At 71.9% G+C, this 93,543-nt stretch carries 54 protein-coding genes, 6 pseudogenes and 4 riboswitches; of the genes and pseudogenes, 27 read left to right on the top strand and 33 right to left on the bottom strand.

The window, feature by feature from the left end:
• The first annotated feature begins 156 nt into the window (after nt 1–156).
• From ACF1FZ_RS26965 to ACF1FZ_RS26975, 3 genes are all read left to right on the top strand, one after another.
• Nucleotides 157–32,067, top strand: coding sequence for a lonely Cys domain-containing protein (locus ACF1FZ_RS26965; RefSeq protein WP_391775979.1), 31,911 nt, complete (start codon nt 157–159; stop codon nt 32,065–32,067).
• Nucleotides 32,068–32,135: 68 nt separating this feature from the next.
• The gene (locus ACF1FZ_RS26970) at nt 32,136–32,906 is read left to right on the top strand and encodes a type VII secretion system-associated protein (RefSeq protein WP_391775980.1); all 771 of its coding nucleotides are present in this window, start codon (nt 32,136–32,138) and stop codon (nt 32,904–32,906) included.
• Nucleotides 32,899–33,615, top strand: coding sequence for a type VII secretion system-associated protein (locus ACF1FZ_RS26975; protein WP_391775981.1), 717 nt, complete (start codon nt 32,899–32,901; stop codon nt 33,613–33,615). The genes ACF1FZ_RS26970 and ACF1FZ_RS26975 overlap by 8 nt, the downstream gene beginning before the upstream one ends.
• A gap of 41 nt (nt 33,616–33,656) precedes the next feature.
• On the opposite strand, the gene ACF1FZ_RS26980 is transcribed toward ACF1FZ_RS26975, so the two are convergent.
• Nucleotides 33,657–35,000: an APC family permease gene (locus tag ACF1FZ_RS26980; protein ID WP_391775982.1), complete on the bottom strand. Its 1,344-nt coding sequence runs from the start codon at nt 34,998–35,000 to the stop codon at nt 33,657–33,659.
• Nucleotides 35,001–35,510: 510 nt separating this feature from the next.
• Here ACF1FZ_RS26980 and ACF1FZ_RS26985 point away from each other — a divergent pair.
• Nucleotides 35,511–35,936 carry a DUF6003 family protein gene (locus ACF1FZ_RS26985; RefSeq protein ID WP_391775983.1) on the top strand — a complete coding sequence of 142 codons (426 nt, stop codon included), beginning with the start codon at nt 35,511–35,513 and terminating at the stop codon, nt 35,934–35,936.
• 200 nt (nt 35,937–36,136) lie between these two features.
• Here the strand turns inward: ACF1FZ_RS26985 and ACF1FZ_RS26990 are convergent, their stop codons facing one another.
• From ACF1FZ_RS26990 to ACF1FZ_RS27005, 4 genes are all read right to left on the bottom strand, one after another.
• Nucleotides 36,137–37,009: a Rieske 2Fe-2S domain-containing protein gene (locus tag ACF1FZ_RS26990; protein ID WP_391775984.1), complete on the bottom strand. Its 873-nt coding sequence runs from the start codon at nt 37,007–37,009 to the stop codon at nt 36,137–36,139.
• Nucleotides 37,010–37,363: 354 nt separating this feature from the next.
• Nucleotides 37,364–37,960 (bottom strand): BLIP family beta-lactamase inhibitor, encoded by a 597-nt coding sequence (locus ACF1FZ_RS26995; protein ID WP_391775985.1) that lies wholly within the window; start codon nt 37,958–37,960, stop codon nt 37,364–37,366.
• A 56-nt stretch (nt 37,961–38,016) separates the two neighbouring features.
• Nucleotides 38,017–38,295: a hypothetical protein gene (locus ACF1FZ_RS27000; RefSeq protein ID WP_391775986.1), complete on the bottom strand. Its 279-nt coding sequence runs from the start codon at nt 38,293–38,295 to the stop codon at nt 38,017–38,019.
• 174 nt (nt 38,296–38,469) lie between these two features.
• Entirely contained in the window at nt 38,470–39,069 is a 600-nt protein-coding gene (locus ACF1FZ_RS27005) for a TetR/AcrR family transcriptional regulator (RefSeq protein ID WP_391775987.1), read from the bottom strand.
• Between the two features lie 99 nt (nt 39,070–39,168).
• Here ACF1FZ_RS27005 and ACF1FZ_RS27010 point away from each other — a divergent pair, with 99 nt between their 5' ends.
• The gene (locus tag ACF1FZ_RS27010) at nt 39,169–40,323 is read left to right on the top strand and encodes an epoxide hydrolase family protein (RefSeq protein WP_391775988.1); all 1,155 of its coding nucleotides are present in this window, start codon (nt 39,169–39,171) and stop codon (nt 40,321–40,323) included.
• A 286-nt stretch (nt 40,324–40,609) separates the two neighbouring features.
• Nucleotides 40,610–41,005 carry a PPOX class F420-dependent oxidoreductase gene (locus ACF1FZ_RS27015; RefSeq protein ID WP_391775989.1) on the top strand — a complete coding sequence of 132 codons (396 nt, stop codon included), beginning with the start codon at nt 40,610–40,612 and terminating at the stop codon, nt 41,003–41,005.
• 135 nt (nt 41,006–41,140) lie between these two features.
• Here ACF1FZ_RS27015 and ACF1FZ_RS27020 read toward each other — a convergent pair whose 3' ends face one another.
• Nucleotides 41,141–41,302: a hypothetical protein gene (locus ACF1FZ_RS27020; RefSeq protein WP_391775990.1), complete on the bottom strand. Its 162-nt coding sequence runs from the start codon at nt 41,300–41,302 to the stop codon at nt 41,141–41,143.
• A 338-nt stretch (nt 41,303–41,640) separates the two neighbouring features.
• Nucleotides 41,641–41,720: riboswitch (cobalamin riboswitch) on the top strand.
• Nucleotides 41,721–41,841: 121 nt separating this feature from the next.
• Here ACF1FZ_RS27020 and ACF1FZ_RS27025 point away from each other — a divergent pair.
• From ACF1FZ_RS27025 to ACF1FZ_RS27035, 3 genes are read left to right on the top strand one after another with little or no spacing between them, the layout of a single operon-like run.
• Nucleotides 41,842–42,945, top strand: coding sequence for a FecCD family ABC transporter permease (locus tag ACF1FZ_RS27025; RefSeq protein WP_391775991.1), 1,104 nt, complete (start codon nt 41,842–41,844; stop codon nt 42,943–42,945).
• Nucleotides 42,945–43,718: an ABC transporter ATP-binding protein gene (locus ACF1FZ_RS27030; protein WP_391775992.1), complete on the top strand. Its 774-nt coding sequence runs from the start codon at nt 42,945–42,947 to the stop codon at nt 43,716–43,718. Before ACF1FZ_RS27025 ends, ACF1FZ_RS27030 begins: the two co-directional genes overlap by 1 nt.
• A 39-nt stretch (nt 43,719–43,757) precedes the next feature.
• Nucleotides 43,758–44,780: an ABC transporter substrate-binding protein gene (locus tag ACF1FZ_RS27035; protein WP_391775993.1), complete on the top strand. Its 1,023-nt coding sequence runs from the start codon at nt 43,758–43,760 to the stop codon at nt 44,778–44,780.
• Between the two features lie 662 nt (nt 44,781–45,442).
• Here the strand turns inward: ACF1FZ_RS27035 and ACF1FZ_RS27040 are convergent.
• Both ACF1FZ_RS27040 and ACF1FZ_RS27045 read right to left on the bottom strand, forming a co-directional pair.
• Nucleotides 45,443–46,030 (bottom strand): sigma-70 family RNA polymerase sigma factor, encoded by a 588-nt coding sequence (locus ACF1FZ_RS27040; protein ID WP_391775994.1) that lies wholly within the window; start codon nt 46,028–46,030, stop codon nt 45,443–45,445.
• Nucleotides 46,031–46,169: 139 nt separating this feature from the next.
• Nucleotides 46,170–46,952: a hypothetical protein gene (locus ACF1FZ_RS27045; RefSeq protein ID WP_391775995.1), complete on the bottom strand. Its 783-nt coding sequence runs from the start codon at nt 46,950–46,952 to the stop codon at nt 46,170–46,172.
• Between the two features lie 306 nt (nt 46,953–47,258).
• On the opposite strand from ACF1FZ_RS27045, the gene ACF1FZ_RS27050 reads away from it, so the two are divergent.
• Together ACF1FZ_RS27050 and ACF1FZ_RS27055 are read left to right on the top strand one after the other, a co-directional pair.
• Nucleotides 47,259–47,468: a hypothetical protein gene (locus tag ACF1FZ_RS27050; RefSeq protein ID WP_391775996.1), complete on the top strand. Its 210-nt coding sequence runs from the start codon at nt 47,259–47,261 to the stop codon at nt 47,466–47,468.
• Between the two features lie 571 nt (nt 47,469–48,039).
• Complete coding sequence (locus ACF1FZ_RS27055) at nt 48,040–48,264, top strand: hypothetical protein (RefSeq protein ID WP_391775997.1); 225 nt, start codon at nt 48,040–48,042, stop codon at nt 48,262–48,264.
• Nucleotides 48,265–48,459: 195 nt separating this feature from the next.
• On the opposite strand, the gene ACF1FZ_RS27060 is transcribed toward ACF1FZ_RS27055, so the two are convergent.
• On the bottom strand, nt 48,460–49,224 hold the full coding sequence (locus ACF1FZ_RS27060; RefSeq protein ID WP_391775998.1) for a calcium-binding protein: 765 nt from the start codon (nt 49,222–49,224) through the stop codon (nt 48,460–48,462).
• A 1,331-nt stretch (nt 49,225–50,555) separates the two neighbouring features.
• Here ACF1FZ_RS27060 and ACF1FZ_RS27065 point away from each other — a divergent pair.
• Nucleotides 50,556–51,161: a lytic polysaccharide monooxygenase gene (locus tag ACF1FZ_RS27065; protein WP_391775999.1), complete on the top strand. Its 606-nt coding sequence runs from the start codon at nt 50,556–50,558 to the stop codon at nt 51,159–51,161.
• Between the two features lie 140 nt (nt 51,162–51,301).
• Here the strand turns inward: ACF1FZ_RS27065 and ACF1FZ_RS27070 are convergent, their stop codons facing one another.
• Entirely contained in the window at nt 51,302–51,574 is a 273-nt protein-coding gene (locus tag ACF1FZ_RS27070; RefSeq protein ID WP_391776000.1) for a hypothetical protein, read from the bottom strand.
• A gap of 149 nt (nt 51,575–51,723) precedes the next feature.
• Nucleotides 51,724–52,329, bottom strand: coding sequence for a hypothetical protein (locus ACF1FZ_RS27075; RefSeq protein ID WP_391776001.1), 606 nt, complete (start codon nt 52,327–52,329; stop codon nt 51,724–51,726).
• A 167-nt stretch (nt 52,330–52,496) separates the two neighbouring features.
• On the opposite strand from ACF1FZ_RS27075, the gene ACF1FZ_RS27080 reads away from it, so the two are divergent.
• Both ACF1FZ_RS27080 and ACF1FZ_RS27085 read left to right on the top strand, forming a co-directional pair.
• On the top strand, nt 52,497–53,711 hold the full coding sequence (locus tag ACF1FZ_RS27080; protein WP_391776030.1) for a helix-turn-helix domain-containing protein: 1,215 nt from the start codon (nt 52,497–52,499) through the stop codon (nt 53,709–53,711).
• A gap of 96 nt (nt 53,712–53,807) precedes the next feature.
• Nucleotides 53,808–54,989: pseudogene (locus ACF1FZ_RS27085) on the top strand (IS701 family transposase).
• A gap of 242 nt (nt 54,990–55,231) precedes the next feature.
• Here ACF1FZ_RS27085 and ACF1FZ_RS27090 read toward each other — a convergent pair.
• The 8 genes from ACF1FZ_RS27090 to ACF1FZ_RS27125 all read right to left on the bottom strand — a co-directional run bounded on the left by ACF1FZ_RS27090 (nt 55,232) and on the right by ACF1FZ_RS27125 (nt 63,611).
• Nucleotides 55,232–56,056 carry an ABC transporter ATP-binding protein gene (locus tag ACF1FZ_RS27090; protein WP_391776002.1) on the bottom strand — a complete coding sequence of 275 codons (825 nt, stop codon included), beginning with the start codon at nt 56,054–56,056 and terminating at the stop codon, nt 55,232–55,234.
• Complete coding sequence (locus ACF1FZ_RS27095; protein ID WP_391776003.1) at nt 56,053–57,129, bottom strand: FecCD family ABC transporter permease; 1,077 nt, start codon at nt 57,127–57,129, stop codon at nt 56,053–56,055. Before ACF1FZ_RS27095 ends, ACF1FZ_RS27090 begins: the two co-directional genes overlap by 4 nt.
• A gap of 35 nt (nt 57,130–57,164) precedes the next feature.
• Complete coding sequence (locus ACF1FZ_RS27100; RefSeq protein ID WP_391776004.1) at nt 57,165–58,208, bottom strand: ABC transporter substrate-binding protein; 1,044 nt, start codon at nt 58,206–58,208, stop codon at nt 57,165–57,167.
• Between the two features lie 29 nt (nt 58,209–58,237).
• A riboswitch (cobalamin riboswitch) is annotated at nt 58,238–58,417 on the bottom strand.
• A 54-nt stretch (nt 58,418–58,471) separates the two neighbouring features.
• Nucleotides 58,472–59,221: a class I SAM-dependent methyltransferase gene (locus ACF1FZ_RS27105; protein ID WP_391776005.1), complete on the bottom strand. Its 750-nt coding sequence runs from the start codon at nt 59,219–59,221 to the stop codon at nt 58,472–58,474.
• Complete coding sequence (locus ACF1FZ_RS27110) at nt 59,218–60,447, bottom strand: MFS transporter (protein ID WP_391776006.1); 1,230 nt, start codon at nt 60,445–60,447, stop codon at nt 59,218–59,220. The genes ACF1FZ_RS27105 and ACF1FZ_RS27110 overlap by 4 nt, the downstream gene beginning before the upstream one ends.
• Nucleotides 60,440–61,693: an ATP-grasp domain-containing protein gene (locus tag ACF1FZ_RS27115; protein WP_391776007.1), complete on the bottom strand. Its 1,254-nt coding sequence runs from the start codon at nt 61,691–61,693 to the stop codon at nt 60,440–60,442. Before ACF1FZ_RS27115 ends, ACF1FZ_RS27110 begins: the two co-directional genes overlap by 8 nt.
• Nucleotides 61,690–62,712: a cysteine synthase family protein gene (locus ACF1FZ_RS27120; protein WP_391776008.1), complete on the bottom strand. Its 1,023-nt coding sequence runs from the start codon at nt 62,710–62,712 to the stop codon at nt 61,690–61,692. Before ACF1FZ_RS27120 ends, ACF1FZ_RS27115 begins: the two co-directional genes overlap by 4 nt.
• The gene (locus tag ACF1FZ_RS27125) at nt 62,709–63,611 is read right to left on the bottom strand and encodes a hypothetical protein (RefSeq protein ID WP_391776009.1); all 903 of its coding nucleotides are present in this window, start codon (nt 63,609–63,611) and stop codon (nt 62,709–62,711) included. Before ACF1FZ_RS27125 ends, ACF1FZ_RS27120 begins: the two co-directional genes overlap by 4 nt.
• A gap of 195 nt (nt 63,612–63,806) precedes the next feature.
• Nucleotides 63,807–64,041: riboswitch (cobalamin riboswitch) on the bottom strand.
• Between the two features lie 647 nt (nt 64,042–64,688).
• Nucleotides 64,689–64,811: riboswitch (cobalamin riboswitch) on the top strand.
• Nucleotides 64,812–64,913: 102 nt separating this feature from the next.
• Between ACF1FZ_RS27125 and ACF1FZ_RS27130 the strand changes: the two genes are divergently transcribed.
• Entirely contained in the window at nt 64,914–65,327 is a 414-nt protein-coding gene (locus tag ACF1FZ_RS27130; RefSeq protein WP_391776010.1) for a (2Fe-2S) ferredoxin domain-containing protein, read from the top strand.
• 53 nt (nt 65,328–65,380) lie between these two features.
• Nucleotides 65,381–66,067, top strand: a complete 687-nt coding sequence (locus ACF1FZ_RS27135; protein WP_391776011.1) for a (2Fe-2S)-binding protein — start codon at nt 65,381–65,383, stop codon at nt 66,065–66,067.
• Between the two features lie 160 nt (nt 66,068–66,227).
• Here the strand turns inward: ACF1FZ_RS27135 and ACF1FZ_RS27140 are convergent.
• Nucleotides 66,228–66,368 (bottom strand): annotated as a pseudogene (locus tag ACF1FZ_RS27140) (IS5/IS1182 family transposase); the annotation flags it as partial.
• Between the two features lie 774 nt (nt 66,369–67,142).
• Between ACF1FZ_RS27140 and panD the strand changes: the two are divergent.
• From panD to ACF1FZ_RS27160, 4 genes are all read left to right on the top strand, one after another.
• Nucleotides 67,143–67,568: an aspartate 1-decarboxylase gene (gene panD / locus ACF1FZ_RS27145; protein WP_391776012.1), complete on the top strand. Its 426-nt coding sequence runs from the start codon at nt 67,143–67,145 to the stop codon at nt 67,566–67,568.
• Between the two features lie 1,190 nt (nt 67,569–68,758).
• Nucleotides 68,759–70,570, top strand: a complete 1,812-nt coding sequence (locus ACF1FZ_RS27150) for a protein kinase (RefSeq protein WP_391776013.1) — start codon at nt 68,759–68,761, stop codon at nt 70,568–70,570.
• A 298-nt stretch (nt 70,571–70,868) separates the two neighbouring features.
• Nucleotides 70,869–71,537 (top strand): HEAT repeat domain-containing protein, encoded by a 669-nt coding sequence (locus tag ACF1FZ_RS27155; protein WP_391776014.1) that lies wholly within the window; start codon nt 70,869–70,871, stop codon nt 71,535–71,537.
• A 6-nt stretch (nt 71,538–71,543) separates the two neighbouring features.
• A complete protein-coding gene (locus tag ACF1FZ_RS27160) occupies nt 71,544–72,548 on the top strand; it encodes a HEAT repeat domain-containing protein (RefSeq protein ID WP_391776015.1) in 1,005 nt (334 codons plus the stop codon).
• 102 nt (nt 72,549–72,650) lie between these two features.
• Here the strand turns inward: ACF1FZ_RS27160 and ACF1FZ_RS27165 are convergent, their stop codons facing one another.
• Together ACF1FZ_RS27165 and ACF1FZ_RS27170 are read right to left on the bottom strand one after the other, a co-directional pair.
• Nucleotides 72,651–74,483 (bottom strand): ABC transporter ATP-binding protein, encoded by a 1,833-nt coding sequence (locus ACF1FZ_RS27165; protein WP_391776016.1) that lies wholly within the window; start codon nt 74,481–74,483, stop codon nt 72,651–72,653.
• A gap of 375 nt (nt 74,484–74,858) precedes the next feature.
• Nucleotides 74,859–75,335 (bottom strand): DUF5709 domain-containing protein, encoded by a 477-nt coding sequence (locus ACF1FZ_RS27170; protein ID WP_391776017.1) that lies wholly within the window; start codon nt 75,333–75,335, stop codon nt 74,859–74,861.
• A gap of 804 nt (nt 75,336–76,139) precedes the next feature.
• On the opposite strand from ACF1FZ_RS27170, the gene ACF1FZ_RS27175 reads away from it, so the two are divergent.
• A complete protein-coding gene (locus ACF1FZ_RS27175) occupies nt 76,140–77,612 on the top strand; it encodes a UDP-N-acetylmuramoyl-L-alanyl-D-glutamate--2,6-diaminopimelate ligase (protein ID WP_391776018.1) in 1,473 nt (490 codons plus the stop codon).
• Between the two features lie 58 nt (nt 77,613–77,670).
• Here ACF1FZ_RS27175 and ACF1FZ_RS27180 read toward each other — a convergent pair whose 3' ends face one another.
• Together ACF1FZ_RS27180 and ACF1FZ_RS27185 are read right to left on the bottom strand one after the other, a co-directional pair.
• A complete protein-coding gene (locus ACF1FZ_RS27180; protein WP_391776019.1) occupies nt 77,671–78,672 on the bottom strand; it encodes a GlxA family transcriptional regulator in 1,002 nt (333 codons plus the stop codon).
• The gene (locus ACF1FZ_RS27185) at nt 78,669–79,316 is read right to left on the bottom strand and encodes an HD domain-containing protein (protein WP_391776020.1); all 648 of its coding nucleotides are present in this window, start codon (nt 79,314–79,316) and stop codon (nt 78,669–78,671) included. The genes ACF1FZ_RS27180 and ACF1FZ_RS27185 overlap by 4 nt, the downstream gene beginning before the upstream one ends.
• Nucleotides 79,317–79,592: 276 nt before the next feature.
• On the opposite strand from ACF1FZ_RS27185, the pseudogene ACF1FZ_RS27190 reads away from it, so the two are divergent.
• The 4 genes and pseudogenes from ACF1FZ_RS27190 to ACF1FZ_RS27205 all read left to right on the top strand — a co-directional run.
• Nucleotides 79,593–79,964: pseudogene (locus tag ACF1FZ_RS27190) on the top strand (carboxylesterase family protein); the annotation flags it as partial.
• Nucleotides 79,900–80,217, top strand: a complete 318-nt coding sequence (locus ACF1FZ_RS27195; protein ID WP_391776033.1) for a hypothetical protein — start codon at nt 79,900–79,902, stop codon at nt 80,215–80,217. The pseudogene ACF1FZ_RS27190 and the gene ACF1FZ_RS27195, both read left to right, overlap by 65 nt.
• A gap of 177 nt (nt 80,218–80,394) precedes the next feature.
• Entirely contained in the window at nt 80,395–81,525 is a 1,131-nt protein-coding gene (locus ACF1FZ_RS27200) for a S1 family peptidase (protein ID WP_391776031.1), read from the top strand.
• Between the two features lie 141 nt (nt 81,526–81,666).
• Nucleotides 81,667–81,884 (top strand): annotated as a pseudogene (locus ACF1FZ_RS27205) (hypothetical protein); the annotation flags it as partial.
• Nucleotides 81,885–82,245: 361 nt separating this feature from the next.
• On the opposite strand, the gene ACF1FZ_RS27210 reads toward ACF1FZ_RS27205, so the two are convergent.
• Nucleotides 82,246–82,626: a hypothetical protein gene (locus ACF1FZ_RS27210; protein WP_391776021.1), complete on the bottom strand. Its 381-nt coding sequence runs from the start codon at nt 82,624–82,626 to the stop codon at nt 82,246–82,248.
• Nucleotides 82,627–82,756: 130 nt separating this feature from the next.
• A pseudogene (locus tag ACF1FZ_RS27215) lies at nt 82,757–83,470 on the bottom strand (family 1 glycosylhydrolase); the annotation flags it as partial.
• A gap of 230 nt (nt 83,471–83,700) precedes the next feature.
• Between ACF1FZ_RS27215 and ACF1FZ_RS27220 the strand changes: the two are divergent.
• On the top strand, nt 83,701–85,032 hold the full coding sequence (locus tag ACF1FZ_RS27220) for an ROK family protein (protein ID WP_391776022.1): 1,332 nt from the start codon (nt 83,701–83,703) through the stop codon (nt 85,030–85,032).
• Nucleotides 85,033–85,104: 72 nt separating this feature from the next.
• On the opposite strand, the pseudogene ACF1FZ_RS27225 reads toward ACF1FZ_RS27220, so the two are convergent.
• Nucleotides 85,105–86,090, bottom strand: a pseudogene (locus ACF1FZ_RS27225) (LacI family DNA-binding transcriptional regulator).
• Nucleotides 86,091–86,383: 293 nt separating this feature from the next.
• On the opposite strand from ACF1FZ_RS27225, the gene ACF1FZ_RS27230 reads away from it, so the two are divergent.
• Complete coding sequence (locus ACF1FZ_RS27230; RefSeq protein ID WP_391776023.1) at nt 86,384–87,754, top strand: transglycosylase family protein; 1,371 nt, start codon at nt 86,384–86,386, stop codon at nt 87,752–87,754.
• On the opposite strand, the gene ACF1FZ_RS27235 is transcribed toward ACF1FZ_RS27230, so the two are convergent.
• The 6 genes from ACF1FZ_RS27235 to ACF1FZ_RS27260 form a co-directional block, all read right to left on the bottom strand.
• Entirely contained in the window at nt 87,724–88,845 is a 1,122-nt protein-coding gene (locus ACF1FZ_RS27235) for a DMT family transporter (RefSeq protein WP_391776024.1), read from the bottom strand. The two genes, ACF1FZ_RS27230 and ACF1FZ_RS27235, sit on opposite strands and share 31 nt — an antisense overlap.
• A 235-nt stretch (nt 88,846–89,080) precedes the next feature.
• Nucleotides 89,081–89,536, bottom strand: coding sequence for an ATP-binding protein (locus tag ACF1FZ_RS27240; RefSeq protein WP_391776025.1), 456 nt, complete (start codon nt 89,534–89,536; stop codon nt 89,081–89,083).
• Between the two features lie 98 nt (nt 89,537–89,634).
• Nucleotides 89,635–90,078: a response regulator gene (locus ACF1FZ_RS27245; protein WP_391776026.1), complete on the bottom strand. Its 444-nt coding sequence runs from the start codon at nt 90,076–90,078 to the stop codon at nt 89,635–89,637.
• Complete coding sequence (locus tag ACF1FZ_RS27250) at nt 90,075–91,703, bottom strand: CHASE3 domain-containing protein (protein WP_391776027.1); 1,629 nt, start codon at nt 91,701–91,703, stop codon at nt 90,075–90,077. The genes ACF1FZ_RS27245 and ACF1FZ_RS27250 overlap by 4 nt, the downstream gene beginning before the upstream one ends.
• Complete coding sequence (locus ACF1FZ_RS27255) at nt 91,700–92,950, bottom strand: PP2C family protein-serine/threonine phosphatase (RefSeq protein ID WP_391776032.1); 1,251 nt, start codon at nt 92,948–92,950, stop codon at nt 91,700–91,702. The genes ACF1FZ_RS27250 and ACF1FZ_RS27255 overlap by 4 nt, the downstream gene beginning before the upstream one ends.
• A gap of 126 nt (nt 92,951–93,076) precedes the next feature.
• A partial coding sequence (locus ACF1FZ_RS27260) for a sigma-70 family RNA polymerase sigma factor (protein ID WP_391776028.1) occupies nt 93,077–93,543 on the bottom strand: 467 nt, incomplete at its 5' end.

Genomic DNA, 93,543 nt, shown 5'->3' on the forward strand with positions numbered 1-93,543 from the left:
GTCCAGGGGTCTCGGCCGAGCGATGTCCGGGAGCCCGGGCAGAGCGGTGTTCAGGGGCCGGTGCCGAGTGACGTCCAGGGCCCCGTGGCGAGTGACGTCCAGGGGTCTCGGCCGAGCGATGTCCGGGAGCCCGGGCAGAGCGGTGTTCAGGGGCCGGTGCCGAGTGACGTCCAGGGCCCCGTGGCGAGTGACCTCCAGGGGTTGCCCGAGGAAGTGGCCGCGGAGAACGACGGTACGGCGGCGGTTACGGTGCCGGACCAAGGGGACGGCGCTCCCGTCGCCACGGGCGGCAGCCCCACCACCTCCCCCGCACCCGGCACGGGCAACGGCGCCCGCCCGGGTGGTACCCCCACCGCCGGGGGCAGTACTTCTCCCTCCACCACGTCACCCCAGGCGACTCGCGCCCCGGACGGCGCCACTTCGGTGGACGGCTCGCCGACCGCGGCGGACGACTCCCCGCAGACCGCCCCCGCTCCGGAGGACGTCGGCCAGACCGGGACCGACGCCACGCCGGGCCCCGGGGAGAGCATCGCCGCCCCGGCCGCGGACACCGTGACCGATCCGGCCGGTGACACGGCCACCTCCACCACTCCGGCTGGTGGACCCACCACCGTCAGCGATCCGGTGGGCGACGACACCGCCGCTCCGCCGAAGGTGGGCACCACCGGTTCGTTCGGCGACACCGGCGGGACACGTGAGGCCGGGGCCCCGACCGACGTGAAGTCCGGCACCCCTCGCGCCGGTAACCCCGATACCACCCAGGCGCCCCCGCTGACCATCGTGGTCTCGGCGGTCGCGCCACCGGGGGAGGGGACGCCGGAGGCGGCGGAGCTTCTGGACGGGGCCGGGACCGACCGGGCCGTGGTGCTCGGGCCGGCGGTCGTGCCGGACGGGGCAGGACGGCCGGTGCGTGCCGCTGTCGAACTGACCCGCGAGGGGCCGGGCGCCCCGGTCCAGGTCCGCCCGCTCACCGGCCCGGCACCCGCCGTGGCGGCTGACGGCAGCACGGAGACGACGTTCCCCGGCGCCGACGTGCTGCTGCCGCTGGCCGACGCCCTCGGCCCGGTCTCCCGCCCCGCCACACAGAGCACAGTGACGACCGAAAGCGCCCCGGTCGCCACCTCCTCGGCCACGCCCCCGACCGCGCTCCAGGAGAAGGCGACCGCCGTACACGGCAGTGGAGCCGTACCGGACTCCACGGCCACCACCACGCCCGCCCCGGACAAACTCGCCACCTTCTCCCGCCCCTGGAGCGACACGGCCACCGATCTGCACCTGGAGTCGGGTGAAGGTGAAAAAGGCGCCGAGGGGACCGGTGGCCGGGCTCCCGGCCTCGGCACGGGGCACGCCGGGACCGGCGGATCCCCGCCTCCGCCCCTGTCCACGCCGGCCGCGCCGGAAGCGGAAGTCTCTTCCGTGGCGCCGCCCCCGGTGCTCCCCTCGCCGTCCGCCCGGATCGTCGTACGTCCTGCGGACGGCGGCGCCACCGACGGCGACCGCAGCGGTTCGCGGCGTCCTGCGGGCGAGCCGGCCGTCACCACGCTGGACGGCCTCACGGTGCCCCTCGCCCAATTGCGGCGCCTGATACCGGACACCGCGGTACAGCCCACGCCGGGCCGAGCCGTGCGGACGCTCACCATCTCGCAGAGCCCGGCCGAGGACGGTACGGCACACGACGCGGGACGCAGGGCGCTGCTCGGCCAGGACGCCTTCCGCGGCGTACGCACCGTGTCCGTCCCCGTTTCCCCCTCCGCACTCCCGCCGACGGACTCCGCCGCAGGGACCGAAGTGGCGCCGGCCACCCGCCGTACCGTGTTCACCGGCCCGCCGGCCCCGCTCCCCGGGGCGGGCACCGAGCTCGGTGCCGACTACTTCGTGGCACACGCCACCCCCCGCACCGTCACCCTCGGCACCGAGGACGCGGCGCGCCCCACCGTGAAGCTCAGCGGCGTGCAGTTCGGCGAGGCGCTCCGGATCTGGGCGGACGACGACGACCTGGACCGGCCGCTGGTGCTGTACTCCTGCGAGGCCGGGCAGCAGCCGACGATCGCGGGTCTGCCGGTGGCGCAGCACGCGGCGAACCGGACCAGGCGGTCGGTGTACGCGCCGACCACCGAGGTGGGCACGGCGCGGGACCGGAACGGCGAGGTCCACGCGGTGCTCACCGAGGGCGCGGACGGGCCGGGACGATGGCGGCTGTTCACCCCGGAACCCACCGGCGCCGACCTGGACGCACTGGCGCGCGACGCCGGCCTGCACGCGGGCCCCGAACCGGCCGACGCCTTCGCCCGGGCGCGCACTCTCCAGCAGATCCGCACACTGCGCGACGCCCTCGGCCCCGACGCCGAACAGCGGCCGGAAAACCGCGAGCTGCTCGCCGGGCTCGCGTACGTGGACGGCCTGCGCTGGCTCGATCCGGACACCGCGGCCCGCTACGGCGACGGGCGGATGACCCCGGACCTGCTGCGCCGGATGACCACCGACTGGCACGCCGCCACCGGCGGCCCGGCGGCCGGTCCCGCAGCCGACCTCTCGGCCGATCCCACTCCCGGGCAGTACACCGCGTTCCTGCGCGCGGCGGCCGGGTTGCGGGCCGGTGCCGGGCCCGGCACCACGCTCGACGACCTGCTGCCCCCGCCGCCGCCCGAACTGCTTCCGGCCACACTGGTCTCGCAGGAGGACGTGCGCGGACTCTCCTACGCGCCGTCGGCGCAGGTCGCCTGGGCACTGTCGAGCGCACCGCTGCCGTTGTCCGCGCTGGCGCTCGGCCCCGAGGACACCGCCGAGCTGGCGCGCCGCCTGAACAGTCCGGCGTCCGTGGCCCCCGGGGACCGCCCGGAGGACCTCACCGGGCCCGGCGACGGCAGGGCCGGGACGGTCGCCCCAGGCCCGACGGCCACCGCCCACGGGAAGTGGGACATGTCGCCTGCGCCGAAGCCGGGAGAGGTCGACCCCCACGTAGCGCGTCATGTGTACGGGCTCCCGGAGAAGAGCTTCAAGGGGTTCCGCGACCTGGTGTGGGAAAAGAATCTGGTCATCGACGTGCGTCCGACCAACCCCGCCGCCCCGAAGTGGCTGGAGGCCGGGGCGAGGCCCAAGCCGGAGGCGATCAAGGCCAAGACCGTCAGCGAGATCGACGTGCGTCTCGGGGCCGATCCGGACACCGTCGGGCTCGTCGGTTATTTCAAGCCGGTGCTGCCCGAGCGGGGATCCGTTTCCGACGGTGAGTGGGACAGGGTCCTGTCGCGTTTCAACCAGCGATCGACCGAGTACCACGAACTGGCGCCCAAGATGGCGGAGTACGAAGCGGAGAACAGGTTCGTCGTCAGGAACGGCGTGGTCCACGAGGTGGACGAGGACGGCGGACACGCACCCATCACCGCGGATCACGACCTGTTCAACGTCTCCACGCCGGACGGGAAGCAGATCGCACAGCCGCTGCACGACGAGCTGATCAAGGAGATACGGACCAAGGGCATCGCCGTGATGCACGGCGCGCACCTGTTCTGGAAGCCGACGACCGCTTTCGACAAGTCCGTCTTCGACAAGATCGTCCATTCTCATCAGGGTCCCGACGGGGAGCCTTTGCTCCGTTTCCGTTCCGGGAGCGATCATGCCGAGCTCAACTGGTTCAACCCGCTCACCGTGCCGCCCGGCCGGTCCTCGGCCGAGCCGAGCCGGCCGGGGAGTTCCGTGCAGGAACTGAGCGTGTTCGGCCCGGATTCCGCGGCGCCCGACCCGGTGGACACCGTGCACGCGGACGGCGCCGCCTTCCGTCGGCTGAACACCCCGGGCGGCGGGAACTGCCTGTTCCGGGCGGCGCTCGACACCGCGCGCAGCCAGGACGTACCACCCGCGTGGGCGGCCCGGAACATCGCCGGACTGCGCGGTCTGCTGCGCGACCGGCTCACCGGGTCGGAACTGGCCGCCGCAGCGGCCGAGGCGACCCCGGACCCCGTGCTCGCCGTGGTGGACGACCTGCGCATGAGCGCCGTCGCGGGGGTGCGGGACCCCGGCGAACAGCGGCGGGTCACCCAGAGGTGGGACCGGATCGCGCAGGCGGTCGTCACCGGCGGCGACCCCGCCCAGTGGCAGCGGATCCTCCGGGACAGCGGCTATCCCCACCTCGCCGACCTCGCGCCCACCCCCGCCGACGCACGGCGGCTCGGCACCGAGGGTCTGTTCGTCGCGGCGGCGGAACTCCCCGCGTTGTGGGCGTCCCCCTTCGCCGACCTGCTCCCGCAGGCGCTGGCGCACACCCTCGACCTCGACCTGCGGCTCGTCCAGCCCGGCCACCGGTCACCGGGGGACCTCTTCGTCACCACCCTCAACCCGGGGGGCCGGGGCGGCACCCTGCACCTGTCCTACAACGGCACCGACCACTTCGACGCCCTCGTCCCGGCCTCGGCACCGCTCACCACCATTCCGGCCCCGGACACCGCCACCGCGGACCCGGTCTCCCGGACCCCGGACGGATCCGACCCCTTCGGCGAGTGGCTGCGCAGCATGGGAGGGATCTCCGACCTCGACACCGAGACCCCCGACCGGGGCGACCCGGTACCGCTGGAGACCCAGCTCGAACGGCACCGCCCGGCACGGCTGCTGACCGGAGAGGACGGCCGGCCACCGGGCCCGGCCCCGCGCACCGTCACCTTCGAGGACGGCAGCCGGCTGCCCACCGTCCTGATCAGCCCCGACGCCGACCCGGAGGACAAGAGCCCGGGCGGGTCCCCGCAGACCTCCCGGACCGGCCTCTTCACCGGCCCCGGCGCCCTCACCCTGCGCTCGCCCGAGCAGGTGGCCCAGGAAATCCTCGGCCGCCTGCCGGAGAAACTGCGTGCCCAGTTCGACGAAACGGAACTGCTGCGTCTGCTGACCGACCAGCCCGGCGCGTTCACCGCCCCGCGCGGCGCTCGCCTGGTGGGCCGGGAGAAGTCCGGGGTCGGTCACGAGATGACGGTCGAGGCCGTCCCGTACCACCGCTGGGAGCGCTTCTCCGACGTGGGCGGCAGCACCGTGCGAGTGGACACCGCGCGCCGCGGCCAGGCCGGCACGGGCGGCGGACGCAGCGTCGGCTTCGGGCGCCGGATCGCCGCCGCGGTGGGCATGGGCCCGCCGCTCAACTGGCTGCTGAAGATCGGTGTCTCGCTGGGCTGGTCCCGCAGGACCGACTTCAGCCTGGGCACCCAGGCGTACCACCAGAACGAGCACCGCGGCTGGGAGGGCTCGCACCTCCACCTGGACGACGTCCACTACAGGGTGCGCGTGGACCGCGTCACCGAGGCGCCGAAGGCCACCGGCCGCAGCGCCGGGCCCGGCTCGCTGGCGCCCCGCTGGCTGCGCACCCCGGTGCACGCCGCCGGATTCGGCATGCGGGACGGGCTGAGCTGGCGGCTGCCGGACGAGCTCACCGTCCCCTTCAAGGGGCCCCGGCGGGCGCCGGAGACGCTCACCTTCCCGGACGGTCTGGAGCCGGGAATCACCGGCACCACCGGACTGCACCTGACGGACCCGCCGGAGGACGTGGCACTCGCGATCTCCGGGGCCCGGCCCGGCAGTTCGGCGCACCGCACGCTGATCTCCTATGTCCGGCCGGGAAGGCTGCTCCCCCTGTTCCAGCGGTTCTCCGGGCCGGTCAGCGGGCCGGAGCTGACCCAGGGCAGCGGCCAGCGCCCGTTGGGGCACCTGGTCGTGGAGCGGTCGGTGCCGCACCGGGCCACCCTGGTCACCGAGTCGGTCAAGGCGGAGCTGCGCGACCTCACCCAGACCACGTACCAGAACGAACGCGGCCACGTCCGCGACACCCGTTTCGGCTTCCAGGTGACCGGGGGACCGAACTACACCCTCACCGGCCCGGAGACCGACGTGCGCCTCCAGGGCGGCCCGCTGGTCCGCACGGACCTCAGTACCGGGCGGGGCCACTACCTCGGCACCGACGCGGCCCGCAAGACCACCGGCCGGATCCGCAACCACCCGGTCGCGCTCTACCGGGTGGAGCGCACCCTGATGGTGCGCGGGGCCGGCGAGCCGCCGTCCTCGGCCCGGCCGGTCCGGGTGGTCAGCCTGGACTGGATCTCCACCCAGGACGCCCGCCGGCTGGCGGGCTGGGACAGCCGCACGCCCGGCCGGACGGGACCGAACCCGGACGCCGAGCCGCCGGTGCCGTGGTACCTCACCCGTGAGGACCCGGCGCACCTGAGCGGTCAGGTCCGCGCCGAGGGCTTCCGTCCCGTCCACCCGCAGACCCAGGTGCAGGACCTGACCCAGGACCAGGCGCAGGCCCAGCCCCAGGGCCAGGCACAGCCGCAGGTCACTCCGGCGCAGCCGCAGACCGCCTCGGTCCAGGACCAGGCCCAGGGGCAGCCGTCGACGGGGCAGCCCGTCCCCCAGGACCCCTTGCGGGTCTTCACGGACACCGTCCTGGACACCCTGCACCGTTCGTACCCGTCGCTGTTCGTCCCGCCGCTGATGCTGCGTCACCCGCGGCTGGCCAGGTTCTGGTACGGCGACGGACGGATGCGGACCGCGCTGCACAACGACCGTCAGGTGCGCGAGGCGCTGAACCGGCCCACCCTGGCGCAGAGCCTCGACGACCTGACCACCACCGGGATACCGGTCACCCTCACCGAGGACGGCAAGGTGCGCCGCGGCCACCACACGCTGATCCTGCGGGCGCGGCTCACCGACCGGCGGTTCGAGACCACCATGAGTGAGCGCTCGCTGCGCAACGCGGTGGTCGGCACCGAGATCGCCGGGCAGGGGCAGCAGGCGTCCAGCACCCTCTCCGGCGGTGTCGAACTGGGCATCTCGCCGCGTGATCACGACAAGGCGCCCGAGGCCGGGCTGCCGCGCCGGACCGGCAACGTGTCCCTCGGCGCCCGCTACGCCAGGACCAACCAGAAGGCCACCCGCAGCACGGTCGCGGTCACCCACGACCACCTGGCGTACCAGAGCGGTTCCGACCTCTACAGCTACCGGGTGGAACTGGGCGCCTCCTTCGAAGGCCACCGCCGCCCCCGCGGCTGGGCCCGGCTGGCCTCCCTCGGCCTGCTCGGGGCCGGCGTCTTCGTCAGCAGGGTGGAGGAGCGCCCGCTGTTCAGCCGGGGCAGCGAGACCGTGGGCCGGGTGGAGCTGGCCGTGCCCGCGGCCCACGGCTCCGAGCGCCACGCCCCCGCCGACCCGCCACCCGGGGGGCAGGTGTCCGCGCCGCAGCAACTCTCCGCCACCGAGGCGGACCGGCTCCTGGACGGCACCCGCCCGCTGCCGAGGACGGGGCCGGCCGACCGCGAACTCACCCGGAGGCTGCTGGGCGCCCCGCACGTGGTGCTCAGCACCGAGGGCGGCCGGCAGCGCCAGCAGCTCGTCCAGGACACCGCCGACCGCGCCTCGGGCACCTCCTGGCACGTCAGCGCCCCCGGCACCCCGGTGCGCACCGCGCTGCGCCGGGCGATGGCCAACCTCAGCGTGTCCGGACAGCTCGGCCAGTACCTCGGCCCGTTCGGCTCCCGCATCACCGGACTCAACGGCGCGGGTCCGCTCCAGACCCACTACCTGAAGGCCGCCATCCGCGGCGACCTGCACCGCATACGGGTCAAGAGCGACCCGAAGCCGGCCAGCTTCGAAGCCACCGTCGGCAACGAGCACCGGGTCCTCGGCAGCGCGAGCACAGGCTCCCGCACCACCCTCGGTCTCCAGGGTTCCTACATGCCCCTCCAGCAGGCGCCGGGCCGGCAGCCGATGGTCGGCTCCTACACGGCCGCCCTCCAGTACGCCTGGGGCAAGGGCCGCAGTCTCTCGCAGACCCTCACCCGGGGACGCAGCACCACCCTCACCTACGCCGGACGCACGTACCTGGTGGTCGCCGACGCCATCGAGACCGTCGCGGTGCGCGACCGCTGGACGGCCGCGATGGGCATGGCGGGCACCCGCGCCGGGGACCGGATCAGCTCCGCGGCGGGGCAGCTCTCCGAGCGCCTCGGCCGCGGTCTCGCCCCACGCCGGGCCGCCGCCGCCCTCCAGCGCATCCGCGACGCGGTGATGTTCCACCTGCCGATGCAGGACGCCATCGAGGCCGGACTGGCCCCGGACGGCCTGGGCACCACCACCCCGCACAACCTCGGCGGCGGCTACCGGGTGCCCGGCTTCCTGCACGGGCGCCGTTTCCCCACCCACCCCAGCGGCCAGCTCGACGCGAGCCGGGCGGCGCAGCGGCTGATACCGGAGCTGGAGGGGCTCGGGGTGCCCTCGCACGACCGGGAGCAGGCCCTGCAGTGGCTCTCCCCGGACTTCCTCCAGGCCCACCTGCACGAGCTGACGACCGACGGGGTGACCCTGCCGGTCCGCTACCGCACCTGGCGCAGCCCCCACCACCTGCTGGTCGGCGGCAGCCCCGGACAGCTCGAGTTCAAGCTGACCCCCGTCAGCACCACCGTGGAGAAACTGCGCACCGGCTACGAACTGGAGGACTACCGCAACTTCGCCCGCGACGACGCCCGGGGTGCCTCCCAGGACCGCGGGGCCGACGTGACCCTCAGCGGCGGCCAGCGCGCGGCGGACAGCGGCCTCCTCGTCGCCAACCCCTCGCTGCAGGGCACCGCCGCCAAGCAGCGCTCCAGCAACCGCACCGAGACCGCCGGCAGCACCGCGATGCCGAACATCGCCACCACCCAGGCCCACGCCGAGACCGTCACCGCCTACGTGCTGACCGTCACCATGAGGGACGCGACCGGTGATCCGCTCGGCCCTCGCGTCAGCGCCCCGGTCGGCAGCCTCAACGAGTTCCTCCCGGCCAGCCTGCTCACCCCGGAGGGCGACGGCGCCGACAGCGCGCTCACCGAGCAGAACGTGCCCGAACCGCCGCGAGCGGTGAGGATACTGACCGCCGACCAGGCCCGACCGGAGTCCGTCGCCGCCTGGCGCACCTCCACCACCGCTGACGGCCCCGACCCCGACGTCCTGCCCTTCGACGACCGGATCGGCTCCGGCATCCTCGCCGTGGACATCCGGGGGGCGGCCAACGTGCAGGACGCCCTGACCCTCGCCACCGCCCGCGCCGACGGCCTCGGCGACAGCGACCTCGGTGCGCGGCACACCGGGAAGAGCCTCGACGGACGCGTGCGCATGGCCCGCCTCACCCCGCTCACCGCCCTGGGCACCGCCCCCGCCCAGGCACAGCAGGAGGCCACCTCGCAGGGCGGCCTGACCGCCGGCTTCCGCGAGGCGCTCGGCGCGAACGGCTCCGTCCTGCCCACCCAGGCCTCCGCCCACCTGATCGGTCAGTTCCACACCGCCGATTCCCGCCTCTACGCGAGGATGCACCGCCGTGGCGCCCGGCTGCTCGCGGTGGAGAACAAGCCGCGCATGGAGGCCATGCAGAGGCGGAAGACCTCCGACGCACTGGAGGCCGGCATCACCGACAACGTCGAGGGCGCGGTGGGCACCTCGCCGCTGGCGGGCAACAGCAACGCGGGCATGACCAACCCGGGCGCCACGGTCCCGATCGGCGGTGCCAACGACGGCACCGTGCTCAAGGGCGCCGTGGACACCACCCTCAGTACCCACGTAAAGGTCGTCACCGACCGCAGCATGCTCTTCGCACTGCCGGTGAGCTGGCTGGCGGTGGCGGAGGCGGACCACCGGATCACCGACGGCCGCCTGCTGCACACGCTGGGCAAGGCCAGGCGCGGCCCGCGCGCCGCCGAGGCCGGGACCACCGCCCTGGTCTGGCTGCGCGAGGACATCGCCCGCGACCACGGCCTCCTGGACGACACCACGTTCCCCGACGAGGTCCGCACGGCCTGGGACGACATGGCCAAGGCCGCGGCCGACCTCGCCACGGCCGAGAAGGAGTACTACGACGCCCGCGCCCGGGCCCGTGAAGCCTGGCTCTCCCTGACCCCGCAGCAGCGGACCGCGCTCGGCGGGGACGACCCCCGCCTGGCGACCGTGCTGCCGCAGGACGTCGCCCAGTCCCCGGCGGTCGTCGGCTGGCAGGCCGCCCGCGACGCGGCACGGCAGTGGGAGGGGCGCCTGGACGCCGCTGCCGCCGACCACCACCGGCTGCACCTCGCCGCGTCCCGCCTCACCGCCCACCACCAGGGTTCGGCCTCGGTGCCGGTGCGGGACCTGCCGCAGGAGTACACCGAGCCGGACTGGCGCTCACAGGCACCGGAGCCGTACCGGATCACCGACGCCACCGACTCCGTCCCGCGCACCCTCACCTCGCCGGACGGCGCCACGGTGCGCGAGGTCCACGACGTGCCGCACGACGGCGCCTCGTTCTTCCACGCACTGCTCGCCGTCGCCCGGGACCGGGGGCGGCTGCCCCGCCTGCTCGGCACCGACCTGGCCGACCGGTTCGCGGCCCGCCCCGGCGACCCGGCGGTCACCGCCGAGGCCATCGGCACCGCTCGCGACCGCCTCGCCTGGGCGCTGGGCGAGGACGGCAACGAGGACCTGCTCGACGCACTCGCCCTGGACGTCGCCGACACCTTCACGCAGGACGAACTGGACACCGCCGGGGTGGTGCTGACCCCGGCTCAGCAGGCCGAGTTCGATGCCCTCGGCCGGCTTCCGCTGACCTTCTGGCCGACGCCGGAGCAGCGGGTGGCGCTGGCGACCGCCGCCCTGTCCCGTCCGTTCGCGAGCGAGCCGCGCCCGGACGCCGCCGGGCAGCCGGACGGTGTACCGGCCCCGCCCGAGCGCCGTGCCGGTGACCACGGCGGCGCCGACCTGCTGCCCGCCCTCGCCGCGCGCATCCTCGGAACTCCGCTGACCGTGGTGACCGGTGAGGGCCGCGACCAGCTGTTCCTGCCGCACGGTGCCGATCCGGCCGCCGTCGACCCGTCCGCCGACCCGGTGCTGTACTCCGCCGACGGCTTCTTCCACACCGCCCTGCCGCCAGGCGCCCCGGTTCCGGTCAGCACCGCGCTGCCGGCCCCGGCGAGTGCGGGGACGTCCGGCACGGACACCGGGGACACCACGACCGGTCAGCCGGCGAAGCCGCCCGTGCACCGGAGCCACACCACCGTGCCCTGGCTGCCGCCCGCCGACGGCAGCGGCCCGCGCTACCGCCTCGCCCGCGACGGCGTCCTCACCGCACCCGACGGCGCCACCTACACCCAGGGCACGCCCACCGGCCGTGGCAACGGCTTCTTCGGCGCGCTCTCCACGGTCCTGCGCCACGCCGCCGACCGGCCCGGCCTCGACCGCCGGGAGGCAGCACGGCTGCGCACGCGCGCCGGAGCGTCACCCGCCCAGCTGATGCGCCTGAACGGCCTGCCCGGTGAGCCCGCCGAACGCGACACCCTCTTCACACCACCGCCGATGAAGGTGCGGCCCGGCGCGCTCGCGCCGAGCCGTGACGCCCTCGACGGTCACCTGCGCCGCTACCTCGCCACCGCACCCTGGGGCCCCGGGGCCGACCGGGCCGCCGCCGAGTGGGCAGCCGCCACCACCGGCACCACCGTCACCCTGATCGAGGAGAACGGCACCGCCCACACCTATCCCGGTCCGTCCGCCGACGGGACGCACCTGCGAATCCGGCGGCGCGGCGGTGACTTCGTACCCCTGCTGCAGCGCACCCCCGCGCCACCCGCCCCGGAAGCGCCGGCGGCCCCGCCCGCCCCGCAGCAGGATCCGACCTCCGTTCCCCTGCCCCCGTCCCCGGACGGCAGTGACCTCCCGGGGCTCCCGGGCGAGGAAGAGGCCTACGAACTGAGCACACTGTCCGGTGCCGGAGCCGCCAAGGTGCCGGGGACGGCGGGTACCGAGGGCGGGGCGTTCCCTCTGTCGGCGTCCACCGGCACCCCGGTTGATGCGCTGGCGCAGTTCCGCTTCGTGGACGACAGCAGTGACGCCGACGACAGCGAGGACGGTGCTCCGCACACCACTCAGGAGGAGTGGCTCGACCTCCTCTTCGGAGCCGCGGCCAGGAACGACCACTCGCCCGAGACACTCGCCGACACGGTGTCGTCGCTGCGCGAACTCGCCCTGAGAGAGGGGTCGTCGTCCGTGGCGACCGGCGAGCTGGACGCACTGCACGACCTGACCAGGCGGGTACTGGACCTCGGCCCGGACGTCCCGGTGCACGGACAGCACCTGCTGCTCCTCGGATCCCTGGCCCTGAGCGCCTCCCCTGACGAACTGTCCGACGCCGACGCCCTCGCCGACTACCTGACCCAGCACGACGCCGTCCTGAGCCAGGACACCCAGGTGGTGTCGGAGGCCGGTACGGGGCGGAACTGGACCGGCACCGGGGACCAGGCGCCGCCCTTGAACTCGTACGCGATGGAGGGCGAGGACGGCAGCCTGGTCACCTGGACCGCACCCTGGCAGGACTCGTACGTGGTCCTTGCCCAGGAGGGTGCGGACGCCGTTCATCTGATGACGCCGCGCGGCCGGCTCACCCTGGACGATCCCGGTGAGTTCGCCCGGCTCGTCGCGAGGGACCCGGCACGGCCTCCGGAAGCCGATGTCGTCCTGGCGTTCCCCCACGGCGACATCGCGTTCTTGGCACGGCACGTCGCCGACCTGACGGGCTCCAGGGTCTGGTACTCGGAGCACGGCCCCCGGCCCTCCACGGACTGGCGTTCCGGCACCGATCACATCACGCTCGGGCCGGTCCCCGGCGGCGCAGGCACGGCATGGACCTCCATCGGACCGGGCGCGGACGACTCCGGTGGAGCTGACTTCGCGGACATCATCGACCTGTACGCGGACGGGTCCGAGCCCGCTGACGGAATCGAGGCGCGCCGGCCCGAGCCGCTGACCACGAGGGACTACGGGGTCGTGGACCACCGCGGCGACGGCGTGCTCTTCCGCAAGCCCGGTGACCTCCAGGGCACCTGGCAGACCCCGCAGGCGCTGGCGAACGTGGAGGACGCCCCCCGACTGGCCATGTCCGTACAGGGCTACTACGAGACGCTCGCCACCCAGCGGCCCCTCCTGCGGATCTCTTCGGACCGTACGCTCGCGGTCGAGAACGGCGCGTACGGACAGCAGGTCTTCGCGACGGCGGAAGCCGTCGCCCGCGCGTCGGTCGGTCTGGCGCGCGCGGGCCTCGCGATGCGTCTGCGGACCGACGAGGACCTGAGCATCCTGCTGCCCACCCCCGACGGCGGCACGAAGCAGCTGTTCCGCGTGACGCCCGGCTTCCTCACCCGATCCGGACAGTCCTCGGAGGAGGTCTGCCGGGACTTCGCCGACATGCTGGCCGACAACGCCCGTACGTCGCACATGGTCTTCCGCGATCCCCGCACCGGCCAGGTGGTCACCGCGCCGGTCAACGCCTCCGACGGGGTCGAGGTCACCGGCACGCACCACCTCGCCGACGCCCTGGGCCGCGTCGCGGACGGCGACGTGGCGCCGGACGAGGTGGATCCCGCGTGGGCGTCCTCGTACGTCCGCCGGGACGACCGGCCCACCGGCGGCGACGGCGGCCCGCTGCCCGGCCACGCCTACGGCAGCGCGCTCAGCCTCGACCAGCCGGTCGACCCGCGCCGCGACGCACTGTCCGACGCCGCGAAACGGATCGGGGTCAACGAGTACGCGTGGGCCGGCGTCGGCGAGGGCTACGTCGTCCAGTCCGTCGCGGCGGCCGGAGCCGAGGGCCAGCCGAGCCTGGAACGCAACTACGCCAAGCCGCGATCCGGTATCAACCGCTCGCACTTCGGCTACCACTTCGCCACCGTGGTCCTGGCCAGTGAGGACGGCAGTCACCAGATCTCCCTGGAGAACCACGCGCGGGTCTCGCAGCGGAACGCCCGGCACCGAGGGGAGGCGAGGGCGAACCTGAGGTCGCGCAACCTGAAGGCTCTGCGGGAGGCCGCGGCGCGACTGCGCGGGGAGATCGAGCAACGGCAGGAGGCCGGCGTCGACGAGCACCTCACCGAGCTGCGCGCCCATCTCGACCTGACACTGGCCCTGGCACGGGCGAAGCAGGCCCAGGCCGACATGCGCGCGGCGCCCGCCGGCTCACCGGAGCGCGCCGCCGCCGAGCGGACACTGGAGGGCGCCACCCGCGCCGCCGCGCAGCGCATCGGCCAGCTCGAGCAGGTCATCCCCGGCAAGAACCAGTGGTACATGCGGATGTACTCCCAGCGGCCGGGCGAGTCGGCCCACGACACCAACGCGGAACTGCTGAGCGACAGGCCCGCCGCCGAGGCGAACCCGCTCACCGCCGTCGTGCTCCGCGGCCAGCAGGCACTGCCGGTGACCATCTCCTTCGAGAAGGGTGCCCAGCAGACGCCCGACGGTGCGAAGCACCCCTTGCGGTATCTGGCCGGGATCGTGGCCAGGACGGCGATGTGGAACGCCGCCAACGGGCTGCCGCTCCCGGACGTCAGGGTCACCGGTCTGCGCAGCGGGCTCCTGGCGGGCCGGGACCTCGCGAAGGCCCGTGCCGAGGCGGTAGCGGCCTCGTTCCGGCAGGAGGTGGCCGAGGCGCTCGCGGCGCTGCAGGACGGAACACCGCGACCGCACCTCACCGCCGCCGCGATCACCGTCGATCCGGGCTCGGAGCGCGGCCGCGGGTCCGCCACCGCCGATGCCGTGCACATCACGGTCGACGACCACCGCGGCGGACTGCGGGAGACCGCCACACGCGGTCTCCGCGGCCCCCGGCCCGGAGGCCTGCTGGGCGGCTCGCCCGACGACGGCCTCGACCCCGTGGCGGAGCAGTGGCCGATCGGCCGCCCGGTCACCCTCATGCGGCCCCGCTTCGGCGGCGTCGACCCGTCTTCCGTCGTACCCGTCGCGGACGCGCCCGTCACCGGTGCACCCGCGGACGGCGCGACCGCGACCGACGCGATCGGCGTACCCACGAGCGACATACCCGTGACCGGGGAGTTCGAGGACACCGGGGCCGGAAAGGGCAAGGCTTTGGCCGTCGGCACCGCGGACGGTGCCCCGGCCGCCGAAGGCCCCCGTCCGGAGCGGTGGTTCACCTACACCCGTGCCGCCGAGTTCCGCTCCGAGCCCTTCCGGTACGAGGTCGCCGACACCGGGCACGTCCGGCTCCCCGACGGGCAGGAGATCCCGCCGACCGGGTGGACGCGGTTCGGCCACGACTTCGTTCACGGGGCGACGGGCGTGATCCTGCGGGGCGACAGCGGCTGGATCGGCCGGGTCACCAACATGGACACCCTCGCGCTCGTCATGGCGGACCTGGACCACGACGCGACGCCCCACCGGATCGCGGCGGACCCCTCGGCCCTGTACCTGGTACCGGAGAACGACGACGACACGGCCCTGCGCATCCCGCTGCGGGAGACCGCAGACTCCGTCGCGCCCGTCGGCACCGACCCGCACGCCCAGCCGGCTCCGGAGGACACGTCCCCACCCGCGCCGGAGTGGGACCCGGCCCCCGCCGCGCCGCCGGCCTCCGCCACCCCGGCCGACGGCGACCAGTCCGGCGTTCCGGGCAGGAAGGAGGCGCACGGGCCGACCACGCTGCCCGGCCCCGACGCCGGAAAGCTGGACGTCGGACGCAGGATCGGCGCCGTGCTGCACGGCCTCGGCCACCCCGTGGTGCTGGCCGGGGCGGCCCGCGGCCGGGTGCAGTTCGGCCTGCCCCGCCCGCTGGCCGCCGTGGAGTTCCAGCTCCCCGCGGACACCCTCCCCGCCGCCGCCGGGATACGCCGGGCACTGGAGCGGGAGTTCCCCGGCGCGCCGGTGCGGCCGCCGGCCGTCACGGGCGGCGGCCGGGTCCTCGACCTGTCGGTGGACGGCGTCGCGATCCGGATCACCGCGGTGGACCGGCCGCTCACCGGCACCGCCACGGCCGACGGTTTCACCGTGCCCGCGCCCGCCGACTCCGTCGCCGACGCCGCCCTCGCCCTGGCCGCCGGAACCGACCCGGAGCTGCGCGGACGTGACCTCCTCGACCTGCTGTGGGCGTCGCGCGGCGCCTTCGCCGACGGCCCCCGCACGGCCGGACCGGCCACCCTGCGCGAGGACGCCTACCGCTCGGCCAGGCCCGCCGGCGCCGCCCCCTCCATCGCCGTCCGGCTCAGCGAACTGCTCGACGCCGCCGCCCTGGACACCGACGCCCTCGCCCGCAACGAGCGGGCCTGGCGCGACCTGGGCGTCACCGACGGCGACCTGCCCGGCCTGCGGGCCGAGCTGACCGCGCTCGCCGACGCGCTGCGCGTCACCCCCGAGGTGACCACCGACCCGGTCCGCGCGCTCGCCGCCCGGCTGCCCGGCCTGTCCGGCACCGACCGGGACGCCGCCCTGGCCGGCCTGACGCCCGCCGACCGCGAACGCCTGGCCGCCGACCCCGTGCTCGTGGACGCCCTGAGCACCGGGCTCACCCCCGAGGAGTTCGCCTCGGTCGCGGCGAACCTCATGACGCAGGTGCCGGCCGGGGTCGAGCAGCCCGTCTCCGCCCGCGGCCGGGCCCGCACCCAGGTCGCCCGGCTGCTGCACGACCCCCGGGTCACGGCCCGGCTGCTCAAGAGCGGCTCACGCGTCGTGGTGGTACCCAGGGGCGAGGCCATGACCACCCTGGACGCCTTCCGCGCCCTGCGGGGCGCCGTCACCGGCGACGGCCGCACCTGGGACGAGGTCCGCGGCGCCGGCACACGCACCGCGGCCGTCACCGAGGAGAATCTGCTCGGCGAGCGCACCACCGCCGGCACCGGCGCGTCCGCCTACCCCGACGGCTACTCGACCACCCTGCACGAGGTCGCTCACACCGTTCACCTGCACGGTCTCGACGCCGTCGACCGGCAGCGCATCACCGACGCCTTCCACGCCACCACACAGGCCGCCGAGGCGGGCAACTGGCCCGACGGCCCCCTCCACGGCTACGACGCCGACGGCCGCCGCAGCGCCCCCAACTACAGCAGCCGCGACGAACTCGAGTTCTTCGCCCAGCTCACCAACGTCTACCTCATGGCCAACGGCGGCAACGACCCCTACACCGGGCTGCCCCGCAACAACGCCGGCCCGGAGTGGGTACGCACCCACCAGCCCACCCTGTACCCCCTGCTGCGCCGGCTGTACGGCGAGGGCCCCCGGACCGCGCCCCGCCACCCGCGCAGCGGCGAGCCGGCCCGTCCGCGCGGGGCGCGCCCCGCGGACGTCAACCCCGTCGAGGCCACCGACACCGAGAACGAGGCGCTGGCCCGCGCCCGCGCCCTGTGGGACGTCGCCGAGGGCACCCCGGGCGACGGCGGCGACGCCCACGAGGCCGTCCGCGCCCTGTGGGACGGCACGGCCGGCGCACACGTGCCGCAGGCCCACACCCCCGCACCGAAGCCCGCCCCGGTACCGTCCGCCCGCCCCGCCCCCGTCGCGCCGCCGCCAGCCGACGACGCGGTCCAGGCACGCCTGCGGGAGCTGTGGGAGGTCATCGACGCAACCTTCGGCTCCCAGCCCCTTTCGCAGGAGATCCGCAACGGGCTCTTCACCTCCCTGCGCGTGATCGAGGCGGCACGCGCCGGGCACCCCCGCTTCGGCCGGGAACCGCGGGACCTGGACGGCATCACCCGCACGCTGCTGCACCTGCCGTCCGACGCGCCGGTCGACGCCGCCCGGCACTACGAAGCCTTCCTCCTCGTGGGCAGTGCCTACCGTCGGGACCGCGGCGGCAGCCTGGCCGCCATCGCCGCCTACGGGCTGACCCGCCAGGGTTATCCGCAGCAGTCCTCGCTCACCGGCCCCGACGGCACCCCGCACGGCCGGAACTGGACGGGGCGCCCCGGCCTCCACCTGCACCTGGAGCAGACCGCCGACCCTCGGGGCGTGCACCCCGCACCCTGGGGGCCCACTGCCCACGCGGTGGTGGCCGAACGGGACGAGGACGGGCTGGTCCTGGTGGCGGGAACACCCGTGTCGGACGCCGAGTTCGCGGAGATCGTGCTGCACGACCCCGAGCGGGCACCGGGCGTCCCCGTGGTCCTCCTGACGGCGGCGGAGGACGACCGCAACGAGGCCCTGGCGCGGGCGATCGCCGACCGCACCGGAACCCGCGCCTGGTTCACCGACGGCGACCTGCGGCTCCAGCCGGTCCCCGGAGGCCGGCGGGCACCGGTCCTCGCCGCACCGGCCTCCGAGGACGTGCCGGCCGGCGCCTGGATCCCGGCCGACCCCGGCCTGCTCCCGGACGACCCGCAGGCCACCCTCACCGCGTCCGACGGCACTGTCTTCCCCGACAGCGACGTCCACTCGTACCCGCTGACCACGGCCGACGGACAGAAGCTGACCGGGCGGGCGTTCCTCGACGCGCACGACCTGGCGATGCGGGAGCAGTCCCTGCGTCCTCTGTCCGCCGTCCGGTACTACTCCGACTACCTCGACGCGCTGCCCGGTGTCTACGGCGCCAAGGAGAGCGGCGCGCTGCCGCTGCCGCGGGGCCTGGCCGACTCCTACATCGCGGTCGGCCACGGTGACAGCGGACGGACCACCGTGCCCCGCCGCAGCACCGGCGCCAACCAGGCGCTCCCGCCCGCGCAGCTGGGACGGCTGCTGGCTCGGCGCAAGAGCCTGCAGGCATTGCCGGCCGAGCAGCCGGTGTGGGCGCTGTGGTGCGAGCTGTCCCACGTACGACCCGCCCAGGACCAGCTCACCCACCCCGCCGCCGCCCAGCACGTCTCCAACGAGACCGGTCGTATCGTCTTCGCCTCGGACGCCCAGGTCGGCAGCAGCGACGCCGAGGGCGACCTGCCGCCCCGCGTGATCAAGTTCGACGACCCCGACCGTCCGCAGGGCCACTTCCACGAGTTCCGTCCCGAGCCCGGTGCCGACGCCCTCGCCGTCCTCGCCGATCTGGGCAGGCTCCCCGACCAGCTGCCGCGGCGCACCACCCGCGCCCTGCACTGGGTGCGGGCCCTGCGCCTGATCCACGGCCCGGGCATCGACACCGACCCGTCCCGTGAGACGGAGTTCCACGAACTGACCGAGGCCTTCGGCGCCTTGGAGGAGTTGCGGTTCCGGGCGGCGGACGGCGCCGATCCCGGCCCGCTGACCTGGGGAGCCCTGCAGCACATCGTCGGCCGGTACGCCGCCCGGCAGGGCTGGGACCGGTCGCTGACCGCCAACTCCCTGGAACACCTGCTGCACGCCGCCCTCAAGGGTGACCTGGATCCTGCGGACGCCGCCGGACCCACCGCCCCCGCCGCGCCGCCGGTCTCCTCCGCCGCTCCCGTCCCGTCGGTCCCGGACCATACGCCGCCTGTTCCGCCCCTGCCGCATCAGGACCCGGCTTCCCTCCCATCGCCCCCGTCCCCGGTCGACGGCGAGCTGCCGGGCCTGCCGGGTGAGGAGGAGGCGTACGAGCTGAGCACGCTGTCCGGCCAGGACGGTGCCGGTACGGTATGGAGCTCCGTCGGGCCGGAGCAGGACACCGACAGCTACGGGGACATCGTCGGCCTGTACGCCGATGACGCCCAGGACATCGAGGCGCGCCGGCCCCAGCCACTGACGCGGCACTACGACGTGGCGGACCGGCGTGGCGACGGCTCCGGCACCACGGTCACGGCGACGGCGACCAACTCGGCATCACTCCGTACGGCCGGGGCGGCCGATGTCACCGCGGAGCACGAGGCGGCGTGGGACGCCCACGCACGAACACTGACCGCGCTCGGCGAGGCCGCCGCCGAAGCCGCGACGACGGAGCGGATCAGCGGTGACGGGACGGCCGTGGCAGACGCCTGGGCCGGCGTCGACGAGGCGCGCCACCGGTTGGAGGACGCCGAGGCGCGGCTGTGGGCCCTGGGGGTCGCTCCGGACGCGCTCGGGGCGGCGCGGAACACCGGCTCCGACAAGGACGACGTGGCACCGGCCGTACCGAGGGACACCGGTGAGCGCCGGTGGGTAGCGGACCAGGTGACCGAGGCGGACCTGCCGCAGGCTCCGCCGCGGCCCGCCGAGAGCGAGACCGTCAGCCTGCAGGAGCTGAACGCCGTGGGCATCGCGCCCTCCGTCGGTCAGCGGACCGAGATGATGCTGCGCGGCGACGACCGCCTGCCCGCGGGTGAACTGTCGCCGCTGGACCTGGTCCGGGTGTGGATGGCGCGGCCCGACGCCTGGACGGGCACGACGGGCACGGTGGCCGCGCGCGTGTCACGACGGTTGTGGGCGCAGGCGTACGCCCGCTTCGCGGACGCGGTACCCGAGGGCACGGACGCGGCTGACGCCACCCGTGCCTGGGACGCCGCCGTCATCCTGGTGCTGCCGGCGGAGGCGCACGCGGTCCTCGCCGACTTCCGGTACGCCGGGGACGGCTTCCGTGACGCGGTGCGCCGGGTCGCCGGCCACCTGCTGGACGCGGGCACCGGCGCCGGGGCCGCACCGGCCTCCGCCACGGAGCTGGCCGACAATCTCCGCTCCGGCCTGGGCCTGCGGCAGCGCTGGACCGCGCCCGCCACGGAACCGGGCCCGGCGGCCGCACCCGCCACGGATCCGGCGCCGGTGCCGGTGGCGCAGTCGGGGACCGATGCTGACATGACCGACTTCGACCTGTCGATGGTGGACGACATCGATCTGGGCCCGATCGACTTCGGTGACTTCGACATGTCGGCCTGGGACGGCCTCGACTCCGGCGACTTCGACTTCGACTTCGACTTCGACATGACCGGTCCCGAGCCCACCGGCCCGGACATGACCGCGCTGGACACGGCCCACGGCCTGCCGGTGTTCGCCGCACCGGTGACCGCCGCGTCCGCGCGGCCGCTCGCCCCCCTGCCCCGGCTGAGCCTCGTGACGTACGCCCAGGGGGAGACGCGTCCCTCGGCCGGCGCGGGGGAGAGCGTCGAACGGCTGGCGTTCCAGGTCGCGAAGGCCGGTCTGCGCAACCTGCGCACGCGGGTACCCCTGCCGAAGATCGACATCGCCGGGTACGGTGCGGACGCCCGCCAGGCCGGCACCGCGCAGCAGCGGGAACAGGCCGCCCGGCAGAGGGGTGACCGGCGCGCGCGGACCGCGCGTGACCTGTTCTTCGGGAAGCTCGACGACGCGCTGCGCGCCCTCCAGACGAACCTGCCGGAAGGACGGACGCGACTGTCCGCGAGGGACTTCAAGATCACGTTCCGTGGCCGTGCGCGCCTGCCCGGCCGGAGCGGCACCGCGGCCATGTCCGACCTGGTGAGCCGCGCGGACCTGGGCCGGCAGGCCACCATCGCCCTCACCTCACCGGGACACGCGGCGGCGGTCGAGGTCCTAGACGCGCTGCGCCGCGACGACCGCACGCTGCGCGCCGGGGAGTTCGACCTGGACGCGGTCACCCGGCGCGTCCGCCGCCTCGGCCCGTCCGTGCTCGTCGACCCGGAGATGCACAGGGACCTGTACACGACGGTCGAGCGGGCGCTCGCGGCCGGGCGGGCGGGCAGCCTGGCCTCCCTCACGGCGTTCGCCCTGGAGGAGGAGGGCGTACTCGCCGCGGACCGCGCCCGGTACGTCACCATGGGAGGCGGCCGGGCGGCGGGCCTGAACTGGGCCGGGCCCGATGTCGCCGAAATGGAAAGCCTGTTCGTGGACGACCTCCAGGAGGATCTGGCGGGCGGGCTCGCTCCGAGTGGAATGACGAACTTCGCCCCCTGGGCGTGGGACGTGACCCCGTACACCGTCCTCGCGGAGGGCAGCCACGAGACGGTGACGGCACTGCTGCCCGACGGGACGACGCGGGACCTCGACGCCGACGAGTTCATCGAACTGGTCGCGGCCGACCCGGCGTTGCAGGGCCTGCCGGCCGTGGCCCCGATCGTGCTGGCCGTCCCGTTCACGGGCGACCGGCATCTGGAACTGCCGCGCAAGCTCGCGGAGCGCACCGGCCGCACGGTGTGGGCGCACAGCGGCCTGGCGCGGCGCAACCCCGATCCGGCGGCGCCGAACACCGTCGCCGTGATCCAGCGGGACGGGATGCCCCACGGTTCGTGGGTCCCGGTCCGGCCCGGCCTGGCGCCCGACGCGGACGACAGCACCCCGGACTGGCATCGCGACGTGCTGTCCCAGCCCATCGTGAGCGCGCGGACCGGGCAGCAGATCGGCCGCAGTCTGCACCATCCCGGCGAGCTCACCGAGTCGTCGCGCGAGGACAACTTCAACCGTCTCGACCAGATGACGCTGTACGTCCACTTCAACCGCGCCACCGGCACGTACTCCGCCAAGCTTCCGCTGGCCGACCCCGGACCGAAGGACAAGGCGTACCACCTGGCGGGCCACGGGCTGCCCGGCAGCCTGATGCTGCCCCTGGCCGGCGGCGGGTCGAGGACCGCCGACCGGCACGAGGCGGGGGAGTGGCTGCGGCGCCGCAAGAGCCTGTCGAGTCTGCCCGGCGACCACTGGATCGACATGGTCGTCTGCTACTCCTCGGCGCCACAGGACAGCGCCGTGCAGGACCTCTCGCAGGTCGGGGACTCCTTCCTCGTACCGTTCGCCGCCGATCCGCTCTCGGACGACGCCCTGTCCCTGGGACAGCACCTGGCGAACGTCACCAGGCGCACGGTCCGGCTGTCCCACGCCCTGCAGGGGGCTTTCACCTACCAGGACGACCCCGTGCGGGTGCTGTTCACCGACGCGAGCGGACAGCGGTGGTGGTGGGACACCAGCCGTCCGGAGCCCGACGAGGCCGAGCTGGACCGGCTGGCGGCGACGGCCGGGTTCACGGGTGAACCGTCGCCGGGGAGCCGGGCCGAACTGCTGCGCCTGGTGCGGGCCCTGAAGCTGCTCCTGGGCCACGACGTGGAGGACGCCGCCGACTTCACGACCCTCATCCGCGGAGCCGGTGCGCTCGCCACCATGTGGCACTCCGATCCGGACCTCGGCGGGACCGGCCCGTTCTCCCCGGACCTGCTGCGCCGGGTGATCGCCGCCCACGCGGAGGCCGCTTCCGGAGTGGACCGTCAGGTCACCCGCCGGGTACTGGCCGCAGCCGCACAGGCGTGGCAGGACGCACCTTCCCTGCCGGTGAGCGGGTTCGTCGCCTTGCCGGTGCTGCACTCCGCGGCCCGGTGGCTGCAGGACACCGTGGTGGTGGGCGAGGCGGCCGTCGCCGCCCTGCGGCTCTCCGGCCCCGACGACGTGGGCGACGCCGAGCGGGCGCGGATGTTCTGGGCGCGCGTCAAGGCCGAGGAGACGCTGGCCGGCCCGGACGCCGAGGTCCTCACCGCGAGGATCCGGCACCTCGACCCCGGCACCGAGGTGAACGGCACACTGCGCGAGGAGGCACTGACGGTCCTGACGCGCGGGTTCGCGGCGGGCCGGAACATGACGGACCCGAACGTGGCCGCCGCGTACGACCTGGAGGCGCGCGGCGCCTTCGGCCGGTCCTCGGTGTCCACGGCCATGGGGTCCGCCGCGGGCGGCGGCCGGGACTGGGCGGGCCTGTCGGGGTCCCGGCCCGAACTGGGTGAATTCCGTACGCCGGGCGGACTCACCGACGCCCCGTGGGCGGGGCAGGACGTGTACGGCAGGGACAAGCCCGTCCCGCACCTGGTCCTGGCGGACGTGGGCTTCCAGGACGACGGCCGCGTCCAGGTGAACTTCGACGGCGCCTCCTACGAGGTGACTGCCGCGGAGTTCGCCGAACTACTCGCCGCGGACGAGGAGTTGACTCGAAAGGAGCTGACCGTCCCCGTCCTCCTGATGCTGACCGGACTCGGCGGCCCGGCGCCCGGCGTCGCGGAGGTGATCGCCCAGCGGCTGGGCCGCAGCGTGTGGTGGAGCCCGTTCCCGGCGGACCTGTCCGGCAGGGACGACGCAGGCGTCGCGGTGCCCACGCTCGTCGACTCGCTGATGACCCTGACCAGCCCGACGGTCGCCGACTGGCGGGAGGCACGGCCCGTCGACCCGGCCGGGACCCAGGAGGGCCCGCGTCCCGTCGAGCCGCCGCTGCCCGCGGCGCCGTCGTCCGGGAAGAGCCCCACGGCGGCGGCCTCCTCCCCCGTGAAGTCCCGCTCCTCGGCCGGAGACCCCATGCAGGGCGTGGAGACGACCTCGGTGCCGACGCCCACCACACCGGTGTACACGGCCCCGGCCGCTCCGCAGGCGGCCCGGCCGCTGCCTGTCCTGCCGGCCCGCGCCCTGGTGGCGTACGGGCCGGGGGAGACGACCCCGTCGGCGAAGGGTGCGGACACCCTGCGCCGGCTGGCGTCCCAGGTGGCCGCCGCCGGGCTGCGCAACCAGCGGGCCGGCGCGACGCTGCCGCGCATCACCGTCACCGGTTACGGCGCCGACGCGCGCCGGACGGACGGCTCGTCGCACGTCAACGAGCAGGCCTCGGCGGGCAGGCGGCGCGCACAGGCGGCCCGTGCCCTGTTCGAGCGGCTGCTGGCCCGTGCGCTGGACGACCTCCAGAAGGACAGCCCCGCCGGCCAACCGCGTCTGACCGCCGCGGACTTCTCGGTCGGGGCGAGGAGCCTGACACGGGCCCCCGGTGACTGGGTGGGCACGGGGGCGCTCGACGGTGTGACCCGGGCCGAGCTGGGCCGGCAGGCCACGATCGGTATCTCCCAGTCGCCGGACGCGGCAGCGGTGCAGACGCTGGACAGCCTGCGCCGCCGCGACCCCTCGCTGCGCGGCCGTCCGCTGGACGTGGACGCGCTCGCCCGTCGTGTACTGCACCTGGACTCCGGCGCGAGCGCGGGACCGGACCTGCGCGCAGAGCTGTTCGCGCTGGTGGAACGGGCCACGGCGGCCGGTACGGCGACGAGCCTCGCCGCGCTGGGAGCCTTCCACCTCACCGAGCTGGGCGTGCGGGCGCCGGGCCGCGCGCGCCACTTCACCGTCCAGGGCCGCCGCGTACCGGGCTTCAACTGGGAGGACGACGCCGTCGCGGAGCTGGACACCACCCGGGGCGACGTGCTGAAGGCCACTCCGTCCGGCTCGTACGGCGTACTCGGCACGGCGCGGATCCCCTGGCCGCAGGGCGCGACCCCGTACGTCGTGGCCGCCGACGGGGAGCACGACCGGGTGGACGCACGGCTGCCGGACGATTCGACGCGTGAGCTGGACATCGACGAGTTCGTGGAACTGGTCGCGGCGGATGTGGCACAGGAAAGGCTCGCCCAGGGCACGCCGATCGTGCTGGCGATCCCCTTCGCCGGGGACGGCTACCTCGACCTGCCGCGCAAGCTCGCGGACCGCACCGGCCTGACGGTCTGGGCACACAGCGGCGAGGCGATGCTCAGCTCGGCCCCCGGCGCGCCGAGCACCATCGACACCGTCCGGCGTCCCGGCGTCCCGCAGGGCGACTGGATCGCGAGCGCGCCCGGCCTGGCGCCCGACCCCGACGACGACGCACCGGCCTGGCACCGCGACGTGGTCACCAGGCCCATCGTCAGCGCGCTCAGCGGGAAGCAGATCGGGCGTGCCTCGCACCACCCCGCCGAATACGCGAAGGACTTCGAGGACGAGGGCCGCCATCTCGACCGGATGACGACGTTCGTGCACTACTACCCGGCCACGAAGGAGACGTCCCAGGAATACGACCTGCCGCGCCCGGGCCCGGAGGACACCGCCTACCGTCTGGACATGCACGGCAAACCCGGCCGCCTCCAACTGGCGATGAGGGACGGCACCGTCCGGTCGGTCGACGAGCGGGAGGCGGGGCCGTGGCTCAAGCGCCGCAAGAGCCTGGCGAGCCTGCCCGAGGACCACTGGATCGACCTCGTGGTCTGCTGGAGCGGAGCACCCAAGGACAGTGCAGTGCCGGCCCCGGGCAGCGTGGGCGACGCCTTCCCCGGCCCGTTCGTTCCCGATCCGCTGCGCGACGTGTCCATGGGGCAGCACGTGGCGAACACCACGGGACGCACCGTCCGCCTGGCCTACAGCTCGCAGGGGACGCAGTCGGACAACGGCCGTTACGCGCGCACGCTGTTCGCCGACGCGCAGGGACGGCACCGGGCATGGGACCTGTTCCGTCCGGAGCCCGCGGACGCCGAGCTGGACCGTCTGGCCGCGGTCGCCGGATTCAGCACGGGCGACGGCCACGTCACGGAGGAGGCGCGTACGAGGACGCTGCGCCTGGTGCGGGCGCTGCGGCTCACGTTCGGGCACGACGCGGACGACGCGCCCGACTTCGACGACCTGCTGCGCGGCGCCGCCGCGGTGGATCACATATGGCACGCGGACTCCGACTTCGACACCGCCGGCCCGTTCACGCTGGACCTCCTGCGCCGGGTGGTCCAGGCGCACCCGGACGCAGCGTCCGGTGTGGACCAGGAGGCCGCCCGACGTGTGCTGGCCGCCGCTGCCGAGCAGTGGGCGATGTGGCCCGGTGATCCGCTGATCAGCTTCGTGGACCTGCGGGCCGTGGAGGCCGCCGCCCAGTGGACGCAGGACGCCGACATCGAGGAGGAGGCAGCCACCGCCCTGGACATCGACTCCGACGAGGTCGGCGAGACCGAACGGTCGCGCATCTTCTGGGCCCGGGTCAAGGCCGAGGAGACGCTGGACACCCCGGGCCCGGACCGGGACGCGTTCGTCGCGCAGGTCCTCCATCTGACACCCGGCGCACGGCCGGGCCCCGACGAACTCGGAGAAGCACTCGACCTGCTCACCCGCGCCTTCGCGGTGGGCCGCCAGGCGTCCGACCCCGACGTGGCGGCGGTGCACGACCTGGATGAGGCCAGGGTGTACGCCACGTCCGGTCTGCGCACGGTGCAGGGCGCCGCCCGCGGGCTCGGCCGCGACTTCACCGGCGGACAGCCGCAGTCGTACGTGGATCTGGCGCAGTTCCGCACGTCCGCCGTGGTGACGGACGCGCCGTGGACGCAGGGCGGGGGCAGGCAGGTCCCGTACCTGGTGCGGGTCGCCCCTGACACGCACGACCCGGAGCTCCTCCGGCTGACCTACGACGGTGGGACGGCCGCCGTGCCCACCCGCGAGTTCGTGGAGCTGCTCGCGCACGACCCCATGCTGACGCGCAGGGAACTGACCACCCCCCTCGTCCTGGCGTTCACCGGACCGCCCGCCGACGCGGGCGACGTGGCCGAGCGGCTCGCCCAGCGGCTGGGCCGCACCGTGTGGTGGACCGACTTCCCGGCGGACCTGTCCGGCACCGGGGACTCCGGGCAGCCGGTGCTGACCATGCACTACTCGGCCGTCATGGGAGGTGTGCCGGGGGGCGGTGTCTGGCACACGGCGCGCCCGGTCCGGCACACCGCTCCGGGGGACGCGCCCCGCACGCTCCCCGCCCCGGTGCCCCGGGCCGCGGGACGGGGCTCCACGATCCCGGACCCGGCCACGGACGCCGGGCCGCAGGACCCCCTCCCGCCGCGCACGTCGCCGTCCGACCCCGACTGGGCCTTCGCCCCGGGTACCGGCGCGGCTTCGGCCCCGGCCTCACCCGTCTCCTCCTCGGACACGTCCCGGTCGTGGTCCACGGACCCGCTCCCGTCCGCGGACTCCGCCGACGCGGCCTCGGACCCGCTGCTGTCCGGCGACACGCTGATGAGCGACGCCCTGGGCGCTCCGCGCGGGCGCGACTGGACCGGCTCCGGCATCAGGAGCGTCGACGCCACGCGGATCCAGCTCCACGAACAGCGGGGCGGCGAGCTGCGGCAGGTCTCCGAGGAGACCGCCCCCTGGGGGGAAGGGGCCTACGTGGTGGCGGCCGAGGGCGGCTACGACGAGGCGCTGTTCGCCGACGGCCGGGAGCTGGACCCGCAGGCGGTGGCCGACCTGCTGGCAGCCGATCCCGTCCTGGGATCGCTGCCGCTCGACGTGCCGGTGGTGCTGGTGAGCCCGTACGCGGGCGCCCAGTACGGGCAGTTGGCACGGGCCGTCGCGGCACGGCTGGGCCGCAGGGTCTGGGCGCCCAGCGGCGACGGACGCCTCATGGACCCCGGGACCGGGGCCACGGCCGACGTAGCTGCCGCCGGGCCGGCCGTCCACGTGCCGTCGCTCGTCGACTCCGACCCCGGCGACGCGTACGGCGACTGGGTGCCCTTCGACCCGCCGTCGCACGGCACGGGTCCGGCTCCGGACCGCGAGTGGGTCACGGTGGACGGCATCCGGTTCCGGGACAGCGACGTGGACACCCGTCCGCTGGTCGGGTCGGACCAGCGCTTCGAGGGCCGCGAGTCGATGCCCGACGACGGCCGCAGGCGGCTGCGGGAGCGGCGGCTGAGGCTGTACCGGGGCATGCGGGAGCGCGCGCACGTCCTGCGCCTGGGCGACACGTTCCACACGGTCGGTGCCGAGGAGACCGCCCCGGACCCGGAGGCGTCGGTCTACACCTTCCACGCCCACGGAGTACCCGGCGGCCTGAAGCTGGCCGGTAAGGACGGCCGGGTGCTGCTGCTCGGAGCCGAGGACGGCGGACGCTACATCGGCGGGCTGCCTGAGGTGGTCGAGCGGGCGGCCGGGGACGAACTGCACGTCGCGAGCTGCTACGGCGCCGTGGCGGGCGACCCGCTGCGTCCGCAGTCCCTCATCAGGCCCGCGCCGCTCGTCGAGGACCCCCTGGAGGAGGTCGCGCTCGCGCAGCACGCCGCCAACAGCAGCGGGCGCACCACCACCGCCGCCACCGGAAGGACCGGCTACAACGACACCACGCGGCTGCTCGCCGCGACGCCCGACGGCACCCTGGCACGCATGGAGACGTTCCTGCCCGAACCGGTGGACTCGACGGCGGAGCTGGCCGAGGCCGCCGGCCTGCGCCCGCTCGCACGTCGCACGGGCCTTCCCGCCTGGGACGACGAGGGGCCGCGCGCCCTGCGCCTGGTACGGGCGCTGCGGCAGGTCTTCGGCAACGGGGTCGAGGCCGACCGGGGTGTGCCGGGAGGCCGTTACGAGCGGCTGCTGCGCGGGATCGGCGCACTGGAGACACTGCGGGCGAACGACCCGGCGCTGAGCACGCTCACCCCGCTGCGCATGGAGATGTGGCAGCTCCTCGCGTCGCCGCCAGACGGGAACGCCCCGGGGTCCGCCGACTTCGAGGCCGTGCTCGACCGCGCCCTGGCCGCACCGGGGGACGCGGCGCTCACCGACGCATGGGACGCGCCCGCGCTGCGGGACGCGTTGGACAGGATCGCCACCGGCGGCGACACCGCGGTGCGGGCGGTGCTGCGCATGCCCGCCGGTCCGCTCACGCCGCGCGAGTACGCCCGCGCACTGTGGGCGATGACCGGCGCCTCACAGCTGCTGGACACCAGGACCCCCGCGCGGCGGGAGGAACTGGGGCGTGCGGCGCTCCACCTGCCCGCCGAGGCCGGGTGGGACGCGTCCACGGAGGCCAGGCTGAGGGAGCTGACCGAACAGGCCTTCGCCACCGGGCGGAACTCCGGCCACCCGGGTGAACTCGCCGTCTTCCACCTGGAGACGCTGGGGGCGTTCGCCGACGAGGGCCGCATCCGCACGCCCGGCGGGCCCCTCCAGGGCCGCAACTGGGGCCCCACGCCGACCCCCGGCGGACTGGATCCCTCCCGCCTGTACACCGCCAGGACCGGCACCGCCGGAGACACCGGTTCCCTGGAGTTCGCCCCGTGGACCCAGCAGGGCGCCGCCGGTCCGTACTTCGTGTACGCGGACACGAACGACGCCGGCGCGGTGGTCCTGCGGCTGCCGGGCGGCACCGTGCAGGTCACCCCGCGGGAGTTCTTCGCACTGCTGGAGGCCGACCCGGACCTGCCGCTGACCGACCACCACCGCCCCCTCGCCCTGCTGGTGCCCGGCATCGGAACAGGGCAGCTGCGCGCACAGCGCAACTTCTCCCTCACGAACGACCGGACCGTATGGAGCTACGACGGCGCGTTCACGGTGTCCGAGGGCGGCACGACGCGGCCGGGCGTCGTGACGGCTCTCGCCGCTGACGCGGGGCGGCCGGGCACCTGGCACCGGACCGTCCCGCAGATGCCGTCCGCCGGACCGTCCGTCGCTCCGGGCCCGGTGGACACCGCGCGGCCCGCCGAGTGGAACGCGACCACCGCGCCCGCCGCCGGCACGGCCTCGACGGGGCAGCAGGCCCTGCCCTATTCCGCGGACGGGCAGTTCGACGGCCGGTACGAGGAGACGCTGGAGGCGTTCCCCGTGGCCGTGGCCACCGACCGGTACACCGTGTGGGGCTACGGCCAGGACGATGCGGACCTCCACGTGTTCGTGGCCGACATCCCGTCGCTCGGGCTGCGCGGTGAGTACAACCCCGAGGGCCCGTCCGCCGGCGGTGTCACGGACATGGCCGGGCGGGTGTACTCCGAGGGGCCGGCCTGGGACTGGTACCTGCCCGGCCGTGGACTCGTCGCCTCCTCACGCCTGTTGACGGACGGGGGCGCCGAGCCCGTACCCGTCGGCTGGCCCGCCACCGGACCGGTGAGCCCGACCCCGCCCGTCGACCCGGCCGTCGTCGCGGCCGACCCGGCCGCGCTGGCGGGCAGTACGCTCCCCGACGCTCTGTGGCGTGACCACGACGGCCCGTTGTTCCGCTTCAGTCCTGACGGGCCCGAGCAGGTCTTCCGTGAGGGGCTCAAGCCGTACGGGCCCGAGATGGTGCATCTCATCGACCACGTCTACGGCGGCAGCGCCCTGGTTCCGGACACCGTCTTCGCGAGCGCGACCGCGAACCGTGACTACGTGCGCGACAGCGCCCGCGCCAACCCGATGGGTGCGGAGGCGCTGTACCGCCGTTACCGCTGGCGCTACGACATGGAGGTCCCCGGCGGCATCGACGTGAACGCCACTCTGGGGCTGGCCTCGCCCTTCCCCGACCAGGAGGAGGTGCTCTTCCCCGGGGGCATCGACCGCCGGTACATCCGTGGCGTGCAGCCGATGGCGTACGGCATGCCGGTCGGGCCGTACGTCCCCAACCCGTACTTCGCGCCGCACACCGGAAGCGGCGGGGCGTCCGTCGTGGACGCGGACTTCGCGGGTCCGGTGCTCGAATCGTTCCCGACCCTGTCGCTGGATTCGGATCCGGACGACGATCCGCGGCCGCTGTTGTCGGGGGAGGACGACCCGGCGCCGCTGCCGCAGAGGCGCGAACCTTCCACGGACCGCGAGGGCATCCCGGTGCCCGGTGGCTCCCGAGGGGACACCGAGCCGGCCGGCTCCCCGGAGCCCGACGGGGAGGCCGGGCGACTCGCCGCGCCTCCCTGGGTCCTGGCACGCGTCCGCTACGCGCAGGAGGCCCTGTACTTCGAGCAGCGGCTCGCCGCGTACCTGGGTGACAACCAGCAGATCAACGACGAGTTCGGCAAGGTCGTGCGGGCGTTCTGGGCGGTCGCCCTGCACAACGGCACCGACTACCGGCAGTTCGACAGCAGGAGCGGCGAGGACGCCGGGTCCGTCGGGACCTCGTACGAGAAACTCGCGCGGGTGGTGGAGTCCGGCAACCTGCGTGAGCGGGTGACGTTCCTGTTCAACGGCGTTACGAGGAACCTCATCCCGTACCTGATGGGAGGTGTCGAGCCGCAGCATCCGGTGATCGGGCTGGAGCGCCGTGACCGGCACCGGAGCGAGCAGCTCAGGCGTTACGAGCGCGAGCGTGCCGAACTCCTGGCGGCGGGTCCGGACCCCGAGGACGAGGAACAGGAGATGGAGGAGCTGGACGCGCTTCTGCGGACACCGCTGCGGCCCCACGAGGTCTGGCCCGCACTGAGCCCGGCCGAACGGCGCCTGGCGGTCCGGGACGGGGCCCTGCTCTGGTCGCCCGCCGGGATGACGCACACCCTGCCGATGGCCGCGGATTTCCAGGCGCGTTCCGAGGACTCCGGTGATCTGGTGCTGACCGGCGCCTCGGGCAGTGCCGACCGCATCATCACGCACGTGGCCCGGCTGACCCGGCTCGCGGGCGTGCCCGTGGACCTCGGTCTCATCAGGTCCGGGCTGGTGAGCATCATGGTCGGTATGGGTCACCACAGCTTCCACGAGGTGATGACCGGAGCCCAGCACGCCCTGGACGAATCCGACCGCTCGGCGGCCTCGGTCTACGTGAACAACTGGGGCCGGTACTGGGACGTGTACCCGCTGACCGAGGAGGAGCTGCGGGCCTTCGTCGCCCGCGAGGGGCTGTTCCCGGACGAACACGCCCGGGCGCTGCTGGCCGAGTTGGAGGCGACCGGGCAGGCGGAGGAGAACCGGAAGGCCGCCGGAGCCGGGGCAGGGAACGACGGCCGTGCACAGGAGTGATGAGATGTCCTCGTGTCTTCGTCTGCGAGCCGGGCATCCGCGCGGCGTGACCGTATGGAGCGACCCCCATGCCGACCTCTGACGGACGGCCGGATGCCGCCCGCGGGCCGATACCCGTTTCCGGCGCCGCGCCCGCCGACGTGGCCGCGCGTCCGTCCGTATCCGTAGGGAGGGACCAGCCGGACTTCCCGGTGCCGCCGGAGGACGTCGTCGCGGCGGCCCGTACCGCTCCTGAGCACTGGCTGTCGGTGACGGACAAGCACTGGCTCGGCGAGAAGGACTACGACCCCCCGCCCCCGTGGGCCGTACTCGGACGCTGGCGCACCGACACGCACGGCGAGATCGTCGAGTGGGAGGCGAACCCCGACTACCGCCCCTCGCCCGCCGCGCTCGGCTGGGCCCCTCCGGTCACCGATGCCGACGCCGCCGTGCACCTGGCCGCGACCGGCTACGGTCCGGACGCGGACGTCACCGAGGCACTCGCGGAGGCCGGCGCCGTGGCCGTGTGCGTGGCCGAGGACGGAGAGCCGGCCTGGACACGGGCACCTGGCGGTGCGCTCGCGGTGCCCGTCTTCCCGGTGCCCCCACGGGCATCGGCGGACCGCCTGCCCGCGCATGTGACGATGGCGCTCCCCGACCTTCTCGACCGGCTGCCGCCCGGCCGGGACGTGATGTTCCTCAGCGCCTCCGCGCCGGCCGCGCTGCTCGTCCCGGCGGACGATCTGCGGGCCCGGTGGTCGGAGGCGACCGGGGAATCCGAACCCGGCGCCCCGGCCCGGGCCGCCGCACGCCCCCACACCGGCTCAGGTACCCCCAGCAAGCGAGGACAAGATGAGTGAGCTCGGCGCCGCAACCCCCGCCGCCCCCCTGGACCCCGCCCCTCCCGAGGAATTCCTGCAGGCCGCCAGACTTGCACCCGACCACTGGCTCTACCTGCCCGATCCCGCCTGGAAGGGGGAGGGCCCGCCGCCGGAGTGGGCCGTGGTCGGTCAGTGGCGTTCCGACTCCGAGGGCGAGATCGTCGAGTGGGAGGACAACGAGGACTACAGGCCCTCCCCCGAGGCGATGGGCTGGCCGGAGCCCGCCGATGACGTGGACCGTGCCATCCAGCTCGCCACCACCGGGTACGGCCCCGTGGAAGACGTCACGGCAGCCCTGGCCAGGGCCGAGATCGCGGTGCTCGTCACGGCGGACGGCGAACCGGTCAGCGCTTCGGCGCCCGACGGTACGGCGGTGGTCCCGGTCTACACCTCCCCTCGCTACCTCCAGGCCGCCGGAAGTCTGGGGTACGAACGACTGCCGGCCGCGGAGCTGCTCAGCCGTATTCCTCCGGGACACAGCCTGTGCCTCAACAGTTCGGGCCCCGTCAGCATGGTGCTGACCACGGAAGGGCTTGCCGAGGTGCTGCAGGAAGCGGCGACGGCGGGAGCCCCGGCCCCCCGGGAGACCCCGGTGACCGGGGCCGTGCCCGAGGATTCCCTGACACCGGAGTCCGAGGAAACAGAAGCCGACGCGGATGCGGGTGGGGCGCGGAGCGCGAGCGCCTGAGAGGCACGGCACGGTCCACAGGGAGTGTGTGCCGTGCCCCCTTACGCCGATGGATCCGTGCCTTCCGTCATCTTCCGCCGACGGCGGGACGCGACCCAGGCCAGCAGTACGCCGACAGCCAGCACGACCAGGCCTCGGGCCCAGACCTCGCCCTCGATCTGCGTGGCCAGCAGTACGCACGACGCGGAGGCGAGAAGGGCGACGGCCTTGGGGGTCCTGAAATGGTCATGAGGCACGGTGTCGCGGCGCAGTCGTAGCACGGCTGTGTTCACCAGGAAGAAGACGACGAGGAGCAGCAGCACGAGCGTCGAGGCGAGCGCAGCCACATCTCCCGTCACCGCGAGCAGCAGCGAGAGCAGGGTGGTCGTGGCGATGGCGGCCCAGGGAGTACGCCGGCCGGGGAGCACCCTCGTCAGGAACTGCGGCAGAAGCCCGTCGCGGGCCATGCCGTACGCCAGCCGGGAGGACATGATGCCGGTCAGCAGCGCGCCGTTGGCGACGGCGATCAGAGCGATCACGCTGAAGAGCCACGTCGGCACCCCGCCGGCGACCTCGACGACCGCCAGCAGCGGTCCGCTGGACTGCACCAGTGTGCTCGTCCGCACCGCTGAACTCGCCGCGGCGCCGACCAGCGCGTAGACGACGCCGGCGGTGGCCAGTGCGCCGAACAGCGCACGGGGGTACGACCGTCGCGGGTTGCGGGTCTCCTCCGCGACATTGACGGACGTCTCGAAGCCGACGAACGAGTAGAAGGCCAGGACGGAACCGCTCAGCACGGCGGTCGCCGGTGAGTGCCCGGCCGTACCGAGCCGGGTCAGCCGGCCCACATCTCCGTCGCCGCGCAGCACCACCCATGCACCGAGGCCGATCACCAGTACGAGGCCTCCGACCTCGATGACAGTCGCGACCACGTTGGCCCGCGTCGATTCGCTGATGCCCCGGGCGTTGAGCAGGGCCAGCGCGCCGAGGAACAGGACGGCGACCAGCGCGACGGGCAGCGAGACGAAGACACTGAGATAGTCGCCGCCGAAACCACGGGCCAGGGCGGCCACGGACACGACACCGGCGGCGAGCATGCAGAAACCCGCGAAGAAACCGGCGAAAGGACCGTAGGCCAAAGTGGCGTAGTGCGAGGCGCCGCCTGCCCGCGGGTACTTCGTGGCGAGTTCCGCGTAGGAGGAGGCCGTCAGCAGAGCCAGGCCCAGGGCCACCACGAGGGGGACCCAGACAGCGCCGCCGGACTCCGCGGCGACCTGCCCCACGAGGACGTAGACCCCGGCCCCCAGCACGTCACCGAGGATGAAGAAGTAGAGGAGTGGCGTGGTGAGCGTGCGCTTGAGCGGCGTTTCCACGAGTTCTGTGTCGTCTTGTGCTGCGCGATCCATGCTGACCTCGTTCCACGTCCCGGCGTTCTCAAGCCGGCGCTCGGGGCCCGGAGGCGCAGGCGCGCCGACCGGGTCGGTACCCGACGGGCCGATGGGCCTTCCCCGCCCGCCGGAGGGGCGATCGGAGGCCGCTCCTCCAGCGGATTCCGCAGGGCAGCCGGGGCGGGGCCCGCGGCGTGGAGACGAAGTGACCGCCGCGTCGCTCACAGGTGCTCCGTGCCTCCGGAGAGTAGGCCGTGGCATCCTCAGCGACCGGCGCGACCCCGGGGCCACGGCCATGTGTCGCCCGGGTGGGCCCCCGAGCCGCCGGCCGCCGCGGAGCGACGGAGCCGCCGGCCGCCGCGGAGCGACGGAGCCGCGGGACGCACGATGGGCACCGCTCACGGGCCGCCGGGAACGGTTCTCTCCCGCTCACCTTCCGCCGGCACATGTCACGGGGCTCTGTTGCCGCGTGCGACGGTTAACATCAGGGCGACGTTGATGCTCGGATCGAGAAGGTAGTTCTGCGCGATGGACCATGACGCTCGCCTGTTCCTCCTGCCCGGCAGTCGTCCCCGGGTGGGGGCCGCCCTTGCCGCAGTAGGTGCCCTGGCATGTACGGAGACACCTGCCGTGCACGGGTGGCTGCAGGCTCACGGTGTTTCCGCTTCGTCGGAGCAGGTCAGGATTCTTCCTGCCGACGCCGAAGCGCTGATCCCCGAGGACGCCGAGAGCCTGCCCGTTCCGCTGAGCGAGGAGGAGGCGCTGCGTGTGCACCGGGAGTGCGCTCCGAAGGCAGTCGCTGACCTGGAGGCCGAACTGCTGGGTTTCCGGGAGATGACCCAGGACCGGGAAGCCCTCGTGCACCGCGCGCTGACCGCCGGCATCCCGGCCCCGCGCATCGCCCAGCTCACCGGTCTCACCCCGCAGGAGGTCGTCGGCCTGATCCAGGCGTGAACCCGTGGCCCGGGGGGACAGCCGCCGGGGGAGAGCCGAGGAGAAGGCGGCTCCAGGAGGGCTGGGACTGGCCCGCCCGGAAGCGGGGACGTGGGCGGACCGGGCCGGCACCGACGGTGACGTGGCCGTGGTCCTCCTGCGGGCCGGGCCCGGTCCCGGCCCGCCGTTCTCCTGGAGCCGAAGGGCGTGGCGGGGCGGTGTCAGGACATCGTGGCCGGTGCCTCCGCGTCACCGTCGGGCTCCACATCGCGGAGCCGGGCCTCGACGCGGTCACCGACGATCCGCGTCTCGAAGGCCGGCTGGGGCGCCGTCGCGGGCCCGCGCACGTTCCAGCCGTCGGCCAGCCGGAAGACACTGCCGTGCCAGGGGCAGCGTACGCAGCCGTCGCTGACGGTGCCCTCGGACAACGGACCCCCCATATGGCTGCACGAATCGGCCAGGACGCGCACGTCGTCGCCGGTCCCGCGTACGACCAGAACGGGCACCCCGTCGACGTGACGCCGGATCGGCCGGTCCGCCTCGAAGTCGGTGACGGAACCGATGCCGTGCCACCCGGGTCGTACGAGGTTCGGTACCGCTTCCGCGTGATTGGCCCCCGACGCCTGCCGGTAGGCGAGGTGGCCGCCGATCGCACCGCCGAGCCCGGCCACCGACAGCCCTGCGAACCCGAGGGCCTTGCCCAGGCCGGAGCGCCCGCGTGTACGAGCGACGAACGACCCGCCGTACAGGACGACCGCCGTGACGTTTGCTGCCGCGTGCACGAGTCCTACGCGCTGCTGCCGCGGCTGCTGCTCGGCCCAGTCGACCCACCCTGCCAGGGCCGCGGGTGCCGCGGCACCGATTCCCACGCCGATCAGCGCACACGCCGCCTTTCGCTGTCCGGGAAGACAGTCGAGCACCGCTGCGGAGAGCCACGTGCCCATCGGCAGCTGCACCAGCAGCGGATGGACGGGGTGGCCCAGCCAGCGTCCGTGCAGCGCATCCCGCAACGGACCCAGAGGCAGTGCCCGGACCCGGGCACGGAGCAGTTCGACGGTCGGGTCGAGTTCGGTGGCGCGCTCGAGGCGGTCCATACCGCGAAGGACCCGGCCGGGGCCCGGAGATGATGGCAGCAGGCGCTTCACCGCACGGAGCGCCTCACCGGGGGCATGGCCCCGGCTGTCGAGTTCAGGCATATCGTCCATGTAGGGCGATTAACCGTTCACCCGCACCGGAAACGGCCTCGCCGCGCTGTCATTCCTTCGGAGGAGGCTGTGCGGAGGCCACCGGGTGTCGGACGACCCCGTCGTGCACGTGGCCTCCGCGGGGACGGGCGCCGCGACAAGCCCACCCCGTTTCCTGCGTCCGCATCCCGTTCCCGCCGGTGCATCCGGCTCCGGTGGCCGGCGCGGCGGCCCCGGGCTTCGCCGTCCGAGGGGCCGGCCGGGTCAGCGGGCGTCGTCGCGGGACGAGTAGGTCTTGTCCGTCAGCACGCCGTCGGTGAAGAAGAACTCGATCTCCGGGTAGGACTCGTCGGCGGTGCCGATGCACTGGATCATGGTCTTCCATCCGCTGGACGACGGGTAGCCGGGGTACTCGGTCCACCTGTCGGTGCATGCCGTGCCGGCGACGACGGCGTTGACCTCCGCCAGCGTGTCGCCCACCGCGAACCGCTGCTCGTACTGGGCCTTGGTCATGGTCCGGGGCAGATCGTACGTGTACCAGGCGTAGGCGAAGGAATAGTCCTTCTCCTTCCTGGACAACTGGCCGGCGGTGTTGAAGGTGAACGATGCCGTCTGATCGACGAACTGGTTCTTCGCCCAGCACACCAGGGGACCGGCCCCGGTTCCTGAACAGTGCGGCTGCGTGCCGATGACGGCCTCGACCTGCTGCCTGCTCATCCCGAAGGCGATGGCGTCGTACTTGGTGTCGGTGAGGTAGTTCTCGTCCGGACCGGGCTTGGGATCGGCCGACGAGGCCGCCGCGGTGGAACCGGCCATGGCGGCCGCGAGAACGGTGACGGCGACGATACGGCGAAGACGCATGTGCGTTCTCCTGAGGGAAGGGCGGGAGCGTCCGCGTGCGACTCGGACGAGGGCGGCTACAACGACCAGGGGCATCCTGGGACCTGAGCCTCTCGCCGTTCTCTCTGCCCGGTGTCCGGTGGCCGGAAGCCGGCGTAGCGGCCGGCGAGCTCGTGCGCCTCGGCGGTGCGGCCCTCGGCAACCAGGCAGATCAGGGACTCCGGCATGAACCGGGCGACCAGCGGCACGGCGATGACCCGCAGGATCACACGGATCCAGAAGGCCGCACGCCGGCCGTCGGCAGCCAGGCCCTGAAGCCGATGCTGTCCCGTTTCCGCACGGGGTACGAGGCCCACCCGCCCGGATCCAAGCCTCGCCGCCTTCGTGCCGGTAAAGCAGCGAGGCTCCCGCCTGCGGCGATGGCTCCGGGGTAAACACATCGAGGGCTTGCCCCCAGGCCCGTCAGTACCGGGATGCCGGAAAACGCTCAGTTCCGTCTCCGACCGGTGGGCAACCGAAGGAAACGGACGTCAGGCGGGGCGCACGGGTTCTCCGTCGGGCCGCAGGTCGGCGTGGCGGAGTCCGGCGAGTGCCACAGCCAGGGCGCGCCGCCACCGGCCGGGGTCGTGCTGCCGTGAGGCGTCCATCACGGCGCCCACCATGAGGTGGACGGTCTCGAGGTCCCCGGAGGTCGTTCCGGGCGGCAACTGGCCGGCGCGGACAGCGCGTTCGACGAGCTGTGCGGCTAGTTCCGCGATACGGGCGCAGCCCTGCGCCAGGCGGGCGGTTCCCTGCTGTCCGCCGCGCAGCAGTTCGCCCAAGGCGCGGTTGTCGGCTTCGAGTTCGAACTGCCGCTCCATGAACCAGGTGAGGCCGGCCCAGGGATCGTCGGCCCGGCACGCCTGCTGGGCAAGGACGACCACGGCGTCGACGTGTTCGGCGAACAGGGCGTCCACGAGGTCCTGGCGGTCGGGGAAGCGGCGGTACAGGGTGCCCATGCCGCTTCCGGCCGTGCGGGCGATCTCCTCGTAGGGCACCCGTAGCCCGTCGCGGGCCATGAGTTCCCGTGCAGCCTCCAGCAGGCGCTGCCGGTTGCGCTCGGCGTCACGGCGCAAGGGACGTTCGGTCATACGGCCCACCCTATCAAGTGGAGGCTTCCCTACTAAGTTGAATAATTAATCCACTTAGTGGTTTGGTGGTGTCGGACACACCACTACGAGGAGGCGGACATGCCCTCACCACCCACAACAGTCGAAGCCTTTCCGATCGCGGTCGACGAGCGGGAACTCGGCCGGCTCGCCCGTCGGCTGGCCGACACCCGCTGGCCGGACCGGGAGACCGGCCCCGACCAGGGTCCGGAGCTGGAGCGCATCCGTGCACTGTGCGCATACTGGGCCACCGACTACGACTGGCGCCGCTGCGAGAAGGACATCAACGACACCGGGTCGTTCCGTACCGTCCTGGACGGCGTCGGCGTGCACTTCTTGCACGCCCGCTCGCCCGAGCCGTCGGCGATGCCCCTCCTGCTGTGCCACGGCTGGCCCGGGTCCATCCTGGAGTTCCGGCACATGGTCGGGCCGCTGACCGATCCCGTCGCGCACGGCGGCCGGGCCGAGGACGCCTTCCACGTCGTGATCCCCTCCATGCCCGGCTTCGGTTTCTCGGACAAGCCGACCGCCACCGGATGGGGTGTTTCCCGTATCGCTGTCGCCTGGACCGAGCTCATGCACCGCCTCGGCTACCGCGAGTGGGTCGCGCAGGGCGGCGACTGGGGATCGGCTGTCGTCGAGGCGATCAGCCGCAAGGCGCCCGAGGGACTCCTCGGCATGCACGTCAACCTGCCGCTGGTATTTCCCACCGCCCAGGAGATCAAGGAGGCGACACCCGACGAGCAGCGCATGTCGGGCAAGGCGGAGCACTACCGGAGCGTGCTCGACGGCTACTCCCGGGAGCAGGCCACCCGGCCGCAGTCCATCGGCTATTCCCTGGCCGACTCACCCGCCGGACTGGCCGCCTGGATCTACACCCTCTTCCAGGACGTCACCGACAGCGACGGCAACCCCGAGGCGGTCGTCCCGCGCGACGAGATCCTGGACGACATCATGATGTACTGGCTGCCCAACGCGGGCCCCTCCTCCGCACGGCTGTACTGGGAGGCGCGCCGGGAACCGGGAGGCGCATCCGCGCCGAACCCCACGCCGGCCGGGTTCAGCATTTTCCCCGGCGAGGCCGTGCAGGCATCGCGCCGCTGGATCGAGGAGCGTTATTCTCACGTCCTGCACTACCGTCAGCTCGATCGCGGAGGACACTTCGCGGCTCTTGAGCAGCCCGCCGTCCTGACCGACGAGATCCGCACCACCTTCCGCTCACTGCGCCGCGGATGAATCAGCCCGGCCCTCGCCTTTCGCGAGGCACTCGGCGGAGCGGCCGCCCCCGCCGCTCCGCACTCCGGTCCGGACAACCCCAGCCGGCAGCCCCGCACGCCTGGCGTCTTGCGGGCCCGGTGAAGAAGAGCCGCCACTCTTTCACGTGAAACCAGTCCTGTGGAGCGGGCCGACGGCAGCAGGTCGCGGCGCTCGCCGGATTGCAGTAATTCATCCCCCCGACCGGCCAAGAGCCGTTGACCGGCGGTGCGGTTCCCTGAACGCCCATGAAGGAGAAGGTGCCACCATGCCCCTGCCGAATGACCTGCTCGAGGTGCTGCAGTCCCCGGCCCCGTGCTTCTTGACCACCCTTATGCCGGACGGTTCTCCTCAGATCACGCAGACCTGGGTGGACACGGATGGGGAGAACATCGTCATCAACACGGTGAGCACCCATCAGAAGACGCGCAACATCGAGCGTGATCCCCGCGTGGCGGTGGCGGTGGCGGACCCGTCCACTCCGTCGCGTTACTGGGCGGCCCGGGGCCGTGTCACGGCTTCCGGGACGGAGGGCGCCCGGGAGCACCTCGACAAGCTGTCCCACAAGTATCTGGGCCGTCCCTATCCAGGGTTCGACGGCGGAACGCAACAGCGCGTCATTCTGACCATTGGCATCGACAAACTGCACACCCCTAGTCGCTGATTCACCAGCGAGTTCCTCCGGTCTGACCACCGGTCGGGTGACGGTCCGGAGCGCGGGACGAACGAGGCCCCGGATTGTCACTGCGATCGAACTCGTGGTGCCGTAGGGGGCGACAGCTGACCGCCGGCTGCGGTATCACCGAAGGGATGCGGCGTCCGGCAGGGTCCCGCGCAGCGCGGATTCGTCCACCCGGATGGCCGAAGTGCCTGCGGCCTCCAGGTCATGCACCTCTTCGCGCAGGGCGGGGGCCAGCTGCCGGGCGGTCCCGCCGAGCGGCTGGCCGTCCCATGTACTCATCCAGCCGGCACCATCCGGCCGGGCCCGTCCCCTCGCACTCCGAACGCCGTCCCGGGCCGGCCGGCGAACCGAGAACGCCCTGGGAGTCCGTCAAAGCCTCGCTGCCCGCACGCCCGGCCGCGTAGGGCGTCGTTCTGACGCCCGGGTCCTGCCGCTTCTCCCCGCCGGCTCACGGTGGCACCGCCTGTTGCCGGGCTGGGAAGACACCGGCGTCGCCCGGGCCGGTGGGGGCGGTTCCGAAGACCGCGGTCTGCACCTGGGTCACCCTGTCGGCACTGCACCGTCGCTTCCCCGTGGAGGAAAGCCGGCGACAGACGCTAAGCTGCAAGCGCCTCGTGGGGGAAGTCCGGTGGAAGTCCGGCGCTGACCCGCAACGGTAGGCGGAGTCCTGCACAGGGTTCCGTAAGCCCGATCACCCGCGGTGGTGAAGCTCCTGTCAATCGCCGTGGACTGCGAGAGGTGCTGTGCACGGGGCCCAGCACCCGGGCCCGCTCCTTCGAACACGCAGATGCACGGCCCGAGGCGAAAGTGATCCGCTCGTGGCCACGCTCCGCGACCGCATACCCGCCCTACCGCACTGCGGTACCAGCATCGGGCCCCCACCACCCCGGCGCGTTTCGTTACTCCTGCTCGTGGCCGGCCTGTGCGTCGCGCTTCCCGTTTCCCTCGCCTGCGGCGCGGGCATGGGGGCGTCGGGACTCTCCTGGAGCGAGGCGCTGCACTACCTCTGGGCGGGGCTGACCGGTGGGCCTGTAGCTCCGGACGAGGTCTCCTCCTACATCATCGTGTGGGAGCTCCGCTTCCCGCGTGCGGTGCTGGCCGCGATCGTCGGCGCCGGCCTGGCTGCCGTGGGCGTCGCTGTCCAGGCCATGGTCCGCAACGCACTCGCGGACCCTTTCGTCCTCGGTATCTCCTCCGGTGCGGCCGTCGGCGCCAACGCCGTGCTCATCTTCGGTGCCTTCGGCGCACTCGGTGTCTGGGCCCTGTCCACGGCGGCGTTCCTTTCCGCGCTCGTGGCCATGGTGCTGGTGTACGCGATCGCCCGGACCCCACGGGGGCTGACACCGCTCCGGCTCGTGCTCACCGGTACCGCGCTGTACTACGGCTTCTCCGCTGTGACCACGTTCATGGTGTTCGCCGCCGAGCACGGCGAAGCGGCCCGGTCCGCGATGATGTGGCTGCTCGGCAGTCTCGGCGGTGCGAGCTGGTCCTCCGTGCCGATCGCCACGGGCGCGGTCCTGGGGGGCCTCGCTCACCTCGGCTGGTCGGCCCGGCGCCTGAACGCTCTCGCGATGGGGGACGAGACCGCCGCCGCGCTGGGGGTGGATCCCGGACGGCTGCGTAAGGAACTCTTCCTCACCGCCGCCGCCGTCACCGGGGCGGTGGTCGCGGTCAGCGGAGCGATCGGCTTCGTCGGCCTCATGGTTCCGCACGCCGCCCGCATGCTGATCGGGGCGGACCACCGACGGCTGCTGGTCGTGGCGCCGCTGGCCGGTGCCGTGCTGCTGATATGGGTCGACATCCTGTCGCGAGTGGTTCTCGCCCCCGCCGAGCTGCCGCTGGGTGTACTGACGGCTGCGATCGGCGTGCCCTGTTTCATCCTGCTCATGCGCCGCCGTACCTACACCTTCGGAGGCGTGTGATGCAGATCGACATCGACATGCTCACCGTGGAGATCTCCGGTGCGCGGGTGGTGCAGGACGTGTCGCTGCGGGCGGGCAGTGGTCAGGTCGTGGGACTCGTCGGGCCCAACGGCAGCGGCAAGTCCACCCTGCTGCGATGTGTCTACCGAGCCCTGCGCCCCACGGCCGGTGCGGTCCGTCTCGGCGGCGACGACCTGCTGGCCATGAGCACCCGCGACAGCGCGCGTCGGCTCGCCGCCCTTCCCCAGGAAGCGGTAGCGGAGTTCGACTTCACGGTGGCCGAGGTCGTGACCATGGGCAGACTGCCGCACCAGGGGGCAGTGGCCCGGGAGACCGACGAGGACCGGCGCACATGTGCCGCCGCACTGGAAGGAGTCGGCGCCGGCCATCTGGCCGGCCGGGGCTTTCTCACACTCTCCGGCGGTGAGAGACAACGGGTCCTGATCGCCCGTGCGCTCGCTCAGCAACCGCAGGTCCTGGTACTGGACGAACCAACCAACCACCTGGATGTAGCCCAGCAGCTGGAGGTCCTGTTCCTGGTACGGGCCAGTGGACTGACCGTGCTCACCGCGCTGCACGACCTCAATCTCGCCGCGCTCCACTGCGACCTCATCCACGTCATCGACGAGGGGCGGATCGTCGCTTCCGGAGCTCCGCACGATGTTCTGACCCCCGCTCTGCTGGCTGAGGTCTTCGGCGTCCGGGCGCACCGCGTCCCCCATCCGGAGACAGGCGCGGTCCAGCTGCTCTTCGACCGCCTCCCCGCCCGGTAAGGGCCTTCCCCGGACCACCCCCGAAGGAGTCACCACCACATGCCCAGCCTCGCGCGCCCTGCCGCCGTCGCCCTCGCTCTGGTCTTCACCGTCACCGGCTGCGGCGCGGACGTCTCGTCGGACGAAGGGAAGGGGGACGGTGCCCGAGCGTCCGACAGCCACTATCCGGTCACGGTCGAGAACTGTGGCGAGAAGAAGACGTTCGACAGGGCCCCGCAGCGCGTGGTCACCAACGACGTCGGCATCACCGAGATCATGTTCGCCCTCGGCCTCGAGGACCACATGGCCGGATACGTCATGCCCGACGACAAGGGCGACCTCACGCACGTGCCCTGGAAGGGCGGCTACCGGAAGACAGAGTGGCTCTCGAAGGAGCGGATCAACAAGGAGCTGGTACTGGATGCCCGTGCCGACCTGGTCTTCGCGGGCTGGAACTACGGTTTCAACGAGGGGGAGGGTTTCACGCCTGCCGCGCTGCAACGTGTAGGCATCGAGTCGTACCTGCTCAGCGAGTCGTGCCGCAACGGGCAGGGCAAGGCCCGCGGTGTGATGGCGCCTCTCGACGCGCTGTACACGGACCTGCGGAACCTGGGGAGGGTCTTCGACGTCGAGGACAAGGCCGCAACCCTCATCACCTCGTTCCGTGAGCAGGTGGCCGAAGCCCAGGCGAGAGCTCTGAAGGGCGCCGACCGGCCCCGGGTGTTCCTCTACGACAGCGGCGAGGACAAGCCGTTCACGTCCGGCGTCTTCGCCGGCCCCCACGACATCATCACCAAGGCCGGTGGCGACCACATCATGAAGGACCTCGAGGACAGCTGGACCACGGTGGGATGGGAGACGGTCGTGGCCCGCGACCCCGAGGTCATCGTGATCAATGACTACGGTGACACGACCGCGGAACAGAAGCGGAAGTTCCTGGCCTCTTACGAGCCGCTCGCGAACGTCTCCGCCATCAAGAACGACCGGATCATCACCCTCGACTACGTCGACCTCGTCGAGAGCCCGCGCAATCCCGCAGCCGTCAGCTCACTCACGGAGGCCCTGAGGAGCCTGCGGGCCTGAACCCAGGGCGCCATGACCGACTGTGCGACCGGGCGGATCGGGAATCGCGTGCTCGGGCAGGCCAGGCCCTGTCGGAACGGCGCTCGTCGAAGGGGCGCCGGGAGCGGGCGGGGCTCCGCGCGGGGCTGTTGGTTCCTGCCGGCCAGTTGCCGCGTGGGACCAGACCGGTCTGTGACCCGCCGCGATCGGTGGCCGTGAGGTGTCGACCTGGGCAGACGTCCTTCCGGCTATCTCACGCTCCTGCTCGATGACGTAATCGAAAGTCCTGGAAAAGTCCCATAGGACCCCTAGTGCGGCCGGCCGTATTCCGGCTTCGTGCAGGCAGAGAGGCGCCCGTCGGCGCCGCACCGAACCAGGCGCGGCGCCCGGCCTCGTGCAGCGGAGCCAGGTGAGGTGACGGAGGGAAAGGAGGGCGCCCGGGAGTGCCCTCCGCACCCCTGGACATCCCAGTCCTCTCGGTCAGGTCGAGTACACCGCCCGGACCGGGAGTCCCTCGACGCGGCAGCCCGCAGGAGGAAACGAGGGCAGGCGATCGGCATGATCCGGAAGCGGGGCGCATACCGACTTCATGCAGTACGTGCTGCGGGATCGAACCGATGGACGACCGCTCGGGGCGCGGCCGGCACCCCGAGCGGTCGTGGACGCGATGGGAGCAGGCTCGATCAGCAGACCGGAGCGGGCTCCGCCCTGTCGTCGAGCATGGCGCAGAGGGCCGTACGCGCTCGTGCGACCCGGGATCTGATGGTGCCCACCGGGCACGAGACGGCACGGGCCGCGTCGTCGTACGGCATGTCCAGGACCTGGGTCAGTACGAACGCCTCGCGGCGGGCGTCCGGTAACGAGTCGACGAGGGCCATCAGGGCGATGCCCTCGTCGAAGCCGGGCAGGTCACGCGGTTGGCCGCACTCCGCGACGTACTGCCAGTCGGACGTGTCGGCCAGGCGGGGCCGGGAAGCGGCGCGCCGCAGACTGTCGACGACAGTTCGGCGGGCGATGGTCAGTATCCAGGCACGGGCCGAGCCCCGGCCTTGAAAGAGATGGACGGTGCTGACAGCGCGCAGGAAGGTCTCCTGCACCAGGTCGTCGGCCGTCTGGAAGTCGTCGGCCAAGGCGGTGACGTATCGGCGTACGTCGTTGTGGAGGGCGTGGAAGACGTGCTCGAAGGCATCGGCGTCGCCGGCCGCGGCGCCGAGAGCCCAGGCGGTGACTTCGTCCTCCGTCACCGCGGGTTGTCTTGGGGCAGGAAGCATGGAAAATGCGGTTCCTTCCGGGTGTCCGGACGGGGCGCGGCCCACGGGCATGCCCCGGTCCGGAAAGGTGGGAGATCGCGCCCGTGCGTCACGTGCACGGACGCACGTCGGCGGTGGTGCGGCCGACGTGATCCGGCTGTCAGTGGACAGCGATCTCCCCCGGAGGGCCCCGGGTGACGAGCGCGTGGACGAGCAGGCGCGGGCACGGAAGCGTGACGGAGCGGTCGGCAGCAGACGCGGGGGGCGCGGACGGGAGGGGCCGGAGCCCTCTGAAAAGTGCGAGGGGACGGTGGAAGCGGTCCGCCAGGGCTCGCAGGATCTGGAAGGCGGCGCACTCGCCGCGGGCCAGCCACAGGCCGCACAGCAGCGCCGCCACCACGTGCGCCGCGAGCATCCCCCAGGTGGCGGTGCCGGTCATCGCTCCCATGCCGTGCACGGGCGAGGCCGCGTGGGTGCCGGCCCCGTGGGCGGTGTGCCCGAGAGCCGCTATGGCGGAGGAACCGCCTTCGAGTCCGGGCAGCGCCATGCTGTCGGTGAGACCGGCCTGCGCCGCGACGTCGCAGGCGCGCGCCGCTGCGGCCGCGTCGCCGTACGGGCCGCAGAGCAGGGCGTCCGCCCACCTCGTGGCGAGAGCGGAACCGTCCCCGGCCCCCGTGTCGGCCTGCGGCGCAGTCTGGACGAGCGTGAACGCCCCGTGGAGTGCTGCCTGCACCGCGACGGTGAGAGCGACGACGGCGGCCTGGCCTCGCTCCCGTCCGGCGACGAGCCAGGCGAGGGTGCCGACTCCTCCTACGCACAGGCCCAGGGACCACCCGGGGAGTGGATCGTCCGACATGAGGACGTGGCCGCAGGCGGCGAGGGCCACGCACACGACCGCGAAGAGCACGGACCGTGCGGCGCGACACCGCCATCCCACCGGCATGGGGCCCGATCCTGGCATTCTCCCCGCAGCACCTCCAGGACGGGTCCCGTGCGGCGTGTTCCGGACTCTGTCCGTGCTTCGACGGCCCGGCCGTCCACGCCGTCGTCACGGGAAAGGTCGTGCAGCGGTACCTTCTGGTTCCCGTCACCTCGGAAGTTCCGGGAGCACCGGGTGCACGCGGGCGGGCCACTGTGCTCCCGCACCGGAGGACGGCCGAGCTTGCGGCCCGGGAACCGTGGGCATCACCCCGGTATGCGGCTCTCCGGCTTCCGCCCGGGGGCCGACGAGTGTGGAGGAGAGAGTGCGATGACCGGATCCCCCGAACCCCTCGCCACCTTCTGCGGCAACTGCGACTGCGGGTGCCCGCAGTTGTTCGTGGACGAAAGCGCTCCGCCCGAACGCCGGATCGTGATCACCGACGACTTCGGGCAGCGCGTGGAGATGAGCGCTGACCAGTTCGGGTCCCTGGTCGAGGAGGCCAGAGCCGGGCGTCTCGACGCAGCCGTCACCGCGTGACGGCCACGCGGGTCCGGGGAGTGGGGCTGACCGGGCCCGCGCACACCGACGAGCCCGGCCGCAGAAGCGGCCGACGCTCCGTGACCGATGACCGCCCGGTCAGACGGCGGCCGTGTCCACGGCGGTGTATCCGGCCCCGGTGAAGGTCTCGCGGATCCTGGAGTCGTCGGGATCCTGACCACGGGTCAGAACCGTACCGCCGGGGAGGCCGGCCTCCCCCTCGTCGGCGCCAGGGCCTAGGCGAACTCCTCCGTCCCGCCGGCCACGCAGGGGCCGCAGGCCGTTCCCGTGACGTGACAGCGGGTCTGGTTCATACTCTGCTTTTTGTGCCGGGTCCCTCCGTGTACGGACGGCGGGGGAGGGCGTTCTCCGGTCCCCGGGCCGGACGACCCTGGTTCTCCGGCCGGCACAGCGGTCGTCCGCCACCCGCACACCGCTTCCCGCTCCACCGGACGGGTGCTGTGAGCTGTTCACCCGTGTGCCGGGGGACTCCGGCCGGGGTGCCTTCGACTCCTGGACCGTCACGAGCCGTTGCACCACGGCTCGCATCCAGAACCTCGAGGAGCGCCCTGTGGAGCAGACGACGGGCCCCGGGACCGAAGCGAAGGCCGCCCGGGCCGTCCCACCACCAGCGCTGCGGGCATTCCTGTTCCTGCTCGGGCTCCTGCTCGCGGGCGCCCACGCGGTGGGGGACGCGGTGGGACCCGTCGCACCCGGCATGCACGGCCCGGGAGCCACCGGTGACAGGCCCGCCGACGACGGGGACATACCCATGGAGCACGGGAGCGGTCACTGATGGCAGCTGAGGCGACGCCCGCGGCGGCGATGACGGACATCGCTGTCGGCGGTATGACCTGCGCGGCCTGTGGGCCTGTCGTCTGCGGCGTTCGCGGTTGACGCGGCTCGGGTGGCGGGTCGCCCACGGCGGTGGCTCGGTGCCCACGACGCTGTTCGCGCCGCGGGCCAGGACCTTCGGACATGGAGGCCGCACTTACGGGAGGACGATGTTGCGGCCGGGCCCGCCTTCGAGGGCGTCCTTTCCGGTGCCACCGCAGACGAGGTCGTCGCCGCCTTCGCCGTCCAGTGTGTCGTCGCCGGGGCCGCCGAGGACGATGTCGCGGCCGTCCCCGCCCATGGCGTGGTCGTCGCCGGGGCCGGCGTGCACGGTGTCGTCACCACCGTAGCCCTCGATCATGTCGTCGCCCCGGCCGCCCCACATCTGCTGGTTGCTGCTGTCACCCATCAGGTGGTCCATGCCGTCGCCGCCGTGCAGGGCGGCGGGTCCCATGACCATGTCGTTCCCCGCGCCGCCCAGCACCGTGCGTGCGGTGTGGGCGTGCAGTTCGTCGTCGCCTGCGCCGCCGCTGACGGTGCCGACCCCGGGGGTGAAGGCGGCGACCGTGTCGTTGCCGTCGCCGAGGAAGACGTCGATCCTGTCGGGCCGGAGGCTGTCGGCGGGCAGTTCGCAGACGACGGAGGTGGTGTCCTCGGCTCTGGAGTACGCACAGTGGTCGCCCGGTTCGAGCGGGACCACGTCGCTGAAGCCGATCCGCCGGATCCCGTCACTGGTGTACATGGAGAATATGCTGAGGTTGTTGGCCTGCCCTGCAGCGGCGGTGAAGACGATCGACTGAGTTGCCCAGTCGGCTCCGACGCGGGCCTTCGCCTCGGTGGCGGCGGCTGCCGGGCCGACGGCGAGGCCGGCGGTGAACAGGGTCACGGCGACCGCGCTGACGCCGGCTCGGTTTCGCTTCATGAGACCTCATCTCGGTGGAGTGACGGTGGACCGGCCTGCTTGGCGTGGTGCTGCCGGGGGCCGGGCGGACCTGGTCGTGAAGGCAGTCTCCCCTGCCGGTCCGGATCCGCAAGACCGCGAATCGACGCGGTGTCATGGTGAGCCGGTGTCCCCCCGGCCGTGATGGCCGGGCTTCTTTGGCCAGACATGTCCCCGGTGTCACCGCGGCAGAGTTCGTTAGCTCAATTCTGGCTCATTAAAAGGGAGTTGGCCGACAAAGTCGACGGCTGGGATCGCCGGGGGAGCGGAAGGCGGCCGCCCGGGTGCGGGCGGAGGAGCTTCGCCCGCAGGCGGAACGGATCGCGGTCGGACCCGCCGAGACGGAAGCGGTGCCGGAGCGTCGGGTGATCGACCGGGAGGAGCTCGTCGAAGCCCTGGCCCCGCTACGGACGTGGCGGGAGTGCCCGTTACGGGTGCGCGGGGTGGCGTCGGCGGTGGTCGAGGAAGCCCCTGGCCCGGGGATTGTCGTGCCGCACCGGCACGGGGCGGCGACCGTGGAGGTGCTCGCGGTGGACTACCGGCGGATCGTCGAGCTGGTGGCCACCACGTGGTGGGGGCGGAGGGTGCGGCGGGGGGAAGCGTCATCGGTGGGGAACTGGCGACGGCCGGGCCGCAGCCCGTGCCGCCCGTTCACCGCGGGGCAGCTCTGTCCGGAACAGCCGTGTCAGCAGACGTGGAACGGACCCGGGCGTGGTCAGCCGGGCCTCTTTTCCGTGGCCTGGCTGACGGTCCGCCGGGAAGTGTTCCAGCACCTGGCCCGCGAGCGTCTCGGGGCCGCGGCGGCGGCTCAGGGAAGTCGGAGCGCGCCGGGGCTGATCCGCGTTGCCGGTGGCTTCCCTCGCTGCAGCATCCATGCTCCGGTGCCGCCGGTTCGGATCCGAGGAGTACACACGTTCCCGTTGTGTGCCATCGGCCGCGTTCCCCGCCCGATGCGCCATATGGTCACAGCTCCTGCCAGGCAACTTGCCCGGCGAGGCCGACCCGGGTGTACGGAAGCGCACCATCGGCACCTGGGATCTCGCGTGTTGTGGAGCCGGACAGCCCTCACGCCGGAACCAGGGCCCGCTGCCATGCTGCGTACGTCCCCCCGGCGTCACGGAGTATTCCCTGTTCACCACCCACTCTGTAGCCAACTCCGTTTGTTTCATTGACATTTCACTCAGGAGACGTACCGTTGGGAGCGCTCCCATGACAGCCTTGCAACTGGAAGGAGTTCCCCCCACATGCGTAAACAGAACCCGTTAACCGGGCGTTCGCGGTCGCCCCTCCGCCGGCCTCTCCAGGCGCTCGTCATGCTGTTCGCCGTGGTTGTCGGCGCACTGGCATGGTCGGCCCCCGCCCAGGCCCACGGCACCGTCGTCGGCCCCGCCTCCCGCGCGTACCAGTGCTGGAAGACGTGGGGCAGCAACCACACGAACCCGGCCATGCAGACCGAAGACCCCATGTGCTGGCAGGCCTTCCAGGCCAACCCCGACACCATGTGGAACTGGATGAGCGCGCTCCGCGACGGCCTCGGCGGCCAGTTCCAGGCGCGGACCCCCGACGGAACGCTCTGCAGCAACAACCTCTCGAGGAACAACAGCCTGAACAAACCCGGGCAGTGGAAGACCACCACCGTCGGCAACAACTTCTCGGTCCACCTGTACGACCAGGCGTCCCACGGTGCCGACTACTTCAAGGTCTACGTGAGCAAGCAGGGCTTCAACCCCAAGACCCAGACCCTGGGCTGGGGCAACCTCGACTTCATCACGCAGACCGGCCGCTTCGCCCCGGCGCAGGACATCACGTTCCCCGTCCAGACCTCCGGCTACACCGGACACCACGTCCTGTTCGTGATCTGGCAGGCCTCGCACCTCGACCAGGCCTACATGTGGTGCAGCGACGTGAACTTCGGCTGAGCCGGGGAGCGCCGCACAAGGCCCCGGCCTCTGCCGGGCGCCGGTAACCCGCCGCCCGGCCGACCGGACTCCGTCGGAGCAGGGGACCCGTGTGGTCACTCTGCCCCGACGGAGCTTCCTGCGCCCCTGGCAGTGCTTGGTCAGGCCGGGTCTGGTGCGGGTGTGTCGCGGTGGCAGGCGGGGCAGGCGCCGGTCCAGGTCGCGAGGAGTGCCTGGAGCTCGCGGACGACTTGGTGGAGGCGGGATGCCGCCTGCCTTTCCAGCCGCTGCCGCTCGTTCGCCTCGGTGTCCTTCTCGTCCACTGCGCCGGCGTCGTGGGCCTCGGCTTCGGCACCGTCGTCATTTCCGACACCGAGACCGAGACCGAAGCCGTAGCCGACTCCACCGCGGCGGCCCTCCGCGTGAGAGACCATCTCATTTGGCGAGTCTGCGGTAGCAGATGAGGGTGCAGGCGATGCTGGTGAAGGCCAGGAAGTGGTCGCCGCCGGCGGAGCAGGTGGGCACGACAGCGGCGCGCCCGGGTTCCGGCCGCGCCGCTGTCGAGCTGTGGTCAGCTCCCGGGTCAGTGGAGCTTGTTGACGGCGGTCTTCGTCGTGGTGCGGAAGGCGGTCAGCGGGGTGTCCTCGAGGTCGCCCATCTGGCCCCAGCGGACGAGGGTGACGGTGCGGCCGTCGCGGCCGACGGAGAACAGGTGGATGTCGGAGATGCCGATCTGCGGGTCGGCGGTGTCCAGGCTGTAGACCCAGGCGCCCTCCTCGACGGCGAGCTTGCCGTGGGAGGCGCTGACGGCCTGCAGGCCCGGGTTCTGCTGCTCCAGCAGGGGGCCGCAGCCGGCGAGGGCCCCGCGGAGGGTGTCGACCAGCTTCACGGCGTCGGCCTCGGTACGGGCGATGGTGGTGACCTGGACGCCGTTGGTGTCGAGTTCGGTGCTGAACTCGCGGTAGCGGGTGTTCTGCGCCGGGATCTTGTACGGGGCGCAGAGGACGCCGCCGTTCTCCGGGACGCCGGTGAAGACCTGGGTGGCGGTCCACGGCGTCGACGACGGCGGCATCTGGGAGGCGGCGAGGAAGGCGGGCTGGGCAGCGGCCTGCGCCGGGGCTGTGGCGAGGGCCGCGAGGCCCAGTGCGGCAGCGGCTGCGGTGGCGAGTGCGGTGCGGAGCTTGTTCATGGTGGTGGATCCCCCGTCGGGTCGTTCGTTCGGCCAGTGCTCAACCAGCGTGGGGCCGGCGCCCGCCGGCTGCAACGATCACGCGCCCACCAGCCGTCCCGGAACCATTTCACCCCCGCTGACGTGCAAGGACGTGAAGGATGGGACGCAGGGTCGAGGGGGATGGAATGCCGAAGGACGCCGCTGTCGAGGAGTTCGCGGGGCTCGTGCGCGCGTTGAAGGCGCAGGACGGGAGGAGTTACGAGGCGCTGGGCCGGCGGCTGAGCGTCAGCGCGTCCACCCTCCACCGCTACTGCTCGGGCGCGACCGTCCCGGAGGAGTTCGCCGTGGTCGACCGCCTCGCCCTGCTGTGCGGGGCGGACGAGGAGGAACAGCGGGCCCTGGAGGCGGCCTGGACGGAGGCGGACCGCGCCCGCCGCCGAGCGGCCCCGCCCGCGCCCACGCCTGTGCCGGCCATGTCGGCCGCGCCGGAATCGAACCCGGAACCGTCCGCGCCGGAACCGGGCCCCGGCCCCGCCCCGGACCCGACCGCGCCGGACCCGTCCGCCGCGGATCCGTCCGCGCCGGAGGCGCCCCGCGCCCGCCCCCGTCGTGGCGCCCCCGCTCCCCTCCTCGTCGCCGCCGCCGTCGCCCTCGTCGTGCTCGCCCTCGCCGCCGCCCTGCTCGGCCACCCCACCCGTACGGCTTCCGCCCCCGCTCCCGCTTCCACCGCTCCGGGGCGGGCCGCGGCCCCCCTCCCCTTCACCTGGAGCATCGGTTCCCAGCTCTGGGAGGGCGGCTGCGGGCACACCTACCTCGTGGACCGGGCCCCCCGCGCGGTCGCCCCGCCGCCGGTCGCGGCCGACTCCGAGGCGTGGGCCGGGACGCACGGTGCCGTGCACGGCGGGGAGGCGCTGGTGCGGATCACGGTCCAGGGCCGGTCGCCGTCCGACGCCGTCGTCCTCCATGCCCTGCACGTGCGCCTGGTCGACCGCGCCGCGCCGCTGCCGTGGAACGCGTACCGGATGGACAACGGCTGTGGCGGCGCCGTCACCCCGCGCCACTTCGCCGTGGACCTCGACCGGCCGCGCCCGCTCGCGAGGCCCGTCGACGGCCTTGACGCCTCCGGCGCCGAGGTCCGGAAGATCCCGGCCGTCTCCTTCCCGTACAAGGTCACCTCCTCCGACCCCGAGGAGCTGCTGGTCTCCGCGCGGGCGGCGGGCTGCGACTGCCGCTGGTACCTGGAGCTGGAGTGGAGCGCCGGGGGCCGTACGGGGACGGTGCGGATCACGGACGGCGGGAAACCGTTCCGCACGAGCGGGACCAGGGGGAGGCCGGCGTACGTGCACGACTCCGCCGAAGGGCGCTGGATCACAGACTCGGACTCTGGACAGACCGGGTGACCGATGAATAACTTCGACCGACATAGACTGAGCAAGCGCTTAGTACTGCAACGGCGTTTGGCGTGACTGGTGGCCAGGGCTGTCGTTGGTCTGTCCATGGGCGGGGAACTTGATGATGTCAGGGCGTGGGCGGCGGGTCTGGGCGAGTTGCATGAGCGGTTCGTGCACCGGTTTGCGCGGTCGGAGCCGCCGGAGTCGGCGTTGGCGTATATGCGGGGACTGATCGCTCCGTTGGAGCGGAAGAACGGCTGGACGCTGGCCGAAGAGGCCGGTCACGCGGCTCCTGATCGGATGCACCGGCTGCTGAACCGGTGCGACTGGGACGCTGAGGAGGTCCTCGACGACCTCCGTGATTACGTCGTGGAGCATCTCGGCGACCCGGACGCGGTCCTGATCGTGGACGACACCGGCTTCTTGAAGAAGGGTGTCCGCTCGGCCGGGGTTCAACGGCAATATTCGGGAACCGCCGGACGTACGGAAAACTGCCAGGTCGGTGTCTTCCCTGCCTATGCCGGCGCCCGTGGACGCACCCTGATCGACCGGCGCCTGTATCTGCCCACCTCATGGACCGATGACCGCGAACGCTGCCGGGCCGCCGGTGTCAGCGACGACATCGCCTTCGAGACGAAAGTGGTCACCGCGAAGGCGATGGTCCGACGCGCGACTGCTCAGAAGATCCCGTTCCGGTGGGTCACCGCGGATGCTGCCTACGGCTTCTCCAAGGGCTGGCGGACCGAGCTCGAGCAGGCTGATGTCTTCCACGTCATGGCCACCACCCGCCACGACACCGTCGTCACCCGTTGGGCCATGGACCACCCTGTCCACGACCTGTTTCCCGGCCTGTCCCGGCAGAAGTGGAAACGCCGTTCCTGCGGCAACGGTGCCCATGGGCCCCGGGTTTACGACTGGGCGAGGGTGGAGGTCCGTCCTTGGCGCCGCCCGGACCCGGCACTGGGTGATCGCCCGTCGCAGTGTGAGCCGGCCGCAGGAGATCTCCTACTACATCGCCTACTGCCCCGCCGACACGACACTCGATGAACTGATCCGCGTCGCCGGCAGCAGGCGGGCCGTCGAGGAGTGCTTCCAGAGTGCGAAGCAGGAGTGCGGCCTGGACGACTATCAGGTCCGGCGCTATCCCGGCTGGCACCGTCACATCACCCTCGCCATGGCCGCCCATGCCTGCCTGGCCGTCCTGCGGGCCCGTGCACTGGACACGGGAAGGCAGAAACGGATCCTTCCAGCTCATCGCCCTTACTCTCCCCGAAATCCGACGGCTGACCACCCGCCTCGCCCAACCTCGCGCCACCCTCGTCGACCGCGTCCTGCACTGGTCACACTGGCGCCGCCAACGCCAACACCAAGCCCGTATCAGCCACTACAAACGACGCGGCCACACACCACCAGAAATCATCCACCCGTCAGAACAAAGACCGTTGCAGTACTAAGATCATTCATCGCTCAAGATCCACTTTTGATCGATCGCCTGCACGGTCGGTAAAGACAATGAAGAAACCAGGTCGCTACGCCCGCTCAACAGGTGCGTGGACAACTCGGTCGCCACCAGGCCCGGCCTCCTCCGGAATGAAGGTCACGTGCGGGGCGCCGGTGCGGGGGTGGACGGCGACCTCGCTCCGGACTCCGTACACATCGGCCAGCAGGCGGGGCGTGAGGACCTCGGCCGGCGGGCCCGACGCTGTGACCTCGCCGTTGCACAGGACGTAGAGGCGGTCGCAGTAGTAGGCCGCGAGGTTGAGGTCGTGCAGCGCCACCAGCACGGTGGCCGACAGCCGGCGCAGTGCGCTGAGGACGTCGAGTTGGTGGCGGACATCGAGGTGGTTGGTCGGTTCGTCGAGCACCAGGAGTGAGGGTTGCTGGGCGAGGGCGCGGGCGATGAGAACGCGTTGTCGTTCACCGCCGGAGAGCCGGTCGAAGGGGCGGTCCGCCAACCCTGAGACCCCGGCCGTAGTGAGTGCCTCCTCGATCAGCAGAGCGTCCTCGGCGGTGTCGCCGGCGAGCAGTCGTTTGTGAGGTGTGCGGCCCATGGCGACTACTTCGCGTACCAACAGGTCGAAGTCGGCGCTCGATTCCTGGACCACGGCTGCCACGGTCCGGGCCAGTTGCCGTACGGGCAGGGACCAGGCGTCGGCGCCGTCCAGGGTGACGTGGCCCTCGACGGGGCGCAGGACGCGATAGACGGCGCGCAGGAGGCTGGACTTCCCGCTGCCGTTGGGGCCGACGAGGCCGACGACCTCACCCGGGTGAGCGGTCAGCGTGACGTCCTGCACCAGGCGCTGTGCTCCTGCAGTGAGTGTCACGCCGTGGATGACCAGCTCGGTCGCGGTCATGCAACTCCCTCCCCATTGCTCCGGCGTGCGTCACGGCGCATCAGCCAGAGGAAGAACGGCCCTCCGCACAGAGCGGTGAGCACGCCGACCGGGATCTCCATCGGCGCGGCGACGGTGCGCGCGGCGATGTCGGCCCAGACGAGGAAGACCGCGCCACTGAGCGCGGCTGTCGGCAGGACGCGGCGGTGGTCGCCGCCGACGAACAGTCGCACGATGTGGGGCATCATCAGGCCGACGAAGCCGATCGGGCCGGCGGCCGCAACCAGAACCCCGGTGACGAGGGACAGAAGAATGAACATGCGGGCCCGGAACCGTGCCACATCCAGTCCCATGGTGGCGGCAGCCTCCTCGCCCGCGAGGAGCAGGTTCAGATTGCGGGCGTGCGCCAGAAGGACGGCGACGCCGAGCAGCAGGGCCGTGCTGGGGAGGCACAGGGTGCCCCAGTTCACTCCGCCCAGGCCGCCGAGTGTCCAGGCCAGCACCGCACGCGCCTCGTTACCGCGGTCGGTGGTGAGGAGCAGCAGGTCCAGGAGCGCGGTGAACACGGCCGCGATGGCCACCCCGGAGAGCACAAGTCGCACGGAGGTGATCCGGCCACCGGTGCGCGCTGTGGCGTAGACGAGGAACAGCGCTCCCAATGCGCCTGCGAATGCGGCGACCGACAAGGAGACCGGACCGAACCAGGTCACCCCGAACACGATCACCGTGACGGCGCCGAGCGACGCCCCGGAGGAGACTCCCAGGAGGTACGGCTCTGCGAGTGGATTGCGGATCAGGGCTTGCATGGCGGTCCCCACCACGGCGAGTCCGGCCCCGGTCACGGCGCCGAGCAGCACACGGGGGGCGCGTACGTCGAGGACGATGGTCTCCCGGGCTCGCGACCACGTGGGCTCCGACCACTCCGCGTCTACTGCGTGCGCCACGATGCCCCACACCTGGCCGGGCGGCACGTGCACGGAGCCGATCGCGAGACCCGCGGTGAGCGACGCGAGCAGGAGGACGGCGAGGACCAACAGGGCGACTGCGAGGGCCTTCGGGGCCGGCCGCTTCGTCTGCTGAGGCGGATGTCGCACGGCCGGGCCGGTGGGGGAGTGTGCGGCGGACGGCGTCACCGGAGGGCGTCGGGGTGCAGGCCGCCCGCCAGGTCGCCGACCGCATAGGCCGAGCGAATGCCTACCAAGGTGGCGGTGAGCGGCAGCACGACGAACCGTTCGTTCTTCACCGCGGGTACGTCGGCGAGCGCCGACTGGGCGAGAAGGAACTTCTTCTTCTGCTCGACGCTTCCGGCACCCGCGTAGTCGTAGATGGCTATGACTTCCGGCTTGCGGTCCACGACCTGCTCCCAGGAGACGTCACCGAAGACGCCATCGAGGTCCGCGAACACGTTCCTGCCGCCGGCCAGCCGGATCAGTTCGGTTCCCAGACTCTTGCCGCCCGCGGTGAACGCGGTCTTGTCGCCACTGTCGTAGACGAAGACAGTTACCTCTGGCTCACTTTCGACAGCGGAGGCGGCCTCGTCCACCTCGTCCCTGAGCGTGGACACCAACTTTTCGGCACGGTCGGAGACTCCGAAGATCTTGCCGATGGTGCGGATTTCGTCATAGGTGTCCCTCATGGTCACCTGCTTCTTCCCGCAGTACTCGCGGTTGAGGTAGGTGTCGATACCAGCGTCGGTGAACGCCTTGCGGGAGCGGCCTTCCTTCTCGTCGAAGGCACTGCCGTAGCCGCCGTAGACGAGATCGGGCTCGGCGTCCAGGACGGTCTCGAACGACGGTTCCCTCTCCGCCAGTTCCGGCACGGCCTCGAAGTCCTTCCGCAGCTCAGGCAGAACCACCGAGTCGGGGAACGCGGTGCCGACCATGCGGTTCTTCAGACCGAGGGCGAGCATGAGCTCCGCCGGGTGCTGATGGATGGTGACCACCCGCCTCGGCGGTGCGTCGTACGTCGTCCTCACCCCGCAGTTGTCGATGGTGACGGGAAAGCCCTGGTGCGGTGCCCCCGAAGCCTTGTGATTGCGCTGGGTCTCGCCGGACGAGCCGCAGGCCGCGGTCAGCAGGACTGCCGCCAACACGGACACCGCTGCGGTGACCCGCAGGGCAAGTGGTCTCCCAAGGAAGGGGAACTGCGGGGAATCGGATATGGCGTTGTACACGTAGAGCCTCCTGGGGAGTCCGCGCTCCTCGGATCGGGCCCGCGACGGGTCAGTGTCCTGACTCCTGGAGTAGCTCTCCTCCTGCCTTCCGCGCGGCGCGCGGTGGTATGCGGAAGGGTGACTCTCCAGTCACAGTGGCGGGACCGTGCCGGAATCTCACCGGCTTCCTGTCTCCCGTCGCGGCGATGACCTGGCGATACTACGTTCTGCGGAGGCCCAGCCGTAAGGGGGTGCGGTGGGGAGACCCCGCACCCCACCCCGTGTCACCCTTCCCGGGTCGCCCGCAGGATCAGTCGCTCCGCGTCATGGTCGTAGGGGCGGCCGTCGAAGCCCCCGAAGATCTCCACGCGGCTGAACCCGGTGTCCTCGGCCATCCGGCGCAGCTCCACGGCGCTGTAGACGAACCAAACCAGAGTGGCACGCGTCACGCGGTCCCCTCGAACGAGCACCCAGTCGCTGCGCAGTCTCGCCCAGTCGTCCAGCACCGTGTCGGTCTGCACGAGAAGGTCGTCCCCCCGCTGTACGACCTTGGGCGGGGTGACCCTGCGCGCCAGCAACTCCTTTCCCGCGAGGTCGAGTACGAGGGTCCCGCCGGGCACCAGGCACTTGTGCATGTTCCTGAGTACCCGGGTGTTGTCGGCAGGGTCCTCGAAGTACCCGAATGAGGTGAACATGTTAAGGGCGACGTCGAAGCCACCCGATGGCTCGTACGTTCGCGCGTCGGCCTGTACGTACGTGACGGGTGCCCCCGCGTCGGCCGAGTACTTGCGTGCGCGCTCCAGCATGGCCGGGCTCGTGTCCACCCCGGTCACGTCGTAGCCGCGGTCGGCGAGGGGAACAGCGAAAACCCCGGGGCCGCAGCACAGGTCCAGCACCCGTGCCCCTGGCCGGAAGGACAACAGCGGTGAACTGTCCAGCAGTTCTTCGGCCTGGGTGTGGCGTTGTCCGGTGAACAGGAAGTCGTGGAACTCGGTCCAGAAGTCATCGTCCTGGAATCCGCCGGTACGTGTCATGGCGCGACAGTGCTCCTTCGAGATAGCTGTGCGGGACGTGCCGCGCGGCGGCGCAGCATCAGAAGAAGTGGAGGAAGCAGCAGACACTGTGCGGCGGCAAGGAGCCAGAACACCCCTGTGTCGCCGGCCTGTTCACCGACGCTGTAGAGCTGCCCGCCCAGCACCCCGCTGGCGCAGGCGCCCAGACCGGCCGCCAGGCGCTGCTGGCCGAAGATCACGGCGTCGGAGCGTGGGCTGCGGTGCAGCGCCTCCAGGTCGTTCTTCAGGAACAGCACGATGTCGCCCAGAGTGATCAGCGCACCGCCTGCCAGGAGTGAGGGGCGGGTGCCGATCGACAGCACGACCAGGCCGGCAGCCAGGCCGGCAAAGCCGACTGCGAGAGCCAGACCGTACGGCATGCGCCGGATCAGCCCCGAGGCCAAGGGCTGTACGACGATCACCAGCGTGAAGCACACCAGCAGCACCACGCTGTAGAACGTGCTGGAGGCGCGCTCGACGGCGTACACCGCCAGGAAGTGCTGGAAGTGGAAGTAGAGGTAGAACGCCATCGCGTTGGCGGCGAACGGCAGGAGCGCCACGCCCGCCAGCAGACCCTGGCGAGACGCCCCGGGGGAGGCCGGCCGCTCACTGGTCGTCGATGGCAGCCGCGCATGGCCTGCTGTCACCAGGACGAAGAGTGCCGTCACCGCTACGAACAGGCTGCCGGGCGAGGAGAGTACGAACGGCCCGGCGATCAGCGGGCCCATCGCCATGCCGGCGTTCAGCGCCGCGTTTCCCGCCGAAAGATATGCCGGGCGCCGTTCGTCCTCCACTCCGTGAATCAGGTATGCCTTGTTGGCCGGAAGGTACAGCGCGGCGCCGCAGCACGTCAGGATGAGCGCTCCGACGGCGAGTGGCGGCCAGCGCAGAGCCAGCAGCAGGCCGACGAATCCGGCGGTACGGACGATCAATGCCCAGAGCATGGTGCGCCGCAGCCCGATCCGGTCTGCCAGCGCCCCTCCGGCGATCCCGCCGGAGAACTGGACCAAGGATGCCACGGCGAGTACGACACCGACCGTGCCGAGCCCCATACCGAGCCGTTCGTGGAGGAAGACCGACATGAACGGCAGGACCATGAAGCTGCCGAGCGGGATCAGGAACGAGCTGAGCAGCAGGAAGCGCTGCGGACCGTCGAGCGGTGACAGCCCGGTACGCGTACCCGGCCCGCGCTCCGTGCGCTCACCCACCGGAGGCAGTCCCTGCCGGCCGGTCGGTGAAAGGCTCGGTGTGCACCCGTACGGTGTTGGCCGCGGCCACCGCCCGGTGCGTGGCGAGCTCGGCCGTCTCGGCCTCCGCGTAGACGATGCCCGCGTACCCACGGCTGTCCGCCAGATGTTCGACGGGGTCGCCCACCCGCTTGACCGGATACCACGCCGGTGCCCCAGGCAGTCCCGTCAGGCGGTCGAGCCCGCTGACCCCGGTCAACATCCCTGGGGCGTCGGGGTAGCTCAGCACGAAAGCCACGGCAGGGCCGCCCGGCAGGTCCGCGTCCATCAGGTGGGGGCGCCTGCCGAGCGCCATCTCGATCATTGCCTCGTACACGTTGTATCCGAGGGCCCGGCACATCCCCTCACCGACGAGTGCGCCTCCGATACGGGGATTGACCTCGACGACCTCCGGGCCCGCTGCGGTGAGTACGAACTCCACGTGCGCGAAACGGTCCGTGTACCCGATGGCGGTCAGCACATCGCCCAGCCATTTCTCCAGCGAGGCGTGCTGGCCTGCAGGAAGGCCGACGGGGAACGCGGTGATCTCCTCGCGGAACCGGGGTTCCGGCGACATCAGACGGCTTGAGACGCCGAGCAGCCGTGTCCGCCCATCCCAGGAGAGGATCTCCGCGCTGTACACGGGCCCGCCGAAGTACGGTTCGGCGAACAGCCGTCCCATGAGTGACCGCCCCGCCGCTTGTGCCAGAGCAGCGTCCAGCTCGGGTTCATCCCGCACCAGCCAGACGTTCTGACTCCCGGTGCCGGCGGTGTCCTTGACGACGGCGGGCAGACCGGTCTCCTTCAACAGCACCTCCCGGAGCTCTGAGAGGGAACCGACCGGCTCCACCGCTCGCCCGCTCGTGAGCCCTGCCTCGTGCAGCCGGTTGCGTACTGCGGCCTTGTCCCGGGCAAGCCGGAGGACGGCCGGATCGAGTCCGGGCAGGCCCAGGTGGGCCGTGAGTTCCGCGCCGACCAGCGTCCAGGTGTCGGTGGAACTGATGAGACCTCGCAGACCGGGTGTCCCGCGCAGCAGGTCCGCCAACCCGTCCGTGTCGAAGGTGTCGGTATCCACGACGTCCAGCGCATCGGCAGGGAGCCGCTCGAGCTCGTACGCGTAGTACGACGGATCGCGGGTCAGCAGCAGCAACCGTTCGCCGAATGCGTCGGCGGCGCGTACCAGATGTCGGAGTCCGAAGGTGAGCGACTCCAGGCAGACCACACTCACGCGGCCCGCTCCTTCCTGTGCGTGGGAGCAGGGGTGCGCTGCCATGCCATGGTGGACCACGGCATGGTCATCTCCTCGGGCCCGGGCACCTCGACAGGTTTCAAGGCCGCGAGGTCGAGTGACTCCTTGTGCCGGGCGAAGACCCTCTCCACGTAGCGGTGGCCCGTGTCGGCGCCGATCACCATGTGCAGGCGGTCGGGATGGCGGCGCGCCTCGTGGGACGCCGCCAGGTATCCGGCTCCGGTGGACAGCCCGGCGAAGACCGCGTGGTCACGCAGGAGAGCGACCGCGCCGGACATCGCGTGCGTGAAGTCCATCCAGTGCACGCCGTCGTAGAGGTGATGGCGGACGTTGTCGAAGACGATCGAAGACCCGATGCCGGCGATGATCGCCTCCGGGTCGTGGTGGTCCTGGCTGCCGAAGGTGACGCTGCCGAACGGTTGTACGCCCACCAGTCGGACCGTGGGATCGGTCCTTCGCAGGTGTTCCACGATGCCGCCGGTCGATGCGCCGGAGCCCACGCCGCCGACCACGGTCAGCGGCCGGCCGGGGAAGGCCGCCGCTATCCGGTCGGCGACGCCGTGATAGCCGAGGTAATGGATGTCGTCGTGGTACTGGCGCATCCAGTGGGTGTCGGGATGCTCGGCGAGGATCTCCTTCACCCTGCGTACCCGTAGTTCCTGGTCGAGCTTGAGATTTCGCGATGGCCTGACTTGCTCCACGGTGGCGCCGAGAATCTCCAGCTGGGCGAGCGTGGTGACGTCCACGGTGGTGGACGCCACGATGTGGCATCGCAGGCCGTACCGGTGGCAGGCCAACGCGAGGGCGTAGGCGTAGATACCGCTGGAGCTGTCGATCAGGGTCTGTCCGGGGCGGACCGTGCCACGATCGAGGAGATGACCGACGGCCGCCAGCGCGGAGTAGATCTTCATCGACTCGAAGCGGATCAGGACCACCGTGTCGGTGAGCCTGACGAGGTCGGGGGCCTTGAGGGCGTCGGCGATATGGGGGTGGATCATCCGTATCCTCCTTGGACGAATGAGCACTGGTAGCCGAGTGAACGGAAAAAGGCGGACAGGTCGGACTTGCGGTGCGCACCCAGGCGCCGGGGGAAGAGATATCCGATCAGGCAGCCGGTGTGAGCGACGAAGATCCCGTCCGCACCGAACCGCTCCCGGTGGGAGAGCAACTCATGGAAGTGGACCTTGGGGAGAACCTCCTGGGACAACGCGGCGCTGGTCGTCGCCGCCCGGGCGACGGCGGCCGGATCACCGGAGCCGAAACCCTTGAGGAGATCGGCCAAACACCGCTCGTACTCCTCGCCTCGCCGCCGGTAGTGCTCCAGCAGCGAGGTGGTGACGGCGGCGGTGTCCACCGTGCCGGGTTCCGTGACGAACGCGGTGTGGAAGCCGAACGCGGTGCCCAGGCGCCGGACCACCCGGTGCCTGCCGCTCAAGTGGAGGGCGAACTCGTCGAGGAAGACGCTGTCGGCCCGCTCGATCGCAGCGAGAATGCCGAGGACCACTTGTTCGTCGTAGGGCACGGAGAAGAGACGGAACAGGCAGCGCAGAGTCGCGACGATGTCCGCGGTCGAACTGGCCATTCCCACACCCACCCGAAGGTCGGAGTGGGTGCTCCAGAGGCCCGTCGGCAGGGTGAGCTCGAAATGGTCCAGGAAGAGACGCGCCGCCCTCGCCGACTTCTCCCCGAGACTCGACAGATCCGACGGCCCGGTACCCCGCGTGAAGTGGACCCAGGAGTGACGGTCCACAGGAAAGGAGACCAGGGCGATGTCCGGTGCGGTGCCCGCGCGCAACGGGCCCTGGTACAGCTCACCCAGAGTCCCATGGCAGACGCCGGACACGGTGACGGGCGCCCTGCTTCGGTCCTCGCGGGGCTCCCCGGCAAGAGTCAGCACCGCTCGCCCCGGGTGCGCCGGCAGTGGATGGCCGGACTCCCGGCACGGACGACGTAGCTGCGTCTGGTCAGCAACTCGTTCTCCTCCTGGTCCCGGGCCATGAACACCGACCAGGGAGGAGGACGCGGCCATGGTGCACCGTGCAACCGTCCGTACCGCCAACCCAGTCCTCGAGGTCGCCGTGCACAGCCCGTGCGACGCACGGGCGCAGTTGGCAGGTCTCCGGACTCGTGGGCGCGCTCACCGGAAACCCGGCGGGCATCTGTCAGCCGTCGCCTTCTCGGACCTCGCACGGGCCCGGTGCTGCGATGGCTCTCGTTCCCACTCACCGTTGCGGGACAGTCCCGGATTCCCACCGGGTTCCCTCTTGCGTCGCGCTACCGCACATGTGGATGGACGGGAGGCGCGAACCGACTGCGCGTCTCACCCTAGGGGCGCTCGCAGCTCTGCGACAGGGGCACACGGGCGGTTGGCCTGATGCGGCTGGTGCGTGGGCAAGCGTGCGTGCCCTGCGAGGTGGCACTTCGGGTAACACTGAGGAGTGTTCCCTTTTCTCAGCGCGTCTGCCAACAGCACCGACGGACAGTTCGGTCCATGGCAAAGGCGATGCCCGGGCCGTTGTGATGCTCTGGCCGGAATGAGCCTCCGTGTCTCCGGCTCCTCCAACGACACACTGATCGCTCCTGCGACATGCGCGCACTGCCACCCGGGGGACGGTGCCCAGAGGGCCAGGAATGCTGTCATAGAAAGCGCCTGACGGCCAGGAAGGTCCGAGCTGCCGACGCCTGACCTGCATTCCGCCTGTCGTGTCGCCCTGCGCACCGAGGGGCGACCGTGGTGGTCATGCCGTGCATGGCCGCCGCCGGCACCTCCTGGAGGTACCTGCTGAGCCAGGCATTCGGCTGCTCGGCGCTGTTGTGGGCGTGGGGCACGGTCATGGTCGGACTGCTGCTGTCCGGGCAGCACCCGTTGGCCGCCGGGCTTTCCGCAGGCACCGGAGCGGTGCATCAGGCCCGGCCGGCGGCCACGGGCGTCCGGCGCATGCGAGGATGGCCGATGACAGGGCGACGGCGGTCCGAGGAAGCCGGTGAGAATCTGGCGCGGTCCCGTCACTGTGATCGGCGAGCGGATCCCAGCAGTTCCGCCATCCTCACGGGTGGGAAGGATGGGACGAGCCCTGACCCGAGAGCCAGGAGACTCACGCGGTCGCCTCCTCGATGGACGCCGGGGCGGATCTCCCCGGAGAGAGGGCGGTTCAGCGTCCCTGAAAAGCCGGATGCAGAAACGTCTGACGACGCTGTAGTGACGGGGACAGCGGTCACCCCAGTGCCTTGCCGAATCGTCGTTTGCCGAGATTGTTGTTGCGGCACCGCCAAGGTGCGGGGAATCGATCACGCCGCGCAGACGGCGCGTCTGCGCTCGGATGCACCAGTACGGGTCTCCGCCTGCCTCGACGTCTGCGCCCAGGCCAACGTCGTCGTGGTCCAACCTTCCGCTGCCGGCCGAGCAGCCGGTGCCAGGCCGGTATGGCTCGGGCTCGTCAATGATCCCCGAGCCACGGAAGACATAGCGGCCTGGGTACGCGCCGGCGGCCCAGGCGTCGCTCCTAAGCCCGAGATGCTCGACCTGTACGCTTGCCCGCCGCTGCGGCACCGCGCGGTCTCCTGGAACGTCGGTCCCACCGAAATGCATCTGTCGAGCCCGCTTGTGCAGTGAGGACTCCTCTTGTGTCCTTCTCCGAGACGGCGTCACGCAAGGAGGCAGTCCCCATGAAGGATCTCGTTCGGGCACCCGGGGTGGTTGTGGCTGCGGCTTTGGACGATGTGGCAGCCATCGGAGGCTTCTTCGCCCTGCGTGTCGGACGCTGCGACGAGGGCTGGCGTCCTGTGGACCACTTCTACAGCAGTGGCTTCGCCGACCTGTCCACCGCAGTTGCCAACCGATACCGCACCACCGAGCTGCGTGTCGGAGTCTCCATCGCTCACCTCGGGCACGCCGCCCGTCTCTGGTCGCCCGTGCTGGCCTGCGTGCTGCTCCATGGGATTGTGCTGGACCTGAGCGAGTTGCAGCGCGCCGACGACAGTTCGGAGCTCAGGCTGCCCGAGCCCGCCGGCTGGTACGCCGACTCGCTGTCCGACAGGACAGGGAGTCTGTACGCCGAGGTGATGCACCACCTCGACGCTCTGGGCACCGGCCTTCGCGTCAAGGTCGCTCCGCGCCTGCTCGACGGCAACGCCGCGTCCGCATTGGTCGGCTCGGCCGGCGTGCTGCTGTCGGCCTACCCACAACTGCGTGCTGCGCTCGGCGAACTCGTGACGGACCTGCTCGGTAGGGGGCGACTTGTCGGTACGGGGCACGTGACCGGGCCGGACCTGGCCTTCACCCGTCGTAGCTGTTGTCTCTACTACCGCACGCCAACCGGCACGAAATGCGGGGACTGCTGTTTCGCAAGCTGAAACCCGAGTGCTGCACCAGTGCACCGGACCAACGACGGGTGAGGGGTGTGGTGGTGGGCTGGGTCCGAGCGGGTGGTCGTCACTCGTGCGAGCCTCTCAGAAGTCCCAGCCGTCAGCGGCGGCGTAAGTATCCCCGGGCCGTCGGTGCTTAGGCCGTGCCCTACATGGTCAGTTTGAGGAACCGTTTGTAGCAGCAGAGAGCGGCTGCTAGTCCGAGAAAGGCCAGGTAGTTGCCCGGTTTCCGCTCGTAGCGGTGGTTGAGTCGGCGGTAGCCGGTCAGCCAGGACATGGTTCGTTTGCCGTAGAACCTGAGCCGGGCGGGTCGCCGGTGAGCGACCCGCCCGGTTCTTCCGCCCCCGCCCGAACCACCGGTGCCAGTAGAAAGAACATCCCCCGAGTTCGTGGGAACTCGCATGCCTTGCCCGACGACTATGTACTGAAGGCTCTGACACCCCTGCCTGGCACGTTCGGTGTGCGCGACTACGAGAAGCCGAGCGGCTCGCTCAGGGCCGGGGCCTCCGACCTATTCGACAGGTGTCAGTTCGACGGCGTCAGGGGGACTGTAAAACCTGCTGGGGTGGCAGTCGTCCCCCCGGGGCAGCCGAGGATCGCAGCGTCCTGCGCCACTGGGAAGCGCCGGCTGGCGACGTGCTGGCGGTTGCCCTCCGGGGCGACCGGGGATCACAAACGCAAGATCACGTTATTAGCCTCGCGCTTCATGAAAGCGCGAGGCTAGCGTCGCGCGGTTTGGCGTCTGGCGCTGGGCGTCGACCGGGCGAGAGGCCAGGTCGTGCGGGCGCGCATGACGGCACCGGACGTTGCTGCAGCGGGCCCGGGGCTCGTACTCGGCCGGGAGGCTGAGTGCCTGCACCGTGTGCTCCCTCGAAGTATGTGAGGCGGCCGGCGCAAGCCTCACGAAGCGACTGACGGTGCGTCAGAAAAGTCAGCATTGGGTCAGCATTGGTACTGAAAAACCTGCTGACCCCTGCCCGAACCTGCGACTGGTTGTAATCTGGACGCACCGCCCTTGACCTGCAAATACGCAGGCAGGGAGCCTAGTGGACGGAGCGCCCTCGTGATGCGTACAATGTTCAAGTCCAAGATCCACCGAGCCACCGTGACCCAGGCCGACCTGCACTACGTGGGATCCGTGACGGTCGACGCCGACCTGATGGACGCCGCGGATCTGCTGCCCGGCGAGCTCGTGCACATCGTGGACATCGACAACGGTGCCCGCCTCGAGACGTACGTCATCGAGGGGGAGCGCGGCTCCGGTGTCATCGGGATCAACGGCGCTGCGGCCCACCTCGTACACCCCGGTGACCTGGTCATTCTCATCAGCTATGCCCAGGTCGACGACGCCGAGGCCCGCGCGCTGGTGCCGAGCGTCGTGCACGTCGACGCGGGGAACCGCATCATCGCTCTGGGAGCCGACGCATCCGCCCCCGTGCCGGGCACCCGGACCGAGCGCAGCCCGCAGGCGGTCCCCGCGCGGAGCTGATCCGCCCGAGTGCCCGCCGTACGGGGGAGTGCTCGCCACGGCGGCGGAGAGTGACACCGCGGTGGAGATACGGGACGACGGCGTGCGAGGGTGACGTGGCCGCGGGGTACATGGCGTAGTTCGCGATGTACCCCGAGCCCGTTGCTCTCGTACGCCGCGCACGCCGTTGTCGATCCCGGGCCCGAGGGCGGTGCCGGCGTCCTCGCGCGGGAGTTCTACGCTAGGGCGGCCCGCGAGGAAGCTCTCGTCGTGCCCCCGGCCAGTGGGCCCGGCGTCATCCTGGGACAGGCTCCGCGGCCCCGGGAGAACTGTGCGCGGCGCCGAACGGAGGTTCGGCTCGCACCCCGTGCTGTTCCGAGGGCGCCCCGGGCCGGAGGATCCTGGTAACAGGAGTCGCGGAGCCCACGTGTGGACTCGGCAGGCGAGGGCAGCCGCACGGGGAGACGGTGGAGATGAGATCCACTCGTCCTGTCCGTCGCAGTTGGAGGACCGAGATGACGCACCCGAATCCCGACCCCGTACCGCCCGCGCCGACGCCCCCGCCCGTGCCCGGGCCGCCGACACCGGTGCCCTCCCCGCCGCCCGTACCGCCAGGTCCTGTGCCGCCCGGCCCCGCGCCCGACCCGATTCCGCAGCCGCCGGACCCGAACCCCGAGCCGGTACCCGAGCCGGAGCCCTCGCCCCAGCCGGCGGGATGAGCCGGAGACTCCCCGGGGACGCCCGTAGAGTCCCTGGGGGCGTCGGCGTGACTCAGCCCGCTCTCCGCCGCTGAGTCCGGTGACTGCGCCTCGCGTGTCGTGGCGGCGCGCAGTCCGCCGGGCTCCCGGGCGTGGGCCGTGATGCCCCCGGTGAGCAGCACGGCCCGGTGACGCGGTCACCGCCCCGGAGCCCGTGGAGCGGACTTGTCCGGCCGCCGTTCGGCCCGCAGCCGTCGTAGCGCGGGAGCACAGGGGCGGAATCCGGAGCCGGCGTGACCTGCCGGACGCGGAGTCCCAGGTGCCGCCTCGTCGGTGGGCTCCGGCATTCGACGATTCCCCGTGGTTCCTGCTCAGGCGTGCGGCAGGACCGGCTGATCCGTAGCGGAACCGTTGCGCGACACGACGAAGGCGACGGAGGGAAGTCGGTACGCTCCCCCTTGGCTTCGCGGCTCCGGCAGGGGCCGAACTGCCGAGACCAGGGGATGGTTCATCATGAGCAGCACACCTTCCGCCCACCTTTTCAAGCCGCTCCAGGAGGGCGATCCGGCTGTCGTGGGCGGTTATCGCCTGGCGGCCGTACTGGGCACGGGTGGCATGGGCAAGGTGTACCTCTCCCACACGCCGGGCGGCCGGCCCATCGCGCTCAAGGTGATCCGGCCCGAGTTCAGCGAGGACCCCGAGTTCCGGCGGCGGTTCAAGCAGGAGGTCCACGCCGCGCAACGGGTGCAGGGTCTGTACACGGCGCCGGTCATCGACTCCGACACCGACGGTCCTCAGCCCTGGCTCGCCACCGCCTATGTACCGGGCCCCTCTCTCGCGCACGCCGTGGCCCAGCACGGTGGGCTGCCACTGCGCAGCGTGCTGCTGCTGACCGTGGGAGTCGCCGAGGCGCTCCATGTGATCCATGGCGCGGGCATCGTCCACCGCGACCTGAAGCCCGCCAACGTGCTCCTGGCCTCCGACGGCCCTCGCGTGATCGACTTCGGTATCGCCCGCGCGGCCGACGCCACCGCACTGACCGGCACCGGCGTCAGCGTGGGCACCCCGGCGTTCATGGCGCCCGAGCAGGCGGCAGCCGGCACGGTCACCCCCGCCACCGACATCTTCGCCCTGGGGCAGATCGCGGCCTTCGGGGCGATCGGCTCTCCCGCCTACGGCGACGGGTCGTCGCACGCGGTGCTCTACCGGATCGTCCACGAGGATCCCGACCTCAGCCGGCTGCCCGCGGAGCTGCTGCCTCTGGTGACCCGCTGCCTCAGTCGTGACCCGGCCGGCCGGCCGGGCCTGACGGAAATCATCGAACTGTGTCACGCGCTGTCGCCCGACGCACTGCGCCAGGGTGAGGACTGGCTGCCGCAGGCGGTCACCGGATCCCTCACCGAACGGCTGCGACTGCCCGAACCGGCGAGGACCCCGCCGCCGCAACCCGCCGTCGCGCCGACACCGACCCAGTTCTCCCCGCGGAATCCGGCGCCGGGTGTGGTGAACCCGTATGCGCCGACAGGGTTCGCCACCCCCTCCGCGCCGACGCAGAGCGCACCGGGAGTCCCAGGGCCGGGGCCGGTGCCACCGCCGGGGCACCCGATGCACCCCCCGCAGGGCCGCCCCACCCCGGCGCCCGGCTACCCGGCACCTTCCGTGCCCGCGCCGGGCCACCACACACCGCTCCCCGTCTCCCAGGCTCCGTACGCGCCCCCGAAGCCGAAGCGGACCGGGCTGATCGTGGCCGCGTCGGTCGTGGGCGCGGTCGTCCTGCTGGGAGTGATCGGTTCCCTGCTGCCGGACGGGACGGGCAAGGACAGCGGGGCCAAGTCCCCCAGCAGTAGCAGCGCCGGCGGTTCGAGCGGCAGCGGCAGCGGCACTTCGGAGGAGGGCCGGAAGAGGGCGGATCCGAAGCCGGTCTCGTACAAGGGCATCGACCTGACGGAGGGCTACGAGATCATGCTCGCCGACAGCCCGCCACGCCCGATCGAGAGCGAGGACGCAGCCTACGGCGACGGAGATCTCTACTTCAACGTCGTGAATTTCCTGGAGGAGTCGGCACTCGGCACCGCCAACGGGAAGTTCGTCCTGCTGAACAACACGCGGCAGGGCTCCCTGGAGACCTGCCGCACGGAGACGCGCTACACCGAGAGGATCGACCTCGACCAGCTCAGCGACGGGTCGGAGATCTGTGTGCTCAGCAACGCCGGCCATGTCGCGGTAGCCACCTACCGCGGCAAGTCGGGCGAGGACGGTCCCGGCTCGTACGTCACCATCGACCTGCAGATCTGGCGCAACGCCGAAGAGGCCGAAGAAGGCTGACCCCCGCGTCCGCATGACCACGCTCGTCCCTGCCTTGACCGAACAACCGGAGAACGCTCCTGAACCGCGCCGATGGGCCCTGTCCAGGGTCCAGCGGGCCACGGAGGGAAACATTCGCCAGAGGGGCAAGCGTCTCGGGCCGTGTCCGCGTCTCCGCCTCGATGACTGGGCTGTTCCAGGCCCCCGGACAAGGCGGGAGACGCCTCGGAGAGGCGTGGGTGTGCGCCTCGCGGAGCGAACACCGCTTGACCTTGACACGGTGAGAGGGTCTTCACTGTGGCCGAGGAGGTGAGCCCCGATGACCATGCCGGAACAGGACACGGATACGAAAAGAGCTCTCCGGAGACTGGGGGACAGCAACTCGTCGGTGAGACTGCGGGCAGCGCTGGCGGCCGGGACGGCCCCTGACCCGCGCTTCGTCGACAAGCTCATCGAGCGATGTGCGATCGAACCCGAGTTCTTCGTACGCGAGATGCTCACATGGGCGCTCACCCGCCACCCGGCGGCAGCGACCGTCCCCGAGCTCATCGAGGAAGTCCGCTCGGAAGGTGCGCAGGCGCGTAGTCAGGCGTTGCACACACTGTCGAAGATCGGGGACCACCGAGCGTGGCCGGTGATCACACGGGCACTGCTGTCCGACGCCGACGACGAGGTGGCACGGAGCGCCTGGCGGGCAGCGGTCGTGCTCGTGCCCGAGGGAGAGGAGCACGAGTTGGCCGCAGTACTGTCGGCACAGTTCGGGCGAGGCGGACGAGATACACAGATGAGCCTCAGCAGGGCGCTGACAGCACTGGGCGAGGTGATCCTGCCGACTCTGCGCGTCGCGATGACGGACGCCGACCCTCGCGTGCGAGCGCACGCGATCGCCACGGAGAAACTGCTGCGTGAGCCGGACACCGGGTTCGAATTCGCGATCGAGGAGGCGAAGCGCATCGTGGCCCTCGACATGATCGGCCAGGAGGGGTGACAGACGGTGCTGATCGGTGAGGTGGCACGGCGGGCCGGGGTCAGCGCCCGTATGCTCAGGCACTACGAATCGCTGGATCTGGTGCGCCCGACGGGTCGCACCGCCGCCGGCTACCGCCGGTACACCGCCGAGGACATCCGGCGGATCTTCCACATCGAGAGCCTGCGATCACTGGGCCTGTCGCTGCGGGACGTGGGACGCGCGCTCGACGAGCCCGGTTTCACGCCCTCGGAGCTCGTCGACGACCTCATCCGCCGGACACGGGAACGCATCGCAGGTGAGACGGAACTGCTCACGCGACTCCGCCGGATCGGTGCCGCGGAACCCGCCGACTGGGAGGACGTCCTCCAGACGACCGCGCTCCTCCAGGCGTTGGGGTCGAAGAGTGCCGGCAGACGCCAGCGTGCGGCCCTCTCCTCGGTCGACGAGGTTCCGGTGCCGGTGGAAGCGCTGGTCGAAGCAGTGCTGAACGAGACGGACCCGAACGTCGCCGGAGCCCTTCGATGGGCTCTCGCACAGGCGGGTGACGGGGGATGGGCTCTCCTGGCGGAGGGGCTCGGCTCACCGGCGGCCGAGGTACGGAAACGGGCCGTGCAGGCCCTCGCCGAGATCCCGGACGACGAGGCGACCGCATTGCTGCGGGGCGCCCTCACGGACCCCGACCCCGTCGTCCGAGGACACGCGGCGCCGGTGCTGGGGGCACGCGGAGTGGCCGAAGCGATCCCGACGCTCCTCGACATGGTTGCCGAGGAGACGAACGCCGTCGACGCGGCCGACGCGTTGAGTGCGCTGGCCGGCCGGCCGGCGACGGCGGAGGTGATCGCCACCAGGCTCGTCGAGCTCCTCGCCCCGGGCACCGCCGGACCGTCCGCGCGCCGACGGCTGGCAGAGGCGCTCGCGGACATCCCGGGGCCCACAGCGTCACGCGCCCTCGCCGGCCTGTCACACGACGAGGACCGGACGGTCGCGCTCACCGCGGCATACGTTCTCGGGCTGCGTGACACGCACTGACAGGTCCCCCCGAGCGACCGGGCACGGGGGGACCCGGGGGTACGTACGGTCCGGCGGAACACCTTCGGCCCCCGGGCCCCGTGTGCTCCGCGTCCGGGGCCCTCACCGCGTCTGTTCGGCCGTGGTGGCGGGAGCACCGGTGGCGGAGTCGACGAGGAAGCCGCCGGACTGGTGGTGCCAGAGCTTGGCGTAGGCACCATCGGTGTGCAGAAGACCGTGATGCGTGCCCTGCTCGATGATGCGGCCGTGATCGAGCACGATGAGGTGGTCCATGGCCGCGACCGTGCTCAGACGATGCGCGACGACCAGCGCGGTGCGGCCTTCCATCAGCTGCCAGAGGGCCTGCTGCACGAGGGTCTCGCTCTCGGAGTCCAGCGCGCTCGTCGCCTCGTCCAGCAGCAGGATCGGTGCGTCGCGCAGGATCGCCCGGGCGAGGGCGACCCGCTGCCGCTGCCCGCCGGAGAGTTTGACGCCGCGTTCCCCGACCATCGTGTCGAAACCCGCCGGGAGCTGGTCGGCGAACTCGGTGACGTGGGCCGTGTCGGCGGCCGCGCGGATCTCGGCGTCGGTGGCGTCCGGGCGGGCGAAGCGGATGTTCTCGCGCAGGGTGCGGTGGAACATGGCCGGCTCCTGGGGGACGTACGCGATCAGGTTCCGCAGGTCGGACTGGCGTAGTCGGCTGATGTCCTGACCGCCGATCAGGATGCGTCCGGATCGGACATCGGCCATCCGCAGCAGCAGCCGGGTGAGTGTGGTCTTGCCACCGCCGGACCGCCCGACGAGGCCGATCCTGGCTCCGCTCGGCACGTCCAGGTCGAGTCCTTCGAAGATCGGATCACCCCCGTCGTGGGCGAAGGTGACGTGCTCGAAGCGGACGGAGGCGTCCTGCGTGTTCAGTGGCTCCGGGGTCGCGGGGTCGAGCACCGTGGGCGGGACGAGGAGCAGCTCGGTGAACTGGGCGGCCTCGGTCATCGAACTCTCGAGACGACGGTAGATCTGATTGAACTCGAACATGATGCGGGTCGAACCGGTGTAGTACGTGAAGGCGACCACGATGGCCTCCACGCCGCCACCGCCGGCGCCGATGCCGACGGCGAGGAGCAGGCCCAGCCCGTTGGTGAGCACCGACAGCGGTGCGACGAGGGTGTCGATGCGCAGATTGCCGTAGTCCCATGAGCGCAGTGTCAGCCGCCGGGACTCCGCGACCCGCGCCCGGTGTTCGGCGGCTTCGCGTTCCTCGGCCGCGAACGCGCGCACGGTGTCCATGTTCATCAGTGCGTCCGAGACATGGCCGGACACCCGGGCGATCGCCTCCTCGCGCCGGTCGACCAGCTTCTGGCGGCGCCGGATGAGAGGCGCCGCGCATACGGCGGTCACCGTGATCATCGTCAGCAGGCCGGCCACCAGCAAGGGATCGTAGCTCCAGAGGATCACCGTGCCGAACAGGAGCGGCGCCAGGCTTCCGACGATGCTGAACGTGAGGGTGTCGACGAACTCCTCGAAGCGTGCGGCGAAACTGAGCACCCTCTTGGTCAGTGATCCGGCGAAGTTGTCCTGGAAGAAGGCGGCGTCCTTCGCGAACAGCTCGTCCATGCCGGTGACGTACAGGTGCTCGATACCTCGGGCGTCGACACGGTTGAGGCAGTGCAGCCCCACCCGCCACAGCGCTTCCGCCAGGAGCAGCACTCCGGCGAACACACCGACGTACGGGAGCGCCTCCCTGACGGCAAGGGCCCCGTCCTCGGAGATCCGGCCGACGAGTTTGGCGACGACCAGTGGCGCGACATACGTGATCCCTATGTTGCCGAGGGCCGGGAGCAGGAGCGCGGGGACGGAGAGGCCCCGCTGACGGGACAGCTCCCGCAGGTAGTGGCGAAGGGCGAGCCGGACCGGCCCCTTGTCCGCTTCGGTGCCGTGAGACTGCTGCGATCCCATGCCGACCTCATGTCGTTTCGCGGGCAGTTGCTCCGGATGCCACTGCCGGCGGCAGGTCTGCGCCCCGAAGACGCAGCACCGTGCCGGGCAGAGTGCTCGCCGCACGTCCGCGGCAAGCGGTCCGGGAGGAAGAGTCTTCCGTGGCCGACGGTCGGCGTCCAAGCGTTTTCAGGGGCACGGGCAGCACAGCGGCGCGTTCCGGCCTGCACGTCCACGTACCTCGCGCCGCGGGCGCACATGCGTGCACGGTGCTGGGCCCTGCGGGCACCGACCGCACTCGCGGCGGGGCCACACGCGCCGCACTCCCGCGTGAGCGCGCGGGTGGGCGCCAGAAGCGGGGAGCCGACGGAAGTGCGCGTTCCGGGGACGGCTCGTTCAGAGCGCCGGTTCCCACCCGAACAGGTTCTGCTCCTCGGGGATGAGGTGCATGGCCGCTTCCTCGGCGGACGCCGCCGCGCCGTCGATGCCGACGTCCTGGGCGGTGAGTGTGGAGGGCACGTGCCCGTCGCCCCCCTGAGTGAGCCTGCCTGCGCGGCCGGTTCCCGCTTCCGTGTCGTAGAACTCCCCGTCACCGCCCGCCGGATCTTCAAGACCACCGCCGGCAGGGTCGGCGTTCTCCGGGACCTCCCGGGTCAGGCGGCTGTCGAGAGATTCGCCCGCGTGTTGTTCAGCAGCGGTCGTGCCCTGGTCGTCGACCACCCAGGGCCGGTCCGGCGGGGAGTAGCCCTCGTCCAGGACGTCGGCGATCCCGGACGCGTCCAGGGTGTCTCCCGGTTCCAGCAGGTCATCGGGGTCCGATGCCTCCGGCTCCTGAGGCTGGTAGACGTCATCCCCCCGGTCGCTGTCAGTCATGGCGCATCCCTTTCTCCGGGTCCCCTGAATGTAATTCCACTCCGGTCGGGCGAGGGGCGCAACGGAAGCCGGCTCGCTGATGCCGGTGGCCGGGAGCTGGGTGGGGGAGACGGGCAGGCTGCTGCCACCTCCTGCGGTGAACTGCGGCGTGCGGCCCTCGCCGGAGCGTTCCTGACGCAGCCCCGGGCACCGGTCTGCGACGAGAGCGCCCCGTGCACTCGGTCCCGTCACCAGACGCTCCCTGCTCGGCCTGCTCGCCGCGCTGATCCGACGGCAGGACGCTCCGGCTGCCGTCCTGACCACGCACGAGCTCGGCACCGCGGCGCCGGCGACGCGTGTGGGCGTGCCGGGCCCGGGAGAGGTGGTCGAGGAGGGCCCGCGGAACAGACCCTGCCCGTCCCCCGGCACCCGTTCACGGCCGCACCGCTCGAAGCCTCACAGAGAGGGGGGCGGGGGCCGACGTACGCCCCTGAGCGGAATCCGGACCGTCCGCGCGGACGTACACTCGGCTCCATGGACGACACCGGTGTCACGGGGCAGGGCCTGCACCAGGCCGTTTCCGGTGCGCCCGCGAGCTGCCGCGCCGTCCTGCACGGACACGGCTAGCGGCCTCCAGCGCTCCGCCACCGGTCCGGACGACGCCGGCCTGCCCGTCCGCCGCGCTTCCGCGCCTCACGTGACCACGGTGCGTACTGCTTCCACACCGCACACGCCCGACCTCACCACCGTTGCTTCGGCGCACCGCCGTCGCGGCGTTCCGGCGACGGCCGCATCACGGCTCGAGCCACCCTCGAAGGGACCACCTTGAAGCTGAGCGAGCTGCTGACCGGACATGACCACCGCATCCTCCAGGGAGACCCGGAGAAGACGTGCATCACCGCCGGGACGGCTTTCGACGTGGACCGGGTGGCACCGGGATCGCTGTACATCGCCGTGCCGGGACACCCCGAGGGCGGCCCGGACGTGGTCGCCCCTGCGCTCGCCCGGGGCGCCGCGGCGGTTCTCGTGGAGTACGGCTGCGCGTTGCCCACGACGGCGGATGACACCTGTGTCGTGGAGGTGCCGGACGCCCGGATCGCGGCCGCCGTCGTCGCCTCGCGCTACTACGGCGAGCCGGGGCGGCGGATGAACATGGTGGCGATCACCGGCACCAACGGGAAGACCTCCGTCTCGTACATGGTCGAGTCCGTGCTGCGGATCTCCGAGGGGGTGAGGGCCGGGGTCATCGGCACGGCCGGGAGCCGCGTCGGCGACGAGTTGATCCCCATGCCCCGGTCGGTACTGACCACTCCGGAATCTCCCGACCTGCAGTATCTGCTGGGGTGCATGCGCGACCGCGGGGCGGGCACCGTGGTGCTGGAGGCAACGTCCATGGGCCTGCTGACGCACCGGGTCGACCGTACCTTCGTCGACGTCGGGGTCTTCACCAACCTGAGCCAGGACCACCTGGACGACCACGGGACGATGGACAACTACCGGGACGCCAAACTCCGGCTCTTCCAAGGGCTGTGCGGGCACGCCGTGGTCAACGCGGACGATCCGGTGAGTGCCCGTATCGAGGCGGTGATGCCGGGCGCGGTCACCACGTACGCCCTTGACACCGAGGCCGACTACCGGGCCACCGACCTGGTCGTCGACGCCTCGGGCACCCGCTTCACGCTGCACCACGACGGCCGCAAGTACCCGGCCGCCATCTCCGCGCCCGGCAGGTTCTCCGTGTCCAACGCGCTGGCCACGGTGGCGGCCTGTCACACCCTGGGCCACGGCCTGCCGGGGCTGGTCGCCGCGCTCGAACGGATGCCGCAGATCCCGGGCCGGTTCGAACGTTTCACGACCACCGACGGCACCTCGGTGATCGTGGACTACGCCCATTCCCCGGACTCGCTGAACAAGGTGCTCAGCACCATCCGCGGTTTCGCCCGTGCCGAGGTCATCACCGTCTTCGGCTGCGGCGGGGACCGGGACACCACCAAGCGCGCGGAGATGGGGACGATCGCCGGAACACACTCCGACCTGTGCGTTCTGACCTCGGACAACCCGCGCAACGAGGATCCGGAGGCGATCCTGGACCAGGTGGCCCCGGGCATCGCGGAGACCGGCACGCCGTACGAACGCTTCGTCGACCGCCGCCAGGCCATCGCCTTCGCACTGTCGGCGGCCGGGCCGAAGGACATCGTCCTGATCGCAGGCAAGGGCAGCGAGCCCTACCAGATCGTCGGTGAGGCGCTCCTGCCGTTCAGCGACATGGCCACCGTGCGGGAACTCGCCGGGAGCTGACCTCGGGGAACGGGCCGTTCCGGCCCGGAGCGGGACGCGCCCGCGCCCTTCGGAGCCCTCAGACCCGGGGGCCACTGCCGGGTACCGCCGTCGTACGGAACCGTGCTCGGTAGGCGGTGGGCGACACCCCCAGCACGTGCTGGAACGCCCTCCGCATCGTCTCCGCGGAGCCGAACCCCGCCCCCTCGGCCACCGAGTCCACCGGGTCGTTTCCTCCGGCGAGCAGGGCCTGTGCCGCCTCCAGGCGCACGGACTCGACGTACTGGCCGGGGGTCACCCCCGCCTCCGCGCGGAAGAGCCTCCCCAGATGACGGGCACTGACTCCCGCGCCACGGGCGAGGGTCTCCACATCGTGCCGCGCTCCCGGGTCGGCGCCCACGGCGTCCATCACCCGGCGGACGACGGGATGACCGGGTTCACGCGGCGCGAGCCGCGCGCTGAACTGGGACTGGCCGCCCGGCCGCGCCATGAACACGACCAATTCCCTGGCCACGGAACGGGCGACGTCCGCGCCGTGGTCCTGCTCGACGAGCGCCAGAGCGAGATCCATGCCGGCCGTGACCCCCGCCGAAGTGATGACGTCTCCGTCGCGTACGAAGACGGGGTCGCCCTCGACCGACACCGCGGGGTAGGCGGCGGCCAGTTCCCCGGCCAGCCGCCAGTGTGTCGCGGCCCGGCGGCCGTCGAGGAGCCCGGCCTCCGCCAGGAGGAACGCGCCCGCGCAGACCGAGGCCGTCCGCCCGGCGCGCCCGGCCAGTTCCCGTACCCGGCCCACCAGTTCCCGGTCGGCCACAACCTGCCGCCACTCACGGCGGCCCGGGACGAGCAGCGTCCCGGGACGAGGAGGAAGGCTCTCCAGCGGGCCGTCCACCCCGATCCTGACCCCTGCGGACGTCCGGACATCCTCACCCGTGAGGGAGACGGTCCGGACCAGGTAACGGGCGCCGTACGCGTTGGCCGTCGTGAACACCTCGGCGGGCCCGGTGACATCGAGCAGCTGTACGCCGTCGAACGCCACCACCGCGACCACATGTGCCGGGCCCCCCGGCAGGGACGTCACTCCGGCCACGGTGAGTCCAGAATCGTACGGACGAAGTCCCCACGCTCGAAGCCGGGAACGCAGTGCTGGAGCACATCGGCCTTGACATTGCCGAAAGCGGTCTCCGGTTTCGGGCGGATCCCCTCGGTGAACGCGGCCAGGATCCGCCGTTTGAAGTCCGGCCGCGGATGGAGCGCGACGATCGCGGCCCGGTCCGCGTCGGAGACGTCCTCGTATCCGATGCCGAGCACGTCGTACTCCACACCGGCCGTCACCAGTGCCACCTCGGGTTCCATGAAGGCGGGGATGCCCGGTGTGGTGTGCAGGGCGATCGCCGTCCACACCCGCCGCACGCTGTCCTCGGGCACGTCGTGCGACCGCAGGAACCGGCGAGCCTCGTCCGCGCTGTCCACCTCGAAGCGCCTGCCACTGGTGTGGAAGCGCTCTCCGAGCCCGAGGTCGTGGAACATGGCCCCGATGTAGAGCAGTTCCGGGTCGCAGGAGAGATCGCGCACCCGGCCCTGCAGAGCGCCGAAGAAGAACACCCGGCGCGAGTGGTGGTAGACGAGCTCGTCGGTCACGTCCCGCACCAGTGCGGTCGCCTCGGCGGCGAGTTTCGTGTCCGGTACCTGCACACCGGCCGTCGGCGAGTAGTCGGTCGTCATGATGTCACCCGAGGTCTCGTGGACGGGCCGGGTGCTCCGGCCCTTGTCACTCCAGGATCCGCGCCGGGGCGCCGTGCCGCCATGGCCGGAGGGCCGTACATCCCACAGATCCGGACAGGCGCCGCTTCGGAACGGGAAGAGGCGCCTCCAGCCATTCACCTCGCGACCGCGTCAGTCGTCGCGGTCCCGGTGTTGGCCCAGGGCGCCTCCCCGCTGCGAAGCTGATCACCGTGCCCGTCCGGCCGGGGGCGGGACAGTGGGGGAGCGGGAGTACGGATGACGGTGTTCACGACGCAGAACGGAGCGGTCGCGGGAGCCGCGTCCGTGCACGCCCCCGGAGTGGTCGTGCTGCGCGGGATCCCGTACGCCGCGCCACCGTTCGGCGCCGCCCGGTTCCGGGCACCGCGCCCGGCAGCGGCCTGGGACGGGATCAGGAACTGCGCCTCCTTCGGCCCCGTGGCCCCGCAGTCGGCGCGGCTGCCGGGAGCGCCCGCCTGGTCCCCCGGTGACGAGGACGTCCTCAGCCTCAACATCTGGACGCCCGGGAACGACGGCGACGCGCTGCCCGTACTCGTCTGGGTCCATGGCGGTGCCTGTGTCTTCGGCTCCTCTGCGCAGCCCGACTTCGACCATTCCGTTCGCCTTCGGCACCGTGGACGACGAGAGCGTCCACTTCCTCACCGGAGGGCCTCCCGGCGCCGCGGACCGCGAGCTCTCGTCGCGCATGACGCGCGCGTGGGCGGACTTCGCGGCCACCGGTGATCCCGGCTGGGCACCGATCGACGCGACGGGCAGCCCCGTACGGATCTGGGACACCGCTTCCTCGGAGGTGCCCAGCGGCCGGTGGGACGCGTTCCGTGCACCGTGGCGTGACTCAGGGCTGCCCCTGATCACCCCCTGACCTCCCGCGCCCACCGGGAGACCGGGGGGTGTCATTGGCATGGACCTGCCCGTCGAACTGGACTACAGTCCGTAGGCGATACCTCTGAGAGCGCTCTCAGAAGGCTCTTGGATGCTTCCTGTTCCACCCCCACGATGCTGGAACAACAGAAGGGGCAATCCCTTGAGACATACGACGATGGTGCGGACCGGTCTCTCCGCACTGCTCATCATCGGCGCCTGGGCGACCGCCGGACTCCCCCAGGCCTCGGCCGCCGATTCCCCCTCCGCCGGTCCCCAGGCCTCGGCCGGGATCCTCACGGCCATGCAGCGCGACCTCGGACTGACGAAAAGCCAGGCAGAGACGCGTCTCGCCGCGGAGAAGAGGGCGACAGCGCTGCAGGGAGAGGCGCGCGGTGCGGCCGGGACGTCGTACGGCGGCTCCTGGTTCGACGCGCGCAGCGGCAAACTGACGGTGGCCGTCACGGACAGCGCCAAGGCCGACGCCGTCCGGGCGACCGGGGCGCAGACCCGCGTGGTCGACCACACGGCGCGCGAACTCGACGCCGTCAAGGACGAGCTGGACACACTGTCCGCCCCTGACGGGATCAGCAGCTGGCACGTCGACCCCCGGGCGAACAGCGTCGTGGTGAACGTCGTCGCCTCCGAACTGGACGACAACGATGTCCGCGCGTTCATCGCCGAGGCGCGCGAGGCCGGCCCCGTCACGGTGAAGCAGACCGCCGAGGCCCCGCGGACCTTCGCCGCGGGAACCGTCGGCGGCGACCCCTACTACACCGGCAACGTCCGCTGTTCCATAGGCTTCTCGGTGCACGGCGGCTTCGTCACGGCAGGCCACTGCGGCCAGGCGGGCGGAGCGGTGAGAGGCTGGGACGGCTCGGCCATCGGAAACTTCCAGGGTTCGTCCTTCCCCGGCAACGACTACGCCTGGGTGAACGTGGGCAGCGGCTGGTGGACCGTCCCGGTGGTCCTGGGCTGGGGCACTGTGTCCGACCAGCTGGTCCGTGGCTCCAACGAGGCCCCCATCGGCGCCTCGATCTGCCGCTCGGGTTCCACCACCCACTGGCACTGCGGCAGAGTCCTCGCCAAGAACGAGACCGTGAACTACAGCCAGGGCGCCGTCCATCAGATGACCAAGACCAGCGTATGCGCCGAACCGGGCGACTCCGGCGGCGCGTTCATCAGCGGCGACCAGGCCCAGGGCGTCACGTCGGGCGGCTGGGGCAACTGCAGCGGCGGCGGTGAGACCTGGCACCAGCCCGTCAACGAGATCCTCAACCGCTATGGGCTGACCCTCCACACGGCATGAGGATGACACCGTCGGATCCTGCTGACCCGGCGGAAGCGTGACCGGTCTGCTGCGGCAGCAGGGTGGCCCCCTGCCGCAGCAGACCTCGGCTGCGCATGCCGGACGGGGGAGCGGCGGCACCGGAACGCGAGGTGCGCCGTCCGGACGTGGGTGGAGACCTGCGAGGACCACCCGGGGATACTCATGCGAATGCGGGCAACGAGTCCGTGTCCCGTCCGCGGAACTGCTACAGCGGTGACGCCCTCGAGCAACAACACGACGTGTGCACGACGTTCGTCAACGACATCACGAAGAGGATCCACGCCGTCGATGCCGGCCACCCGGTGACCTCGACCGACGCGTGGACGGGGGCGTGGCCTCCAGACGTCGGACAACGGCCAGGACCGGACCACCGTGCACACCGTCACCCGAGGCAACGGCGGTACCGACGCCACGGGCGAAGCGCGTTACGTGCGGGTGAAAACGCCCGTGCGCGGCACGCCCCGGGGCTGCTCGCTCCACGAGTTCGGCGTCCACCGGAGCCGGCCGCCCGCAGGAGCCGCCGCACCGCCCCGCTCCCCGCCGTCGGTGCGGCCGGGAAGTTCGCGGCGGGCCATGGATCGCCCGTGGCCCGCCGCGGATCCGCGCAGCAGGGCCGGGCGCGGTACCCAGGATGCGAACGCCGGGGGACGGAGCACCACGTCCCGACGCACACCCCTGGCCATGTCTCGACGCGCACCCTCAGAGGGGTCCCTCCGGGCCCTCGTCACCCGAGCTCAGCTCCTCGGCCCGCAGCGCGAGGTCCTGGAGCACATCGGCAGAGGACACGTCCTCCTGACCGGAGTCATGGATCTGGGCGAGCGCAATGAAGGCCAGCGTGAAGGCTCCGACCAACTGTTCGACCGCGCCGCCGACCTCGCGCCCCACCAGGGCGGCCATCTCCTCGACGGTGGCGTCGGAGGGGATCGCGATGTGCGGCATCGTCTCGTTGAGAAGACTCGTCACCATGTTTCCGCCCGCGTCCAGGTCGCCGCCACCCGTGTCCTCTTCGGCATGGCGCTGCATCTCGCCCGCCTCCGTGAGGATGCCGATCACTCGCTTGAGGACTTCACTCTGCTCCATACGGTGAGCATAAGCGCCAGGTCTCCCGTGCCTGACAGCCCACCGGTGGTGTGCCGAACGGCAGGCGCCCCGGATGCCGGCAGGTGGAGTTGCCGGCATCCGGGGGCCCGGACCTGGGCCCGGGAAGGGCTCAGGCCGCCTCGCGCGGCCTGTCGCCCGTGAACTCGCGGATCGGCTCCGCACGGCGCCGCCCGCTGGTCCTGACGGTGCGGCGCTGGGTCGTGTGGTCGACGTGTACCGGACCGAAGCGCTTGCCTCAGCCGTACGCCCACTCGAAGTCGTCCAGGAACGGCCGGGCGAAGTGACCGGCCGGCGGCGCGCCCTTGCCCACGGCACGCGCGCAGACGGCCAGGTGCTCCTCCGGACACCGCGTGCGCTCCGGGCCGTGCACCGAACCGCCGGGCCGGACGGCGTCCTCGTGGGCCGAGCCGTTCTCGGCGACACGGAACCGCCGGGCACCGTACTCCTCGGCGAGGCGCAGCGCCTGCTCCAGGCACTCGGCAGGGACCCCCGACCCACATGGCGGTGTGCCGGGCGCCGGGCGGCTGTGTCTGCCGGGTGCGGGGGACCGGCCTGTGCGCGTCCGCGGTGACGATCTGCCGGAAGCAGTAGTTCGGTCCGAGCCGGTCCAGCGGCGTCGCGACGGTCTCCGGGCCGCCCGGACGCAGAGGTGGTTCCACGCTGTACAGGCCGGGCACGCCCTGCGGGTGACCGCGGCCGCGGACGGGTCCAGCCGCCACCGGTTGATGCGGCTGTCGGCGCGCACGGTGGCGGCCGGATCCGCCGCGCTGCCGCTCACGGGCTCGATCGGGCTGAGGTTGTCGACGATGCCGACACGGGCGTCCGGGTCTTCGGTGACTCGTCGCAGCCGTCGGCTGCGACGGCGGGACGGGGGGAGGATGATCGCTGCCGCGGCTCTGAGCTGACGCATGAAAGGCGGCCCCTATCCGGGGAGGGCGCGGTCCGGGATCCGAACGGCCCTCCCCCCTTTAATTTAAGGCATAATTTAAGAACTGAGAAAAATGCGCGTCAAGGACCGGGGCCGGGGTATGTTGCCGGGGCGAAGGGAGCAACATGGCTGAGCGCAGCAGACGGACGGTGCGTGACCTGCGAAGGGGCAATCGAGCGCGGGTCTTGCAGCGGTTGTACTTCGACGGCCCGCTGAGCCGTCAGGAGCTGGGCCCCGTCACAGGGCTGAGTTCGGGCTCCATCAGCAACGTGGTCGCCGAGCTGGCCTCCGAGGGACTCCTCGAGGAAGCGGGCATCGTCGACTCCGACGGAGGGCGCCCCCGCACGCTGCTGCGGATCGCCCCCGGCGGGGGACTGTTCGTGGGCATCGACATCGGTGAGACCCGGGTGCGCGTCGAACTGTTCGACCTCTCACTGACGGAGCTCGCCCGCACCGACCGCCTGCTGGCCCAGCACGGATACGACGTCGAGCGCATCGTCGGCCATGTCCGCGCGGGTGTCCTCGACGTCCTGCGCGACGCGGGCGCCGACCCCCGCGCGCTGCTCGGCATCGGCATCGGGGTGCCCGGCATCATCGAACGCGGCGCCCCGGAGTCCGCGGGCGGCCCGGGTGCGGTCGTCCACGGCCAGACCATCGGATGGAGCGCCGTTCCCTTCGAGCGGCTGCTCCGCGAGGCCGTGGACGTACCTGAGGAGGTGCCGTTCTTCATCGACAACGGTGCGAAGACCCTGGGCCAGGCCGAGATGTGGTTCGGCGGTGGCCGCGGCGCCGGCACCGCGGCCGTCGCTCTGATCGGCTCGGGAGTGGGCGCGAGCGTCAACCGGGGTGACATCCTCGACGAGGACCTCTCCGACGCGGCCCTGGAGTGGGGGCACACCACGGTGCAACTACGGGGTCGCCGCTGCCGTTGCGGTTCCATAGGCTGCCTGGAGGCATACGCGGGCGCTGAGGCCATGCGCGAGCGCTGGCAGGAGGCGGGCTGTCCGCTGCCTCCGGACGCCGACGACGAGAGCGCCCTCGCCGCACTGCTGGCGGCGGCCTACCCGGGACCCGCCGGCGGCGCTCCGGACCCGGTGGCGGTCTCGATCCTCGACGAGACGGCCGAGTGCCTGGGCGCCGCCCTGGCCGACCTGGTCAATCTCTTCCTGCCGGAACGCGTCCTGCTCGGCGGCTGGGCGGGTCTGCTCATCGGTCCTCATCTGCTCCCGGAGATCCGCCGGTACGCCGGGGAGTACGCGCTCCAGCACGCGGTCGCCCGCACCACGATCGATCTGGGCCACCTGGGCCCGGACGCGGTCACGCTGGGAGCCGCGACTCTGCCCCTGTCCGACTTCCTGGCACGCGGCGGGACCCGTCCCGGGCCGAAGCCCCTCCCGGGCACCACGTCGGCCCGGAACCGCGTGACGCCGGGCCACAGCCGTACTCTGGCAGGCTGAGCGCGCAGGCGGGGGCGACGGGCAGGGAGCGGAACTGTGCTCAGGGCCGCCTGTCGCCAGGTCCTCGGACCTTCAGGCGGAATCCCTCATCACCAGCACCGTTTCGAAGACCACTGATGTCACCGGCCGGTCCGGCGCCGCCAGCCGTCCCAGCAGCAGCCCGGCCACCTCCGCTGTCACCTCCTCCACCGGCTGCCGCACCGTCGAGAGCGGCGGCCGACAGGACGAGGCGGCGCTGCTGTCGTCGAACCCACCACGGAGGCGTCCTTCGGGACACGCCTGCCGTGCTCCCGCAGCACCTGGCAAGCGTCCGTAGCCATCAGGTCGTTCCCCGCGGACACCCCGTCCGGGCCGGGACGCTCGGCCAGGAGGTGTTCCATCGCGGCTTCGCCGCTCTCCTGTGTGAACCGCTCCTCGACGAAAGGCGCAGGAGAGGCCCGTGCTGCGCCGGCGTTCCCTGGAAGCCTGCCGGCCTCTCCCGCCCGGCGGATATGTCCAGCGGGCCCGCTGACGGTGGCGAGCCGTCGGCAGCCGCGCGCCAGCAGGTAATCGGCGGCCGGCCGGGCACCGTCCCGGTGCACCAGATCGGCGCAGCTGATCCGGGCAGGCCCGGCAGGGCGCGCGTACAGCACGGCGGGCGCCCTGCCTCGGTGGTCAGACCCGGCAGGGGGCCCTGGGAGTGGCTCGAGACGATGAGCGCCCTGTCGGCGCTGCCCTGCCGCAGGTACGCCGCCACCTCGTCCCGCGCCCGCGGGGTCTGTGCGAGCACCAGCACCGGGTGCCTCCCTCGCGGCCGCAGACAGTTGACGACCCCTGTCACCGCCCGGCCGAAGAACAGGTCGGCGGAGCCCTGAACGGTGAAGGGCGCCTTCTCCGGCGGGACCGGCCCCCTCCGGGCCCGCCGCGGCCTTCGTACCCGAGACCACCAGCGCGATGGCGTCCGTGCGCCGGGGGAGCAGGGAACGAGCCGCGCGGTCGGACGCGTAGCCGGTGGCGGAAACCGCCTGCCGTACAGCCTCCTGGATCGCCGGACCGACGTTACGCACCCCGCTGATCACTCATGAGACGGTCGCGCGTGAGACGCCGGCTGCCCCCGTCACGTCCTCCAGGGCGGGCCGGTCCGGCCGCAGAGCATCCGTCATGACCGCCTTTACGGCATCGGGCGGACGAGGGACGGAGTGTTCTCCCTCCATGGCCGAAGAGGGGCGACCGGGAGCATCGGTCCCGCTCGCAGGGGTCGCACGCCGGAGCGCGCGGGCAGCAGGCGAAGACTGTTCACTTGTCACCGCCCGTCGTATGACCATAAGTTGGCGGCTTGTGACGTGTCCTACTGCAGTGGGGGAGCCTGATCATGGCCGCGAACGGTCGGCATCGCAGATACCAGCCCAGCCGGATCAACCGTGCTTCGCTCACGGTGACAGCGGGAGGCGCGGGCCTCGCGCTCCCGCTTCTCGCGGCTGCCCCGGCAGGAGCTGCCTCGGCTGACGTGTGGGAGAAGGTCGCCGCCTGCGAGTCGACCGGCAACTGGCACATCAACACGGGTAACGGCTACTACGGGGGCCTGCAGTTCACCCGGTCGACCTGGGCGGCCTACGGTGGCACGGCCTACGCCGCGCGTGCCGATCTGGCCACCAAGGACCAGCAGATCGACGTGGCCGAGAAGGTGCTCGACGGGCAGGGCCCGGGAGCCTGGCCGACGTGTTCCGCACGGGCCGGCCTGGAGCAGGGCGGCGACGCGCCGGACCTCGCCCCCCGGTCTACACGGCAGGTGGCCGCCCAGACCGGGGAGGACAAGGCGCCGCAGTCCAGCCCTGCGAAGAAGGCCCGCGACGCGGGGGCGGCGAAGACGTCACCGACCGCCGTGCCCGGTCAGCGCGAGTCCTACACCGTGGCACGCGGCGACTCCCTCTCCGGCATCGCCTCCGCCGAACGGGTCCAGGGCGGCTGGCAGCGGCTGTACACGGCCAACCGCGCCGTGGTGGGCGCCGACCCCGACCTCATCCTTCCGGGACAGAGGCTGACCCTCGACGTGGCGGGAACGCCGACCACGGAGCAGAGGACAGCACCCAGGACCACCGCGCCCAAGGTTCCGGAGAAGACCGCACCCGCGCCCGCCGCGCCGAAGGCCACGGAGAAGGCGGCTCCGAAGACCGCCACACCCAAGGCCACGGAGAAGGCGGTTCCGAAGACCGCCACACCCAAGGCCACGGAGAAGGCGGTTCCGAAGACCGCCACGCCGAAGACCAAGGAGAAGGCGAAGCCGGCCGCCCCCAGGCAGGCGGCGAAGCCCGCCGCCGAGAAGAAGACGGCCAAGCCGCGGTCCGGACTCACCGCCCCCGTGGCGGCCCGCGCCGGAACTCCGTACCGTCAGACAGGTTCATGGTCCAGCGGTTACCACACAGGCGTCGACTTCCCGGTACCCACCGGCACCTCCGTCAAGGCCGTCGCCTCAGGGAAGATCGTCTCGGCCGGCTGGGCAGGCGCGTACGGCTACGAGGTCGTCATCCGGCACAGCGACGGCAGATACAGCCAGTACGCCCACCTCTCCTCGCTCCACGTACGCGAGGGTCAGCAGGTCGGCAGCGGTCAGCGGATCGCGCGCTCGGGGTCCACAGGCAACAGCACCGGTCCGCACCTGCACTTCGAGATCCGCACCGGCCCCGGTTACGGATCCGACATCGACCCCCTGGCCTACCTCAGGGCCGGTGGCGTCAGCGTCTGAACGGTCCTCGCCGAACCCTCCGAGCCACCCCTGTCCGCCCGGTCGGCAGCGGGCTGCCCGTCGAACTGCACGCGTCCGCCGCCGTGGTCCGACGGCAGGGTCAGCGGGAGGGAGAGAGCGGCCGGCCCCGGGAAAGGATCCGGCAGGACCGCCGTACCCTGCGGAAGGACGGGCTTCGCCGGCCCGGGCAGCACCACCACCGGGCGTGGCACGTCCGGGGTCTCGGCGGACTCCTCAAGCACACGCTCCCCGGGCCCCCTCCGCTCCGCTCCCACCCGTTCCGTGGTCAGCAGCACCAGCCCGGCCGCCGCCAGGGCCCCGCAGCCGAGAGCGAGCAGGGCCCCCGCCGTGCCGTAGCGGAACTGCTCCCCGAACACGGTGATGCCCACCGCGGCCGCCACGACCGGATTGACCACGGTGACCGTCGCGAGCGGCGCTGTCAGTCCGGCGCCCCGGTACGCCGCCTGGGAGAGCAGCAGCCCCGCCGACGCGAGCCCCGCGATCACCAGGAGGGCCGGCAGCCCGGAGGTGACGGCCCCGGAGGTCCACTCCACCGCGACGGTCTTCGTGAACACCGACGCCATACCGAAGGCGGCACCGGCGCCGGTGGCCAGCGCCACGCCGTGCAGCATCGGCCGGTGCAGCCCCTTGGCGAGAACCAGCACGACCACCACGGCACCGAAGGCCCCGGCCGCGAGCACGAACTGCTCCGGTCCGGCCGGCGTGCGGGATTCCGCGCTCCCCGTGAGAGCCAGCAGCCCGGCCAGGCCAACCGTGGCCGTCACGGCGCCGCGCCAGGCGGTCCGCCCCGCCCGGAGACGGACGAAGGCCGCTGCCATCGGCAGCGCGAAGACGATCGTCAGGGCCCCGAGAGGCTGTACGAGGCTGAGCGGCCCGTACGCCAGCGCCACGACGTGCAGCACCGCTCCCACACCGTTGAGCGCCACCGCCACCCACCACGCACCGTTGCGCAGGGGTGCGTACGGGCGGCTGTCACCGGCCGCGGCCACACGCTCCTGGACGATCGCGCCGGCCGCGTAGGCGACCGCGGAGACCAGTGACAGCAGCACGGAGAGCGCAAGGGAACTCATGTACACCACGATGTCCTGTCGGAGCCGCCGCGTCGTCGTCCCTGAGGCGGCGATCCGGCGTACTGCTCCGGTAGTACGTCCATCACTCCTGGTCCTCCTCCCGACGGTAGTCCTCCTGGCCCGAAGGCTCAGAAGTTCGCCGGGAAGGTGACACGGTGCTGCCGCTCCACTTCACCGGGTGCCCGGCACCGGGTCCTGCCTGACCGGAGTGATGCGCCGGAGAGCGCGGTGTCGCTCAGGTGCTGAGCATGAACTCGGCGCGGATGCGTTTGCCGACGGGCACCCGCTCGGCGGTGAGCCGGTCGCAGAGCGCGACCACGATCTCCATGCCGTGACCGCCGAGGCGGGACGGATCGGGGGAGTGGAGCACGGGGAGCGCCGTGCTGCTGTCGTACACCGTGACACTGATGCGCCGCGCGTCGCCCTCCAGCTCCAGCAGATAGGGGCCGTGGCTGTAGCGGTCCGCATTGGTGACGAGCTCGCTCACCGCCAGCATCAGGTCGCTGCGGGTGTTCTCCCCGAGGACCGCGAACCACTCGGCCACGAGCCGCGCCAGAAAACGGTCGGCGAGCGCGCGGGCCTGCGCGATGCATCCGGGCTCGCCGTCGAACACCTCGGCGGTGAGCAGTACCTCGGAGACCGGAGACCCAGGAAGGGTGCTGCCCGGCCTTGACGTGGCCTGTTCGTTCATGTGCTCCAGCCAGGGTGCCGCAGGGGAGGTCGAGGACCTCTTCTCGCCGTTCGTGTACCCGCCTCGACAGATCCCACTCGGGGACACGACCTCAGATCTCATGCGCGCGGAGGGAGCCGGACCACGCTCACGAAGAAGTCGTCGATCTGGCGCACCGCCCCGATGAACTGCTCCAGGTCGACCGGCTTGGTGACATAGGCGTTGGCATGCAGTTTGTAGCTCCGCAGGATGTCCTCCTCGGCCGAGGAGGTGGTGAGGACCACGACCGGGATCAGCGCCATTTCCGGGTCGGTCTTGATCCGCTCGAGCACCTGCCTCCCGTCGTACCTCGGCAGGTTCAGGTCGAGGAGCACCAGGTCAGGGCGTGGTGCGTCGGCGTACTGGCCCTGGCGGTAGAGGAAGTCCAGCGCCTCCTGACCGTCACGCACCACATGCAGGGTGTTCCGGATCTTGTTGTCCTCGAACGCCTCACGGGTCATCAGCTCGTCGCCGGGATCGTCCTCGACCAGCAGGACCTCGATGGGCTTGACGTCGTCGTTCACTGGGGGTCTCCCGACCGGAGGGTGAGCGGGGCGGGTGCGAGCAGCTCCGCCGTGGTGTGTGTGGGTGCTTCAGGAAGGACGGGGAGGGTGAAGTGGAACAGTGTGCCCTCGGCGGGCGCCGGGTCCAGCCAGATCCGGCCACCGTGGAATTCGATGATCTTGCGGCAGAGGGAGAGACCGATCCCGGTGCCCTCGTACTCGTCACGGGCATGCAGGCGCTGGAAGATGATGAACACCTTGTCGGCGAATTCCGGCGCGATCCCGATGCCGTTGTCGGCGACCGTCAGATGCCAGTCGTCGCCCTCCCGGACACATCCGACGGTGATCCGGCACGGGACGTCGGCCCGGCGGAACTTGACCGCGTTCCCGACGAGGTTCTGCCACACCATGGTGAGCGAGGTCGAGTCACCGAGGAGCTCCGGCAGCGGATCCTCGCGTACGACCACGGCTCCGGAGTCCTCCATGGCCAGGGTGAGATTGGACAGGGCCCTGTCCAGAGAGGCATCGAGATCGACGGGCTTCCAGCTCTGCTGCACCCGGCCCACCCGCGAAAAGGTCAGCAGGTCGTTGATGAGCACCTGCATCCGCTTGGCACCGTCGACCGCGAAGTCGATGTACTGCCGGCCGCGTGCGTCCAGTTCCGAGCCGTAGCGCTTGTCCAGCAGCTGGCAGAAGGAGGCGACCTTCCGCAGCGGTTCCTGGAGGTCGTGCGAAGCCACGTAGGCGAACTGCTCCAGCTCGGAGTTGGACCGGCGCAGTTCCGCGGTCTGCTCGGACAGCAGCGTCTCCCGCTCCTGGGACTCCTCCAGCTCCGCGACCAGACGCCGGCGCATGTCCTCGGCCGCGGCGGCCACGGCCCTGACGTCCGACGGGCCGCGGACCTCGATCCTGCTGGTGAAGGCGCCCGACCTCACCTTGCTCGACGCCGCGGTCAGCGCGCTCAGCGGCCGGCCCACCATGCGGTGCAACAGCGCGCTGAGCGAGACGACCGAGAGCACGAAGCCGATCACCAGGGCGAGGAGTACCCGGTCGCGGGTGGTGTGCGCGTCGTCGAGCTCGGCACGGGCACGGTCACGTGCGTCGTCCAGGTGGCTCTGCTGGGTGGTGTAGAGCAGCCGCAGGGCGTCGAACTCCGCCTTGCTCCGTGTGATCGGGCCGGACGACGCACCGGTGGGGCCGCTCGTCCGCACCGTGGCGATCAGCGGCTCGGCCCGTACGGCACGCCACTGCTGGGCGGCCCTCTCGATCCGCTCCAGATCCGCGGCGTACGGCTGCTCGTCGCCGATCAGCGAGCGCACCTGGGCCGCCCGCTCCCGCTCGGCCCGCACCCCGCTCCTGTAGGGCTCCAGGAACGAGGTGTCACCGGTGAGCGCGAAACCGCGAACCCCGGTCTCCTGGTCCAGGAGTGAGTTCTGCAGCTGGAATGAGGCGGAGCGGGCGGGCTGGATGCGGTCCACCAGATCCGTGGTCCGCTCCGAGATACGTGAGAGGACGAGCCCGCCCACGACGAGGCATCCGCAGACCACCAGCACGAAGCCGGCCAGGATCAGATGGACCCAGTTCTGGACCGACAGCCGTGCCATCCGGCCGGTCCGCCCGTTCGCCGATGTTCCGGTGGTGCTCATGCGTTGGCCTTCCAGCCCAGGTGCAGGACGGCGACGTCATCGGCCAGCCCGCCGTACGGAGAGGCGCTTTCGGTGGCCTCGGCGACCAGCGCGTCGACGAACGCGCGGGGTTCCAGGGAACCGTACCTGCCGGCCATGGCCAGCAACCCTTCCTCGCCCAGCCGGGACTTGGGCCCCGTACGCCCTTCGAACAGGCCGTCGGTGAACAGGACGAGCTCGCTGTCGGGGGAGAGCTCCAGCTCCGTGATCGTCCAGCGGCCGGCGCCGGGCAGCAGCCCGAGAGCCATGCCCGCTTCGGGCTCCACCCAGCCGACCTCCGGGCCGCGCCGCAGCAGCAGGCCGGGGTGCCCGGCCCGCGCGACGAGCACCCTGTCCCGGCCCGGCGGAAAGACGAGCGTGGTGACGGTGGCGAACACATGGGGATCGGACCGCTCGGCGACGAGTATCTCCTCCAGGAGACCGGTCTTCTCCAGCTGGGTGACCCCGGTCAGCACGGCCGTGCGCCAGGCGACCCGCAGACAGACCCCCAGGGCGGCCTCGGCGGCACCGTGCCCCGACACATCGCCGATCACCGCGTGCACCGCGCCGTCGGCGGTCTGCACCACGTCGTAGAAGTCGCCGCTCAGCAATCCGTGGGCGCGTCCGGCCTCGTAGCGCGCGGCCACCTGGAAACTGTCGTCCAACAGCAGCGGGATCGGCAGCAAAGCACGCTCCAGACGGGCGTTCTCCTGGGCGATCAGCCGGCTGGTCCGCATCGCGGCCGCCGACCGTTCGGCGTGCTTGCGCTGGAGGGCGTAGCGCACGGCGCGGCCCAGGACCTCCGGATCGATCCGGCCCTTCACGAGGTAGTCCTGGGCGCCCTGTGCCACTGCGGACAGTCCGGTCTTCGACTCGTCCAGGCCCGTCAGCACGATGACCGCCGCATCAGGGGCGGACTCGACGAGCTGGCGGACGGCGTCGAGACCGTTCACGTCGGGCAGATGCAGATCCAGCAGGACGCACACGGAGGTGCGGCAGCCCAGCAGGAACTGCCGGGCCTCCGCCAGCGTCTTGCACCATGTGAGAGGGGCGTCCAACTCACTGTCGGTGAGCATCTCCTCGACCAGGAGGGCGTCCCCGGAGTCGTCCTCGACCAGGAGCAGGGCCGCGTCGACGTCCCAGACGGAAGTGTCAGCGGCGGTCAGCACCTGCTGCTGCGGGAGAATCCCGCTGCGCTCCTTCACGCGCGCAGAGGTGTCCAACGGCATCTCGGCCACACTCCACTCCCTCCCACTGACGGCACAGAACGTTCACAGCCGTTTCGGCAGGAAGCATATGTGACTGAGGCCCGGCACTCGGCCGGGCCTCGGTCATTCGGTGTGCGGGTGACCGGATCAGGCCTCGACGCTCATGCCGTCGCGCAGGCGCTGCACGATCCTGCTGAGCAGGCGCGACACATGCATCTGGGAGACGCCCAGCTCCGCGCCGATCTGCGCCTGCGTCATCTCCTGGCCGAAACGCATGCGGACGATCTTCTGTTCCCGCTCGTCCAGCTGCCGCAGCAGCGGAGCCAGGGTGTGCAGGTTCTCGACGCTCTCCATCCCGGGGTCGTCCTCACCCAGGAGGTCGGCGTAGGCGCGCTGCTCGCTGCCCGAGTCGCTGTCGGCGCTCGGGGTGTCCAGCGAGCCGGCCGAGTAGCCGTTGGCGGCGACCAGGCCCTCGATGATCTCCTCCTCGGGAAGACCGAGGTGCGTGGCGAGTTCCGCGACGGTCGGGTCGCGGTCGAGCTTGGAGGAGAGGAGCTCCTTGGCCTTCGCCAGTTCGACCCGCAGCTCCTGGAGGCGGCGCGGCACGTGCACGG

Origin of the sequence: Streptomyces sp. NPDC014623 (assembly GCF_043088245.1) — a bacterium.
GTDB lineage: Bacteria > Actinomycetota > Actinomycetes > Streptomycetales > Streptomycetaceae > Streptomyces.

Coding starts and splice junctions, on each gene's coding strand:
- ACF1FZ_RS26990 (WP_391775984.1), bottom strand. CDS start 37,009: ATGGACCGCCTCGAGCGCGCCACCGAACTCGACCCGACCGTCGAACTG.
- ACF1FZ_RS27250 (WP_391776027.1), bottom strand. CDS start 91,703: ATGAGCACCACCGGAACATCGGCGAACGGGCGGACCGGCCGGATGGCA.
- ACF1FZ_RS27010 (WP_391775988.1), top strand. CDS start 39,169: ATGCCCTCACCACCCACAACAGTCGAAGCCTTTCCGATCGCGGTCGAC.
- ACF1FZ_RS27255 (WP_391776032.1), bottom strand. CDS start 92,950: ATGCCGTTGGACACCTCTGCGCGCGTGAAGGAGCGCAGCGGGATTCTC.
- ACF1FZ_RS27030 (WP_391775992.1), top strand. CDS start 42,945: ATGCAGATCGACATCGACATGCTCACCGTGGAGATCTCCGGTGCGCGG.
- ACF1FZ_RS26980 (WP_391775982.1), bottom strand. CDS start 35,000: ATGGATCGCGCAGCACAAGACGACACAGAACTCGTGGAAACGCCGCTC.
- ACF1FZ_RS27065 (WP_391775999.1), top strand. CDS start 50,556: ATGCTGTTCGCCGTGGTTGTCGGCGCACTGGCATGGTCGGCCCCCGCC.
- ACF1FZ_RS27165 (WP_391776016.1), bottom strand. CDS start 74,483: ATGGGATCGCAGCAGTCTCACGGCACCGAAGCGGACAAGGGGCCGGTC.
- ACF1FZ_RS27210 (WP_391776021.1), bottom strand. CDS start 82,626: ATGGAGCAGAGTGAAGTCCTCAAGCGAGTGATCGGCATCCTCACGGAG.
- ACF1FZ_RS27060 (WP_391775998.1), bottom strand. CDS start 49,224: ATGAAGCGAAACCGAGCCGGCGTCAGCGCGGTCGCCGTGACCCTGTTC.
- ACF1FZ_RS27035 (WP_391775993.1), top strand. CDS start 43,758: ATGCCCAGCCTCGCGCGCCCTGCCGCCGTCGCCCTCGCTCTGGTCTTC.
- ACF1FZ_RS27080 (WP_391776030.1), top strand. CDS start 52,497: ATGCCGAAGGACGCCGCTGTCGAGGAGTTCGCGGGGCTCGTGCGCGCG.
- ACF1FZ_RS27070 (WP_391776000.1), bottom strand. CDS start 51,574: ATGGTCTCTCACGCGGAGGGCCGCCGCGGTGGAGTCGGCTACGGCTTC.
- ACF1FZ_RS26995 (WP_391775985.1), bottom strand. CDS start 37,960: ATGCGTCTTCGCCGTATCGTCGCCGTCACCGTTCTCGCGGCCGCCATG.
- ACF1FZ_RS26970 (WP_391775980.1), top strand. CDS start 32,136: ATGCCGACCTCTGACGGACGGCCGGATGCCGCCCGCGGGCCGATACCC.
- ACF1FZ_RS27075 (WP_391776001.1), bottom strand. CDS start 52,329: ATGAACAAGCTCCGCACCGCACTCGCCACCGCAGCCGCTGCCGCACTG.
- ACF1FZ_RS27015 (WP_391775989.1), top strand. CDS start 40,610: ATGCCCCTGCCGAATGACCTGCTCGAGGTGCTGCAGTCCCCGGCCCCG.
- ACF1FZ_RS27090 (WP_391776002.1), bottom strand. CDS start 56,056: ATGACCGCGACCGAGCTGGTCATCCACGGCGTGACACTCACTGCAGGA.
- ACF1FZ_RS27120 (WP_391776008.1), bottom strand. CDS start 62,712: ATGATCCACCCCCATATCGCCGACGCCCTCAAGGCCCCCGACCTCGTC.
- ACF1FZ_RS27020 (WP_391775990.1), bottom strand. CDS start 41,302: ATGAGTACATGGGACGGCCAGCCGCTCGGCGGGACCGCCCGGCAGCTG.
- ACF1FZ_RS27105 (WP_391776005.1), bottom strand. CDS start 59,221: ATGACACGTACCGGCGGATTCCAGGACGATGACTTCTGGACCGAGTTC.
- ACF1FZ_RS26985 (WP_391775983.1), top strand. CDS start 35,511: ATGGACCATGACGCTCGCCTGTTCCTCCTGCCCGGCAGTCGTCCCCGG.
- ACF1FZ_RS27220 (WP_391776022.1), top strand. CDS start 83,701: ATGGCTGAGCGCAGCAGACGGACGGTGCGTGACCTGCGAAGGGGCAAT.
- ACF1FZ_RS27150 (WP_391776013.1), top strand. CDS start 68,759: ATGAGCAGCACACCTTCCGCCCACCTTTTCAAGCCGCTCCAGGAGGGC.
- ACF1FZ_RS27200 (WP_391776031.1), top strand. CDS start 80,395: ATGGTGCGGACCGGTCTCTCCGCACTGCTCATCATCGGCGCCTGGGCG.
- ACF1FZ_RS27050 (WP_391775996.1), top strand. CDS start 47,259: ATGACCGGATCCCCCGAACCCCTCGCCACCTTCTGCGGCAACTGCGAC.
- ACF1FZ_RS27185 (WP_391776020.1), bottom strand. CDS start 79,316: ATGACGACCGACTACTCGCCGACGGCCGGTGTGCAGGTACCGGACACG.
- ACF1FZ_RS27135 (WP_391776011.1), top strand. CDS start 65,381: ATGAAGGATCTCGTTCGGGCACCCGGGGTGGTTGTGGCTGCGGCTTTG.
- ACF1FZ_RS27040 (WP_391775994.1), bottom strand. CDS start 46,030: ATGCTTCCTGCCCCAAGACAACCCGCGGTGACGGAGGACGAAGTCACC.
- ACF1FZ_RS27230 (WP_391776023.1), top strand. CDS start 86,384: ATGGCCGCGAACGGTCGGCATCGCAGATACCAGCCCAGCCGGATCAAC.
- ACF1FZ_RS27155 (WP_391776014.1), top strand. CDS start 70,869: ATGACCATGCCGGAACAGGACACGGATACGAAAAGAGCTCTCCGGAGA.
- ACF1FZ_RS27005 (WP_391775987.1), bottom strand. CDS start 39,069: ATGACCGAACGTCCCTTGCGCCGTGACGCCGAGCGCAACCGGCAGCGC.
- ACF1FZ_RS27235 (WP_391776024.1), bottom strand. CDS start 88,845: ATGAGTTCCCTTGCGCTCTCCGTGCTGCTGTCACTGGTCTCCGCGGTC.
- ACF1FZ_RS27170 (WP_391776017.1), bottom strand. CDS start 75,335: ATGACTGACAGCGACCGGGGGGATGACGTCTACCAGCCTCAGGAGCCG.
- ACF1FZ_RS27195 (WP_391776033.1), top strand. CDS start 79,900: ATGGCGGTGCCTGTGTCTTCGGCTCCTCTGCGCAGCCCGACTTCGACC.
- ACF1FZ_RS27240 (WP_391776025.1), bottom strand. CDS start 89,536: ATGAACGAACAGGCCACGTCAAGGCCGGGCAGCACCCTTCCTGGGTCT.
- ACF1FZ_RS27045 (WP_391775995.1), bottom strand. CDS start 46,952: ATGCCGGTGGGATGGCGGTGTCGCGCCGCACGGTCCGTGCTCTTCGCG.
- ACF1FZ_RS26975 (WP_391775981.1), top strand. CDS start 32,899: ATGAGTGAGCTCGGCGCCGCAACCCCCGCCGCCCCCCTGGACCCCGCC.